A 93,824-nucleotide genomic window follows, 5' to 3' on the forward strand; every position below is an offset into this window, starting at 1 on the left:
GAAGCAGTCGTTGGTGCTGATGCTGAGGTCGTGATACTGCTCGATCTGCTGCAGCACCGGGTCCGGCTGGCGGCTGGCGTAAATATCGCCCGGCAGCAGTAAAAGCGGGATGCGGTTCGCGGTGGCGGTTGCCGCGGCGGTCACCATGTTGGCGGCGCCCGGCCCGACCGAGGAGGTGACGGCAAAAATGCGCTGGCGGCGGTGCTGTTTGGCGAATCCCGTCGCCATGTGAGCGATACCCTGCTCGTTGCACCCCTGCATGATTTTCAGATGACCGGGCTCCTGCTCCAGCGCCTGGCCGATACCCAGCACGTTGCCGTGCCCAAAGATGGTCGCCACGCCCTCGACAAAGCGCGTTTCATTGCCATCCACGCTGACGTACTGTTGATTAAGGAACCGGACCAGTGCCTGGGCCATGGTCATACGTTCGGTTTGCATAACGCCTCCTGTCAGCCCAGCGTCGGCATGGAGAACGCAGCGCTTGTCTCCTGCTGCATTTCCGGCCAGCGCGCGGTGATGGTTTTCATTCGGGTGTAGAAGCGCACGCCGTCGCTGCCGTGGACGTTGAGCGCGCCAAAAATCGAGCGCTTCCAGCCGCCGAAGCTGTGGAACGCCATCGGCACCGGGATCGGCACGTTGACTCCCACCATGCCCGCCTGCACCTCTTCGCAGAAGCGGCGAGCGCAGCCGCCGTCGCGGGTGAAAATCGCTGAGCCATTACCATATTCATGGCGGTTAATCAGATCCACCGCGCTGGCGTAATCTGCTACGCGCACCACAGAAAGTACCGGGCCGAAAATTTCTTCTTTATAGATGGTCATCTCCGGGGTGACGTTATCGAACAGCGTCGGCCCGACGAAGTAGCCCTGCTCGTGCCCCTTCACGCTGAAGCCTCGACCGTCCACGCGAAGTTTTGCCCCCTGCGACTCGCCGCTGTCGATGTAGCCCAGCACCTTGCTGCGGTGCGCGGAGGAGATAAGCGGCCCCATTTCGTTTTCCGGCGTCTGGTCCAGGCCCGGCCCGACGCGCAGCGCGGCAATCTGTTTTTCCAGCCGGGCGCAGAGGTCATCGGCGGTTTTATCGCCCACCGCCAGCACCACGGAGAGCGCCATGCAGCGTTCCCCCGCCGCGCCGTAGGCCGCGCCCATGATGGCATTGGTCGCCATTTCCATGTCGGCATCCGGCATTAAAATACAGTGGTTTTTCGCGCCGCCCAGCGCCTGACAGCGCTTACCGTGGGCGGACGCGGTCTGGTAAATGTATTCCGCAATCGGCGTTGAGCCGACAAAGCTCACCGCCTGCACGCGCGGGTCGGTCAGGAGCACGTCAACGGACTCTTTATCGCCCTGCACCACGTTGAACACGCCGTCCGGCAGTCCAGCCTCTTTCAGCAGCTGCGCCAGCGCCAGCGCGAGCGAAGGGTCTTTTTCCGACGGCTTCAGCACGAAGGTGTTGCCGGTCGCCAGCGCAATCGGGAACATCCACATCGGCACCATCGCCGGGAAGTTAAACGGCGTGATCCCGGCGCAGACGCCGAGCGGCTGCATAAGCGAGTGGCTGTCGACGCCGGTGCCGACGTTTGCCGAGTGTTCGCCCTTTTGCAGATGCGGAATGCCGCAGGCAAATTCCACCACTTCCAGGCCGCGGGTCAGTTCACCCACCGCGTCGGAGAAGACCTTGCCGTGCTCTTCGCTGATGATGCGGGCCAGGCGCTCCATGTTCTCCTCCAACAGAGCCTTGAAGCGGAACATCACGCGCGCGCGCTTAAGCGGAGCCTGGCGCGCCCACGCCGGAAACGCCTGCTGCGCGGCGGCAATCGCCTGTTCGGTTTCCCGCGCCGTACTCATCACCACCTGGCGGATTTGCTCGCCGGTGGCCGGGTTGAAGATCGCCTGAACGCGCTGGCCTGAACCGGTGACACATTCGCCGTGAATAAAATTCGCTACCGTCTCCATCCTTAACCTCTCGCTGTTGATACGTGACTGTTACCTGAACGCTGTGTACTGAACACTATATATGAAACAAATATTCCATTTTAAGTTGAAATAAAATAAATGATGATTATTGTGATCAAGGATGGATTTTTATGTTAACAGCCAGCAACACTGACGCCGCGTGCGCTATTAAAGGATTTCGGGCGAGGAAATGACTGAAGCTTCTGTTTCATTTTTGCTGCCAGATGGATGGCCGACATTTAAAAGACGCGGTTTTGCGTTTAGAATCATAAGACTGTATTTGGGGGATAACATGACGACAGCAACCAGCCTGAACGAACTGCAGCAGCAAATCCGCGATCGCTACGATAGCCTGAGCAAGAGGCTGCAGCAGGTCTCCCGCTACGTGCTGGATAACACCAACAGCGTGGCCTTTGATACGGTTGCCGTCATTGCCGAGCGCGCCGACGTGCCGCCCTCGACGCTGATCCGCTTTGCCAACGCCTTTGACTTCACCGGCTTCAACGAAATGAAACAGCTGTTTCGCATGAACCTGGTGGAGGAGACCGCCAGCTACAGCGACCGCGCCCGGCTGTTTCGCGAGATGGAGAGCGAGGCCGTGCCGGAAACACCGCTCGATATCCTGCAGGAGTTCGCCCGCTCGAACGCGCAGGCGCTGCAGCAGCTGGCCGCCCGCGCCGAACCGGAAATGCTGGAGCGCGCGGTACAGCTGCTGGCCGACGCCGACACTATCTACATCGCCGGACTGCGCCGCTCCTTTAGCGTCGCGGCCTACCTCACCTACGCCCTGAGCCACCTCGAGTGTCGCCCTATCCTGCTCGACGGCATGGGCGGGATGCTGCGCGAGCAGATCAGCCGCATTAAGGCGCGCGACATCGTGGTGTCGATCAGCTTCTCGCCGTACGCGGAAGAGACGGTGATGGTCAGCGAAACTGCCGCCAGCGTCGGCGCGAGGCAGATTGTGATTACGGACAGCCAGATAAGCCCGCTGGCGACGTTCAGCGATCTCTGCTTTGTGGTGAAAGAGGCGCAGGTTGATGCGTTTCGGTCACAGTCGGCAACGCTGTGCCTGGTACAGTCGCTGGTGGTGGCGCTGGCGTACCGGTTGGGTGGTGGGGATAAATAGCCCACGGTACCGCTCAACAGGCCGGGTAACATAAACCCGCTACCCGGCATAATCGCCGTTTCCGGTGAACATCCGCCCGATCTTAGCGGTTTTCGATCTCAGGACACTCAGGATAGCTGACCGAAGCGAGGGCATTTAGACGCTGCCCCGTAATCTGTAACACGCGCAGCAAAAGCATGATGCCGCGGCGGGTATCAGGGTCGTTGAGCATAGTAAACACCTGACGAAGCGAAATATCCCCTTCCCGGTTAACCTGCTCCCCCCACGCCATGCGTAGCGCGGTTCCCCCTTCCCAGCCGACGGTCACGACATCGTCAAAAACGCCAGCCAGTTTTTCGACCATCGCGTTATCGGCCATTTCCAGCAGGTCTGCGACGACGGCAAGCAGATCAACCAGATTATTCAGGCGATTGCCCGCCATAAGTGGGGCAAGGCTTTTTAGTAACTGTTCCTGGTCACTCATCAGAACATCCCCCTCACGACGCCCCAATAGAGACCACGGTTAAAACCGTTTCGCAGCATGCCGCCGAGTTTTGTCGCCGGCATGGGGGTCACGTCATTGCGATAGTCATATACCAACGGCATGCCGGCCCAGAGCCCCATCTGCGCGACGGCCTGAACCCGTCCATCATAATGGTTACCGCTTCCGGGCGGTCTGCCGTAGAGCTCCGCCACAATGTTGTCAGCAATGACGGGCGCCTGGTTGTGGCACGACCCTCCCGCTTTACTGATCGGCAGATCGACGGTATCGCCGATCACATATACGCCTTCTAAACCGTAGACGCCCAGCGTCTGGTGATCCGTCGGCAGCCAGCCTTCACCGTTCTGAACCTCACTGAGTCCCGTATTACGCACCGCGTCGACCGCCCTGATGGGAGGCGTTGCCATCAGGATGTCGAAGTTCTGCGAGTCGCCCTCGGCGGAATAGGCAATTTTGCTGTCAGGATCGACATGGCTTAACGTAAAACCGCGCTGGTGCTGTATTCCTTTGGCAGCAAAAATATCGCCCAGCTCCTCCCCAACCGGACGCTGCAGGAACAGGCAGTTTCGCAGCAGCTGCGCGACGGTCGGATAGGTATAAACAATCTCAACCTGATTACGTACACCGCGCTGGCGAAGATAGTCGTCAACCATAAGCGTGGTTTCAATAGGGGCGATGCCGCACTGATGGGGAACATTCGGCGTTTCCGGGAAAGAGACGGTAATAAATATTCGCCCCTTTTTAATGGTGGAGAGCTTATGCGCTAATTGTCTTGCCGCCGCGTATTGATAAAAATGGTCGCCCGCTTCGGCAAGGCCAGGGATTTTTTGCGGGAAAGGCGAGCAGCCGGTTGCGATAACCAGCAGATCCCAGTCGTAATGTTGCTTACTGGCACCGTACAGTCGACGCTGTTTAAAATCGAACGACTCAATCTTATCGGTAATAAATCGAATTTCCGGACTCAGTAACTGCCGTTCAGGCCGGGCCAGCTCATGATGATGGAAGAGGTTGAACGCGACATACATAAACGCGGGTTTGTAGTAATGCACCGGTGATTCGGAAATCAGTACCAGCTCTACCTGACCGGCAGCAATTTCACGTCGTAATTTTCTGGCCAGCAGGTTGGCAACAATGGTTCCTCCCGTGCCGCCGCCGACAATCATTATGCGGTTTTTCATTCCTTTATTCGCTCATGGTAGTGAATGGGAATTCACGTAACCAGACCGCTTCACTGTTACGCTCAGCTAAAGGGTAGTAACAGAGTAATATTCCTCAATGCAACCTTTAATGAGAAATTTAATTTTGATAACCACATCATTATTTATAATATATACTGCAAAATATAATTTATATCTTTATAACGTAGTCTCTTGCTGTGGCCTCTTTTCATCACCATTATTCGCCAAAGAGCAGCTTTGTGTACTTTTTAGATACGGCCCCGGAGCGCTGTCCGTTCGCGCCATAATAGCGATTTTCACGGCACAGTCGTTCCTTCACATCGCAGAAAATACCGTTGGCAAAAGTAAATTCGGTCAGATCGACATTGCTCGACGTGAACACCTCGTTTGCAGCAGCCTTCTTACCGAGATACGTCTCTGTCAACTCGCGGGATAATCCCTTGTCATTGGCGCATACATATCGGTCGCAGAGCACGCCCGATGCTGGCGACTTGAGCCTGGCGGGGGTCCTGGCCTGGGCGGACATGGCGGACACGGCCAGCAGCGCGGCCACAGAGCATGCGAGTATTGACTTGTTCAAGATGATAATCTCCGTTGGTTAATGAGTGTCGGCTTTGCACCCGGCGCGGTGGAACCATTCATAAAGGGTGTAATATCCTGGGTGGTACTGAGTTTCAGCAGGAAACGCCCTGTATGGCTTTTCGTCGACTGAAACGTCGTCGAAAGTTCAGTTCGGAGGCAATTGTAAGGGCCCTATCCCGGTGAATCATGCAATTTTAGAGCCCTGAGCCACTATGCTCTAAAAGAAGTGGGCTTGTGGGACGGGTCCGCTCTGAGCGAGTAACTGACTTCGATTTAAATGAATTATAAGGCTTCAAATGTTACTGGCACAAATTTCTAAGATGCATATAGTCATACTAAGTGTTTAAACAAGGTTCTGGACTATGGCTAACCCATCAGTTAAGTTTGTTTCCGATCCGTCGCTTCCCCTATCAGGTGCCACTTTTTTTCCGTATTATGTTTTAAGGATAATTCATGAGTAATGGAGCACAATCACTTCTTAGTCAATTACTAATTGCCATAATCTCTATATCTTTAGGGTCATTTCTTTTTGCTGGAATTCTAGAGAGTTACAAAAAAGACCAAGGTCTTCAGGAAGAACTTATAAAGGATTACTTCAGGCCAATGATGGAATTACAAAGTTCTTGTTCATCTTCACATAATGAACTATTCCTAAAGTATGGAGAGTTATCTGGTTCTTATCAGCTCATGTCTAATGAAATAGTACATATGACAATGACACCTGATTCAAAATTAGGCCAGCATTATGAAGCCCTCCCAATATCTATTATTAAAGCAAATGCAGAGTTAAAAAAAGGAGTTGAAGAGCTTGAAATGACGGTAAAAAAATGCAAGGCCGATTTATTCCTCAAGTACGAAGAGCTTGCATTAGTTACTGGTTCATATCCAGAGTTTAGGGGTTTGGCGAAAAATTATACAAATGCGATTAACACCATCTATTCAGAAAGACAAAGAAAAGCCAAGGAAAATACAAAAAATATAGACCCTAATCAACTAATACCATTGATGCGGAAATTTATTGCTATGGATCTATCCACCAATGCAAACAAATCCATGCTTGCCAGTGAAATGGATAACATATCTAAACTAACAACGCAGCATAGTTTGATAATGGCAGAGTATGAGGAGTTAATTTTTAAAGAAGATAATGATCTATTTCTAAGTCTTCATGACCTTTTTGCAATCCAAATTAGTGAAAAGTATTCGGGTGGATTTATCAGTTGGATATTTTAAAACATTATAACTCATCAGATGCGACGCTTACTATGCAGAACGCGTAAATCTGATAAGGTTACTAATGTGTTAGGTAATGTCCGCTTCTGGCACTAAGCTGACAAACTGACTGAGCTGAAGGTCCGCTATGAGCGAACAGCGGACATAATTTCTCGCAAGCCGATTGCGGTGCGTTAGATTACATGCATAACGATAAGCTGAAAAAATTAGGATAGAATGTTCTTGTATAGGGACACAATTCGAACTGTTTGACGAGCTAAAATTAAATTATTCATGAGTAGACGACTTAACAGAGACTATCGAACCAAAATCAGAAATATTCCCCGACGCATCAAAGCTCTTAACCGTTGGGCTAGTACTTTTCACAACCCTGAACGTAGCATTTTCTCAGAAGATGAGCATTACTGGAATTTTAAAATTCCAGTAGACATTAATATCGTAGAGGGGAAATGTAGCACGCTTAAAACCAAAGCGGCTTGTGCGCAAGCTTTGATTAATGCGTGTTCAAACCTCATAACGGCTACTGCTGGTATGAATTACAGTCCTCGAATTACCGCTGTCGTATGTCTTCCTGATATGTTTACAAGTGAGGTCTGTCTTTATCGTTCTGAAGAATATTTTCAAGGCTTTATAGCTGAAGATCGTTCTGAAAATGGTGCTTCGGCTTTGATCAAAGATCGTAGCCTTGCAGCTGAGTTGGGGCTCGTTCTTCCTACTAACATACAGGAAATCGGTATCACTCTCGAATATTATGGAAGTGAGGACCGTGATGAGTGTTTTACGGGGGAACGCTGGTATTACGGTCAGGTGACTTGAGGGGGTTGCTTTCATTTGATTAAAAATAAGGCACTTATAAAAAGGGCCACTAGTTTTGGCTAACGTCCGCCCTTGGCACTAACCTGACATGGTGTTGCCAGCCATGGCCAAAAAAAAGCCCGCAATCCGCGGGCTTAGAGATAATTTAGAACCTGTTAGTACCAGACATTTCCTGTTAGGAAATCATTCCCATTCAATCGTAGCCGGTGGCTTACCGCTGATGTCATATACGACCCGCGATATACCATTGACTTCATTAATTATTCTGTTAGACACGCGGCCTAAGAAGTCATACGGCAAGTGCGCCCAGTGCGCGGTCATGAAGTCAATGGTTTCCACCGCACGCAGGGAAACAACCCAGTCGTACTTACGGCCATCGCCCATTACGCCGACGGAGCGAACCGGCAGGAACACGGTGAACGCCTGGCTCACTTTGTTGTACAGGTCAGCTTTGTGCAGCTCTTCGATGAAGATCGCGTCCGCGCGACGCAGCAGGTCGCAGTACTCTTTCTTCACTTCACCCAGCACGCGCACGCCCAGACCCGGACCCGGGAACGGGTGACGGTAGAGCATGTCGTACGGCAGGCCCAGTTCCAGACCGATCTTACGCACTTCGTCTTTGAACAGCTCGCGCAGCGGTTCAACCAGACCCATCTTCATCTCTTTCGGCAGGCCGCCCACGTTGTGGTGAGATTTGATGACGTGTGCTTTACCGGTAGCGGATGCGGCAGATTCAATCACGTCAGGGTAGATGGTCCCTTGCGCCAGCCACTTCACGTCGTCCAGCTTCAGCGCTTCTTCGTCGAACACTTCCACGAACACGCGGCCGATGATCTTACGCTTCGCTTCCGGATCGTTCTCGCCTTTCAGCGCGTCCAGGAAGCGCTGCTCGCCTTCCACGTGAACGATGTTCAGACCGAAGTGGTCACCGAACATGTCCATAACCTGCTGGGCTTCGTTCAGGCGCAGCAGGCCGTTATCCACGAACACGCAGGTCAGGTTTTTGCCGATGGCACGATGCAGCAGCATCGCGGTCACGGAGGAGTCCACGCCGCCGGAGAGGCCGAGGATCACTTTGTCATCGCCAACCTGCTGGCGGATACGCTCAACGGCGTCGTCGATGATTTTTGCCGGGGTCCACAGCGCTTCACACTGGCAGATGTCGCGCACGAAGCGCTCCAGCATGCGCATACCCTGACGGGTGTGGGTCACTTCCGGGTGGAACTGCACGCCGTAGAAGCGTTTTTCTTCGTTCGCCATGATGGCAAACGGGCAGCTCTCGGTGCTGGCTACGGTGACGAAGTCAGACGGGATAGCGGTGACTTTGTCGCCGTGGCTCATCCACACGTCCAGCAGCGGTTTGCCGTCTGCGGTCAGGGAGTCTTCGATACCGCGCACCAGCGCGCTGTCGTTAACCACTTCAACCTGTGCATAGCCGAACTCGCGCTCGCTGGAGCCTTCTACGTGGCCGCCCAGCTGCATGGCCATGGTCTGCATGCCGTAGCAGACGCCGAATACCGGCACGCCAGCTTCGAACACGTACTGTGGCGCGCGCGGGCTGTTCTCTTCGGTGGTACTTTCCGGGCCGCCGGACAGGATGATGCCGCTTGGATTGAATTCGCGAATCTGTGCTTCCGTGACATCCCACGCCCACAGCTCACAGTAAACGCCCAGTTCACGTACGCGACGCGCCACCAGCTGAGTGTACTGAGAACCGAAGTCCAGGATGAGAATGCGATGTTTATGAATGTTTTCCGTCATTGACGCTAATTCCGAGGCAAGTGAAACAAAAACAGAGCGCCCGGCAGAAGCCGGGCGCGGAAACTTATCAGGAGCCCAGACGGTAGTTCGGGGACTCTTTGGTGATCGTCACGTCGTGAACGTGGCTCTCCTGGATACCCGCACCGCTGATGCGTACGAATTCCGCTTTAGTACGCAGCAGGTCAATGGTACCACAGCCGGTCAGACCCATACAGGAGCGCAGGCCGCCCATCTGCTGGTGAATGATCTCTTTCAAACGGCCTTTATAGGCAACGCGACCTTCGATACCTTCCGGCACCAGTTTGTCAGCGGCGTTGTCGGTCTGGAAGTAACGGTCGGAGGAACCTTTGGACATCGCGCCCAGGGAGCCCATCCCGCGGTAAGATTTGTAAGAACGGCCCTGGTAGAGTTCGATTTCGCCCGGGGATTCTTCGGTACCGGCCAGCATGGAGCCTACCATCACGGCAGCGGCGCCTGCGGCGATCGCTTTGGCGATGTCGCCAGAGAAGCGGATACCGCCGTCAGCGATAACCGGAATACCGGTGCCTTCCAGCGCTTCAACCGCGTCAGACACGGCGGTGATCTGTGGAACGCCCACGCCGGTCACAATACGTGTGGTACAGATGGAGCCTGGGCCGATACCCACTTTCACCGCACTGCAGCCAGCGTCAGCCAGCGCGCGAGCGCCTGCGCCAGTGGCCACGTTACCGCCGATGATCTGCAGGTCAGGGTATTTAGCACGGGTGTCGCGAATACGCTGCAGCACGCCTTCGGAGTGGCCGTGAGAGGAGTCGATCAGCAGGACGTCAACGCCCGCCGCCACCAGCGCGTCAACGCGCTCTTCGTTACCGGCACCCGCGCCAACCGCAGCGCCAACGCGCAGACGGCCATGCTCGTCTTTACAGGCGTTCGGTTTACGTTCAGCTTTCTGGAAATCTTTAACGGTGATCATGCCGCGCAGGTGGAAGTTCGCATCCACCACCAGCGCTTTCTCAACGCGTTTTTCGTGCATTTTCGCCAGCACCACGTCGCGGGTTTCGCCTTCGCGCACGGTCACCAGACGCTCTTTTGGCGTCATGTACACGCTGACAGGCTGGTTCAGGTCAGTCACGAAACGTACGTCACGACCGGTGATGATACCGACCAGTTCGTTGTCTTCGGTCACAACCGGGTAACCGGCGAAGCCGTTACGTTCGGTCAGGGCCTTCACTTCGTGCAGGGTGGTGGTTGGCAGAACGGTCTGTGGGTCAGACACGATGCCGGATTCATGTTTCTTCACGCGGCGAACTTCTTCCGCCTGACGCTCGATAGACATGTTTTTATGGATAAAGCCAATGCCGCCTTCCTGTGCCAGGGCGATTGCCAGGCGCGCTTCCGTCACGGTGTCCATTGCCGCGGAGAGCATAGGAATGTTCAGACGAATGGTTTTCGTCAACTGCGTGCTGAGGTCGGCAGTATTCGGCAGAACGGTGGAATGAGCGGGAACGAGGAGGACGTCGTCAAACGTCAGTGCTTCTTTAGCGATACGTAGCATGGGCAATATCTCTGACCTGGGTGGTTAAATATTGCCGTGGCATTATACAGAGCGTAACCGATTGCATCTACACTTTTTTATAAAAAAGCTTGCGATTGCCTCTCAGCAGGTTACTATCGACTGAATAACTTGCTGATTTAGAATTTGATCCCGCTCACATGTTATCCTCTCAATCCCCCTCAATTTATACCGTTAGCCGCCTTAATCAGACGGTGCGTTTGCTGCTTGAGCAGGAAATGGGGCAGGTCTGGATTAGCGGTGAGATCTCTAACTTCACGCAGCCGTCCTCCGGCCACTGGTACTTTACGCTAAAAGACGATACCGCCCAGGTGCGCTGCGCGATGTTCCGCAACAGCAACCGCCGCGTCACGTTCCGCCCTCAGCACGGCCAGCAGGTTCTGGTGCGCGCCAATATCACCCTCTATGAGCCGCGCGGTGATTATCAAATTATCGTCGAGAGCATGCAGCCTGCGGGCGAAGGTCTGCTGCAGCAGAAGTATGAACAGTTAAAAGCCAGGCTCTCTGCCGAAGGATTGTTCGACCAGCAGTTCAAAAAGCCGCTGCCCTCGCCTGCCCACTGCGTGGGGGTGATTACCTCGAAAACCGGTGCGGCACTGCACGATATTTTGCACGTGCTGAAGCGTCGCGACCCTTCCCTGCCCGTCATCATCTACCCCACCGCCGTTCAGGGTGACGATGCGCCAGGACAGATAGTTCGCGCCATTGAGCTGGCGAACGCCCGTCAGGAGTGCGACGTCTTAATCGTCGGGCGCGGCGGCGGCTCGCTGGAGGATTTGTGGAGCTTTAACGACGAGCGCGTGGCGCGGGCAATCTTTGCAAGCGTTATCCCCGTGGTGAGCGCCGTCGGGCACGAAACAGACGTGACGATTGCCGATTTTGTCGCGGATCTGCGCGCGCCTACGCCGTCCGCGGCGGCGGAAGTGGTGAGCCGTAACCAGCTGGAGCTGCTGCGCCAGATTCAGAACGGCCAGCAGCGTCTTGAGATGGCGATGGACTACTTCCTTGCCAACCGTACCCGCCGCTTTACTCAGCTTCATCATCGTCTTCAGCAGCAGCACCCGCAGCTGCGTCTGGCGCGTCAGCAGACCGTGCTGGAGCGCCTGCGTCAGCGCATGAACGTTGCGGTGGACGCGCAGCTCAAGCGCGCGGTAGCGCGCCAGCAGCGCGTGACGCAGCGCCTGAACCAGCAGAATCCGCAGCCGAAAATTTATCGCGCGCAAACGCGCATTCAGCAGCTGGAGTATCGTCTGGCGGAAACTCTCCGGGCGCGTCTGAGCACCACCCGCGAACGTTTTGGCAACGCGGTGACCCATCTGGAAGCCGTGAGCCCCCTCTCCACGCTGGCGCGCGGCTATAGCGTGACGACGGCAGCGGACGGCAAAGTGCTGAAGCAAGCAAAACAGGTGAATACCGGTGATGTTCTTACCACCCGGCTGTCTGACGGCTGGGTAGAAAGCGAAGTGAAATCAATTAAACCGGTGAAAAAGACGCGTCAGCGCAAAACCGGATAATTCTTCGCCGGTTACTTACTATACTGCTGCTATTCCCTTTTTTAATAAGGAGAGCAGCATGTCCCATCTTCGTAGCGTTATTCCCCCTTATATTCTTCGTCGTATTATCGAAAGCGGTTCCGAGCCGCAGCAGCGCTGTGCCCGCCAGACCTTAACCCACGTCCAGACCCTGATGGCGCATATGCCGGGCAAACCCGCCGCGCCGCACGTGAATAAAGCCGGTCAGCTTGAGCGCGATATCTACGATGCGAAACAGACCCAGGAGCTGCCGGGTACGCAGGTGCGTTATGAGGGGCAACCCTCCAACGGCGATGTGGCGGTGGATGAAGCCTATAACTATTTAGGTATCACCCATGATTTCTTCTGGAAAGAATATCAGCGTGATTCGCTCGATAATAAGGGGCTTATTTTGACCGGCACCGTTCACTATGGGCGGGAATATCAGAACGCCTTCTGGAATGGGCAGCAGATGGTATTCGGTGACGGCGACGGGGAAATCTTTAACCGCTTTACGATTGCCATCGACGTGGTGGCGCACGAGCTGAGCCACGGCGTAACCGAGACCGAAGCCGGGCTGATATATTTTGAGCAGTCGGGCGCACTGAACGAGTCTCTGTCAGACGTGTTTGGCTCGCTGGTGAAACAGTATCATCTGAAGCAAACCGCCGATAAAGCAGACTGGCTGATTGGTGAAGGGCTGCTGGCCGCGGGCATTAACGGCAGAGGGCTGCGCTCCATGTCAGAACCCGGCACCGCCTACGACGATCCTCTGCTAGGCAAAGACCCGCAGCCCGCGCATATGAAAGATTTCATCAAAACGCGCGAGGATAACGGCGGCGTACATCTTAACTCCGGCATCCCTAACCGGGCGTTTTATCTGGCAGCGACCGCAATCGGCGGTTACGCCTGGGAAAAAGTGGGTTATGCCTGGTACGACACGGTTTGCGATCGCAATCTGGCGCAGGATGCAGATTTTGATGCCTTTGCAAAACTGACGATAGCGCACGGAGAGAAACGCTCCGGTAGCGACGTTGGGGCGGCAATAAAACAAGCCTGGGAACAGGTGGGAGTGCTGTAAATGCAGGTTCCGGAACTGACGGATGACGCCGTGGTTGAGCTGGCCCGGGAAGGCGGCGTCGCTTTTATTCCTAAGCTGAGCGGCCAGCGCACCATCGCGCTCTCCTCGCTCAATGAGGCCCAGCGCCAGCGCCTGGTGAGCATCCTCGAGCAGGCCTTCCCGCGCGGCCAGCCGCCCGGACAAGTCTCTTCCCCCGGCAGCGGGGACCAGCGCTATTTCCGCATCCAGATTATCTGGACCGGACAAAATCAGGCGCACTACGCCGATATCATCGTGCTGGTACCTGAGCAGGAAGCGCCCGAGTCGCTGGTCGAGCTGTGGAAGAAAGGCGAACGCTGCGTGTGTGATTAACCTTCGGCCGGGACAAACTCCACGCGCTTTTTAGAGATTAAGCCGTGGCCGTTCTGGCAGAAATAATCCACCGCCCCGCAGGCTTTTAAGACCTGGAGTGGCTGATGGCACTCCGGGCAGCGGGCTTCGAGCGCAATATCTTTATTACAGCTCTCGCAGTGCGCCGCCCCGTTCAGGGGTTCAAGCTGTGCCTGGCAATCCGGGCAGGTAATGGTCATGGTGTCTCCTTCAGGGCGTTCTGGTCTGCGATAATTTTACCACGTCTTCAGTGCGGGCCACGCAACTGTTGCTGCAAGGTCAGCAGCAGCGCCACCTCCTCGATTCTGCGGCGCGTCGTGCGGCTCACCTCCTGCGGATCGCGTTCAAACAGGCTCTTTGCGCCAATAATGTGTTCGGCAAGACAGCGTTCATAGATCGTACCGGGGATATGCCAGCGCTGAATATCCTTACCCTCAATCAGCTCCAGCACATCTTCCGCGCCGCGTCGGTCGTGGTTGATGATGCGCCCGTCGCGTAAATACACTCGTAAGCCCTTTTGTCCACCTGCAGGCCCCGCGTATTTGTTAAGCCAGATCTCCACTGGCACACCGCTGATGCTTCCCTGCAAGTGCGCCTCACCTTCCGCCGTGGTCAGGTCGCCTTTTGCAATATTGCGGCCCAGGCGATCTTTGGCCGTGACGACCTGCAGCGTCATATCGTCATGGCCGCCAAGATAGCGCACCGTTTCGCGCAGCATCGCCAGCACGTGTGTACCGATATCCAGAATCACGCCGTCCGGATGGCGAAGCGTTCTCGTATCCGGTTCACCGGTCGCGAAATTGAGCGCGACAGGTTCCCCGGCGGCGTTATACCCACTCGGCTCCTGCAAAAAGCCTTCGATGCGAACGATGTCAGAAACATGGCCGACCAGTGAATGCTTCACCGTTTCGGTGCGCGCCATCCAGTGGTCGAGCGCCAGCACGCGGGATGCCACATCGGGCGTTGCCAGCAGCGCGTTGAGTTTTTCGATTTGAGGAAGCGTGGCGACAATCGGTTTTTCAATCACAATCCGCGGTACGGGCGAGGCAATCGCCTGCTCAAGCACTGCAAGATGGTGCAGCGATGCGGTGGTGATAAAAAGGGTATCCAGCGGGGTGGCTAAAAGCTCCGCAAGCGAGGCGCTGCGCGTAACGCCTTCGGGGTGCTTAGCGGGGAGAACATCGAAGCCGAAACAACGAACAGCGCCATCGAACAGGTTACGCAAAGCGGGCAGATACGCTGTTTCCACTACCGCGCCAAGACCAACAAATCCTAACTGCATAGTTTCGCCTCAGAAAATACCGTGCCGGGGCGTAACGCCTGCCCCGGCACACCGAGGTTTATGAGGCGCTGACTGCCGGTTTAGTTTGCACATTTTCCAGCATGCGGCGCACCGGAACAATGAGGACGATCAGCACTGCGGCACAAATCAGCAGCGCCATGGAGCAGCGCGCAAAGAGATCAGGCAGCATATCCAGCTGGTCGGCCTTCACGTGGCCGCCAATCAAGCCAGCCGCCAGGTTACCCAGCGCGCTGGCGCAGAACCACAGCCCCATCATCTGGCCGCGCATTCTCTCCGGTGCCAACAGGGTCATGGTCGCCAAACCGATCGGGCTCAGGCACAGCTCACCGAGCGTCAGCATCAGGATACTGCCCACCAGCCAGAACGGCGACACGCCCGCCCCGCCGTTGCTCAGCACGTTCTGTGCCGCCAGCATCATCAGGCCAAAGCCCCCTGCCGCACACAGAATACCAATTACAAACTTGGTGATGCTGCTCGGGCGCATGTTCATGCTCGCCAGCTTCGGCCATGCCCAGCTGAACACGGGGGCCAGCAGGATGATGAACAGGGCGTTGATCGACTGGAACCACACCGCCGGAATTTCAAAATCACCAATCATGCGGTTAGTGTAGTCGTTGGCAAACAGGTTGAACGAGGTTGGCTTCTGCTCAAACGCGGACCAGAAGAACGCGGCGGAGACCAGCAGAATAAAGCAGACCAGCAGCCTGGCGCGCTCTTTGCGGCTCAGGCCCGCGAAAATGAACAGGTAGATAAAGTAGAGGGCAACAGACGCCGCAATCACGTAGACCAGCACGCTGGCTACCGCGACCGGGTTAATGACAATCACGCCCTGCGCAATCAGCGTCACGAGCGTTGCCACGCCTGCCGCCAGCGCCAGCAGCCAAACGCCCACGCCGTTACGCTTCACCACCGGGCTGTTCCAGGTTGAGTCGAGGCCGACTTCGCCGTCGTAACGCTTCATTGCCGGAACGGCAAACACGCGGAAGATAATCAGCGCCACCAGCATCCCGATGCCGCCAATGCCAAAGCCCCAGTGCCAGCCGTGGGTTTTTATCAGCCAGCCGGAAATCAGCGGGGCGATGAACGAGCCCATGTTGATGCCCATGTAGAACAGCGAGAAACCGCCGTCACGACGCGCATCGCCTTTTTTATACAGGGTCCCGACCATCACCGAGATACAGGTTTTGAACAGGCCAGAGCCGAGCACGATGAACATCAAGCCGATAAAGAACAGGTTATTGCCCATGATGGCCGACAGCGCGATCGACAGATGGCCGAGCGCGATCAGAATCGAACCGTACCAGACGGCTCTCTGCTGGCCGAGCCAGTTATCCGCCAGCCAGCCGCCCGGCAGCGCGGCGAGGTACATGGTGCCGGCAAAGATACCGACAATCGCCGAGGCGTTTTCGCGCGCCAGGCCCATCCCGCCGTCATAGACGGTGGCGGCCATAAACAGGATCAGCAGCGGGCGAATGCCGTAAAACGAGAAACGCTCCCACATCTCGGTAAAGAACAGCGAACCGAGCGGATACGGATGGCCGAAGAACGTTCGGCTCTCTTTTTGATTAACAGAGGATTGCATAATTCTCCCGAAAGGTATGTGTCGTGCTTGTAAACACCAGCAGGTACGCCGGTCAGTTACGTATCTGACCGATTTTTTACATGCGGCGAAAAGTTAGTTAACCATTTGATAACCAGTCGCTAGTTTTGTCTAGTACCGGACCCTGGACTTTAAGATGAAAATTCGACGATTGTCTACTTTCTTAGATTTAAACGTGGTTGAAAATGAATAGTGATTGACATCACACAGAGAAAACTGGCGGTATGATTTGGGCAAAAAAAAAGCCCGCGATAAACGCGGGCCTTCGTGAGATCGGCAATGATTATTTGCTTTTCTTAATGTGCTTAATCAAACGCTTACGCTTACGCATCTGGTTTGGCGTCAGGGTGTTGCGCTTGTTGGCGAACGGGTTTTCCCCTTCCTTAAACTGGATGCGGATAGGCGTGCCCATCACGTCCAGCGATTTACGGAAGTAGTTCATCAGATAGCGCTTGTAGGAATCCGGCAGGTCTTTCACCTGGTTGCCGTGGATCACCACGATCGGCGGGTTATAGCCACCGGCGTGGGCATATTTCAGCTTCACGCGACGACCGCGAACCAGCGGCGGCTGGTGGTCTTCCGCAGCCATATTCATGATGCGGGTCAGCATGGCGGTGCTCTGACGACGAGTGGAGCTGTCATACGCTTCACGCACGGATTCGAACAGGTTACCGACGCCGCTGCCATGCAGCGCAGAGATGAAGTGCACGCGGGCAAAGTCGATAAAGCCCAGACGGAAGTCCAGAGCCTCTTTCACCTGCTCGCGTACTTCATTGCTCAGGCCGTCCCACTTGTTGACCACGATAACCAGTGAGCGCCCACTATTGAGGATAAAGCCGAGCAGAGAGAGATCCTGATCGGAGATACCTTCGCGCGCGTCGATAACCAGCAGCACCACGTTGGCATCTTCTATTGCCTGCAGGGTTTTGATAACGGAGAATTTTTCCACCACATCGGTGATTTTTCCGCGCTTACGTACCCCGGCGGTGTCGATGAGGACATACTCACGTTCATCGCGCTGCATCGGGATGTAGATGCTGTCACGCGTAGTGCCCGGCATGTCGTAAACCACCACGCGCTCTTCACCCAGAATACGGTTAGTGAGCGTAGACTTACCTACGTTTGGACGGCCGACGATAGCCAGCTTGATCGGCAGATCCTGAGGGTTGAAGTCATCCTCAGGCGCTTCTTCTTCGCCCTCTTCACCGTCTTCAAACTGCGCCCAGTAGGCGGCGTCTTCATCCACCTCTTCCGGCGGGTTCACTTCGTCCACCCACGGCAGCAGAACGGTTTCCAGCAGGCTGGTCACACCGCGGCCATGCGATGCCGCAATCGGGTGGATCTCCCCCATGCCCAGAGACCAGAAGTCCGCGATGGCCTGATCGGCATCGATGCCGTCAGTTTTGTTCGCCACCAGGAAAGTTGGCTTTTCGCGTGAACGCAGGTGCTTAGCGATAGCGGAGTCCGCCGGCATCAGGCCAGCGCGCGCATCCACCATGAACAGCACGACGTCCGCTTCTTCAATCGCCAGCAATGACTGTTCCGCCATGCGGGTTTCAACGCCGTCTTCTGTGCCATCGATACCGCCGGTATCAATACAGATGAACTCGCGTCCTTCCACCTCTGCACGACCGTACTTACGGTCACGCGTCAGCCCCGGGAAATCCGCAACCAGCGCATCACGGGTGCGTGTTAAACGGTTAAAAAGAGTGGATTTTCCAACGTTAGGGCGCCCGACAAGCGCGACCACAGGTACCATGTTTGAAGCCTCATAAAATTCACATAAACGTCGCTTTCGCGGCGTTTTTAAAAATGTCAAAACGGCTCCTGAGTGAACAGGAGCCGTTTAGTATACTACAACCGCCGGGTAATTAACGCGTGATCGCGTACAGCGTGCCGTCTTTTGCCTGAATCAGCAGTTTGCCGTCAGCCACAACCGGGTCGGTCAGGAAGCCTGAACCGTCCACTTTCTGCTGTGCTACGAAGCGGCCATTCTCTGGATCGATCCAGTGCATATAGCCTTCACTGTCGCCTACCACCAGGCTGCCGTTATACAGTACCGGAGCGGTCAGCAGGCGGTGCAGCAGGTCGCTCTGTGTCCACAGCGTCACGCCGCCTTCGGTGCTCAGCGCCAGCAGGCGGTCGTTCTGGTCAACCATATAGATGCGGTTACCGTCCACGATGAAATCATTCACAGAGCCCAGCTCGCGTTTCCACATGATCTGGCCGCTGCGCAGGTCCAGCGCGGTCAGGTTGCCGTTATAGGCCAGCGCGTAAACCACACCGTCAACGATAACCGGCGTGGTGTCTACGTCGCTCAGACGGTCAATTTCCGTAGAGCCAGTGGCCTGAGAGATGCGCTGCTGCCAGATCATCTGGCCCTGCTGCATCAGCACGGCGCTCACGCGACCGTTGTCACCGCCCACAATGGCAGCGCCAAATGCGGTAGCCGGCGCAGATTCACCGCGCAGAGAGAGCGCTGGCATATCCAGGTTAACGGTCCATTTCACCAGACCGTCCGCTTCGTTCAGCGCCTGCAGCTGGCCGTTGCTGGTATGAATCAGCACCAGGCCGTCGCTCACCACCGGACGAGACAGAGACTCACCGGCAACGGTCGTTTGCCAGGCAATGGAACCGTCGCTGCTGTTCAGCGCATACACCTGCGCCTTTTCGCTGCCCACGTACACATGACCACCGGAAACGGTCAGACCGCCAGACAGCAGTGCAGGTTTACGGGAGAACCAGCCGTCTTTTTCCGCCAGGTTAACGGACCAGACTTCTTTTCCATCATCGGCGTTGACCGCTTTCACGGTACCTTTACGGTCAGCGGCATAGACAACGCTGTCGGCATAGGCCGGATGAAGGTTGGAATAAAAATCACCAATCCCACTGCCCACGGAGACATCCCACGCGGTGGATGGGGTAAACTGGTTTTCAACCGTCGGCAGTGGGGACATTTTCACAACGTCTTCTTCGCCACTGAACAGTGAACAACCACTCAATAACGTAACAGAAAGCAGTCCTGGCAGAAGTAATTTACGCAATTGCATCGGGTCCCTCTCAGACGGACAAATTATTTATTTTCATCTGCATCATTTCGCTCAGCGCAGGTGACGCTTTGCTCTCTACGCCAGCTTGCCACGCTTTACGCGCGCCCGCTTTGTCACCTTTGCTCAGCAGTGCTTCACCGCGCAGATCGGCAACGATGGCAGCAAAACCTTCGCCTTTGATGGTATCGAGCGTTTTCAGCGCGTCGTCAGCTTTTTTCTGCTGAACCTGAATACGTGCCAGGCGCAGATTGATCACTGCCTTCAGATTTTCATCGCTGGCAGCAGCAAGGCCCTGAGACAGCTGAGCAGCGGCTTTATCCAGTTCGTTCTTATCAACATACTGCTGAGCCACTTCCAGTGCAGCCAGCGCACCGTAGGTGTTTTTGTTGTCGGCGGCAAATTTCTCTGCCGCAACCAGCGTTTGCGGCTGATCGGCCCGAAGCGCGCTAACGGTATTTTCATAGGACAGAGACGCGCCGCGCGCGGAATCCGCCTGATGATTGTTCCAGTAACGCCAGCCAACCAGCGCACCCACACCTAAAATTACCCCAACAACCAGCGCTTTGCCGTTTTCAGCAAAGAAGCGTTTAATCGCGTCGACCTGATCGTGTTCGTTCTCGTACATTTCCACGCCGTCTTTCTCCTTAGCCCAATAGAGTGCGCAAGTGCGCCGCAACGCCGTCCTGCGTTACCGTTGTCTGCTCACCAGAGCGCAGGTCTTTTACTACCACTTCGCCGTTAGCCACTTCGGACTCGCCCAGCACCAGTGCAATACTTGCGCCCCACTTATCGGCACGAGCAAACTGTTTTTTGAAGTTGCCGCCGCCATGGTTGGTCATTAGCTTAACGCCCGGCAGCGCATCACGCACGCGTTCGGCAAGCTGCATCGCCGCAGATTGCGTTTCCGCGCCTGAAGCCACCAGGTATATATCGACAACGGAATCTGCTTTAAATTCCGGATTAACTGCCTGAACCAGCAAAACAAGTCGTTCAAGACCCATCGCGAAGCCAACCGCAGGGGCCGCACGGCCACCCAGTTGCTCAACCAGACCATCATAACGGCCGCCGGCACATACGGTACCCTGCGAACCGAGGCTGGTGGTTACCCACTCAAACACGGTGCGGTTGTAATAATCCAGACCGCGCACCAGACGCTGGTTCACGGTGTAGGCAATGCCCGCCGCTTCGAGCAGCTTGCACAGACCGGTAAAGTGTTCGCGAGACTCGTCGTCCAGGTAGTCACCCAGCGCAGGGGCATCGTTCAGCAGCGCCTGGACATCAGGGTTTTTGGAATCCAGCACGCGCAGCGGGTTGCTGTACATGCGACGTTTGCAGTCTTCGTCCAGCTTCTCTTTGTGCTGTTCCAGGAACGCCACCAGCGCATCGCGGTAGTTAGCTCGCGCTTCCAGAGAACCGATTGAGTTCAGTTCCAGGGAGACATGATCGGCGATACCGAGCGCGCGCCACCAGCGGGCGGTCAGCATAATCAGTTCGGCGTCGATGTCCGGGCCCTGCAGGCCAAAGACTTCCACGCCCAGCTGGTTGAACTGGCGATAACGACCTTTCTGCGGACGTTCGTGGCGGAACATCGGGCCGATATACCACAGGCGCTGCTCCTGATTGTACAGAAGACCATGTTCGATGCCGGCGCGTACGCAGCCCGCCGTACCTTCCGGACGCAGGGTCAGGCTGTCGCCGTTGCGGTCCTCAAAGGTGTACATCTCTTTTTCAACCACGTCGGTCACTTCACCGATCGCGCGTTTGAATAACGGGGTCTGCTCTACAATCGGCAAACGGATTTCGCTGTAACCGTAGCTGCCGAGCACCTGCTTCAGTGTGCCTTCAATGCGCTGCCAGATGGCGGTTTCGCCAGGCAGGTAATCGTTCATGCCGCGGATGGCTTGAATGTTTTTTGCCACGTTTATTCTCTTTCTATATACAAAAAAAACCCAAAGAATGGGTTCAATCATACATGGGAAGCGGCATGCTTCCCATCACGTTATTTTTCAACCTGCTGAACGCTGATACGCTGTGTTTCATCCATCATCGCGGCTTTGGCGCGGATGCGGGCTTCAAGCTGGTCGATCATGTCGCTATTATCCAGACGATCTTTACGAACGCCATCTTCATAGAGACCACTTTTCTTGTTACCGCCGGTTACGCCCAGGGTTGACACCAGCGCTTCACCCGGACCGTTCACCACGCAGCCGATAATGGATACGTCCATTGGGGTAATGATGTCTTCCAGACGCTGCTCCAGGGCATTCACCGTGCCGATCACGTCAAATTCCTGACGTGAGCATGTTGGGCAGGCAATGAAGTTGATCCCACGCGAACGAATGCGCAGTGACTTCAGGATATCAAAACCGACCTTGATCTCTTCGACCGGATCGGCCGCCAGCGAGACGCGCAGGGTGTCGCCGATCCCTTCAGAGAGCAGCAGCCCCAGGCCGATCGCCGATTTTACAGAACCGCTACGCAGGCCGCCCGCTTCGGTGATCCCGAGGTGCAGAGGCTGCTCGATCTGTTTTGCCAGCAGGCGGTAAGATTCCACTGCGAGGAACACGTCGGACGCTTTTACGCTGACTTTAAACTGATCGAAGTTAAGACGATCGAGATGTTCGACGTGACGCATCGCGGATTCGAGCAGCGCCTGAGGCGTAGGCTCGCCGTATTTTTCCTGCAGATCTTTTTCCAGGGAACCGGCGTTTACGCCGATACGGATAGGAATATTTTTGTCGCGGGCGCAGTCCACGACCATGCGGATACGCTCTTCGTTACCGATGTTGCCCGGGTTAATACGCAGGCAATCAACGCCGTATTCGGCGACTTTCAGCGCGATACGGTAGTCGAAGTGGATGTCTGCAACCAGCGGAACGCTGACCTGCTGTTTGATCAGTTTGAACGCCTCAGCGGCATCCATAGTGGGCACGGAGACGCGAACAATGTCCGCACCTACCCGCTCTAATGCTTTGATTTGGTTGACCGTCGCTTCCACGTCCGTGGTGCGCGTATTGGTCATCGACTGGACGGCGATAGGTGCCCCATCGCCGACTGGCACATTCCCAACGTAAATCCGTTTCGATTTTCTACGTTGAATCGGAGCCTGGTTATGCATGAAAAATCTCCCGCGTTGCCCGTCTGTTACTGTGCTGCTGATTGTTCGGCATTAACGGTAAGACGTGCAACCTGGTTAGTTCTGATAAAGCGGCTCAGGTCGACAGGTTTTCCTTGATACTGGATCTGTACCGCTGCCGGAGCGCCAATTTTAAGCTTATAAGGAGCCTGACCGACCAGATTTAAATTGCCATCTTTACGCTGCAGGCCGCTGAAGAGCTTTTTACCTGTCGCGTCAGTCACTTCCAGCCAGCAGTCAGCCGTGAAGTTCATCACCAGCGCGTTTGGATCGGCGGCTGGCGCGGCTGTTGCCGCCGGGTCGGTTGGCAGGGACGCCGCGGTGTTGTCCGCAGGCTGAGTCGCTGCCGGGGCGTTCATCGCAGTATCGACATTTGCCTGAGAAGGCGCGACGACCGCGTTTTGATCCTGGGCCTGCGGCGCAGCGGTGTTAGCCGTTGCGGCCGGAGCCTGTGTTGCATCGGTCGCCGGAGCCGTTGTTTGCGGCTCGCTTGAGGTTGCTGCACCCTCGGTGTTCAGCGGAACGCTCTGGGCGCCACCGTTGCTCGCCTGATTGAGTTCGGCGGAGGATTGATCGGCCATGGTGGTGATCTCTTCCTGCTGTGCCTTGTGGTTCTGCCACCACCACGCGCCGGTCAGACCGACAACCACAAACAGCACCAGCCAGGTAAAGCTCATCAGCCAGCCATCACGTTTTTTACGGCGTTTCCCCAGGGAGAAGCTTTGCATCGGGGCAACTTTTGCTGCACGAACCGGTGCCTGCTTCTCCATCATTGGCAGTAATTCGTTTTCGGGGATGTGCACCAGCTTTGCGTAAGAGCGGATATAACCGCGCAGAAATGTTGAAGCCAGATCGGCAGGCGCCTTATCTTCTTCAATATCGCGAACCGTGGAAACCTTCAGGCACAAGCGTTCTGCAACGGCTTGCTGGCTGAGTCCGAGTTGTTCACGGGCGTTGCGAAGACGAACGCCAGTGGAGAGTGCTTCATGTTGGTCGTGAGTGGCTTCAGTATTCATTCGCTACAACTACTGGTACGTGAAAAAAAGGGTTCAGGTGCCGGTGAGTCACAATGCCACCCGCACCGCGAAACTTCAGGTCAGTTAACCTTGAACAGACAGTATAAGACTGTCAGCCCGGAGATGACAGTACAGCCCTGCCCGAACGGCTAAACTGTTGTTACGTCGTTACATACTGCCCGAAAGTCGGATGAAACGCACCGTAATTATTGATCAGTCATCACGAATCTGACTGATTATTCAATAAGATTAAGCATCACGGCGCAGATAATGCGCCGTGAGTGCATAATAATCAAACAGCTTTGACCGCAATCGTCTCGCCCTGCATGCGTTTACGCAGGGTACGTTTGGTACGGTCAATGACGTCGCCTGCCAGCTGTCCGCACGCAGCATCAATATCATCACCACGGGTTTTACGGACGATGGTGGTGAAACCATACTCCATCAGCACCTTGGAGAAACGGTCGATACGGCTGTTCGAGCTACGGCCATACGGTGCGCCCGGGAACGGGTTCCACGGAATCAGGTTGATTTTGCATGGCGTATCTTTCAGCAGCTCAGCCAACTGATGCGCGTGTTCGGTACCGTCGTTGACGTGGTCAAGCATCACGTACTCGATGGTAACGCGGCCCTGGTTTGCGTTGGATTTCTCCAGGTAGCGACGCACGGCAGCGAGGAAGGTTTCGATATTGTACTTTTTGTTAATCGGTACAATTTCGTCACGGATTTCATCGTTTGGCGCGTGCAGGGAGATAGCCAGCGCAACGTCAATCATGTCACCGAGCTTGTCCAGCGCAGGCACAACGCCTGAGGTAGACAGCGTCACGCGACGCTTGGACAGGCCAAAACCGAAGTCATCCAGCATGATCTCCATCGCCGGCACCACGTTGGTCAGGTTCAGCAGCGGTTCACCCATCCCCATCATCACCACGTTGGTGATCGGACGCGTGCCGGTCACTTTCGCTGCGCCAACGATCTTCGCGGCACGCCAGACCTGACCGATGATTTCAGACACGCGCAGGTTACGGTTAAACCCTTGCTGAGCGGTAGAGCAGAATTTGCACTCCAGCGCACAGCCCACCTGAGAAGAGACGCACAGCGTGGCGCGATCTTCTTCCGGGATGTAGACGGTTTCAACGCGCTGATCGCCTACCGCAATCGCCCATTTGATGGTGCCGTCCGCCGAGCGCTGCTCTTCCACCACTTCCGGTGCGCGGATTTCAGCCACTTCTTTGAGCTTGTTGCGCAGCACTTTGTTGATGTCAGTCATCTCATCAAAGTTGTCGCTGCAGTAGTGGTACATCCACTTCATGACCTGATCGGCACGAAACGGCTTCTCACCCATATCTTTAAAGAACTCGCGCATCTGCTGACGGTTCAGGTCCAGCAGGTTAATTTTTCCATTTTTATTGGGAACCGCAGGAATGGCGACTTCGGAGGTATTCACTAGTTCAGACATAATTTTTTCCGGCCTCGTTGTTACACGTTGTGGCCCATGGAGGGTTGAATAGAAACGCCCCGGAAAGCGATCTGCTCGTCCGGGGCGTTGCATTGTACAAAGTCTGGCGCAGGGATGCCACGTCTGGACGTGGCATTTACGAAAATAATGTGTAAACGAAACCGTTAAATTAACGGGTACGTGGACACACTTCGCCTTCAGCGAAGAAGAACGCGATTTCGCGCGCAGCAGATTCAACGGAATCGGAACCGTGGGTGCCGTTCTCGGTGAAGCTGTCCGCGTAGTCAGCGCGCAGGGTACCCGCCAGCGCGTTGTCCGGGTTGGTTGCACCCAGCAGATCGCGGTGACGCTGTACTGCGTTTTCGCCTTCCAGCACGGATACCACGATTGGACCGGAGGTCATGAACTCAACCAGGCCATCAAAGAATGGACGACCTTCGTGCTCAGCGTAGAAACCACGAGCCTGCTCAACGGTCAGGTGCAGCATTTTGGTGCCAACGATCTTAAACCCTGCTGATTCAAAGCGAGCGAAGATGCTGCCAATAACGTTTTTTGCCACCGCGTTTGGTTTGATGATGGAAAAAGTACGTTCAATAGCCATGATAACCTCTGTCAATGTTCTGTTGTTTTGCATACCGGAGTATGGTGTGGCGCGGATTATAATGAGCAATAGCGCCATTGCCTATGGATTCAGGTAACATTTTTTTAAAATAAGACGAGTTTTAGCAACAGCTCACATCTGAACGCTGTTTTAAGGTCACTGCAGCGTAAAATTCACCGTCGCAACCTGCCCGGTCTCATCCATAACGAGTAACTGATATTCGCCCGGTTTATCAAGCTGTAATGTGTAAACCCGTCCTTTCACACTCAGCGGTTCACCGTTCAAAAACCACCAGCGCTCGCCGCTGTTGCCGGTCGCCTGAAGCGGCAGCGAAACGCGGGACTCCCCCGGCAGACGTTTTATAACGGCCCCTTCGCGCACGCCGGTCAGGATGAGTGGCGCAGGTGCATCCTGCGAGAGCGGAGGACAGATTGTTGATGAAGTCGGGACCCGTACCGCACGACGCTCGGTCGCAGGCAGCCACGGCTCCAGCGGCAGCGGCCAGACATCGAGGACTTTTTCCGTTGCATCAGGGCAATCTGCCGCCACACGCTTGCCCGTTTTATCCACCCAGACCGGGAAACGAATGCCGCGAATGCCTTCCTGTTCGGGCAATAGCAGCGTAGGGGGTTCACTCCCTTCCAGCAGCCAGGTCGACAGACGACGTCGACAGTTTTCACTCCCTTCCGGCAGGGACTGACCGCCAGGCCAACAGATCACGCCCCGCCCGACGCTTTCCGGGCGCGGATCGCGCGGCAGGCGGGCCTCGTCTATGGTCGAGCGTGACTGAAGCAGGTTATTCACCTGGTTTAATAGCGGAACCGCGCTGGCAAAACCAAACTGCCCCGCTACGGGCGTGCCGTCCGGTCGTCCTGTCCAGATACCTATTACGTAACGGGCATTCAGACCGATGGCCCAGGCATCACGGTAGCCGTAGCTGGTGCCCGTTTTCCACGCCAGTGGCGCAATTTGCGGCAGCGCGCTGTCCGGCAGCGGCTGCGCCTCGTTCGCCAGAATACGGTGAATAATCCACGCCGAGCCCGGCGATAACAGCGGGCGTTCAGTCAGCGGGTCGCCCGGCTGTAAGCGCAGCCGCCCCGCCTTGCCATGCCTTGCAAAGGCGCTGTACGCGGCGGCGATATCCGCCAGCCTCGCGCCTGCGCCACCCAGGATCAGCGACAGATTCGGCTGCGCTCCGGCAGGCAGGATCAGCGGCAGCCCGGCATTGCTCAGCATCCCGGCAAAGCGTTTTGGCCCGTAGGCTTCCAGCACCTGTACCGCTGGCAGGTTGAGGGAGCGCACCAGCGCTTCACTCATGCTGACCGGCCCGTGGAACCCGCTGTCAAAATTTCCCGGGCGATAATCGCCGGTTTTTCTGGGCACGTCCTGAAGCAGCGAGGCGGGATGGATCAGGCCATCGTCCAGCGCCATACCGTAGATAAAGGGCTTTAATACCGATCCCGGAGATCGGATCGCGTTAACCATATCCACGTGGCTAAAACGCGTGTCGTCGTTGATATCTACCGAGCCAACCCAGCCGCGCACCTTCATGTCGGTATGATCGACTACGATCATCGCCAGCGAGCTGCGTGCCGGCAGGCGGGATTTCCAGTTCATCGCCAGCTCTTCCAGCTGCCGTTGCAGTCCGGCATCCAGCGTGGTGACAATCTTTGTGTCGCGACTTTTGCCAAGCATCATGCGTGCAAAGAGCGGCGCCAGCTGCGGCATCTGCCGGGGAGCCAGCCATACCGGCTCTTCACGGGACTCTTTCACCTGCTTTGCTGACCAGACGCCCTGGGTCATCATGCGGTCGAGCACTTTGTTGCGTGCCGCTTCGGCCCGCTCCGGCCAGCGGTCCGGGCGCAGGCGGCTTGGCGCCTGCGGCAGTACCGCCAGCAACGCCGCGTCGGAGTAGCTCAGCTGCGAAGGGGGTTTCCCAAGATAGGTCCAGCTCGCCGCCCCCACGCCCTGCAGCGTGCCGCCAAACGGGGCGCGGTTGAGATAGAGCGTAAGAATGTCACGTTTAGAGAGATGCCACTCCAGCTGCATCGCCCGCCATAGCTGGCGAATTTTGCCGCCAAAGGTGCGCGGATGCGGATCCAGCAGGCGCGCAACCTGCATGGTAAGCGTGCTTCCTCCCGAAACCACTCTTCCGGAGGTGAGATCCTGCCAGGCGGCGCGCAGGACAGAGAGCGGGTTTACGCCAGGATGATCCCAGAACCACCGATCTTCGTACTGGATCAGAGCCTCAAGGTAGCGCGGAGAAACGTCTTCAATGGTAACCGGATAGCGCCAGATACCGTCGCTATCGGCAAAACGCCAGAGCGGCGCGCCCTTCTCGTCCACCACGACTCGTGCAGGGTTAACCTCTTTCAGAGGCAACGGCCACAGGCGGTCGGCGGCGATAATCAGCCCCCATAAAACGAGAAGCGCTCCCGCCAGCCAGAGCCAGCGGGAGCGTGTCAGACGTGCTCCCGGCATGTTACGGAACAACGATCAGCGGGCCGCTGGCCGCACCCGTTGCCCGCCACTGCGGAACGTACATAGACTCCACCATCGGCACCGGTACCTGGTAGGTTCCCGGCGTCACGGCGCGTGCCAGATAGACCAGTGTGACCGGCTGACCTTCGTTTACCGGCACGGCAGCCACAAAGCGGTCATCGCGGAACTCCATATGCTGAATATCCGCCTGCTGCATCTGGCTGAGCAGGTTCTGCACTTCGCTACCGCTATCCTGCAGGCTGGCGCTGCTGCTCGCCAGATTCTGGTTTTCCAGCTCCAGACCTGCCGGGAGGAGATCCACTACCAGCGCATCCGGCACGTTTTGGCTGGCTTTCACTTCAAGCCAGACCAGCACCAGCTCACCGCTCTTCAGCGAAGAGAGCGATTTGCTGCTGCCATCGGTTGCCAGGATATGACGTTCAACCTGCAGCACGTTAGCGCTCGGCTGAGGGGCATATTCCGGATAGCCGGTGCTGTCCAGACGTACCCACAGCGGTGCCGTGCCGGTATTGGTTACCTGCAGCGCACCGAGCTGGTCGCCGCTCACGTTTTGTACCTGCGCCTTATCCCCGCCTGATGCGGTATCAGACAGGGAGGTTTTCGCCTGCCAGGCACCTGACAAGGTTTGCAGCGAACGTCCGGCCAGGAACAGCGCGTTGCTTTCCTGAGTAGACAGCCAGCGCTGGCTGAAAGCCTGTTCAGACAACGCATTCAACAGCGTATTTTGCGCATCCGGCAGCAGCTTGTACTCTTCCAGCAGGGAGAGCATCAGGGCATTATCGCGCAACTGACTGCCGTAATCGGCCATCCAGTTTTTGCTGTCGTTGCGCGGCGTTTTAAGTGCCAGATCCAGCGCCTGCTGGCTGCGCGGCGCATCGCCCATCAGTTTAAGCGCCATGCCCAACTGCATCAGCGGCAGCCCGGAGGCGGCCTGAGCGTGACGCTCCCAGATTTCACGCAGCGCACCGAGCGGCGCTTTTTGCTGACGCGCCAGCACCAGCGAGGCATAAGCCTGCACGGCAAATTTGCTGGCCTGAGTATCATCGCTATAGCGAATGGACATCATGCCCGGATCCTGCAGGTAGCGCAGCAGACGGTTGTTGGCATTGTTCACCGCATCGGCAGGTACGCTATAGCCCTGCTCACCCGCGCGCACCAGGAAGTCAGTCACATAGGCGGTCAGCCAGTACTCTTCCGGGCCGTTTTTATCCCACAAGGCAAAACCGCCATCATCACGCTGCATCTGCAGCAGACGGGAGATCCCGACATCAATGGCAGCACGGCGCTTGTCATCGGTATCTCCTTTGATGCCAAGCGCGGTAAGCTGCGCCGCGTTGGTATAGAGAGACGGGAACAGGCCGCTGGTGGTTTGTTCCAGGCAGCCATACGGATACGCCTGTAGTTCGCGGATGTAGCGCGCCAGGTTGAGCGGTGGTTTACCGCTCAGCAGCAGTTGCCCCTGCAGAGTGGCAGGAGAGAATCCATTGCTATGCTGTGCCGGCGCGGTCCAGGACTCGCCAGGGTTCAGCATGGCACCGGTATTGACCGTCTGCGCCGGGAACGCCGGACGAATGCCGATTTTCCAGCTCTTCTGCTGCGGGGCAAAGGTTTCGCCAGGAAGCTCCAGACCGGTAACCTGTGCCGTCACCTCACCGTCTCCATACCCCTCCAGTGCACGCACCGGAATAAACAGGGTGCTGCGCCCGCCCGGAGGCAACTGAACCGGCTGCGGCTGTGCGCCTTCCAGTGACAGCTTGCCTGTCGCGCTCAGGGCAACCTTCAGCGTTTGCGGTTTGTCGGTCAGGTTGGTGAGATCCAGCGTCAGCCGTGAGGTATCTCCACTTGCCAGGAAGCGCGGCGTATTAAGCTCGGTAATAACCGGCGCGGCCACCACAACCTTGCTTTCGCTGCTGCCGAAGTCATCTTCCGTCCAGGCCTGCGCCATCAGGCGCAGCTCGCCGTTGAAATCACCAATCGGCAGCGTGATAGTGCCTTCCCCGTTGGCATCCAGCGTAACCGGCTGAGCCTGCTGGGCAATAATGGTGACGTGGTTCACAGGCGGTTTACCGCCGCGCTTGAGTTCATCGCCGTCACCACCGAAACGCAGCGCGGCCATACGGCCCTGCCCTTCAATGACCTGGCCGTAGATATCGTAGATATCCGCGCCGTAGCGTTTCTGGCCAAAGAAAGCCTGCCACGGATCCGGCGTGACGTAATCGGTAATGTTCAGCACGCCGCTGTCCACCGCCGAGACCAGCACGTTCACTTTCTGCGGAACTGCCCCCTCTTTCACGCTGGCCTTCACCTTCACGGAGAGCGTCTGGTTTGGACGCATTTTCTGCGGGTTATCCAGCGCTATGTTCAGGCGACGATTTTCGTCGCCCATCGGCAGATGCAGCAGTCCAACCGCGCGCTTCGGCGTAGCGGATTTGGATTTATCGCCAGGACGCACCACCAGCGCGCTGAGGTAGAGATCGTGCCGTTTCCAGGCCTTATCCACCGGAATGGAGAGATCCAGACCGTTTGCCGGTACGTCGATCTCTTTCCACCACAGCGGCCCTTCGCTGGACTCAATCATGGCATAGCCCTTGCCTGCGGCCGGCGCTGCAATGTGCAGCTGGATGGTATCGCCTGGCTGATAGGCCGGTTTATCCAGTTTCAGCGTCACGCGGTCAGGGCGTGCTGCTCCCGTGCCGTCGCTGTTATCCTGCCAGCTGTAGCCCGCCCAGAAGCGCAAGCTGCTGACCATTTCATCAGGCGCTTTCACTTCCAGACGGTATGAGCCCCACTCCACCGGGAAGGTGACTTTTCCGGTTTCATCGGCCTTAAGGCTAAGCGCCTGCTCGCCTTCGACCAGGTCTTTCTGATCAAACTGAGACTGCCAGCCTTCGCTCTCAGACCAGTTCCAGAAGTAGTCACGTCGCTCGCGGATCAGGCGAACCTGCAAGCCGGAAACCGCTTTTTTCGCGCCGCTGGCATCGGCATAAACAATATCAAAGGTGGCGTTGCCGTTTTCATCGACAATCGGCTGGTTGACGGTGGTATCGGTACGGTAGTCGTAAACCGCTTTACTGGCGAACTGCGGGCGGATCCCCGGCAGCTCCGCCGCCGGCCATATGGCCTGCTCAGCGCGACGCGTTACCGGACGTCCACCCGACTCCAGCAGGCTGGCCTGCAGAATCAGCTGCAGCGGCGAGTGTACCTCTTTCCACTGGCTTTCGGTGGTCACCTGCCCGCGCCCCTGCTCATCCAGCGTAAGCTGTACTTCATCCAGGCTGCGGCTCAGGTTTTCCTCAGCAATATCACCGAACTGGAAGCCCGGCAGCGCAGTAACCGCCTCGCGCAGCGGACGCAGGAAAAGCTGGCCCTGCAGCGAGTTGCCGTTGGCCGGTGCGCCATAGAGGTAATAGCCCACAACGTTAAAGTCCACGTTATCCTGCGGGGAAACCGGTGCTTTTTGTCCCGTCAGGTTCAGCGCCATACGCTCAGGCATAAAATCTTCAACGTGGAAGTCCCACATGCGCTGCAGGTTATCGCCCGTGTTGGCACGAATATGCCACATGCCGGTCTGCGCGCCGCTATCCAGCGGATAATTGAAGCGGTAGAGGCCGTTCTCAGGCTGAACAACGATAGTACGTGCCACCTGGCCGTCCGGGCGCAGCACGTCAAGCTTCACGGGCTGGTCGGGAAGCGGTTTTCCGTCGCTGTCGCGCAGTAAGCCGTTGAGAATCACCGTTTCACCCGGACGATAGAGATCGCGCGGGCCAAACATAAAGAATTGCTTGCTGTATCCCGGGTTACCGGCAATATCGAACTCCGCCAGATCCAGCGCCGGAAGCTTGAGGTCAAGCAGCGTGGTCTGGCCGTCTTTGCTGGCCAGAATAAGCGCGGCTTCTTTATCGGTTTCAAGCTTCGCATGACCGTCGGCGTCGCTGCTCGCCTCGGCAAGCGTCTGCCCTTTATCATTTAACAGCGTGACGGTGACACCGGACTGCGCCGCACCGTTTTCCAGGCTCTGGGTGAAGATGTCCAGCCGGTTATGATAGCGGTGAGCGGACAAACCGATATCGCTCAGGGTAAAGAGTGTTGCGGCATTGCTGTAGCTGTAATGCCCGGCCTGGTTCATAACGGCAATATAGACGCCGGACTGCTGAAGCGGCTTGATATCCTTGAGCGGCAGGAGCAGTTTTTCGCGCGTGTTGCGCGCCGGATTGAGGTCAAAGCGACCGGTATAGACCAGCTCCGCCATCTTCAGCAGATTGTCTGATTCCCAGTTGGTCAGCGAGTTACGGTATTCCCACTGGCTGACAAACGAGGCCAGCGATTCCGGCTTCACGCGGTAGAAATTAACGTCCACATTGTTGACGTTAAGCGCCATCACCGGCAGACCTTCCACTACCTTACCCGGCAGCAGCGAGCCGCGGCTGGCAAAACCGACCGTCGGTTCTACATCCCGGGTGGTCAGGGCTTTTTCATAATCAATGCCAAAGGTCGCTTTGTTCAGCGCCACCAGGCCACGATCCACGGTGATGACCAGGTTTCGGTTAGGCTCCAGATGACGCAGGCGAAGCTCTTTCAGGCCAGGCGCAAGTTCCCACGCCCCGTCAACCTTGCCGCTTTTCTTATCCACGACATGCACCGTTTTGGCGAAATCCTGATTCGGATCCAGCGGTACAGAGAAGGTCAGCACCAGCGTGGCGGCACCGTCGAGCTGAACTTCCGAGGCATCAAGCAGGGTCAGCGCTTTTCCCTGACTCTGGGCGGCCATTTTAGCCAGCGTTTCAGCATCGGGCTTTTCTGCGGCTTTCGGTGTTGATGCAGTAGACGCTGCTGGCGCAGCAGCCTGAGGCTTATCATCGCTGTTATCACAGCCGACAAGCGTAAACGTGGTGAGCAGCGCGAGAGAGATCGCGGCTAAGCGAAACGGTTTCATCCTTTGTCCCTGGCCTGAGAGGGGGCCTGTTGGTCGTCGTCCGAATAAGTATTATCCGCAAGTTTCGTTAATACAAAAAGTCCAATTTTAGAATCCGGAAAGCGCCTCGCAGAATGGCATTCCCCCGTTACACTGGGATGAAACCGCGATCACAGCACATAACGTCACATGTTACCTTTCACATCATTTGTTTTTAAAACAAGAAGATAGCTGGATAAGCTCGCCTGAAGACTGCTAGCTTTATGACCATGACGCACCCCGAGTGCGCGGTTCAAAAAGAGAGAAAGCTATGAAACGAGCCGTAAACGCCCTACAAAATTTCGGAAAATCATTGTACGGACCGGTACTTATCTTACCGATCGTCGGTCTGTTTATCGCCTTTGGTAACGTGCTGGGTAACGGTAACCTCGCAGAATACCTGCCTTTTCTCGGGCATCCCCTTATTCAGAATATTGGCCAGCTGATCGCCAAGTCTGCCGTGTCGGTGCTGGTCAACCTGGCGCTGGTGTTTGCCGTCGGGATCCCGATTGGTCTGGCGACGCGCGATAAAGGCTACGCGGCGCTGATTGGGCTGGTGACCTTCGTGGTGTTTATCAATGCCATGAACGTCACGCTGCAGCTACAGGGCGAGTTGGCCCCTGCTGAGCAGATGAAAGCCGCGGGTCAAAGCATGGTGCTGGGCGTGCAGGTGCTGGAGATGGGCGTGTTCGCCGGGATCCTGACCGGGGCGCTATCCGGTTATCTGTATAACAAATACTCCGGCGTACAGTTTAACGGCGCGATGGCGATTTACTCCGGCCACTGCTTTGTGGCGATTGTCATGTTGCCCGTCTCTATGCTGCTCGGCGTGGTAATGAGCGAACTCTGGCCGTACGCTCAGCACGGCATTAGCGCGCTGGCGCTGGCTATTAAAGGCTCCGGCCCGCTCGGCGTAGCCATTTACGGTTTCCTTGAGCGTATTCTTGTGCCGACAGGCCTGCATCATCTGGTTTATACGCCGTTCCTCTATACCGAACTGGGCGGTACGCAGGAGGTGTGCGGCGCAACCTATCAGGGCGCGCGCAATATCTACTTCGCCGAGATGGCCTGCCCGGACGTGAAGCAGCTCAGCAGCACGGTAGTGTGGGACGCGCGCGGCATCAGCAAGATGTTCGGGCTGCCCGCCGCCGCGCTGGCAATGTACATGACCGCGAAGCCCGAGCGTAAAGCCATTGCGAAAGCGATTCTGATCCCGGCGGCGCTGACCTCACTGCTGGTCGGCGTGACCGAGCCGATTGAGTTCTCCTTCCTGTTCGTCGCCCCGCTGCTGTTCGTGGTGCATGCGGTGCTGACCGGCATCGGCATGATGCTGTTCTCGCTGCTGGGCGTTCACGCCATCGGCGCCAACGGGATTATCGACTTCATCCTTTACAACCTGCCGCTCGGCACGGAGAAGTCCAACTGGCCGATGTACATCGTGGTCGGGCTGATCGTGTTTGCCCTCTACTTCGTGGTGTTCCGCTTCCTGATCCTGCGCTTCAACATGAAAACGCCGGGCCGTGAGGATGAAGATCAGGAGACACGCCTTTACAGCAAGCAGGAGTACCAGGCGAAAGGCAACAACGACGGGCTGGGCGAGTCCATCGTGGTGGGCCTGGGCGGCCGGGAAAATATTGAGGTTGTGGATAACTGCTACACCCGATTACGCGTCACGGTGAAGGACGTCGCCATCATCGACGAGCCTCGCCTGAAGGCGACCGGTGCGAAAGGGGTTATCAAACAAGGTAATAACGTTCAGGTGGTCTACGGGCTGCATGTCAAAAAAATGCGAGAAGCCGTTGAGACGTTTCTCTGAAAGGAGCTAAAGATGTTTACACCCCCGTTTATTCTGTCGATTGCCGGCGGCGGCAGCACCTACACGCCGGGTATTGTAAAAAGCCTGATGGTGCGCCTGCAGGATTTCCCGCTGGCCGAAATTCGCCTCTATGACATCGACGAGACGCGTCAGAACACCATTGCGCCCGTCGTCGAAAAGGTCATTCGCGACCACAGCCAGAGCATCAAATTTACCGTCACCAGTGACCCGGAAGTGGCCTTCAGCGGCGCGCATTTCGTCTTCGCCCAGATGCGCGTCGGCCAGTATAAAATGCGCGAGCAGGATGAGAAGATCCCGCTGCGTCACGGCGTGGTCGGCCAGGAGACCTGCGGCCCCGGCGGGCTGACCTACGGACTGCGCACGATCCTGCCGATGGTCGAGCTTATCGATCTGGTGGATCGCTACGCGCATGAGAAGGCCTGGATCGTGAACTACTCCAACCCGGCGGCGATCGTCGCGGAAGGTGTGCGCCGCCTGCGCCCTAACGCGCGGGTGTTGAACATCTGCGATATGCCGGTGGCTGCCATGCGCAATATGGGAGCGATTCTGGGTGTCGATCGCCGCAAGCTGGAAGTGGACTACTTCGGCCTGAACCACTTCGGTTGGTTTACCCGCGTGCTGGTGGACGGCGAGGACAAGCTGCCGGCGCTGCGTAAGCATATCGCGAAGTTTGGCCTGCTGACGGAAGATGCGGCCAAAACCGATCCGCAGCACTCCGATCCGTCGTGGGTTAAAACCTGGCGCAACATCAAGCCGATTATGGATAACTTCCCGGAGTACCTGCCGAACCCGTACCTGCAGTACTACCTGATGCCGAACCAGATAGTGGAGCACCAGAACCCGGACTATACCCGTGCTAACGAAGTGATGAACGGGCGTGAGAAAAAACTTTTTGCTGCTGCTGAAGAGTACAAGCGCACCGGGATTTTACCGGATGCCTTCCACGTGGGTGTTCACGGCGAGTTTATCGTTGACGTAGCCTGCTCGCTGGCCTTTAACCTGCGCCAACGACATCTGGTGATGGTGGAAAACCGCGGGGCGATAACCAATCTGCCGTACGATGCGGTGGTGGAAGTGCCCGCCTATATCACCTCCGAAGGCCCGGAACCGATCCGTGTCGGTCAGGTGCCGCTGTTCCATCAGACTCTGCTGCAACAGCAGCTCGCCTCGGAACAGCTTCTGGTGGAGGCGACCATCGAGGGCAGCTATGAGAAAGCCCTGCAGGCGTTCACCCTCAACCGCACCGTGCCGACCATGGAACATGCGAAAGCGATTCTGGATGAGATGATCGAGGCCAACCGCGACTACTGGCCTGCGCTGCAAAAAGCCTGGCAGGACGGCGAACCAGTGAAAAAATAGGGGCTTGCTCGCGAGTTGAACGAGGTTTGCTTGTCGGTGTCAGAAAAAACACCGACAATCCTTTTTTACGGAAAAGAATGGAGGCAACCCATGTCCACCTCATATTTTGTCGCCGCCGACTGGCTGATTGAGCACGGCGACGATCCGGAAGTCCAGATTATTGACGCGCGTATGGCCCCGGCCGGGCAGGAACACCTTCGCGATATGGTCGCGGAATACCGTGCCGGACATCTGCCTGGCGCGGTATTTTTTGATATCGAAGCCCTCTCCGATCGCAACTCTCCCCTGCCGCACATGCTGCCGCGCCCGGAAGCGTTTTCCGTGGCGATGCGCGAGCTGGGCGTCAGCAAAGACAAACATCTTGTTGTTTACGATGAAGGTAATCTCTTCTCCGCGCCGCGCGCGTGGTGGATGCTGAAACAGTTTGGCGTGGAAAAAGTCTCGATTCTGGCGGGCGGTCTTGCGGGCTGGAAGCGCGACGAGCTGCCGCTCCAGCAGGGCGACGTAACGCTGCCGGAAGGGGAATTCGACGCGACGTTCGACGCTAACGTGGTGAAACGCCTGACCGACGTCCTGGTCGCGAGCCATGAAAAAACGGCGCAAATCGTCGATGCCCGACCTGCGCCTCGCTTTAATGCCGAAGCGGACGAGCCGCGTCCGGGGCTGAAGCGTGGACATATTCCGGGCGCGCTGAACGTGCCGTGGGGCGACCTGGTGTTTGAAGGCGAGCTGAAAACCACCGACGAGCTGCGCGCCATTTTTGACCGTGCTGGCGTGGATTTACATCGTCCGATTATTGCCAGCTGCGGCTCCGGCGTAACGGCCTGCGTAGTGATTCTGGCGCTTGCCACGCTCGGCGTAAGCGACGTCACGCTCTACGACGGCGCCTGGAGCGAATGGGGTGCGCGGGAAGATCTGCCTGTCGAACCCGCGAAATAATGGATAACCGCCTGGCCACGCTGTTAACGCGCGGAGCGTCATTGACCCGCGCGGAGTATCGCGTCCTCGCCCACCTCACGGAGCATCCGCTGCTGGTGGGCAACATCACGGTGCGAGAGCTGGCTAAGGCGACGTTTGTTTCGACCGCCACCATTATGCGGCTGTGTCAGAAGCTGGGGTTCAGCGGCTTTAGCGAATTTATCTGGCACTGCAAGCAACTACTCTCCGACACGCCGCATATAGCCGCCGAGGCGCAATCCCTTCCTGAACTCCCGGCGCTGTTTAATCAGTTTATCGCCAACTATCAACACACCTTCCAGTGGGTCACGCAGGAGAAGCGCCAGCAGTTTGCCGACCTCCTGCGCCAGAAAGAGAGCTTCTTTCTCTACGGCGCCGGTTTTTCCTATCTCTTTGCCGAGTACCTGACCAAGAAATTACAGGTACTGGGCAAAACGGCGTTCATCTCCGGGCCGGGGGACAGCCGTAATATATTTCTCAGCAACGCCGCGCGCTATCAGGTGTTTATTGCCGTCTCGCGCAGCGGCGAAACGGAGCAGGTGCTGGACAAAGCGCGGATTGCCAAAAACGTCGGCATGACCATCGTCGCGTTTACCCGCGCCTCGGCCAATACGCTGGCGGGGATGGCGGACGTGCACTTTGCCCTCTATGACGAAGCGGTACACTTCGCCGCCGAAGCCGCAGGAGTGACGTCGTTTGAGTCGAATCTGGTGCTGCTGATGGATTTACTGCTGCTGGAAGCAACGGGGTGAAACTCACCCCGCCGTAATCAGATAATGCGGTTTGTTTTTAGATCGCGCAGGAAGCCTCCCCAGCGACGCTCGTAGAACGGGGTGATGTGCTCGGTGATAAAGTGGCTGATGCCCTTCTCACCTTTCGTCACCTGACAGATATCGATCGGCTCGTCGCCCGGAAGCGTGTCGGTCGCCACGCTTCCCGCCGCCTGAATGATGTCGTCGATATCGCCGTCGGCTTCAATGCCAATCAGCAAAACAGGCTTTTCGTCAGCGCTCTCTTTGATAGAGCAGAGGAACGCGCGTCTTACTGGTTTCAGGGTTTTGAAGAGCGTGGTCAGGGAATCTATCATCTGCGCAGGCGGCTCAGCCACCTCAGACAGCAGCAGCGTTTCGCCCCCTTCCAGTACCTCCTGGGTGCTGAGAGGGTTACCCTCTTCGCCGATCAGGTGGCTGATTTCACGCGGGGTGAATTCTTTCCCGGTTGGCAGCTTCGCGTTGAGGAACAGCGTCTGGCCCAGCGTCATTTCAAACAGGGTACGCACCGGCATTACCACGAACGCCTGTTCATCTTCTACCGCTTCCTGCAGGGCTTCCAGCGAGGTGAAGAACGGGATCACCGAAGAGCCGTCGTCTTTTTCCCAGTGCAGCAGATCCAGCGCGCTGTCTTCGACAACCTGCTCGCCTTCCGCCGCGGTGCCCGGCACCCAGACGGTGGACTCCAGCAGCGTGCGGAAAAATGCCGGACGGTGTGCGGGCTCGGTCGCCGCCTGCTCCAGCAGGGTTTCTAATTCGTTTTTGGTTTCGGACATAACAATTCCAGATGATGCATTTCCCCTCACCCCGGCCCTCTCCCACAGGGAGAGGGAGCAAACCATCCCCTCTCCCTGTGGGAGAGGGTTAGGGTGAGGGCAATAACGATTACTCAGCCGTCAGCAGGTTCGCCACGGTACGCACGCCCAGACCGGTCGCGCCCGCGGACCACTGCTCAACCGCCGCTTTACGGTACGTTGCGGAGCAGTCGATGTGCAGCCAGCCTTCATGATAATTCTCAACGAAGTGAGACAGGAAGCCTGCGGCGGTGCTTGCCCCCGCCGGGTATGCAGCGCTCGCGGTGTTGTTCAGCTCGGCAAAGTTGGACGGCAGTTGGCTGCGGTGGAACTCGGCCAGCGGCAGACGCCAGAACGGTTCGTTTTCCGCAGCGGCGCTTGCCAGCAGGCGAGCGGCCAGCTTGTCATCGAAGCTGAACAGCGCATGGTAGTCGTTACCCAGGGCGGTTTTCGCCGCGCCGGTCAGGGTTGCCATATCGATAATCAGCTCTGGCTTCTGGGCAGAGGCGTCGATCAGGCCATCGGCCAGCACCAGACGGCCTTCCGCGTCGGTGTTCATCACCTCAACGTTTTTGCCGTTGCGGTAGCGAATGATGTCGCCCAGCTTGAAGGCGTTGCCGCTGACCATGTTGTCCGCGCAGCACAGGTAGAGCTTCACGCGCTTGTTCAGACCGCGGGTTATGGCGAACGCCAGCGCGCCGGTGATGGTTGCCGCGCCGCCCATGTCGGACTTCATGGAATCCATGAACGCGCTCTGCTTCAGGCTGTAGCCGCCGGTATCAAAAGTGATGCCTTTCCCGACCAGGCAGGCAAAGACCGGCGCTTCTTTATCGCCGGTTGGGTTGTAATCCAGCGCCAGCAGGACCGGAGGTCGCTCAGAACCTCGGCCCACGGTGTGGATACCCATGTAGTTCTGCTCGCGCAGGTCTTCGCCTTTGGTGATGCGGTAGGACATCTTGTCGCCCGCCACGCCGCACAGCAGGTCAACCGCGCGCTGCGCCAGCTGCTCCGGACCGAGCTCTTCCGCCGGAGCGTTAATGGTGTCGCGCACCCAGTCGATAATTTGCAGGCGGCTTTCCAGCTCTTTCTGACCGGCTTCGTCGAGGTTCGCCCACTCAATTTTGCGGGTGCCTTTTGGGCCTTTGTAGCCCGCCCAGAATGCCCAGCTGCGGTCGGTATCCCAGCCTTCACCTTCCAGGGACACATGCTTAATACCCAGGCCGTCAATTTTACGCGCGGCGCGCTGGATCAGGCCCAGATCATCTTTGCCCGTCAGGTGCAGGGTAATACCGTCGTTGTTGATGCTGTAGCTGGCTTTCTCGCCCCAGCGCGCGTCGGCTGGCTGCGTAGAGAGCGTAATCTTCATCGCTTCGGTCATTTTATTTATCCTTATTAGCAACTAGCAAACGGGCCGCCTGAAGGCAGCCCGTTTTGTTATTTATTCTGCTTCATCTAACCAGACTAACAGAATCGCCTCCAGAATTTTTTCATTGGATGCGTTTGGATCGTCGTCGAAATCCTCTAAATCGCAGATCCACTGATGCATGTCGGTGAATCGTACGGTCTTCGGATCGAGATCCGGGTTCGCGTCGTAGAGCGCTTCGCCGATTTCACGGCTGTCTGTCCACTTTAGTCCCATATTAATGCTCGCGTGCGTGGTTGATGGTGTAGCGTGGGAATTCCACGACCAGATCTTCATCGGTCACCGCGGCCTGGCAGCTCAGGCGGCTGTCTGGCTCCAGACCCCATGCTTTATCCAGCATGTCGTCTTCGTCTTCGGTGCTCTCGGCGAGAGAGTCGAAACCTTCACGCACGATGCAGTGGCAGGTGGTGCAGGCACAGGATTTTTCACAGGCGTGTTCCACTTCGATACCTGCACGCAGGGCTACATCGAGAATGGTTTCACCGGTCTTCGCTTCCAGAACAGCGCCATCCGGACAGAGGTCCGCATGAGGCAAAATAACAATCTTTGGCATATTAAACCTCGTCCACGGACTGGCCTTTCAGCGCGACGCGGACAGATTTGTCCATGCGGCGAGCAGCGAAGTCCTGGGTTTGTTTATCAACGTTTTTAATGGCTTCTTCTATTGCGTCAGCGTCATCGCCAACTGCGACAGCGCTTAAGCGCGCGGCAGCGTCGTCAATCACCTGGCGCTCAGCGGCGCTTAACAGCGCGGCATCGGCAGCGAGCGCGCCGTTCAGGCTCTCCAGCACGCGGGCGGCTTCAACTTTTTGTTCAGCCAGCATACGCGCCTTCACATCCTGCTCGGCGTAGCTCATTGAGTCCTGAATCATGGAGGCGATTTCGCCATCGGTCAGGCCGTAGGACGGCTTCACCTGAATGGACGATTCCACGCCGGTCGATTTTTCCATCGCCGTGACGCTCAGCAGGCCGTCCGCATCTACCTGGAAGGTGACGCGAATATGCGCCCCGCCCGCCGGCAGCGCCGGAATGCCGCGCAGCGCAAAGCGCGCCAGAGAGCGGCAGTCCTGCACCAGCTCGCGCTCGCCCTGCATCACGTGGATGGACATTGCGGTCTGGCCGTCTTTGAAGGTGGTGAACTCCTGCGCACGCGCCACCGGAATGGTGGTGTTACGCGGGATCACTTTCTCCACCAGACCGCCCATGGTTTCTAAACCAAGGGACAGCGGGATGACGTCCAGCAGCAGCATTTCGCTGTCCGGCTTGTTGCCGACCAGAATATCGGCCTGGATTGCGGCGCCCACGGCAACCACTTTGTCCGGGTCGATGGAGGTCAGCGGCGTGCGGCCAAAGAATTCGCCCACGCGCTCGCGCACCAGCGGCACGCGGGTCGAACCGCCCACCATGACCACTTCCAGCACCTCGCTGGCCTCAACGCCCGCATCTTTCAGCGCGCGACGACAGGCCATCAGGGTGCGTTTTACCAGCGGGGCAATCAGGTCGTCGAACTGGTCGCGGGTAATGTCACCCTGCCAGCCCGCAACGTTTACGGTAACCGTCTGCGCATCGCTCAGGGCGATTTTGGCGTCGATAGCCGCATCCAGCAGTTCACGCTGCACGCGCGCATCGCTGCGATCGCTGATGCCCGCCTGCTCGCGGATGTAGTCCGCCAGCAGATGGTCGAAGTCATCGCCGCCCAGCGCGGAATCCCCGCCCGTCGCCAGCACTTCAAACACCCCGCGGCTTAAGCGCAGGATCGAGATATCAAAGGTGCCGCCACCGAGATCATAAACCGCAATGACCCCTTCCTGACCGGAGTCGAGGCCGTAGGCAATCGCCGCCGCCGTCGGTTCGTTCAGCAGGCGCAGTACGTGCAGGCCCGCCAGACGCGCCGCGTCTTTGGTGCCCTGACGCTGTGCATCGTCAAAATAGGCCGGAACGGTAATGACTACACCGTCCAGATCGCCGCCGAGCGTCGCCGTCGCGCGTGCCGCCAGCGCTTTGAGGATGTCGGAGGAAACACGAATTGGGTTCAGCAGACCGGCCGCGGTCGCGATCATCGGCAGGCCGTTTTCACTGGCCTGCAGCTGATACGGCAGATGCGGATAGCGGGTCTGAATATCGGTCAGCGAGCGTCCCATCATGCGCTTTACGGAGCTGATAGTGTTGGCCGGATCGCGCGCGGCGTTGGCGCGGGCGTCATAGCCGACCGCGTGACCCTGCTGCTGGTAGTGGACCACGGAAGGCAGCAGATGGCGGCCCTGCTCGTCGGCCAGCGTTTCCGCCTGGCCGCTGCGCACGGTTGCCACGAGGGAATTGGTGGTGCCGAGATCAATACCCACCGCCAGACGACGCTGGTGCGGTGCGGCACTTAAGCCAGGCTCACTAATTTGTAATAAGGCCATAATTGCTTCCGAAATTAAAAATCGAGCAGCTTTTCTTCGAGTTGTTCAGCACTGCTTCGCAGTTTATCGAGAAAACGGAGTTTGCGCACAGTGTCTGCCGCTACATCCCAGGTCTCGTTGTTCAGTTGCTCCACCATCTGCTGATGGCGGGTATCGAACATGCCCTTCACGCGCTTAATGAAGCTTTCCAGACGCGCTTCGTCTTTGGCCTGTTCAATCTCATCCAGCTCTTCGCGCAGCTCCAGCTGCTCCATCAGAAACGCCGTGTCGCGCACGGTGTGCTGCTCGCTCGCCAGGTCGAAACCGTGGAGCGAGAGCAGATACTCAGCGCGCGCCAGCGGATGGCGCAGCGTCTGCCAGGCCTGATTGATGGTGGCAGAGTGGGAAACCGCAGCCAGCTGTTCTGCCTGCGTCCCGCTGGCGAATTTATCCGGATGATACTGACGCTGCAGATCCTGAAAACGGATCGTCAGCGACTGGAGATCGATCGGGTATTGAGCGGGTAGTCCGAAGAGAGTGAAGTAATCCATAACAATCTCAGGGGTAGCCTGTTAGAACAAACCCCACGCGCAGAGATCCTGCGGTGGGGTTTCGGATGACGCGCGGTTAAACGTGGAAGCTTTCGCCGCAACCACACTCGTCTTTGACGTTCGGGTTCGTGAATTTGAACCCCTCGTTCAGGCCTTCTTTAACGAAGTCCAGCTGAGTGCCGTTGAGGAATTGCAGGCTTTTGCCATCGACCACCACCTTCACGCCCTTGTCTTCAAACACGGTGTCGTCAGACGCCGGCTCGTCAACAAACTCCAGTACGTAAGCCATACCAGAACAGCCGGAGGTACGTACGCCCAGTCGCAGGCCAAAGCCTTTACCACGGTTCGCCAGAAAAGAGCTTACTCGCGCGGCAGCGCTGTCGCTAAGGGTAATCGACATACTCAAACCTCAATTATTTTGCTTCACGTTTGCTTTTATAATCCGCAATGGCGGCTTTGATCGCGTCTTCTGCCAGAATAGAACAGTGAATTTTCACCGGCGGCAGTTCGAGTTCTTCAGCAATATCCGTGTTCTTGATTGCCTGTGCTTCGTCCAGAGACTTGCCCTTCACCCATTCGGTGACCAGGGAGCTGGACGCAATTGCAGAACCGCAGCCGTAGGTCTTGAAGCGCGCGTCTTCAATGATACCTTCATTGTTGACTTTAATCTGCAACTTCATCACGTCGCCACACGCTGGTGCGCCAACCATGCCGCTACCGACAGATTCGTCGCTGTTGTCAAAAGAGCCAACGTTGCGCGGGTTCTCGTAATGATCGATGACTTTTTCGCTGTATGCCATGATTGAATTCTCCTTATGTACCGATTAGTGATGTGACCATTCAATGCTGTTCAGATCCACGCCCTGCTTGAACATTTCCCACAGTGGAGAAAGGTCGCGCAGACGGCCAATGGAGTTGCGAACCAGCTTGATGGTGTAGTCAATCTCTTCTTCGGTAGTGAAACGACCTAAAGAGAAACGGATAGAGCTGTGTGCCAGCTCGTCGGTCATGCCCAGCGCGCGCAGCACGTAGGATGGCTCCAGGCTTGCAGACGTACAGGCAGAACCGGAAGAAACGGCCAGGTCTTTCAGTGCCATAATCAGCGATTCGCCTTCAACATAGTTGAAGCTGACGTTGAGAATGTTTGGTGCGCCCTGCTCGAGATCGCCGTTCAGATATACTTCTTCCATATCTTTCACGCCGTCCCACAGACGGTTACGCAGCGTGCGCAGGCGCGCCATCTCGGTTTCCATCTCTTCTTTTGCAATGCGGTACGCTTCGCCCATGCCCACGATCTGGTGAACAGGCAGCGTACCGGAACGCATGCCGCGCTCGTGACCGCCGCCGTGCATCTGTGCTTCGATGCGGATACGCGGCTTACGACGAACGTACAGCGCGCCGATACCTTTCGGGCCATAGATTTTGTGGCCGGAGAAGGACATCAGGTCCACTTTCAGCTGGCTCAGGTCGATAGGCAGTTTGCCCACGCTCTGGGTCGCGTCCACGTGGTAGATGATACCGCGCGCGCGGCACATTTCGCCGATGGTCGCGATGTCCTGCACCACGCCGATTTCGTTGTTGACGTGCATGATGGAGACCAGAATGGTGTCATCACGCATAGCCGCTTCGAGCTCTTTCAGGTCGATGATCCCGTTGCTCTGTGGCGCCAGGTAAGTTACTTCGTACCCTTCACGCTCCAGCTGGCGGCAGGTATCCAGCACGGCTTTATGTTCGGTTTTGCTGGTGATGATGTGCTTGCCTTTTTTCTGATAAAAGTTGGCTGCACCTTTGATCGCCAGGTTGTCGGATTCGGTCGCACCGGAGGTGAAAACAATCTCACGCGGGTCGGCACCCACCAGGTCAGCAATCTGATTACGGGCGATATCCACCGCCTCTTCAGCATGCCAGCCAAAACGGTGTGAACGGGAAGCTGGGTTACCAAAGTTTCCGTCCAGGGTCAGACACTGCATCATTTTCTCGGCAACACGCGGGTCCACCGGCGTGGTTGCGGAGTAATCGAGATAAATCGGTAATTTCATTGCTCTTTAAACTCCGTACATCGCTTCAATGCAAGGAATCAGGCAACCGGCTGGATGTACGACCGAGTACGCGGGGCGTGACCGCCCCGGCCTGATTCTGAAATACTTATCGTTTTATTACGCGCGTAATTTGACGTCGATAGCGTCCTGCGCGCGGGTGCTGCGTTGTGAATCATGGCTGTGCTGACGGCCTGATACGTCCAGAACTTCCTGGTTATTCACCAGTTCACCGAGGGTGATATTGTTCAGGAAGCCCGTCAGACGGTCGCTCAGATCGCGCCACAGCGCGTGGGTCAGGCACTTATCGCCGCCCTGGCAGCCGCCTTTACCCTGGCAACGGGTCGCGTCCACGGATTCGTCAACGGCGCTAATCACTTCACCAACCGCAATACTGCCCGCGTCTTTCCCCAGCAGATAACCGCCGCCCGGGCCACGAACGCTGGAAACCAGTCCATTTTTACGCAGTCTGGAGAACAGCTGTTCCAGGTAAGAGAGGGAGATCCCTTGTCGTTCAGAAATATCAGCCAACGGAACCGGGCCCGCTTCGGAGTTGAGCGCAACGTCCAGCATCGCGGTCACGGCATAACGCCCTTTAGATGTCAGTCTCATGTCTTACTTAACCTCAAACTCGCCCCTGCCCGGGGTTTTTTATTGTAAAATGGGGGTATTGCATAGCAGGGCCAAGTCTGACATTCCTGACTAAAATGGTCAACTATTTACTTGACTGTTTTAGTCAGGTATTTAACCTTCCGTGCCGTATTGCCTGGGTTCGGCCTGATGCCCTCACCCCGGCCCTCTCCCACGGGGAGAGGGAGAAAACAAACCGGCACTACTCTTTATTTTTCTGCTCAATCGACGCCAGAATTCCGCGCAGGATGTTCAGCTCCTGGCTTTCCGGGCGCGCGCGGGTGAACATACGGCGCAGCTTGTTCATCACCTGACCCGGGTGGCCTTCACGGATGAAACCGGTAGAGAGCAGCGTCTGCTCCAGGTGGCCGTAGAAACGCTCAAGGTCGTCCACCAGCGGATAGGCCGTCTCTTCTTTCGGTTCTGCCTGCTTTTCCTGCGTCGCCAGCCACGCCATACGCACTTCGTAGGCGATAACCTGCACCGCCATCGCCAGGTTCAGCGAGCTGTATTCCGGGTTGGCGGCAATCGCTACGTGGTAGTGGCACTTCTGCAGTTCGTCGTTGGTCAGGCCAACGCGCTCGCGGCCAAACACCAGCGCAACCGGCGCCTGTTCTGCTTCTGAGACACTTTTCAGGCCGCATTCGCGCGGGTCCAGCATCGGCCACGGCAGCGTGCGGGAGCGCGCGCTGGTACCGACAACGAGGCTACAGCCGGCCAGCGCTTCGTCGAGGGTATCGACGATCTGGGCGTTGCCGATCACGTCGCTTGCCCCGGCCGCCAGAGCGATAGCCTGAGAGTCTGGCTTCACTAGCGGGTTAACCAGCCAGAGGTTCGTTAAGCCCATGGTTTTCATAGCGCGGGCAACAGAGCCCATGTTGCCGGTGTGCGATGTTTCGACCAGCACGATTCGAATGTTTTGCAGCATAATTTTTAGATGTCTGGATTCAGTGTCTGAAGAATATTCGGGCATATTATCATAAACGGGAGACATAATCCGATCCCGCTGCTATACTCTGCGCCGATTTTCCTGTTCTTTAACATCCAGTGAGAGAGACCGATGCATCCGATGCTGACCATCGCCGTGCGCGCAGCGCGCAAGGCGGGTAACGTAATTGCCAAGCACTACGAAACGCCAGACTCCGTAGAAACCAGCCAGAAAGGCAGCAATGATTTCGTGACTAACGTCGATAAAGCCGCAGAAGCGATTATTATCGAAACGATCCGCAAATCTTACCCGCAGCACACCATCATCACCGAAGAAAGCGGTGAACATGAAGGTACCGATCAGGATGTTCAATGGGTTATCGATCCACTGGATGGCACCACCAACTTCGTTAAACGCCTGCCACACTTCTCTGTGTCTATTGCAGTACGCATTAAAGGCCGTACTGAAGTCGCCGTTGTTTATGATCCAATGCGTAACGAACTGTTCACCGCTACCCGTGGCCAGGGCGCACAGCTGAACGGCTACCGTCTGCGCTGCAGCAACGCACGCGACCTGGACGGCACCATTCTGGCGACCGGCTTCCCGTTCAAGGCGAAGCAGCACGCAACCACCTATATGAATATCCTGGGCAAGCTGTTCACCGAATGCGCGGACTTCCGTCGTACCGGCTCTGCTGCGCTGGATCTGGCCTACGTTGCCACCGGCCGCGTTGACGGTTACTTCGAACTGTCACTGAAGCCGTGGGACTTCGCGGCGGGCGAGCTGATCGCACGTGAAGCAGGCGCGATTGTTTGCGACTTCACCGGCGGCCATAACTATATGTCTACCGGCAACATCGTTGCGGGTAACCCACGCGTTGTTAAAGCCATGCTGGCCAACATGCGTGACGAGCTGAGCGATGCGCTGAAGCGTTAATCCGCTCACCCCAGCCCTCTCCCCAAAGGGGAGAGGGTGTTAAACGGCACCGTACTCACCCACATCGTCACCGCCGCCACCAGCAGAATCACCCCGCCCGCCAGCGCGAGCGTTGTCCATCCTACCTGCCTCCACAGCACCGGCGTTTTATTGCCGCTGAGTTTGACCGCCAGCTGACGGAAGCTGTGTACCAGCAGCGCTAAAGACGAAATGGTGAGAGACGTCCCTGCCGCCATCGCCAGCGCCGAGAGCATGCCCCAGCCCAACACACCAATCACTTTACTGAACAGCAGCACCATGATGGCCCCCGAGCACGGGCGCATCCCCATAGAGAGAACTATCATCAGCCGCGCGCGCCAGTCGTCACCGCTCTGTAATTGATCCTGCGTCGGCAGATGCTGATGCCCGCAGCCGCAGTGTTCATCATGAACGTGGTGCGGCGTAAAGGTTTTGAATTTGGGCTTTTGCAGCAGCGCGCGCAGCTTTTTCAGCGCCCGCCAGCAGAGGATCAGCCCCAGCACGCCCACCAGCGCATAGCTGCCCTTCTCCAGCCAGAAGCTGCTCATGTGCAGCTGGCGCGCGGGAAGCTGTAATAGCGAAAGCACAACCACCACCAGCGCTATCGCCACGCCCCCCTGAAGCAGCGAAGAGGCCAGCGTCAGGCCAATGCTCGATTTCAGCTTCGACGGATGGGTCGCAAGCCAGGTGGTGATAACGATTTTACCGTGCCCCGGACCCAGCGCGTGCAGCACGCCGTAGATGAAGCTGAACGCCAGCAGAGAACCGCCCGCCCTGGTCGGATTCTCCGCCACCGCCTTCAGCAGCCCGCTCATCTGCTGGTTGACCTCACGCTGCCAGATGATGCTTTTCATCATCACCTGCGGCCAGGCCTGCCACAGCCAGAGCGAACCGCCGAAGGCAAACAGTAAAAAGAGCGCCAGCGGCCAGAGGTGCAACCAGCGGCGCGGTTTTCGTACCGGAGAGGAGATCACTGACATTGTAACGTTACCTTCTGTGCGAACTGTTTACCCAGTTCCATGTCCTCCGGCGGCGCATCTTCCTTATCGAGAGAGACCGCAAAATTCAGCGTCTCTTCGCTGGGCTTCGGGGTATGAACCGCAATTTTGCAGGTTTTTTGCAACGATGCCGGAAGCTGAACGTCGCGCTCTTCGGCATAGCTCATGTCCACGTAGTACGTTGGGTCAAAGGTGGAAAACGTATAGGTTTGTCCTGCCAGCGGCTGCGGGTGCGCCAGCGGGAGCACGAACGTCAGCACCGCCTGATGCCCGTCGCGGGACATGCCGTATTCTGTCGGGCGATTGAGGAACTTCACCTTTTGTCCGTTATGCCAGAACTCGGTGAAGTAGTGCTGACCCAGCACGTTGGCCATCACTTCCGCCGCCAGCTTTTTCCAGATTTCGTCGCCGGGCTTCGCGTTGCCCGCATCATAAAGCAGATCCGCCGAGGTGATTTCATCCATCGTCCAGCGCATTTTCAGGCCGCTCAATTGCGTGCCATCGGTGACCAGCTCGGTTTTCAGGCTGATAAAACTGTGAGGATGTGCGCTGGCGGTGAAGGTAATAACCGCCAAAAATAACGCCATCGCATTTTGTTTAACTGTCTGCATCAATTCCTCACGTCAAAAATTCTGTGATGTTCCCCAGCAATCCTGAGTGAAAGGCCTGCCGGCGCGCTTTTCAGCGCCCATCCTTTAGCTATTCTTATCAAACATTCACACTGGATACCCGACAGATGATGACGACGCTTGAAATTCCATCTGTGCTTTCCAGTTCGCAGCGCCGCTGCCAGGTGCTTTTAATGCTTTACCTGCCCGATGCTGCCGTCACCGCACAGAGCATAATCGCTGCCAACGGCGTGGACGACGTCATGGCACGGCAAGATATAGCCGAGACGCGCGATGAAATCCAGCGCTATCACCGGCTGGATATCGTTACGCACCACGACGGCAGCTACCGAATTGAAGGCACTGCCCTGAATCAGCGTTTGTGCCTGCTGCACTGGCTGCGCAGGGCGCTGCGCCTTTGCCCACAGTTTGTCTTGCACCAGTTTACCCCAGCCTTAAAAACCGCGCTTAAACAGCACGGCATCGCGCGGCCGCTTTACGACGATGCAAACCTGCGGGCGCTGATCGGCTTCTGCTCCCGCAAGCTTCAGCGCCAGTTTGAATGCCGGGACGTCCAGTTCTTACAGCTCTATTTACAATACTGCCTCATCCAGCATCACTTAGGAAACACGCCGCAGTTTTCGCATGCCCAGCGCAGCTGGACCCAGTCGCGGGGAGAGTATTTTACGGCACAGGAGATTGTCCGCCACTGGAAGCGGCGCGTGCCGCAGGGCGCGCACGTGGATGAGCAACTGTTTCTGGCGCTGCTGTTTATGATGCTCCGCACGCCCGATCCGGTGCTCGATAAACACCAGCAGGATCAGCGTTTGCGCCGCGCCATCGTGCGCATGGTGGCCCGTTTTCGCTCCCAGACCGGGATGAACTTCAGCGACGAGCAGGGGCTGACCGATCAGCTATATATTCATCTGGCTCAGGCACTGGACCGCTCTCTGTTTGAGATCGGCATCGATAACAGCCTGCCGGAGGAGATCCACCGCCTCTACCCCCGGCTGTTGCGCACAACGAAAGAGGCGCTGTTTGAGCTGGAGGCGGAGTTTGGCCTGCGTTTTTCCGATGAAGAGATGGCGCTCGTGGCGGTCATTTTTGGCGCCTGGCTGATGCAGGAGACCGACCTGCATGAAAAACAGGTGGTGCTGCTGACCGGGGAGGATAAATCCTGCGAGGAGATAATTGAACAGCAGCTGCGCGAGTTGACGCTGCTGCCGCTCAATATTCGCTATCTGACCCTGCAGGCGTTTCAGAAAGAGGGGGCGCCGCGCGAAGCCGCGCTGGTTATCACCCCCTACCCTACGGCCCTGCCGCTGTTCTCGCCGCCGCTGATCCACGCGGTTGAATCACTGAACGCGCAGCAGCAAGAACATATTCGCGCCATGCTGGAATCGTAGTTACGTCCGCGCGGCCACTTTTGGTCGAACAAACATCGCCGGGAGCGCCACCAGCGCCATGACCCAGAACACGCCGTGTCCAAGATGCTGGTAGAGGAAGCCCGCAAATACCGTCATCACTGCAATGCTGCCGCCCATCGCCACCGCAGAATAGACCGCCTGAAGACGAATCACGTCCCCGCCCTCACGCGCAGCGATATAGCGCATCGCCGCCAGATGACACACGGTGAACGTGCCGCAGTGAAGAATTTGCGCCACAATCAGCCACGGCAGTTCCGTTGTCCAGCCCATAATGCCCCAGCGAGCCACGCCGCACACCGCGGAAAGCAGCAGCAGGTCGCGCGCGCCAAAGCGGCGGAACAGCTTCTTGCTCAGGGCGAAAATAATGACTTCTGCCACCACGCCCAGCGACCACAGGTAACCGACCGCAGAGGCAGAGTAGCCCGCCCCCTGCCAGTAGATAGCGCTGAAGCCATAATACGCCGCATGCGCCCCCTGAAGCAGACAGACGCACGCCAGAAAACGCCAGCTCTGTGCCACCAGGCTCCGCCAGGCGGGCCAGCCGGCGCTCTCCTGATGGCGACTCTCCCCTTGCGGCATCACCGACGGGCGCAGCAGCATCCCAAGCAGCATCGAGGCTATCCCGATACTGAGCAAAGCCAGAATCGCACGGTAGTCGTAAAGGCTGACCAGTTTCCCCACCAGCGCCGAGCCGATCACGAAGGCAATCGAGCCCCACAGGCGCACGCGCCCATAGTCCATGGTGATCTGCTTTTGCCAGGTGTTCGCCAGGGCATCCGTCAGGGGTACCAGCGGTGAGAAGAACAGGTTAAAGCCGACCATCACCACCATCAGCCAGGCAAACTGGTGGCTGACCCAGAAGCAGGCCGCAAAGACCAGCGTTAGCAGCGCCAGAATACGCACCGCTTTTATTAGTAGGGAGGGATCGCTGACGCGGGGTGCAATCAGCAGGCTACCAAGGAAACGAGCCACCAGCCCAGCGCCCAGCAGGATACCGATGGTTTCTGGGGTCAAACCAATTCCCTTGAGCCAGACGCTCCAGAAAGGCAGAAAAATACCGTAGCTAAAAAAGTAGGTGAAGTAGCTGAGCGCCAGCCAGCGCGTGGAATGCAAGACCATGAATCCCTCCCGAAATGGAGGCCATAGTCTGGCGAGAATATAAAAATTAAGCAAGTAGATAGCCTGCTATAAATTAACGAAAAATTAACATATCGAGCAGTCGTCTGGCTTATGGCAGGGAATGAAAATGTGTATTACGTTTAAATTACTCCACTTGCAGAGGTATTTCTGCCATGAACTCACTACGTTATCTCGACTTTGGTCAGTCGCGTCATCTGCTGCTGTTGATTGGGCGTATCGCAATTGTCGTACTGTTTATTATCTTTGGTTACCCGAAACTGACAGGATTTAGCGGCACCGTACAGTATATGACCTCGCTGGGTACGCCGATGCCCATGCTGGCGGCCATTATTGCGGTGGTGATGGAAGTGCCTGCCGCCATTCTGATCGTGCTGGGCTTTTTCACCCGCCCTCTTGCGGTTCTCTTTGTCTTCTATACGCTGGGCACGGCGATCATCGGTCACCACTACTGGGATATGACCGGTGATGCGGTTGTGCCAAATATGATTAATTTCTACAAGAACGTCAGTATTGCTGGCGCCTTTATTTTGCTGGCGATAGTCGGGCCTGGGGCCATTTCTCTGGATCGGCGTTAAGCCAAAAAAAAGGCCGCAAGCGCGGCCTTTTTTATTTCTGCAAAGCAGAGGAATTATGCGTATACCGGGAAGCGTGCGCAGATATCCAGAACTTTACCTTTAACGCGCTCGATTACCGCTTCGTCATTGATGTTGTCCAGAACGTCACACATCCAGCCAGCCAGCTCTTTCACTTCCGCTTCTTTAAAGCCGCGGCGAGTGACAGCCGGAGAACCGATACGGATACCGGAGGTCACGAACGGGCTCTTCGGATCGTTTGGCACGCTGTTTTTGTTCACGGTGATGTTGGCGCGGCCCAGAGCGGCGTCAGCTTCTTTACCGGTCAGGTTTTTATCAACCAGATCCAGCAGGAACAGGTGGTTTTCAGTCCCGCCGGAAACCACTTTGTAGCCACGGTTCAGGAAAACTTCCACCATCGCTTTAGCGTTCTTAGCAACCTGCTGCTGGTAAACCTTGAACTCTGGCTCCATCGCTTCTTTCAGCGCTACCGCTTTTGCCGCGATAACGTGCATCAGCGGGCCGCCCTGCGCGCTTGGGAACACGGCGGAGTTCAGTTTTTTGTACAGCTCTTCGTCACCGCCTTTCGCCAGGATAAGGCCACCGCGTGGACCTGCCAGGGTTTTGTGGGTGGTGGTGGTCACAACGTGAGCGTGTGGAACCGGGTTCGGGTAAACGCCTGCGGCAATCAGGCCCGCAACGTGCGCCATGTCAACGAACAGGTAAGCACCGATGCTGTCCGCGATTTCACGCATTTTTGCCCAGTCAACGATACCGGAGTAAGCGGAGAAGCCGCCGATGATCATCTTCGGCTTGTGCTCTTTAGCCTGCTTCGCCATGTCTTCGTAGTCAATTTTACCGGACTCATCAATACCGTAAGGGATGATGTTGTACAGTTTGCCGGAGAAGTTAACCGGGGAGCCGTGAGTCAGGTGGCCGCCCTGCGCCAGATTCATACCTAAAACGGTATCGCCCGGCTGCAGCAGTGCGGTGTAAACCGCGAAGTTAGCCTGGGAGCCGGAGTGCGGCTGGACGTTTGCGTAGTCAGCGCCAAAGAGTGCTTTAGCACGGTCGATAGCCAGCTGCTCTACGATATCAACGTACTCGCAACCACCGTAGTAGCGCTTGCCCGGATAACCTTCAGCGTATTTGTTGGTCAGCTGAGAGCCCTGCGCCTGCATCACGCGCGGGCTGGTGTAGTTTTCGGAGGCGATCAGTTCGATGTGCTCTTCCTGACGTACTTTTTCCTGCTCCATAGCCTGCCACAGTTCGGCATCATAATCGGCAATGTTCATTTCACGCTTTAACATCCGCATCTCCTGACTCAGCTAACAAGTAAATTTTGGCCTGAAAAGGCAGTCCTGTTGGACGACGGGCAACAGTATAACTGAATAGTTCTGTGATAACAGGTCTTGACAAACGATTTTACGCAAACGTTTTCCTTCACGCCACGCAAGGGTTTGAGGAATAAAGATCTCGCTATTTCCAGCGGATTTCTTTTCAGGTTTGTGATGCATATTTTTCATCTTGCAAAGAACCATTTACAAAGCATGGGTATTTTTTATAAGATGCATTTAAAATACATCATTAAAGTGACATCAGAAGGAAGCTGCCATGCTCGACGCTCAAACCATCGCTACCGTTAAAGCCACCATTCCCCTGCTGGTGGAAACCGGCCCTAAACTTACCGCCCATTTCTACGATCGCATGTTTACGCACAACCCGGAGCTCAAAGAGATTTTCAACATGAGCAACCAGCGTAACGGCGATCAGCGTGAAGCGCTTTTCAACGCCATCGCGGCCTACGCCAGCAATATCGAAAACCTGGCGGCGTTGCTGCCCGCGGTGGAAAAAATCGCGCAGAAACACACCAGCTTCCAGATCCAACCCGAGCAGTACAACATCGTCGGCGGCCACCTGCTGGCGACGCTGGACGAAATGTTCAGCCCGGGCCAGGAAGTGCTGGACGCGTGGGGTAAAGCCTATGGCGTACTGGCAAACGTATTTATCAACCGTGAAGCGCAGATCTACAGCGAAAACGCCAGCAAGAACGGCGGCTGGGAAGGCACTCGCGCCTTCCGCATCGTCGAGAAAACGCCGCGCAGCGCATTAATCACCAGCTTTGAATTTGAGCCGGTGGACGGACAGCCGGTGGCCGATTACCAGCCGGGCCAGTATCTGGGCGTATGGCTGAAGCCTGAAGGCTTCCCGCACCAGGAGATCCGCCAGTATTCTCTGACCCGCAAGCCAAACGGCAAAGGCTACCGCATTGCGGTGAAGCGCGAGGACGGCGGTCAGGTTTCCAACTGGCTGCACAACGAAGCCAACGTGGGCGACGTGGTTCATCTGGCCGCGCCGGCGGGCGATTTCTTTATGGCCGTCGAAGCCAATACCCCGGTCACGCTGATCTCTGCGGGTGTCGGCCAAACGCCTATGCTGGCGATGCTCGATACCCTGGCGAAAGCAAACCACGGTGCGCAGGTCAACTGGTTCCATGCTGCGGAAAACGGCGACGTGCACGCCTTTGCGGATGAAGTGAATGCGCTGGGGGCGTCCCTGCCGCGTTTCACCGCAAATACCTGGTATCGCCTGCCGACGGAAGCAGACCGCGCAGCCGCACGGTTTGACAGCGAAGGTCTGATGAACTTAAGCCAGATGGAAGTGGCGTTTAGCGCGCCGGACATGCAGTTCTACGTCTGTGGGCCGGTGGCGTTTATGCAGTATGCCGCGAAGCAGCTGGTTGAGCTGGGCGTAAATAAAGACCACATTCATTACGAATGTTTCGGGCCGCATAAGGTGCTGTAATGAAAAAGCCCCTCGTTCGAGGGGCTTTTTTTCGCCGGGTGGCGGCTTCACCTTACCCGGCCTGGCAAATCTTTTTTAAATCGCCGCGTCGTCTTCTTCACCGGTACGGATACGGATCACGCGCGCCACGTCAAAGACAAAGATTTTCCCGTCGCCAATTTTGCCCGTCTGCGCCGTGCGGATAATGGTATCCACGCAGGTATCGACGATATCGTCGCTGACCACGATTTCAATTTTCACTTTCGGCAGAAAGTCGACCATGTACTCTGCGCCACGATAAAGCTCGGTGTGGCCCTTCTGACGACCAAAACCTTTCACTTCCGTTACTGTCATCCCGGTGATGCCGACTTCCGCCAGCGCTTCACGTACATCATCCAGTTTGAAAGGTTTAATAATCGCATCAATCTTTTTCATGGTGGGTCCTTAAACTCTTGCCTGTAAGCTGCTTCGTAATCGGTTGCTCACAGTACCATACGGCACTACTCTTTAAAATCGTTTGCTTCCAGCTCGTGGCGTGAGAGCAGCTTATAGAACTCTGTACGGTTGCGTCCGGCCATCCGCGCCGCGTGGGTCACGTTGCCTTTGGTTATCTGCAGCAGCTTGCGCAGATAGTTCAGTTCGAACTGATTCCGCGCTTCGGCAAACGTCGGCAAGGCCGTGTTTTCCCCTTCCAGCGCCTGCTCCACCAGCGCGTCGCTGATAACCGGTGAGGAGGTCAGCGCCACGCACTGCTCAATCACGTTCACCAGCTGGCGCACGTTACCCGGCCAGCTTGCGGCCATCAGCCGCTTCATCGCATCCGTCGAAAAGGCGCGCACGAACGGTTTATGGCGATCGGCCGCCTGGCGCAAAAGGTGATTCGCCAGCAGCGGAATATCTTCCGCACGCTCCGCCAGCGCCGGTAACTTCAGGTTCACCACGTTCAGGCGGTAGTAGAGATCTTCTCGGAACTCGTTGCGGGCCATCACTTTTGGCAAGTCGCGGTGGGTGGCGGAAATGATTCGCACGTTAATATCAATATCGCGATTGCTGCCCAGCGGGCGCACTTTACGCTCCTGAAGCACGCGCAGCAGTTTGACCTGCAGCGGCGCGGGCATGTCGCCAATCTCGTCGAGGAACAGCGTGCCGCCTTCTGCAGCCTGGAACAGCCCTTCCCGGCTGCTCACCGCGCCGGTAAATGCGCCGCGGGCATGGCCAAAAAGTTCAGATTCAAGAAGCTGCTCTGGCAGGGCACCGCAGTTAATGGCGATGAAGGCGTTTTTGCTGCGCGGGCTGGCGTTGTGGATCGCCTGCGCCAGGATCTCTTTCCCGGTTCCACTTTGACCATTAATCAGCACGCTAACGTCTGACTGTGCGACCATTCGCGCCTGCTCAAGCAGACGCAGCATTATCGGGCTGCGGGTGACGATAGATTCACGCCATGCGTCGTCGCCGGAGGGCGCGGCGTGCTCCAGCGCGCTGTCGATAGCTTTGTAGAGCGCGTCTTTATCTACCGGCTTGGTGAGGAAGCTGAATACGCCCTGCTGGGTTGCGGCAACGGCATCCGGGATTGACCCGTGCGCCGTCAGGATAATCACCGGCATGCCCGGCTGCTGCTTCTGGATTTCGGCGAACAGCTGCATGCCATCCATTTCGTCCATCCGCAGGTCGCTGATCACCAGGTCAATCTTCTCGCGGCTGAGGACCTTCAGCCCCTCCTGCCCGCTTTCCGCGGTTACCACGGTGTAGCCTTCACTCACCAGACGCATCCCCAGCAGCTTTAACAGGCCGGGATCGTCATCCACCAGTAAGAGATGGGCTGGTTTACGGCTCGTCATGCTTCACATCCTCTTGTTTCGGCATATCGCTGTCCGGTGCAGCAGATGAACCACCTGGCTGATATTTACGCGACGAGAGCTGCCTTTCGATATCGGTCAGGTTTTCCAGCTTGCGCGTCGTGGTATCCAGCTGGCTACGTAAATGTTGCTGCTGTTGGCGCAGCGTATCAAGCTCGCTGTCGGTTGACTGTTGCAGCTTGCTGTAGCGGGAGCGCTCTTCAGACAGCTGCAGCTGTAACGTCTGCCCGTCCCGCCAGAGCTGGTAGACCGGGCGCACCTGTGCGGGAAGATTGATCACAAACGTATCCAGCCGGGTCACGTTGGCCCGACGCTCAACGGGGGTAATTTTCGCATCGGCCAGTAAAATCCCACGCTTGAAAGCGTCCTGCCAGGTGTCCTCATCCAGCATCGCCGCCTTCGAGCGGGCGTCTACCGGCGCAAGCCGCTGAGCGCAATCTATTCCGCGCAGCCAGAACAGCGGGTTATTTTCGACGTCATGCCCTGACAGATTCCAGATATCGTCACAGCGGGTAGAGAGGAAATCCGCCAGCTGGTTATCGGGCCATTTATCTTCTTGTTTACCGCTTATCGCACTTTGCGGCGCATGGGAAACGCACCCAGCCAGAACTAAACAGGGCAGACTCAGGCGACCCGCTTTGCTGGAAAACACCGCGCGTATGGCGCGGAAAAAGACGTGTGACATACTCACCAGATATAGATTCATTTTATTAATTTTTCCGGCTCAGGGGCAGTTCAATACGGAAGCAAACATCTGAACGTTCGTCCGTGGCAATGTTTAGCTCACCCTGCATGCGTCGTATGCAGTCCCGGGCGATGCTTAAGCCCAGACCGCTTCCTTTTACCGCACCTTTCCGCTGATGACTCCCCTGGAAAAAGGGTTCGAAGATCATGGTTTTTTCGTCATCGGGGATCGGGGTGCCGGTGTTTGCGACGTCAATAAACATCCGGGAACCCTTCGTATAACTTCTGATATAAATGTTACCGGATTCAGTACCATAGTGCACCGCATTGGAGTAAAGATTGTCCAGAACGCTCATTAATAGCATGGGTTCAGCGAGACAGGTCGGCGCATTCAGCTCTACCCCGGTATGCATCATTTTAGCTCTTGCCGGCAAGCTATGGGCGGAGATCACCATATCCACCAGCGGCTCAATTTCCACCTCTTCCAGCACGACCGCCCCATCAGCCAGCTTGCGGTTGTAATCCAGAAGCTGCTCAATGAGCTTTTGCAGGTTGCGGCTGCTGGCGTCCAGAATCTCGACAATCTCTTTCTGCTCCGGCGTAAGCGGTCCTGCCACCTCGTCCGCCAGCAGCTCCGTTCCTTCACGCATGCTGGCCAGCGGGGTTTTCAACTCATGAGAGATATGGCGCAGGAACTGGTGGCGCTGGGATTCCAGCCACGCCAGGCGCTCGGATAGCCAGATAATGCGCTGGCCGACGGATCGCAGCTCGCGAGGACCTTTAAAGGCAACCGTATCCCCGAGCGATTTCCCCTCCCCCAGGCGGTTGATCATACGCTGAATACCCTTCACCGGGCCGATGATCATGCGGGTAAAGAGCAGCACCAGCCCGAGGCTCACCAGGAACAGCACCAGCGCCTGCCAGCCGAAGAACTGGCCGCGCTCGGCAATCTCCTGCTGTAGCTGCTGGCCGCGAGAGAAAATCACCGTCCGCGTGGATTGCACCATTTCGGTATTGGCGGCAGCAAAGGCTTCAAGGCGCGCGGCGGCAGCCGCATCCGGGCCGCTGTTATGGCACTGCAGCTGCGCGAGATCGTTCAGATCCTGACGTAGCGCCTGATAGAGCCTGTCGTCCGGCAGCACGCCCGCGTGGGCATCCAGCATTTCGCTGTAGCGCTTGCGCTGGCTCTGGTACACCTTCTCCAGCGTCCGATCGTCGAGCACGCAGTACTGACGATAGCTACGCTCCATCTCCAGCGCGGCGTTGGTCATCGCTTCACTGCGTCTGGCGTCGATAAGCGTGGTGCGGTTCGTCAGTGCCGCCTGGGCACTCAGCGCGTTCAGGCTCTGCCACGCCTGCCAGGCGAGGATCAGCAATGGCAGCAGGATCAGCAGAAAGGCCATCATCACGAGCTGTCGCAGGGAGCGGGGAAAAACGGGCCAGCGTTTCAACGCATTACTCTCTTCATGGGGGTTTACGGAGAGCGTAACTGAGTCTGCCCTTCAGATACAACAAAGCCGGGTAAAAACCCGGCTTTGTCATGGAATAAGGCGGTGCCTAACTCGACGTTTCGCCCTGGCCTGATAAAGCATCGCTATGATCAGTAGTTGGACGGCAGGCACCTTTTTGTGCGTCATTCGAAGTTTATGTAGCACGTCCCGAAGGGGCTGACATAAGAAGGTGAATGAGCCACTGGTTAATATTATGCAACACCCATGCCAGAATGCAAAACAAAATATTAACACATTGAAATATATAATTTTTACTCACTTAATCGGTTCATTGTGTGTTGAATGATTTCCAGGCTAAGTGTCGCTATTAAGCAACACCTTAATGGGAACCTTTACTGCTATATATAAATCAATGAGTTATATGTCTCCTTTTAGAGACAGTCATGTACCCTCTTTGTCGCAATTTTGCGACACGCATAAAAAAGCCCGGTGGCGCTACCGCTTACCGGGCCTGCGAAGTACCTGCTTTATTTCTTAACCCAGCTGTTTACGCGCGTTGCGGAAGATGCGCATCCACGGGCTGTCCTCGCCCCAGTTTTCCGGATGCCAGGAGTTGCTCACGGTACGGAACACGCGCTCCGGGTGCGGCATCATAATAGTCGCGCGGCCACTTTCGCTGGTCACCGCCGTAATACCGTTGACGGAGCCGTTCGGGTTAGCCGGATAGGTTTCCGTGACCTTGCCGAAGTTATCGACAAAGCGCAGCGCCACCAGCCCTTTGCTCTCCAGCTGAGCCAGATGCGCAGCATCACGCACTTCTACCTGACCTTCACCGTGGGAAACGGCGATTGGCATCTGTGAACCGACCATCCCCTGCAGCAGCAGAGACGGGCTCTGAGTCACTTCTACCAGGCTGAAGCGCGCCTCAAAGCGGTCTGACTGGTTACGCACAAAGCGCGGCCAGGCTTCGCTGCCTGGGATCAGTTCGCGCAGGTTAGACATCATCTGACAGCCGTTGCACACGCCCAGCGCCAGCGTTTGCGGACGGTGGAAGAAGGTTTCGAACTCATCGCGCACGCGGCTGTTGAACAGAATGGACTTCGCCCAGCCTTCACCCGCGCCCAGCACGTCCCCGTAGGAGAAACCGCCGCACGCCACCAGCGCATGGAAATCTTCCAGACCGGTACGTCCGGCCAGCAGGTCGCTCATGTGGACGTCGATAGCGTCAAAGCCCGCGCGGTGGAAGGCTGCCGCCATCTCAACGTGGGAGTTAACGCCCTGCTCGCGCAGAACGGCCACTTTCGGACGCGCGCCGGTCGCAATGTACGGCGCGGCAATGTCTTCATTGATGTCGAAGGAGAGCTTCACGTTCAGGCCTGGATCGTTGTCGTTAGCCTTCGCATTGTGCTCCTGATCGGCACATTCCGGGTTATCACGCAGGCGCTGCATCTGCCAGGTGGTTTCCGCCCACCACATGCGCAGCGTGGTGCGGCTTTCGCTGAACACGGCGTGACCGTCAGCTTCAATGACGAAGCGGTCACCCTGAACGGCTTTACCCAGATAGTGCACGCAGTCAGCCAGGCCATACTGCGCCAGCAGCGCTTCAACCGCATCGCGGTCTGCCGCACGAACCTGAATCACCGCGCCCAGCTCTTCGTTAAACAGCGCCGCCAGGCGGTCTTCGCCAAGCGTGGCAATGTTCGCTTCCACGCCGCAGTGGCCGGTGAAGGCCATCTCTGCCAGCGTCACCAGCAGGCCGCCGTCGGAGCGGTCGTGGTAGGCCAGCAGCTTGCGCTGCGCCACCAGCGCCTGAATCGCGTCGTAGAAGCCTTTCAGCTGCGCCACGTCGCGCACGTCGGCTGGCTTGTCGCCGAGCTGACGGTAAACCTGCGCCAGCGCGGTGGCGCCCAGCGCATTGTGGCCTTTGCCCAGGTCAATCAGCAGCAGGGCGTTGTCTTCGGTGGCCAGTTGCGGCGTAACGGTGTGGCGCACGTCTTCCACGCGGGCAAACGCGGTGATCACCAGCGACAGCGGAGAGGTCATCTCGCGCTGCTCGTTACCTTCCTGCCAGCGGGTTTTCATCGACATGGAGTCTTTACCCACCGGAATGGTCAGGCCGAGGGCTGGACACAGCTCCTCACCCACCGCTTTCACGGCTTCATACAGGCCCGCGTCTTCGCCAGGGTGGCCGGCAGCGGCCATCCAGTTCGCGGAAAGCTTGATACGTTTGATGTCGCCAATCTGCGTCGCGGCAATGTTGGTCAGCGCTTCACCGACCGCCAGACGGGCAGAGGCGGCGAAGTCCAGCAGCGCCACCGGGGTGCGTTCGCCGAGAGCCATCGCTTCGCCGTAGTAGCTGTCGAGGCTCGCGGTGGTCACGGCGCAGTTAGCGACCGGGATCTGCCACGGGCCGACCATCTGGTCGCGGGAGACCATACCGGTCACGGTACGGTCGCCGATGGTCACCAGGAAGGTTTTCTCCGCCACAGCAGGCAGGTGCAGCACGCGGTTGACCGCTTCTGCCACGGTGATGCCCTGACGATCCAGCGCTTTGCCCGCCGCTTTGCGGGTTGTTACGTCGCGGGTCATCTTCGGCGTTTTACCGAGCAGCACGTCGAGCGGCAGATCGATCGGCTGGTTGTCAAAGTGGGTGTCGCTTAAGGAAAGGTGCTGCTCTTCGGTCGCTTCACCGATGACGGCATACGGCGCGCGCTCGCGGCGGCACAGCTCGTCAAACAGCGGCAGCTGATCGGCCGCAACCGCCAGCACGTAGCGCTCCTGGGATTCGTTACACCAGATTTCCAGCGGGCTCATGCCCGGCTCATCGCTCAGGATATCGCGCAGGTTGAAGCGTCCGCCGCGGCCGCCATCGCTCACCAGCTCAGGCATGGCGTTTGACAGGCCACCCGCGCCCACGTCGTGGATGAACAGAATCGGGTTGGCATCGCCCAGCTGCCAGCAGCGGTCGATCACTTCCTGGCAGCGACGCTCCATTTCAGGGTTGTCGCGCTGCACGGACGCGAAATCGAGATCCGCGTCAGACTGGCCGGAGGCCATAGAGGAGGCCGCGCCGCCGCCCAGACCGATGTTCATGGCCGGGCCGCCCAGCACGATCAGCTTCGCGCCGACAACGATCTCGCCTTTCTGCACGTGATCGGCACGGATATTGCCGATCCCACCCGCCAGCATGATCGGTTTGTGGTAGCCGCGCAGCTCTTCGCCGTTGTGGCTGTCCACTTTCTCTTCATAGGTACGGAAGTAACCGTTCAGCGCCGGACGGCCAAATTCGTTGTTGAACGCTGCCCCGCCCAGCGGGCCTTCGGTCATGATATCCAGCGCGGTGACAATGCGCTCTGGCTTGCCGAAATCTTCTTCCCACGGCTGTTCAAAGCCCGGGATACGCAGGTTGGATACGGAGAAACCGACCAGACCCGCTTTGGGTTTTGCACCACGACCGGTCGCCCCTTCGTCACGGATTTCACCGCCGGAGCCGGTCGCCGCCCCCGGCCACGGAGAGATTGCGGTCGGGTGGTTGTGGGTTTCCACTTTCATCAGGATATGCGCAGGCTCCTGGTGGAAGTCATAGCGCCCTGCTTCGCGATCGGCGAAGAAGCGGCCCACCTCGGAACCTTCCATCACAGCGGCGTTGTCTTTGTAGGCAGACAGCACGTGGTCAGGGGTTTGCTCCATGGTGTTTTTGATCATTTTGAACAGCGACTTCGGCTGCTGTTCGCCGTCAATAATCCAGTCGGCGTTGAAAATTTTGTGGCGGCAGTGCTCAGAGTTAGCCTGCGCGAACATATAGAGTTCGATATCGTTCGGGTTACGGTTGAGCTTAATGAACGCATCCTGCAGGTAGTCGATTTCGTCTTCTGCCAGCGCCAGGCCGAGACGCAGGTTGGCGTCAATCAGCGCCTGACGGCCCTGCCCCAGCAGATCCACGCTCTGTACCGGCGCAGGCTGATGGTGGGAGAAAAGCTTCTGCGCGTCATCGAGAGAGGCAAACACGCTCTCCATCATGCGATCGTGCAGTTCAGCCGCAACCGCCTGCCACTGCGCGTCGCTCAGGGTAGAGGCTTCAACATAGTACGCCACGCCCCGCTCCAGACGGTTAATCTGGCTCAGGCCGCAGTTGTGGGCGATGTCGGTAGCTTTGGAAGACCAGGGGGAGATGGTACCCGGACGCGGCGTCGCAAGGATCAGTTTGCCGGTTGGCGTATGGCTGCTCAGATTTGGACCATACTTGAGCAGGCGTTCCAGCTGTACGCGCTCCTCTGCATTGAGGGGGGCATTCAGGTCAGCAAAATGGACATACTCAGCGTAAATATTGCTTACCGGAAGGTCGGCCGCCTGAAAACGTGCCAGCAGTTTGGTAATACGGAAGGCAGACAGTGCAGGCGAACCACGCAGAATTTCCATCATAAGTCTCTCGTCTTCGAAGCGCCGGGGCGCTTACAGTGTGCGCAAGGGGGGAAAACGGGCGTCATTATAGAGAATCCTGAGCGTCGACGAAACCGTTTGCGTCGAAATAAAATTTGCGAAGATGTTTAGCAATAGATGTGACCTGTCTCTCTAATTGGTTGCCAAGTGGCGCAAGTTTACGCAAAATGCCGCTCATTCAATGGCAAACCTTATTGTTAACATGGCTACAGCAGACTGAGGCATCCGGCGTCGCAGAGAATTAACTAATTGAAAAAATTAAAGATTAATTATCTGCTCATCGGCATTGTAACGTTGCTGCTGGCAGTGGCCCTCTGGCCTTCCATCCCCTGGTTCGGCAAAGCCGAAAACCGTATCGCCGCCATTCAGGAGCGGGGGGAACTGCGCGTCAGTACCCTCAACTCTCCGCTGATTTACAGCGACATTAACGGCAAAATTATTGGTCTGGATTATGAGCTGGCGCAGCAGTTCGCCGATTATCTGGGCGTGAAGCTTAAAATTACCGTTCGTCAGAACATCAACCAGCTGTTTGACGACCTCGATAACGACGATGCCGATATCCTTGCCGCCGGTCTGGTCTATAACAGCGAGCGCAGCAAGAACTACCAGCCAGGCCCGACCTACTACTCCGTTTCCCAGCAGCTGGTCTATCGCGTCGGGAGCCTGCGCCCGCGTACGCTTGCCTCGATCAACGCACAACAGCTGGCGATTGCGCCCGGCCATGTGGTGATTGACGATCTGCGCGAGCTTAAGGAGAAGAAATACCCCGATCTGAGCTGGACGGTCGATCCCAAACTCGGCACGACGGCGCTGCTGGAGCAGGTCAAAGATCAGAAACTGCCCTACACCATTGCCGATTCGGTGGCGATCAGCCTTTTCCAGCGGGTGCATCCAGAAATCGCCGTGGCGCTGGACGTGACGGACGAACAGCCCGTTACCTGGTTTACCCATCTGGATGACGATCAGACCCTCTCTGCGGCCATGCTGGATTTCTATAACACCATAAATGAAGACGGCACGCTGGCGCGCCTTGAGGAGAAGTACCTCGGCCACGGGGATGACTTCGATTACGTTGATACCCGCAGCTTCCTGCGCGCGGTAGACAGCGTCCTGCCGGACCTTCAGCCGTTATTTGAAAAATACGCCCAGGAAATTGACTGGAAACTGCTGGCGGCGATCTCGTACCAGGAGTCCCACTGGGACACCCAGGCGACTTCCCCCACGGGTGTGCGTGGGTTAATGATGTTAACCAAAAATACCGCGCTGAGCCTGGGCGTGAATGATCGTACCGATGCGGAACAGAGCATCAGCGGCGGGGCGCGCTACCTGCAGGATATGATGGCTAAAGTGCCGGAAACGGTCCCGGAAGAAGAGCGGATCTGGTTCGCACTGGCGGCCTACAACATGGGCTATGCGCACATGCTTGACGCGCGGGCTCTGACGGCGAAAACGAAGGGGAACCCGGACAGCTGGTCAGACGTCAAACAGCGCCTGCCGCTGCTGAGCCAGAAGCCATGGTATAACAAGCTGACGTATGGCTACGCGCGCGGACATGAAGCCTACGCCTACGTGGAAAATATTCGTAAGTATCAGATTAGCCTGGTCGGCTATCTGCTGGAGAAAGAGAAAGAGGCAACAGAGGCAAAACAGCTGGCGGAAAGTTATCCGGTTGTGGCGCCGGGCGAGCTTAATCATCCGACAGCTTCAATTCTGCCTTTTGTTGCTTTTTCTGCTGACGGCGCATTCGAAAGAAATCGCTTAATAGCCCCGAACACTCTGGTGCAAGTACCCCACTGATAGTCTGCACCTGGTGGTTCATCCCCGGGTGCCCCAGCACGTCCATCAGCGAACCGGCCGCACCGGTTTTTTCATCCCGCGCACCAAACACCAGCGTCCCGATCCGGCTGTGGACCATCGCACCGGAGCACATCACGCACGGTTCCAGGGTGACGTACAGGGTGGTATCAAGCAGGCGATAGTTTTGCAGCACCAGCCCGCCCTGACGAAGCGCCATGATTTCGGCGTGCGCGGTAGGATCGTGGCGGCCAATAGGACGATTCCACCCTTCGCCAATCACCTGGTTGTTATGAACCAACACCGCGCCCACGGGCACTTCGCCCTCGTCCCAGGCACGTTGAGCCAACGTCAGCGCGTGGCGCATCCAGTATTCATGATTGTATTCAGGGTTGGACAAGGGTTGATACTCCAGTCGAAAAGCGGGCGGCATTATACACAGCCCTTATAGATAAGACTATTCGAGTTGCTGAAGTTCGCCGAGGGGAGTCACGCGCCAGCGGTGCTGGCAAAAGTAGAGCAGCGGGTTGTCCTGTTTGCTGTCGCTGTAGCCGCTGTACAGCCGCAGCGGCGTGCCGATACGTTTTTCCAGCTGGACCACTTTTTCATGCCCCAGGCAGCGCATCGTCAGTACCCAGCCGCCGTAGCCGCGGGAAATTTGCGTGGCGATAAGATTTACGCGCGGCAGCCAGGGCGTATCAAAGTAGACCCGCTCCACCAGCGTCTGCGGCGAGCCGGTAATCAACCAGATGTCGGCATCGTTGGCATCAAGATAGCTGGTGAGGCGCGCCTGCACCACGGGAAACGCGGCAACGTGGCCGCGAAACCAGTCAGCGAAATCCTGTTCGAGCTGTTTGAGCCGCGCTTCACTGTGACCGAAGGTGCATCCCCAGAGCAGCAGGCTCATCGGCCAGCGCGCCGCCCGGCCTTTTACCAGCAGCGCAATGCCAATCACGGGTAAGAGCGGTAAGACGAGCAGCGCGTTCAGAGGCTGACGCCGCAGCAGGTAGCGCATAAACGTACCAAACATATCCTGCTGATGCAGCGTTCCATCCAGGTCGAAAAAGACAACGCGACGCTCGTGATTGGCCAAACCTTACTCCTCAGGGTCGTTGAATCCTAACAGCCAGGTAAACAGGAACCCGGCGATCACCGCTACTAAATAGCCTAACAGATAGAGCATCACTTTTCCGGTCACGATGGTTAACGCCAGCGGTAAACCGGAAAGACCAAAGGTGATAACGGTGGCGACTTTCCAGTAGCTGATGAGCGCCCCGCCCACCGCGCCGCCCAGACAGGCGGCGAGGAACGGTTTACCAAGCGGCAGCGTGACGCCGAATATCAACGGCTCGCCGATACCAAGCAGCCCGACCGGCAACGCCCCTTTAATCACTTTTTTCAGGCGCGCGTTGCGGGTTTTCATCAGGACGGCAATCGCTGCCCCCACCTGCCCGACGCCCGCCATCGAGAGAATAGGCAGCAGCGCGTTGTAACCGTGCGCCTGCACCAGCTCGACGTGAATAGGTACCAGCCCCTGGTGCAGGCCGGTCAGCACCAGCGGCAGGAAGGTGCCTGACAACACCGCGCCCACTAACAGGCCGCCGCGGTCAATAGCCAGAGACGCGCCGTGGGCGATGGCATCAGAGATCCACCCGCCTAGCGGCTGAAGGACCACAATCGCGACGCTACCGGTAATTAAGGTGGTCAGCAGCGGGTTGAGGATAAGCTCAATCGAACCGGGCAGAACCGTACGTAGCTTTTTCTCGATCCAGCACATCAGAATAACCACCAGCAGCACGGCAATTACCCCGCCGCGACCAGGCTGAAGCGCCTCGCCAAACAGCGTGATTTGCGCCAACTGCGGGCTGGACAAGATCCCCGCCATTACGCCACCCATGGCCAGCGATCCGCCAAACACTTTGGCGGTATTGACCCCGACCAGAATGTTCATGATGGCAAACACCGCGCTGCCAAAGATTGCGAGAATACCCAGCAGGTTCGGATACTGCGTTGCAAAGTCCCCGACGATATCCGGCCGCTTGAGGATGTTGATGATCCCGGTGATCAGGCCAGAGGCAATAAACGCGGGGATCAGCGGGATAAAGACGTTTGCCAGCTGTCGCAGCGCGTCGCTCATGGGGGCTTTATATTTCGCCTTCGCCTGCGCTTTGGTGCGTTCAGCATCGTCAACCGTCACGCTCGCTTCGCCGCCCATCAGCGCACGCATGGCATCGACGACCTGCGCCGCCTTGCCCGGCCCGACGATCAGCTGGTGCTGCTGCCCCTGTTTCACATAGCCGCTGACGCCGGATAGCTTCTTCAGACCCGGCACGTCAAGCTGGTCGTCGTTATGCACCTCGACGCGCACGCGCGTCATGCAGTTTTCCAGACGCTGAATATTTTTTTCTCCGCCGATCCCCTGCAGGATATTGCTGGCGAGCGCTGCTGTTTTGTCCATACACGCCTCTGCTAGTTTTCTAATGCCGCCCGTAAGAAGCCGTTATGCGCATCAAGCCTGGCTCGCGCGGCCGCCGCATCCAGCCCGCTTAAGATCATCAGAATGGCGGGTTTAACATCGTGATCGGTCTGTTTGAGTACCGCTTCTGCCTCTTCACGGCCTGCGCCTGTCGCCTCCATCACCATGCGGCAGGCTCTGTCCACCAGCTTGACGTTGGTGGCCTGCATATCCACCATCAAGTTTTGGTAGACCTTGCCAAATTTCACCATCGCGCCGGTGGAGATCATATTGAGCACCAGCTTTTGCGCGGTCCCAGATTTCAGGCGCGTGGAGCCGGTGAGCGCTTCCGGCCCAACGACCGGAGAGATAGCGATAGCGGCCACCTGCGCAATCGGGGAGCCGGGATTGCAGGAGATGGCGACCGTCGTGCAGCCGGTCCGGTTGGCGTATTCCAGGCCACCAATGACGTACGGCGTGCGCCCGGATGCCGCCAGGCCGACCACCAGATCGTTCGCCGTCAGGTTCAGATCCTTCAGGTCATCCTCGCCCAGCTGTTTGTTATCTTCCGCACCTTCAACAGCTTTCAGCAGCGCGCCGGGCCCCCCCGCAATCAGGCCAACGACCAGGCCGTGCGGAACGCCAAAGGTGGGCGGACATTCCGAGGCATCCAGCACGCCAAGACGCCCGCTGGTGCCGGCGCCCATATAGATAATGCGACCGCCGGCCTTAAGGGCCGCCGCCGCCGCATCGACCGCTTTCGCTACCTCAGGCAATGTCTCTTTCACTGCCTGCGCGACCAGCGTATCCTGTTGATTAAAGCGGTTAACCAGCTCCAGGGTGGAGAGCGCATCCAGATCCATGGTTTGCGGGTTACGCGTTTCAGAAACAAGTGAGCCAAGATTCATTTTTGTACCTCAAGAATTTTTAATTCATAATAATCTCACTATAATGGAATATAAAATTCATTCAGGCGAGCAAAATTCGTATTTGCGCAGACAATCACATTTCCGCCGGGAGTACCTATGAACTGTTTAATTCGCATTCGCCAGCGCTACGCCGGCTTTGCTCAAAGCGACAAAAAGCTGGCGGACTTTCTGCTTTCCCAACCTGACCGCGCCCGTCATCTCAGCTCGCAGCAGCTGGCAAGCGAAGCCGGGGTGAGTCAGTCAAGCGTGGTGAAGTTTGCCCAGAAGATTGGCTTTAAAGGCTTCCCTGCCCTTAAGCTTGCGATCAGCGAAGCGCTGGTGAGTAACCCAAACCCGCAGTCCATGCCGGTGCATAACCAGATCCGCGGCGATGATCCCATGCGTCTGGTCGGGGAAAAGCTGATCAAAGAGAACGTGGCGGCGATGCACGCCACGCTGGATGTTAATACCGAAGAGAAGTTACTGGAAAGCGTGGCGATGCTGCGCGCGGCGCGGCGTATTATTTTGACCGGTATTGGCGCGTCTGGTCTGGTGGCGCGTAATTTTGGCTGGAAGCTGACTAAAATCGGTTTTAACGCTATTGTCGAGCAGGATATGCATGCCCTGCTGGCGACCGTACAGGCAATGGATCCTGACGATCTGCTGCTGGCCATCTCCTATTCCGGCGAGCGCCGCGAGATCAATATGGCCACCGACGAAGCCCTGCGCGTCGGCGGTAAAATTCTGGCCATTACCGGATTCACCCCAAATGCGCTGCAGCAGCGGGCAACGCGCTGTTTATATACTATTGCCGAAGAGCAGGCCACGCGCAGCGCGGCTATCTCGTCCACCAGCGCGCAAATGATGCTGACGGACCTGCTGTTTATGGCGCTGGTACAGCAGGATCTGGAGCGCGCGCCCGAGCGCATTCGTCACAGTGAAGAACTGGTAAAGAAACTGGTTTGACGCGTATAATGCCCGCCCAGTTTGTGTTGTTTCTGAGAATTTCCTGATGGCGCTGTTAATTACCAAAAAATGCATCAATTGCGATATGTGCGAACCCGAATGCCCGAACCAGGCGATTTCGATGGGCGACAGCATTTACGAGATTAACAGCGACCGCTGCACGGAATGCATCGGCCACTATGAAACGCCGACCTGCCAGAAGGTGTGCCCGATCCCCAACACTATCCTGAAGGATCCGACACACGTCGAGAGCGAAGAACAGCTGTGGGATAAATTTGTCCTGCTGCATCACGCGGACAAAATTTAGCTTTCGATAATCACCGTCGCGCTGGCATAGTGGCGTTCATCCGCGATCGTCACGTGCATGTGATTCACGCCCAGCTTCTCAGCCAGCTTTTCAGCCTCGCCCCATAACCGCAGGCGCGGTTTGCCCAGCTCATCGTTAAATACTTCGAACTGGTTAAACGCCAGGCCGTTACGAATGCCGGTCCCGAAGGCTTTGGCCGCAGCCTCTTTTACCGCAAAGCGCTTTGCCAGAAAACGCACCGGCTGCTGGTGCGCTTCCCAGATGGCCCATTCGTTATCGCTCAGCACGCGTCTTGCGAGGCGATCGCCGCTCCGGGCGATCACCGCTTCTATGCGGGCTATTTCGACGATATCAGTGCCTAAGCCCAGAATGGCCATTACTGACGCGCTTCCAGCATCAGGCGTTTCATCTCAGAAACCGCCTCTTTCAGGCCGCTCATCACCGCGCGGCCAATAATGGCGTGGCCGATGTTCAGCTCGTGCATTTCAGGCAGGGCGGCAATGGCCTTCACGTTATGGTAGGTCAGGCCGTGACCGGCGTTAACCTTCAGTCCCAGGCTTGCGGCGTAGGTGGCCGCTTTGGCGATACGCTCCAGCTCTTTGGCCTGCTCGGCATCGTTTTTGGCATCGGCATAGCAGCCGGTGTGGATTTCGATATACGGCGCGCCCACGTCGGCCGCCGCTTTAATCTGGGCGAAATCGGCGTCGATAAACAGAGAAACCAGGATACCGGCATCCGCCAGGCGTTTACAGGCATCGCGCATTTTGTCCTGCTGCCCCGCCACGTCCAGCCCGCCTTCGGTGGTCACTTCCTGGCGTTTTTCCGGCACCAGACAGCAGAAGTGCGGTTTGGTCTCGCAGGCAATCGCCAGCATCTCTTCGGTGACCGCCATCTCCAGATTCATGCGGGTGTCCAGCGTCTGGCGAAGAATGCGCACGTCGCGGTCGGTAATGTGGCGGCGGTCTTCACGCAGGTGCACGGTAATACCGTCGGCGCCAGCCTGTTCAGCGATAAACGCCGCCTGAACCGGATCGGGATACGCCGTGCCGCGCGCATTACGCAGCGTGGCGATGTGGTCGATGTTGACGCCTAACAGTAATTCAGCCATGACAATCCTCGGTTTTCTTTTCGATTCTGTGGTCTAACGTTTCGGCATAAACTGCCTGAATAATTCGCGGCTCTTTAAGGGCTTGCCGCCAAGATACGGCTTGAGGGCAATCCGGGTAAAGCGTTTTGCTGCGCGCAGGGTATCCCGATCGGGAAACTCACGCTCATATAGCGCCCGCAGCTGGCGCCCGGTAAAGGTACTGTTGTCTATCACGACGCTGGCGATGAATCCTTTTTCTTCCCGATAGCGGTAGGTCATCTCGTCTTCAACCTCGTCTCCGCTTCCCGCGCAGTGCAGAAAATCAACCCCGTAACCCAGGTGCCCCAGCAGCGCCAGTTCAAAACGACGCAGGGCGGGCTCGGGCGTGCCGGTCGCACCAGCCAGGGCCTGGATACAGTGCAGATAATCAAAGAAAAGTTCAGAGAAGCGAGTCTCATGTTCAAGAACCCGTGAGATAAGTTCGTTGACGTACAGACCGCTGTACAGGGTGATACCAGAAAGAGGAAGCGCCAGGGAGACGGCTTCGGCACTGCGCAGGGTTTTGACTTCCCCTCGCCCACCAAAGCGGACCAGCAGCGGCGTGAAGGGCTGTAGAGCACCCTTCAGGTTAGAACGTTTGGAACGTGCGCCTTTCGCAACAAGGCGCACGCGACCGGACTCTTCCGTGAAGACGTCCAGCATCAGGCTGGTTTCGCTCCAGGGACGACTATGCAGAACGAAGGCGCGCTGCCAACCTTCCATATACTCGCCGTCTTTGTTTACTGGTCTTCGCCGTAACCGAGGCTGCGCAGAGCACGCTCATCATCGGCCCAGCCAGATTTCACCTTCACCCACAGCTCCAGGTGAACCGGTGCTTCGAACATCTCTTGCATGTCTTTGCGAGCTTCGATACCGATGGTTTTGATCTTGGCGCCTTTGTTGCCGATCACCATCTTCTTCTGCCCCTCGCGCTCAACGAGGATCAGGCCATTGATGTCGTAGCCGCCGCGCTCGTTGGTCTGGAAACGTTCGATCTCCACCGTCACAGAGTACGGCAGTTCAGCGCCCAGGAAACGCATCAGCTTTTCACGGATGATTTCAGACGCCATAAAGCGCTGAGAGCGATCGGTGATGTAGTCTTCCGGGAAGTGATGAATCGCTTCCGGCAAATGCTTACGCACAATGCCCGCGATGGTATCCACGTTCAGGCCGGTCTCAGCAGACAGCGGGACGATATCCAGGAAGTTCATCTGGCTACCCAGCCACTGCAGATGCGGCAGCAGATCGGCTTTTTCCTGCACGTTGTCAACTTTGTTGACCGCGAGGATGACCGGCGTTTTACCGTCACGCAGCTTGTTCAGCACCATCTCGTCGTCCGGCGTCCAGCGGGTGCCTTCCACAACGAAAATCACCAGCTCTACGTCGCCGATGGAGCTGCTCGCCGCCTTGTTCATCAGGCGGTTGATGGCGCGCTTCTCTTCCATGTGCAGGCCCGGGGTATCGACGTAGATCGCCTGATACGCGCCTTCAGTATGGATGCCGACGATGCGGTGACGCGTGGTCTGCGCCTTACGCGAGGTGATAGAAATCTTCTGCCCGAGCAGATTATTCAGCAGGGTGGATTTACCAACGTTCGGACGTCCGACGATGGCAATAAATCCGCAATAGGTTTTGTCGATGCTCATTCCAGCTCCAGCATTTTTAACGCCTGTTCGGCGGCAGCCTGTTCAGCCTTACGGCGACTTGAACCTGTGCCCACCACCGGTTCACTCAGGCCACTGACCTGGCAATGGATGGTAAATTCCTGATCGTGCGCTTCACCACGGACCTGCACCACCAGATAGGATGGCAGCGGCAGATGACGACCCTGCAGATATTCCTGCAGGCGCGTTTTCGGATCTTTTTGTTTATCGCCCGGGCTGATTTCGTCCAGACGGGTCTGATACCAGTTAAGGATCAGCTTTTCTACGGTCTGGATATCGCTGTCCAGGAACACGCCACCAATTAATGCTTCGACCGTATCGGCAAGAATAGATTCACGACGGAAGCCGCCGCTTTTCAGTTCACCCGGTCCAAGACGCAGACATTCGCCCAGTTCAAATTCGCGCGCGATTTCCGCAAGGGTATTACCCCGAACCAGCGTGGCACGCATGCGGCTCATATCACCTTCGTCCACGCGCGGGAAACGATGATAAAGCGCATTCGCAATCACGAAACTTAAAATAGAGTCACCCAGAAACTCGAGACGCTCATTATGTTTGCTGCTGGCACTGCGGTGGGTTAATGCCTGTTGCAACAACTCCTGATGATGAAAAGTGTAGCCCAGCTTCCGTTGAAGCCGATTAATTACGATGGGGTTCATGCGATACCAATAAATGAATGCGTCAAAAATGCAGCACACGAAACCGACCTGAGAAAACCAACGCGGTTTCGTGTGCCGTGGCACCCTTGCAGGGCCAACCTTAAACTTCGGGGGAATATTCTATACACAACGACAGGGGATGTCGTTAGTTCAAAGAGATTTATCGAGGAAATAATTCACGTAGCCGCGAAATAACGCGGCTACGTGTTCTTTTCCTGAGAATTAATGGATTCCGCCAATACGATTCAGGCGTACGCCGGTCGGCCATTCGCCTTCCTGCTTCTCAAAACTCATCCAGATCGCAGTTGCTTTACCCACCAGATTCGCTTCCGGCACAAAGCCCCAGTAACGGCTGTCCGCGGAGTTATCGCGGTTATCACCCATCATGAAATAGTGTCCCGGCGGTACGATCCAGCTGGCCAGCTGCTGACCCGGCTGTTTGTAATACATCCCCACCTGATCCTGCGCGATTGGCACGGTCAGAATGCGGTGCGTCACGTCACCCAGCGTCTCTTTACGCTCGACCAGGCGGATACCGTTCTCTTTGGTTTCGCCTTTCGGCACCTGGAAGAACCCGCTGGTCGCCTCACCGCCGTTACGACGGGCAAAGGTCTGCACAAAATCACTTGGCTCGACGTTGGAGTAGGTGATTGGCAGCGCGTTTTCACAGGCGGTACCGGAGCTGCAGCCCGGCTGAACGGTGACTTCCTTCGCAACCGGATCGTAGGTCACCTTATCACCAGGCAGGCCTACCGCACGCTTGATGTAGTCCAGACGCGGATCTTCCGGATATTTAAACACCACAATGTCGCCACGTTTTGGATGACCGGTTTCAATCAACGTTTTCTGGTAGATAGGATCTTTAATGCCGTAGGCAAATTTCTCCACCAGAATAAAATCACCAATCAGCAGCGTTGGCATCATTGAACCTGATGGGATCTGGAACGGCTCGTAAATAAACGAACGTACCACCAGCACAATCGCCAGCACCGGGAATACCGACGCGCCCGTTTCCAGCCAGCCCGGTTTCGGGCCAACTTTCTTGAGGGTTTTCGCATCCAGCTGGTCGCCAGTAGCCGCCTGCGCGGCAGCCTGACGATCACGGCGTTTTGGGGCGAAGATAAACTTATCCAGACACCACAGCAGACCTGTCACCAGCGTAGCGATGACCAGGATCAGGGCAAACATGTTCGCCATGCCAACTCCTTAAAGGTTATTTGCCGTCTTTACCAACATGAAGAATGGCAAGGAATGCTTCCTGCGGCAGCTCAACGTTACCGACCTGCTTCATACGCTTCTTACCTTCTTTCTGCTTCTGCAGCAGCTTTTTCTTACGGCTGACGTCACCGCCGTAGCACTTCGCCAGAACGTTTTTACGCAGCTGTTTCACCGTAGAACGCGCGATGATGTGGTTGCCAATTGCTGCCTGAATCGCAATGTCGAACTGCTGACGCGGGATTAAATCTTTCATCTTCTCAACCAGCTCGCGGCCACGGTACGGCGCATTGTCGTTGTGGGTGATCAGCGCCAGCGCGTCCACACGCTCGCCGTTGATCAACACGTCTACGCGGACCATGTTGGAGGCCTGGAAACGTTTGAAGTTGTAATCCAGTGACGCATAGCCACGGGAGGTAGACTTCAGACGGTCGAAGAAGTCGAGTACCACTTCCGCCATTGGGATTTCATAGGTCAGCGCCACCTGGTTACCGTGATAAACCATGTTGGTCTGCACGCCACGCTTCTCAATACACAGCGTGATAACGTTGCCCAGGAACTCCTGCGGCAGCAGCATGTGACACTCTGCGATAGGCTCGCGCAGCTCGTGAATATTGTTCAGCGGCGGCAGCTTAGACGGGCTGTCGACGTAGATCACTTCTTTCGAGGTGGTTTCCACTTCGTAGACTACGGTCGGTGCGGTAGTGATCAGATCCAGATCGTATTCACGCTCCAGACGTTCCTGAATGATCTCCATGTGCAGCAGGCCGAGGAAGCCGCAGCGGAAGCCGAAGCCCAGCGCCGTTGAGCTTTCTGGCTCGTAGAACAGGGAGGCATCGTTCAGGCTCAGTTTGCCAAGTGCATCACGGAAGTTTTCGTAGTCGTCAGAGCTGACCGGGAACAGGCCCGCGTAAACCTGCGGTTTCACCTTTTTAAAGCCTGGCAGCGCTTTGTCTGCCGGGTTACGGGCACCGGTCAGGGTATCGCCCACTGGCGCGCCGAGGATGTCTTTAATAGCGCAGACCAGCCAACCTACCTCGCCGCATTTAAGTTCGGTACGGTCAACCTGTTTTGGCGTAAAGATACCCAGACGGTCTGCGTTGTAGACCTGCCCGGTACTCATGACCTTGATTTTGTCGCCTTTACGCATGGTGCCATTTTTAATACGCACCAGTGAAACAACGCCCAGGTAGTTATCGAACCAGGAGTCGATGATCAGCGCCTGCAGCGGACCATCCGGGTCACCTTCAGGTGCCGGAATATCACGTACCAGGCGTTCCAGCACGTCGGTCACGCCCACACCGGTTTTGGCAGAGCAGCGGACGGCGTCGGTCGCATCAATACCGACAATGTCTTCAATCTCTTCCGCGACGCGCTCAGGATCGGCGGCTGGCAGGTCGATCTTATTCAGAACCGGCACAACCTCGAGATCCATCTCCATCGCGGTATAGCAGTTTGCCAGGGTCTGGGCTTCAACGCCCTGCCCGGCATCGACAACCAGCAGCGCGCCTTCACAGGCCGCCAGCGAGCGTGATACTTCATAGGAGAAGTCAACGTGGCCTGGGGTGTCGATAAAGTTCAGTTGATAGGTTTCACCATCAGCCGCTTTGTAATCCAGCGTAACGCTTTGCGCCTTAATGGTGATACCGCGTTCGCGTTCCAGGTCCATGGAGTCCAGAACCTGGGCTTCCATTTCACGATCAGACAGGCCACCGCAAATCTGGATAATACGGTCAGACAGCGTCGACTTACCGTGGTCAATGTGAGCAATGATCGAAAAGTTACGTATGTTCTTCATATAGTTAAATAATTATGCCTTACGAATTCCTGGAGGCCGCTGTTCTTAGCCTGACGTTTTTCAGTGCGAAAACGCAGCATTCTACACTACATCCTCGCTACCTGGAAATGCACTTAGAGACAGGTATAGCGTGAAGAGAGGGCGTTTTCTGTATTAGGTCGTAAAAAATGATAAAGCCCGATGGATCACCGGGCCTCAGAAGAGAGCGTCTCAACACGAAGCTGGTCTGGAGCCAGCCCGACGCTGAGAATGACAGGCTGCCACTCTTCGCGCGCGGCGAGCTTCGGCGAGAGACCTTTGGCAAGCCAAAAACCTCCCACGCCCCCCAGCGCGGCACCGCACATGGCGGCCACGTCGGTACCAAACAGCATCTGAAAAAGACCGCCCATGACAAACAGCCCCACCAGCGGAGAGAGATAGACCAGCATCGCGGAACTGAGCAGGCTGCCTTCCGCAATCCCCAGTTCCACCTTCTGACCCGCCACCAGCGGCTGTTCGCTCGGCACGGAAATCGTATGCGATGTCTGTGGCCCTAACTTATTCAGCACGCGGCTGCCACAACCGGCTCGGGATGCGCAGCTATTGCATGAGGCTTTAACATCACAGCTGACCAGCGCAATACCATTCTGCCACGAGACGACGGTAGCCCACTCTTTAATCATTGTGCGGCCCTGAATTTAATGCTGTCTGAAATGCGCTTCGCCGTCTGCGGAGGTAATTCCCCCACAATCGTGATCTCTGCATTATCGCGTACCGTTGTGCTGACCGTACGACGCCCGGTACGAAGCATTTGTTCAGCGCTATTTGCCGTTGCGCGGTTGATGTTCACCGAGAAGCTGAACAAGCCATCGGAATAGAGGCGTGATTCAACTGGCGTATCAATAGTGGGCAACTGACGGCGGCTGCTGGACACTTCACTAAAACCTTGCGGGATCCATGAAGGAACCCAGTTGAAATTAGCGGAGTCCCCTGCCGGAACAGAAAGCAGCGGCGGCAGGCTGGCCTTCGCCAGATTCTGCATGCTGTTGCCAACCTGATTGTTCACGCTGAAGGAGATGACGCGGAACTGTTCAAGCGTCTCACCGTCGCGGTCGAGCAGATCCACACGCATCGGCAGCTTGGTTTCCGCATCAATCCAGACGATATAGCTGTAGCGCGTGCCATCGCGCGCAACCACGCGAATCACTTCACACAGTCTGTCTGCAATACGGGTACGCCCTACCGAAATAAAATCATAGTAAGGGGCAAGCCGTTTGAAGTCGGTATAGATAAGCGACGGCAGAGAATCAACGATATAGTCGCCATTCAGCGTGAAAGGCTCCAGACCGGGTTCGAAATAGCTGATTTCGTTGCCACGCTGGACAACTTCCCGACGTGGACCATCCATCTGTAAAAGCTGGGCGAGCGGCTGGTTATCAAGACGGGCATGGCGATAGCGTAACGACTCGACGCCCTGCTTGTTGATGCTGATAAATGCCAACTCGTAATTGAGTGACTGGCTGGCCAGATTCATTTGCTGCAACAACGCCCCGGATGAAACATCAGCCGAGGCGTTAGCAGAGAAGAACAGGCTACCCGCCATCAGAGACATGGCGAACCAAAGTTGCTTCATTACTGCGATTGCGTTCCTAAAGTTTGGTTTCCGGGCACCTGCACAGCAGCTTGCTGAGTTTGGGCCTGCTCAAACTGAAGCTGTTCAGAGTGCAGACGACGCTGCAACTCGTAATCCTGCAACATCGCATTAATGCGACGGCGTTGCTCCTGCACCTGCTGTTGCTGACCGCCGCTGGCGGAGGCATCAGCCGGTACGCCCAGACTTACCGGGCTGGCTTTGCCCATCATCGGCAGTGTGTTGAACACTGGCGCTTCTGGCTGCTGATTAGTTTCAGACTGAGTATTATAGTGCTGGACGCCAACGATAACTGCAAGCGATACGCATGCAGCCACCCCCATTTGGGTGAGCTGGCTGGCCCATGGACGCACCTTCTGCCAGAAAGGCATTTTCTGCCACTGGTGAGGCGCAGGTTGAGCTTCAGGAATCAGCGGAGTGGTCTGATGAACAGGCTCATTCTCGATGGCCGCCATCACGCGGGCTGAGATATCGAAATGGAGAACCTCTCCGGTATCACCGCGCAGCGTGTCACGGATGAGATGGTAACTCTCCCAGGTCTCTTGCATTTCGGGAGAATGAGACAGCTCGTTGAGCAGCTCACTATCCAGCGTCTCACCATCCATTAAAGCGGAAAGTTTTTCTTTCTGCATGCCTAATACCTTTTCCAGTATCCCGCTATCGTCAACGCCTGATAAGCGGTTGAACTTTATTATCAATAGCTTCTCGCGCACGGAAAATTCGTGAACGCACCGTGCCGACCGGGCAATCCATGATAGCGGCTATCTCTTCATAGCTCAGACCATCAAGCTCCCGTAACGTAATTGCCATGCGTAAATCTTCCGGGAGCGACTCGATCGTGCGAAAAACAATTTGTCTCAGTTCTTCTGACAACATTAAGTTCTCAGGGTTCGAAATTTCTTTCAGCGCACCGCCACTTTCGAAGTTTTCGGCGTCGATAGCGTCTACATCACTGGACGGCGGACGACGGCCCTGAGCAACCAGATAATTCTTTGCCGTATTGACAGCAATACGGTACAGCCAGGTATAAAAAGCACTATCTCCCCGGAACGAATCCAGCGCGCGATAGGCCTTAATAAAAGACTCTTGCACCACGTCAGGTACATCACCTGACGGTACATAGCGGGACACCAGACTCGCCACCTTATGCTGGTAGCGCACCACCAGTAAGTTAAAGGCTTTCTGATCTCCCTTCTGGACCCGTTCAACCAGGACCTGGTCCGTTAACTGCTCGCTCATCCGAGGTAATGTCTCCCCAAACCTAAATTCCACGCGTTATCGAAACGCCACTCTACAACTACCGCACTTTGAGCAAGCACCAGCTTAGAGTGTCTGATCTTCAATAAGTTCCGTAACGCCTTTGTTTTTGTTCATCGCGCCGCAGACCGTTCATTTTCTCTCATTATAAGTCTGTTCACGATACGCACCACTTTCTGACAAGAAACATCTTTTTCCCGCCAGAAGAGTAACGCAACACGGGCTTTATTTCACCACAAAATCTGACGCTAACGATCTGCTTCGCAAAATAATTTCATTCATTTACCTCTCATTTACCCCTGCTTACGCGTTTAGCAATTGCAACACCCACTAAAAAAAACGTGCGATATCTCGCATTCAGGTGCTATTCTGCCCAAACACTGTTTAGTAAATTAAACAAAAAATCATGAACACAACACCTGAACTTCATTGTGATGTACTGATCATCGGCAGCGGTGCTGCCGGTCTTTCTCTGGCGCTTCGTCTGGCCGAGCATCAGAACGTTATTGTCCTGAGCAAAGGTCCGATAAGTGAAGGCTCAACATTTTATGCCCAGGGCGGTATTGCCGCGGTGTTTGACGAGACCGACAGCATTGCGTCGCATGTGGAAGATACGCTGATTGCCGGAGCCGGGATCGTGGATGCGCACGCCGCAGAGTTTGTCGCAAGCAATGCCCGCCATTGCGTTCAGTGGCTCATCGATCAGGGCGTATTATTTGATACCCAGGTTCAGCCTAACGGTGAAGAGAGCTACCACTTGACCCGTGAAGGCGGCCACAGCCACCGCCGCATCCTGCACGCCGCGGATGCTACCGGAAAAGAAGTGGAAACCACGCTGGTCAGCAAAGCGCTGAACCATCCTAATATCCGTGTCCTTGAGCGGAGCAACGCCGTTGATCTGATCATTTCCGACAAGATTGGCTTGCCCGGCACGCGTCGCGTGGTGGGGGCGTGGGTCTGGAACCGTAATAAAGAGAAGGTGGAAACCTGTCAGGCAAAGGCCGTCGTGCTGGCTACGGGTGGCGCCTCTAAGGTGTATCAGTACACCACGAACCCGGATATCGCTTCCGGGGACGGTATCGCCATGGCCTGGCGCGCCGGCTGCCGCGTGGCAAATCTCGAATTTAATCAGTTTCACCCCACCGCCCTGTTCCATCCTCAGGCGCGCAACTTCCTGCTGACGGAAGCCCTGCGCGGCGAAGGCGCTTATTTGAAACGCCCTAATGGCTCCCGCTTTATGCCCGACTTCGACGCCCGGGGTGAGCTGGCCCCGCGCGATATCGTCGCGCGCGCCATCGACCATGAAATGAAGCGTCTTGGCGTGGACTGCATGTATCTTGATATCAGCCATAAGCCAGCAGAGTTCATTCGCCAGCATTTTCCGATGATTTACGAAAAACTGCTGAGCCTGGGGATTGATTTGACCCGCGATCCAGTGCCCATTGTGCCTGCGGCACACTATACCTGCGGTGGAGTCATGGTTGACGATCATGGACGCACTGACGTAGACGGACTGTATGCTATTGGTGAGGTCAGCTATACCGGACTTCACGGCGCGAACCGTATGGCCTCTAACTCGTTGCTTGAATGTCTGGTGTACGGCTGGTCAGCAGCGGAAGACATCACCAGGCGAATGCCTTACGCCCGCGAGACAGAGCAGTTGCCTGCCTGGGATGAAAGCCGCGTGGATAACCCGGACGAGCGGGTCGTGATCCAGCACAACTGGCACGAGCTACGGCTATTTATGTGGGACTACGTTGGGATTGTGCGCACCACGAAACGTCTGGAACGGGCGTTGCGCCGCATTACGATGCTGCAACAGGAAATTGATGAATATTATGCCCATTTCCGCGTTTCCAATAATCTGCTGGAGCTGCGCAATCTGGTGCAGGTTGCCGAGCTTATTGTTCGTTGCGCGATGATGCGTAAAGAGAGCCGCGGGCTGCACTACACCCTCGACTACCCGGATCAGCTTCCTGAGTCCGGCCCGTCGATACTCGCCCCGCAGGTTTACATAAACAGATAAAACGCCTGGGTCAGAGCCGTGTAATCTTCGGAATAACGCTGGTCTGGCCCACGGATCACCATTCGGTCATTAAAGCATTCACCCTCTTTTGGCGAGAGCGCCAGCAGCACGCGGTGCGGCAACCGGCCTTCCGTATCAGAGATGTCAGTTCGCAGACGTAACGTCCAGCCGATCTCCTGCGCGATACCAATGAACGTGTTGCCGGTACTCTCGGGCAGGACCACACAGAAAAAACCTTCTTCAGAGATGAGTTCTGACGCACTGGTGAGCAGCGCTTTATGATCGAGGGAGCCGGTATAACGCGCCTGTTCACGCTCGGGTGTCCCGCACTCAACGCCGGGCTTGTAGTAGGGAGGGTTGCTGACAATCAGATCGTAACGCGCGGTTTGTTCAGGCGCCCAGGCGAGCACATCTGCGCATTCCACTTTCATTCGGGCTGCCCAGGGAGATTCGGCCATATTGTCACTCGCCTGCTCTGCGGCCTGCGCATCCAGTTCAACGGCATCAATGGTGACATGTTCTTCCGTACGCTGCGCAAGCATCAACGCCACCAGCCCGCTGCCGGTACCGATATCAAGAATACGCTTAACGCCTGCGACAGGTGCCCATGCTCCCAGTAAAATGCCGTCTGTACCGACTTTCATGGCACAGCGATCGTGGGCGACAAAAAATTGTTTAAACGTAAAACCATCGCGGCGCAGCTGCGCTTTGAGTTGAGACATGTCAGGACAACCTTCTAAGTGAAACTGGAGTAGCATAGGGGAAAGCGAAGTGGCCGCAAAGCGATATCCATACAAACAGATGAAGATTACAGCCGTAACGTCTATAATCAGCGCCCCACACAGAGGTAGAACATGACTGTAACGACTTTTTCCGAACTTGAACTCGATGAAAGCCTGCTCAATGCACTTGAGAGCAAAGGCTTTACACGCCCGACCGCCATTCAGGCAGCGGCCATTCCGCCTGCGCTTGAGGGCCGCGATGTGCTCGGTTCTGCGCCAACCGGCACGGGGAAGACAGCAGCCTATTTGCTGCCTGTGTTGCAGCACCTGCTCGACTTTCCACGTAAAAAATCTGGCCCGCCGCGTATTTTGATCCTGACGCCTACGCGCGAACTGGCTATGCAGGTTGCCGATCACGCGCGTGAACTCGCGGCGAATACACATCTGGATATTGCCACTATCACCGGCGGCGTTGCGTATATGAACCACGCTGAAGTGTTCAGCGAAAACCAGGACATCGTCGTCGCGACGACGGGCCGCCTGCTGCAGTACATTAAAGAAGAGAACTTCGACTGCCGCGCGGTAGAGACGCTGATCCTCGACGAAGCCGACCGCATGCTGGACATGGGCTTTGCGCAGGATATCGAGCATATTGCAGGTGAAACGCGCTGGCGTAACCAGACGATGCTGTTCTCTGCCACCCTTGAAGGGGATGCGATCAAGGACTTCGCAGAGCGTCTGCTGGAAGATCCGGTGGAAGTCTCTGCGACGCCGTCCACGCGAGAGCGTAAGAAGATCCACCAGTGGTATTACCGTGCGGACAATCTTGAGCACAAGGTTGAGCTGCTCAAGCACCTGCTTAAGCAGGAAGACGCCACCCGCACCATCGTGTTTGTGCGTAAGCGCGAGCGCGTGCACGAGCTGGCTGAAATGCTGCGTAACGCCGGGATCAACAACTGCTATCTTGAAGGTGAGATGGCGCAGATCAAGCGTACCGAAGGTATTAAGCGTCTGACCGATGGCCGCGTTAACGTGCTGGTCGCAACAGACGTTGCCGCACGCGGGATCGACATCCCTGACGTAAGCCATGTCATTAACTTCGATATGCCGCGTAGCGGAGATACCTATCTGCACCGCATTGGCCGTACCGGTCGCGCGGGCCGCAAAGGGATTGCGATTTCACTGGTTGAAGCGCATGACCACCTGTTGCTGCAGAAAATTGGCCGCTATGTTGACGAGCCGCTGAAAGCGCGCGTTATTGATGGATTGCGCCCAACCACACGTGCGCCGAGTGAAAAAATGACGGGTAAACCGTCCAAGAAAGCGCTGGCGAAACGTGCTGAGAGAAAAGAGAAAGAAAAAGAGAAGCCGCGCGTGAAGCAACGCCACCGCGATACCAAAAACATTGGTAAGCGCCGTAAGCCAAGCTCTGCTGCGCCAGAGACCAAAACTGAAGAGTAAAAAAAGCCGGGACATTTCCCGGCTTTTTTATTCCCCCCCCGTGACTGAAACCTTACAGGCTTTCAGTAAAGGTACGGGCGATAACGTCGCGCTGCTGTTCTGGAGTCAGTGAGTTAAAGCGAACCGCGTAGCCAGACACACGGATAGTCAGCTGCGGGTATTTTTCTGGGTGCTCAACGGCATCCATCAGCGTTTCGCGGCGCAGCACGTTAACGTTCAGGTGCTGACCCCCTTCAACGCGCACTTCCGGCTGCACTTCCATTGGGATTTCACGGTATTCGATTTCGCCCAGTTTGTTCACCGGTACGATTTCATCTTCAGCAAAACCCGCTTTCGCTACTACACAGCGCGCTTCATTTTTCTCGCTGTCCAGCAGCCAGAAAGAGTTGAGCAGATCGTCATTTGCCGCTTTGGTAATCTGGATACCTGTAATCATGTGTTGCCTCCCTTAGGCTACATTAACTGATGCTGGCCTTACGCGGCCAATTGGTAAAACCATTGTTTCTTGTGTGTATATATATCATTCACACCCCGGTGATTTATTGATTTAAATCAACAAAAACACCAACCACATAAAGAGTGTGGTTTGAATTTATTGTTTAAGATCAATTTCACACCTCTGCCAATTAAACTTAACCTGCATCATTTCAAAATAAATTTAATTGCTTAGCACGCATTTCAGCGCGTAATTTTGCTCACCGGAGTTAAACAGGTAAGCTAGTCACAGATTGAGATTCGCAGGAGAGCGACATGACGACACCTTTAACCTGGCATGACGTGCTGGCAGAAGAAAAGCAGCAGCCTTATTTTATCAACACGCTCAGCACCGTTGCCGCTGAGCGTCAGTCCGGGCAGACGATTTATCCGCCGCAAAAAGATGTGTTCAACGCGTTTCGCTATACCGAGTTGAGCGATGTGAAAGTGGTCATACTGGGCCAGGATCCCTATCACGGCCCTGGGCAGGCGCACGGGCTGGCGTTTTCCGTTCGTCCGGGCGTGGCTATCCCCCCTTCTCTGCTCAACATGTATAAAGAGCTTGAGGGAACCGTGCCCGGGTTTACCCGCCCTAACCACGGTTATCTGGAAAGCTGGGCGCGCCAGGGCGTGCTGTTACTGAACACGGTGCTCACCGTACGGGCGGGTCAGGCGCATTCGCACGCCAGCCTTGGGTGGGAAACCTTTACCGATAAAGTCATCAGCCTTATCAACGAGCATCGTGAAGGGGTCGTGTTTTTACTCTGGGGATCGCATGCACAGAAGAAAGGTGCGATTATCGACCGTCAGCGCCATCACGTGTTGAAGGCACCGCATCCGTCACCGCTGTCTGCTCATCGCGGCTTCTTTGGCAGTAATCATTTTGTTCTGGCAAATGAATGGCTGGAAAAACGTGGCGAAACGCCAATTGACTGGATGCCTGTGTTACCGGCAGAGAGCGAGTAGGGTTTGAATGTGCCGGGGCAAGCCCGGCATATAAGAGGCTTATGCCTTGTTCTGACGCCACCACTCGGCCAGCAGCACGCCGGTCGCAACGGATACGTTCAGACTTTCCACATTGCCTGTTCCGTCGATAGAGACGCTTAGATCTGCACTGGAGAGCGCCGCGTCAGACAGACCATCGCGTTCCTGACCTAATACCAGCACCATTTTACGCGGCAGCGTCGCTTTAAACAGCGGCGTACCGGCATGGCTCGAAGTGGTTACGATGGAATAGCCCGCTTTACGGAACTGCTCAAGGGCATCCAGAACGCTGTCGCCAGTGATAGGCTGTACGTGCTCGGCCCCGCCTTCCGCAGTACGGATCGCGGCGCCGGATTCCAGCAGCGCGGCATCCTGCAGCAGCACGCCCTTCACGCCAAAGTGCGCGCAGCTGCGCATCATTGCGCCCAGATTATGCGGGTTGCCCACGTCTTCCAGCGCCAGCACGCAGTCATCGGCATCCGCCTGGCTGACCCACTGCTGCACGGTCGTGCCGTTACGTTTTTTGATCAGGAAGCAGACGCCGCCGTGGTGTTCAGTACCGGAGGCTTTGGTCAGCTCGGCATCATCCACAACGTGGTAGGCTTTACGGTTCGCGGCCATCCAGCGCAGCGCTTCTTTAAAGCGCGGGGTCACGCTCTGGATAAACCAGGCGCGGACGATACACTCAGGACGGCTCTGGAACAGCGCCTGGCAGGCGTTCTCGCCATACACGCGGGTCTCTTCCGCACGCTGACGGCGCAGTACTTCCGGGTCAATAAAGCTTTTACCGCTGATACCGCCGTGATCTGGTTTTTCCGGCGTCTCATCGCCAGGGGCGCGAGAAACGGTGCGCCACGGGGAGGCGTTATCGCGTGAGAAGTCATCACGCGGACGATCGTCGCGTGGACGGTCACTGCGTGGGCGGTCGGAACGCGGACGGTCATCGCGTTTGCGATCGTCACGTTTGCGGTCATCAACGCGGGTATTTTTGTCATCGCGGGCGGGGCGACGGCCACCGTCTGCACGAGAGGACGCCGGACGCCCGCCCCCTTTTCCGGTACGCGGATTTTGGGTGCGTTTATCAGAGTCATCATCACTGCGGACATACATCACTTTGACCTTGCCGCTTTTGTTTTTCATTTCGTCGTTCATGCTTTTCTCCACCAGCGCTGCGCGAAGCGCGCAGATTACCCGATGTGCCAGCGCATAGCCATAATTTCGTACAAAAGCCTGTGACTATTGTTCTCATTGAATAAAACGCATTGTTGTTTCAAACAGGCTCATTGATAATATGTAACATATTAGAAACATTATCGGCGTTCTGCCGCTGTCCCACGGCTCTATCAGAGGTTAGTTATGAATACCGTATGTGCCAACTGTCAGGCTCTTAATCGCATTCCGGACGATCGGATTGAAGATGGTGCGAAATGCGGACGTTGTGGCCATGAATTGTTTGATGGCGATGTCATTAACGCGACGGGTGCTACGCTGGACAAACTCCTCAAGGACGATCTCCCGGTGGTGGTCGATTTCTGGGCGCCCTGGTGCGGTCCGTGCCGCAGCTTTGCGCCAATCTTCGAAGATGTGGCCGAAGAGCGCAGCGGGAAAATGCGGTTCGTGAAGGTCAATACCGAAGCCGAACGCGAGCTGAGCGCACGTTTTCGTATTCGCAGTATCCCGACCATCATGATTTTCAAAAATGGTGAAGTGATCGATATGCTCAACGGTGCGGTTCCAAAAGCCCCCTTTGATAGCTGGTTAAACGAATCGCTGTAACATTCCCGGGGCACATCTTGTGCCCCGTTCCCGCCTCTGCGAAAATAGGGTTTTTCCTCCATTTCGCCCATGACTGATAACGCTGTCCTTACATTACGCGCCGAGCGCCTTGCGCGCGCTACCCGACCGTTCCTCGCCCGCGGCAACCGTATTCGCCGCTGTCAGCGCTGCCTGCTGCCGCTGAAGGTTTGTCTGTGCGAAACGCTGGCCCCGAGTTCGGCGGAGAGCCGCTTTTGTCTGGTCATGTTCGATACCGAGCCGATGAAACCCAGCAATACAGGGCGTCTTATCGCCGATATTCTGCCGGATACCGCCGCGTTTCAGTGGTCCCGTACGGCACCGCCTCAGGCTCTGCTCGACCTGGTGGCAAGCCCGAACTACCAGCCGATGGTGGTTTTCCCGGCGTCTTATGCGGGAGAACAGCGTCAGGTCCTTACCGCGCCGCCATCCGGGAAACCGCCACTGTTTATTATGCTGGACGGAACCTGGACCGAAGCGCGGAAAATGTTTCGCAAAAGCCCCTATCTTGACGCGCTGCCGGTGATTTCTGTCGATCTTTCCCGCGTCTCGGCCTACCGCCTGCGCGAAGCCCATGCTGACGGCCAATACTGCACTGCTGAAGTGGCCATTGCGCTGCTGGATTTAGCAGGAGATACCGCAGCGGCCGGCGCCCTGGGCAACCATTTCTCATGTTTCCGGGAGCGCTATCTGGCGGGAAAAACCGTTCATAAGGGCAGCATCACAGCAACGGAGACGGAAAGCGTTTAAAATCATCAGGTCGCTTGCATTTACAGGAGGCCTGCATGAGCCAGAGAGGGTTAGAAGCGCTACTCCGACCTAAATCCATTGCCGTCATCGGCGCATCAATGAAACCCGATCGTGCTGGCTATCTGATGATGCGTAACCTGCTGGCCGGGGGATTCAACGGTCCCGTTATGCCCGTCACGCCGGCTTATAAGGCCGTTCAGGGCGTGCTTGCGTGGCCGGACGTGGAGAGCCTGCCTTTCGTACCGGATCTCGCCGTTCTGTGTACAAACGCCAAACGCAATCCGGAACTGCTGGAGTCACTCGGCAAGAAAGGGTGTAAAACCTGCATTATTCTCTCGTCTCCGCCTGAACAGCAACCCGAACTGCTGGCCTGCGCCAGCCGTTATCAGATGCGCATTCTTGGGCCGAACAGCCTGGGTCTGCTCGCGCCCTGGCAGGGGCTGAACGCCAGCTTCTCCCCGGTGCCAATTCGCAAAGGCAAACTCGCCTTTATCTCGCAGTCGGCAGCCGTATCGAACACTATCCTCGACTGGGCGCAGCAGCGTGAGATGGGATTTTCCTACTTCATTGCCCTGGGCGACAGCATGGATATCGACGTTGACGAGCTGCTGGATTTCCTGGCGAGAGACAGCAAAACCAGCGCAATCCTCCTTTACCTTGAGCATCTGAGCGACGCCCGTCGTTTTGTATCGGCTTCACGAAGTGCTTCCCGCAATAAGCCGATCCTCGTTATCAAAAGCGGTCGCAGTCCTGCGGCTCAGCGTCTGCTGCAGTCCCATTCCGGCATGGATCCCGCCTGGGATGCCGCCATTCAGCGCGCGGGGTTACTGCGGGTGCAGGATACGCATGAACTTTTTTCCGCCGTTGAGACGCTAAGCCATATGCGACCGCTGCGCGGTGAGAAGTTGATGATCGTCAGTAATGGTGCCGCACCTGCCGCACTCGCGCTGGATGAGCTTTGGCTGCGTAACGGCAAACTGGCCACGTTGGGTGAAGAGACGCTGCAACGCCTCAGAGAGGCGCTTCCCGCAAGCGTGACGCCCGACAATCCGCTTGATTTGCGCGATGACGCCAGCAGCGATCGCTATATCAGGGCAATCTCCATTTTGCTGGACAGCCAGGATTTCGATGCGCTGATGATTATCCACTCCCCTAGTGCGGTCGCGCCGGGCAGTGAAAGCGCGCGGGCGATGATTGAGGCAGTACGAAACCATCCGCGCGGCAAATACGTCACCCTACTGACCAACTGGTGCGGTGAGTTTTCCTCTCAGGAGGCACGACGCTTGTTCAGTGAAGCCGGACTGCCAACCTACCGCACGCCGGAAGGCACCATCACGGCATTTATGCATATGGTGGAATATCGACGCAACCAGAAACAGCTGCGTGAGACGCCGGCTTTGCCGGGTAATCTGACGGCGAACACCGTCGACGTTCACCGGCTGTTGCAGCAAGCTATCGAAGAAGGCGCGACCTCACTTGATACGCATGAAGTGCAGCCCATACTGGGCAGCTACGGGATGCAAACTCTGCCAACCTGGATCGCCAGCGACAGCGCTGAGGCCGTACATATAGCCGAACAAATTGGCTACCCGGTCGCCCTCAAGCTGCGTTCCCCCGATATTCCGCATAAGTCGGACGTTCAGGGGGTCATGCTGTACCTGCGTACGGCAACAGAGGTGCAGCAGGCAGCCGATGCCATTTTCGATCGCGTCAAAATGGCCTGGCCGCAGGCGCGGATCCACGGGCTGCTGGTGCAGAGCATGGCTAACCGCGCGGGCGCTCAGGAACTGCGGGTAGTGGTTGAACACGATCCCGTCTTTGGCCCGCTCATTATGCTGGGAGAAGGCGGCGTTGAGTGGCGTCCGGAAGAGCAGGCCGCGGTGGCATTACCACCGCTGAACATGAATCTGGCGCGCTATCTCATCATTCAGGCGATTAAAAGCAAAAAGATCCGAGGCCGCAGTGCCCTGCGTCCTCTCGATATTGCCGGGTTGAGTCAGTTCCTGGTGCAGGTGTCTAACCTGATCGTAGATTGTGCGGAGATCCAGAGGTTAGATATCCATCCGCTGCTCGCTTCCGGCACTGAATTTACGGCGCTGGACGTGACGCTGGATATCGCGCCATTCGAAGGGGACAGAGAGAGCCGCCTGGCGATCCGTCCGTATCCTCTGCAGCTGGAAGAGTGGGTTGAGATGAAGAATGGGGAACGCGCCTTGTTCCGCCCTATTCTGCCGGAAGATGAACCTCAGCTGCGGGCCTTTATCTCTCAGGTCACGAAAGAGGATCTTTATTACCGCTACTTTAGCGAAATCAACGAATTTACCCATGATGATTTAGCCAATATGACCCAGATCGACTACGATCGAGAAATGGCATTTGTCGCTGTTCGGCGTTCCGATCGGGGCGATGAGATCCTGGGCGTGACGCGCGCTATTTCTGACCCGGATAACGTCGACGCGGAGTTTGCCGTCCTGGTACGCTCCGATCTTAAAGGCCTGGGTCTGGGCAGACGGCTGCTGGAAAAACTCATCAGTTATACGCGAGATCACGGATTGTTACGTCTGAATGGCATTACTATGCCGAACAATCGCGGTATGGTGACCCTGGCGCGAAAACTCGGATTTGACGTTGATATTCAGCTGGACGAAGGTATTGTCGCCTTATCCCTCGGCCTGACATCAGCAGACAAACCCGAGTAAGCTACTGGAAATGTTACCCACTTTGGACGGGACTGGTGGTATCATTGTCCGCTTATGTTGTTTGCATGGTACAGACAACCCTTCAATGAACAGAGAAGAAACGCACTGTGATGTTGTCAAAATTTAAGCGTAATAAACATCAACAACACCTTGCTCAACTACCGAAGATTTCTCAGTCAGTTGATGATGTAGAGTTCTTTTACGCTCCCGCTCATTTTCGGGAGACGCTTCTGGAAAAAATTGCCAGTGCCACGCGACGCATTTGCATTGTGGCCCTGTATCTTGAACAAGATGAAGGCGGGCGCGCGATCCTGAACGCGCTCTATGAAGCCAAGCGTCAGCGTCCAGAGCTGGATGTTCGCGTACTGGTTGACTGGCATCGCGCCCAGCGTGGCCGTATTGGCGCGGCCGCTTCAAATACCAATGCAGACTGGTATTGCCGCACGGCGCAGGAAAATCCTGGCGTCGATGTGCCTGTTTATGGCGTACCGGTGAATACCCGTGAAGCGCTCGGCGTTCTCCATTTTAAAGGGTTTATCATTGATGACAGCGTCCTGTACAGCGGCGCAAGTCTGAATGACGTTTACCTTCATCAGCTCGATAAATATCGCTACGATCGTTACCATCTGATCCGTAATCCGCAGATGGCCGATATTATGTTTAACTGGGTTGATAAAAACCTGGTACACGGCCGTGGCGTTAATCGCCTTGACGATCCTGAGCGCCCTAAAAGCCCGGAGATCAAAAATGATGTTCGCGCCTTCCGCCAGGAGCTGCGCGATGCGGTCTACCATTTTCAGGGCGATGCGAATAACGAAGAGTTATCCGTTACCCCGCTGGTTGGGCTCGGCAAATCAAGCCTGCTGAATAAAACGATCTTCCATCTGATGCCGTGCGCGGAGCAGAAACTTACCATCTGCACGCCGTACTTTAACCTTCCCGCCGTACTGGTACGTAACATTATTCAGCTACTGCGCGATGGTAAAAAAGTGGAAATTATCGTCGGGGATAAAACGGCAAACGACTTCTTCATTCCTGAAGATCAGCCGTTCAAAATCATCGGCGCGCTGCCTTATCTTTATGAGATTAACCTGCGCCGTTTCCTGAGCCGTTTACAATATTACGTAAACACTGACCAGCTGGTTGTACGTCTCTGGAAAGATGAAGACAACAGTTACCATCTGAAAGGCATATGGGTTGACGATGAGTGGATGCTGCTGACCGGTAACAATCTGAACCCGCGCGCGTGGCGACTGGATCTGGAAAACGCGATCCTGATCCATGACCCTCAGCATGAGTTAGCCGCACAGCGTGAGCGTGAACTGGAGTTGATTCGCACGCATACCACGGTGGTTAATCATTACCGCGAGCTGCAGAGCATTGCCGATTATCCTGTGAAAGTCCGCAAGCTGATTCGCCGCTTGCGTCGTATCCGTATTGATCGACTTATCAGCCGTATTCTGTAATGTCCAGGCCCTGCCACCCGCAGGGCTTTTTTATGGAGCCCTAATATGCGCATCCTCCTGTTACTGAGCGTCCTCTTTCTGAGTGGCTGCAGTCATATGGCCAACGATAGCTGGTCCGGTCAGGATAAAGCACAGCATTTCCTCGCTTCCGCTATGCTTTCCGCAGCGGGTAATGAGTACGCGCAGCATCAGGGATACAGCCGTGACCGTAGCGCGGGGATAGGGTTGATGTTCTCTGTGGGCCTTGGGGCATCAAAAGAACTGTGGGATAGCCGCCCCTCAGGGAGCGGCTGGAGCTGGAAAGATTTCGCCTGGGATGTCGCCGGCGCAACGACCGGCTATGCCGTGTGGCAGATGGCGCATTATTAAAGACGAATACCTTTCCCTTTGCGATGCAGCATCAGGGAGACAACAAAGGCCAGCGCCCCCATTACCGTCACGTACCAGAAGAATGTCGTTTCACTTCCCCATGATTTAAGCGACAGCGCAACGTACTCCGCCGAACCACCAAACAACGCGTTGGCTACTGCATAAGAAAGCCCAACCCCCAGCGCACGCACCTGTGCCGGGAACATTTCGGCTTTCAGTATCCCGCTGATAGAGGTATAGAAACTGACAATCACCATCGCCAGCATGACCAGCGCAAATGCGGCATATGGCGATGATACGTGCTGGAGCGCAGACAGAACAGGCACGGTACACAACGCCGACAGCCCGCCAAAGATCAGCATTGACGTACGTCGGCCAATTTTATCCGAAAGCGCTCCGATAATCGGTTGGATGAGCATAAAGACAAATAGCGCCACAGTCATAATAACGCTGGCGACATTTGCGTGCATCCCGGTGGTGTTCACCAGGTACTTCTGCATATAGGTGGTGAATGTGTAAAAGCTGAGTGAGCCGCCCGCAGTAAAGCCCAGCACCATCAGGAAAGCTTTGCGGTTACGCCATAACCCTTTAAAGGTTCCCGCCTCCTTCAGCGTTCTGACCTCTTTCTGCGAGGTTTCATCCAGCTGACGACGTAGCCAAAGTGCAACTACTGCCAGCACGGCCCCCATCGCAAAAGGAATTCGCCATCCCCAGGCGTGGAGTTGTTCATCTGTCAGGATTTGCTGCAGGATCACCACCACGAGAATCGCCAGCAGTTGTCCACCAATAAGCGTTACATACTGGAATGAGGCGTAAAAGCCTTTACGGCCTTCCAGCGCAATTTCACTCATATAGGTCGCACTGGTGCCGTATTCACCACCGACCGATAGCCCCTGAAATAAGCGGGCCAGCAAAAGTAGCGCCGGAGCCCAGGTGCCAATCGATTCATATCCCGGTAAACAGGCGATCACCAGAGAACCAAAGCACATCATACACACGGAGATCAGCATGGAGGCCTTACGCCCGCGGCGATCCGCAATGCGGCCAAACAGCCAGCCACCGATGGGGCGCATTAAGAATCCTGCGGCAAATACTCCCGCCGTTTGTAGCAGCTGCGTCGTGGTGTTGCCGGAGGGGAAGAAAATATGTGCGAAGTAGAGTGAACAGAATGAGTAGACGTAAAAGTCGAACCATTCTACCAGGTTCCCTGAAGAGGCACTGACGATTGCCCATACCCTTCTTCGGGTATCGCTGTTAGCCAGCGTCCCGTTTGATGCAATGCTTTCTGTCATTGTGATTATGCTCCTGCCATATACAGCGGCGTATTGAGCTAGCAAACTCAATTACCTCGTAAATGAAATGTTATAATTTTGTTATAAATAACATTGAGACAGGGATCACACATTTTATTAGCAGGATAAGGGATTAAGAGAAAGGCCAGAATTTCCGGAACA

General features: G+C 56.5%; 85 protein-coding genes (1 of these 85 cut by a window edge). 25 read left to right on the forward strand and 60 right to left on the reverse strand.

The window, feature by feature from the left end:
* Together iolD and AB8818_RS16945 are read right to left on the reverse strand one after the other, a co-directional pair.
* Positions 1-438, reverse strand: the start of a protein-coding gene (gene iolD / locus AB8818_RS16940; protein WP_192983579.1) for a 3D-(3,5/4)-trihydroxycyclohexane-1,2-dione acylhydrolase (decyclizing). The gene continues 1,488 nt to the left of window position 1, outside the view; only the first 438 of its 1,926 coding nucleotides appear in the window; the start codon lies at positions 436-438; its stop codon lies off the left edge, out of view.
* A gap of 11 nt (positions 439-449) precedes the next feature.
* Complete coding sequence (locus AB8818_RS16945; RefSeq protein WP_192983577.1) at positions 450-1,955, reverse strand: CoA-acylating methylmalonate-semialdehyde dehydrogenase; 1,506 nt, start codon at positions 1,953-1,955, stop codon at positions 450-452.
* 292 nt (positions 1,956-2,247) lie between these two features.
* Between AB8818_RS16945 and AB8818_RS16950 the strand changes: the two genes are divergently transcribed.
* A complete protein-coding gene (locus AB8818_RS16950; protein WP_023344667.1) occupies positions 2,248-3,081 on the forward strand; it encodes a MurR/RpiR family transcriptional regulator in 834 nt (277 codons plus the stop codon).
* A gap of 82 nt (positions 3,082-3,163) precedes the next feature.
* Here AB8818_RS16950 and AB8818_RS16955 read toward each other — a convergent pair whose 3' ends face one another.
* The 3 genes from AB8818_RS16955 to AB8818_RS16965 all read right to left on the reverse strand — a co-directional run bounded on the left by AB8818_RS16955 (position 3,164) and on the right by AB8818_RS16965 (position 5,293).
* A complete protein-coding gene (locus AB8818_RS16955) occupies positions 3,164-3,544 on the reverse strand; it encodes a DUF1641 domain-containing protein (protein ID WP_023617688.1) in 381 nt (126 codons plus the stop codon).
* Complete coding sequence (locus AB8818_RS16960; RefSeq protein WP_192983575.1) at positions 3,544-4,740, reverse strand: NAD(P)/FAD-dependent oxidoreductase; 1,197 nt, start codon at positions 4,738-4,740, stop codon at positions 3,544-3,546. The genes AB8818_RS16955 and AB8818_RS16960 overlap by 1 nt, the downstream gene beginning before the upstream one ends.
* A gap of 217 nt (positions 4,741-4,957) precedes the next feature.
* Positions 4,958-5,293, reverse strand: a complete 336-nt coding sequence (locus AB8818_RS16965; protein WP_306461334.1) for a YcgJ family protein — start codon at positions 5,291-5,293, stop codon at positions 4,958-4,960.
* A 482-nt stretch (positions 5,294-5,775) separates the two neighbouring features.
* Between AB8818_RS16965 and AB8818_RS16970 the strand changes: the two genes are divergently transcribed.
* Both AB8818_RS16970 and AB8818_RS16975 read left to right on the forward strand, forming a co-directional pair.
* Positions 5,776-6,555, forward strand: a complete 780-nt coding sequence (locus AB8818_RS16970) for a hypothetical protein (RefSeq protein ID WP_192983573.1) — start codon at positions 5,776-5,778, stop codon at positions 6,553-6,555.
* A gap of 273 nt (positions 6,556-6,828) precedes the next feature.
* Positions 6,829-7,371 (forward strand): DUF3916 domain-containing protein, encoded by a 543-nt coding sequence (locus AB8818_RS16975; protein WP_192983571.1) that lies wholly within the window; start codon positions 6,829-6,831, stop codon positions 7,369-7,371.
* 183 nt (positions 7,372-7,554) lie between these two features.
* On the opposite strand, the gene guaA is transcribed toward AB8818_RS16975, so the two are convergent.
* Together guaA and guaB are read right to left on the reverse strand one after the other, a co-directional pair.
* Positions 7,555-9,132 carry a glutamine-hydrolyzing GMP synthase gene (gene guaA / locus AB8818_RS16980; RefSeq protein ID WP_008502126.1) on the reverse strand — a complete coding sequence of 526 codons (1,578 nt, stop codon included), beginning with the start codon at positions 9,130-9,132 and terminating at the stop codon, positions 7,555-7,557.
* 67 nt (positions 9,133-9,199) lie between these two features.
* Positions 9,200-10,666 carry an IMP dehydrogenase gene (gene guaB, locus AB8818_RS16985; RefSeq protein ID WP_014884799.1) on the reverse strand — a complete coding sequence of 489 codons (1,467 nt, stop codon included), beginning with the start codon at positions 10,664-10,666 and terminating at the stop codon, positions 9,200-9,202.
* A gap of 158 nt (positions 10,667-10,824) precedes the next feature.
* On the opposite strand from guaB, the gene xseA reads away from it, so the two are divergent.
* Genes xseA through AB8818_RS17000 form a run of 3 tightly spaced genes read left to right on the forward strand, consistent with a single transcriptional unit; the run spans position 10,825 to position 13,627 of the window.
* Positions 10,825-12,198, forward strand: a complete 1,374-nt coding sequence (xseA, locus tag AB8818_RS16990) for an exodeoxyribonuclease VII large subunit (protein WP_192983569.1) — start codon at positions 10,825-10,827, stop codon at positions 12,196-12,198.
* Positions 12,199-12,256: 58 nt separating this feature from the next.
* Complete coding sequence (locus AB8818_RS16995; RefSeq protein ID WP_192983566.1) at positions 12,257-13,276, forward strand: M4 family metallopeptidase; 1,020 nt, start codon at positions 12,257-12,259, stop codon at positions 13,274-13,276.
* The gene (locus AB8818_RS17000) at positions 13,277-13,627 is read left to right on the forward strand and encodes a protealysin inhibitor emfourin (protein ID WP_192983564.1); all 351 of its coding nucleotides are present in this window, start codon (positions 13,277-13,279) and stop codon (positions 13,625-13,627) included.
* On the opposite strand, the gene AB8818_RS17005 is transcribed toward AB8818_RS17000, so the two are convergent.
* The 13 genes from AB8818_RS17005 to AB8818_RS17065 form a co-directional block, all read right to left on the reverse strand.
* Positions 13,624-13,845: a zinc ribbon domain-containing protein gene (locus AB8818_RS17005; protein WP_192983562.1), complete on the reverse strand. Its 222-nt coding sequence runs from the start codon at positions 13,843-13,845 to the stop codon at positions 13,624-13,626. The two genes, AB8818_RS17000 and AB8818_RS17005, sit on opposite strands and share 4 nt — an antisense overlap.
* A gap of 47 nt (positions 13,846-13,892) precedes the next feature.
* Positions 13,893-14,927, reverse strand: a complete 1,035-nt coding sequence (locus AB8818_RS17010; protein WP_192983560.1) for an oxidoreductase — start codon at positions 14,925-14,927, stop codon at positions 13,893-13,895.
* Positions 14,928-14,985: 58 nt separating this feature from the next.
* Entirely contained in the window at positions 14,986-16,530 is a 1,545-nt protein-coding gene (locus AB8818_RS17015; RefSeq protein ID WP_192983558.1) for a peptide MFS transporter, read from the reverse strand.
* Between the two features lie 301 nt (positions 16,531-16,831).
* On the reverse strand, positions 16,832-18,307 hold the full coding sequence (der, locus tag AB8818_RS17020) for a ribosome biogenesis GTPase Der (protein ID WP_192983557.1): 1,476 nt from the start codon (positions 18,305-18,307) through the stop codon (positions 16,832-16,834).
* 112 nt (positions 18,308-18,419) lie between these two features.
* Positions 18,420-19,598, reverse strand: a complete 1,179-nt coding sequence (gene bamB / locus AB8818_RS17025) for an outer membrane protein assembly factor BamB (protein WP_116343253.1) — start codon at positions 19,596-19,598, stop codon at positions 18,420-18,422.
* Positions 19,599-19,608: 10 nt separating this feature from the next.
* Positions 19,609-20,229 (reverse strand): YfgM family protein, encoded by a 621-nt coding sequence (locus AB8818_RS17030; protein WP_061097402.1) that lies wholly within the window; start codon positions 20,227-20,229, stop codon positions 19,609-19,611.
* Between the two features lie 13 nt (positions 20,230-20,242).
* Complete coding sequence (gene hisS, locus AB8818_RS17035; RefSeq protein WP_116343255.1) at positions 20,243-21,517, reverse strand: histidine--tRNA ligase; 1,275 nt, start codon at positions 21,515-21,517, stop codon at positions 20,243-20,245.
* 80 nt (positions 21,518-21,597) lie between these two features.
* Complete coding sequence (gene ispG / locus AB8818_RS17040) at positions 21,598-22,716, reverse strand: flavodoxin-dependent (E)-4-hydroxy-3-methylbut-2-enyl-diphosphate synthase (RefSeq protein WP_192983555.1); 1,119 nt, start codon at positions 22,714-22,716, stop codon at positions 21,598-21,600.
* Positions 22,717-22,742: 26 nt separating this feature from the next.
* Complete coding sequence (gene rodZ, locus AB8818_RS17045) at positions 22,743-23,750, reverse strand: cytoskeleton protein RodZ (protein WP_192983553.1); 1,008 nt, start codon at positions 23,748-23,750, stop codon at positions 22,743-22,745.
* A gap of 292 nt (positions 23,751-24,042) precedes the next feature.
* On the reverse strand, positions 24,043-25,209 hold the full coding sequence (locus AB8818_RS17050) for a bifunctional tRNA (adenosine(37)-C2)-methyltransferase TrmG/ribosomal RNA large subunit methyltransferase RlmN (protein WP_014884812.1): 1,167 nt from the start codon (positions 25,207-25,209) through the stop codon (positions 24,043-24,045).
* 169 nt (positions 25,210-25,378) lie between these two features.
* Entirely contained in the window at positions 25,379-25,810 is a 432-nt protein-coding gene (gene ndk, locus AB8818_RS17055) for a nucleoside-diphosphate kinase (RefSeq protein WP_003860625.1), read from the reverse strand.
* Between the two features lie 156 nt (positions 25,811-25,966).
* On the reverse strand, positions 25,967-28,291 hold the full coding sequence (pbpC, locus tag AB8818_RS17060; RefSeq protein WP_192983551.1) for a peptidoglycan glycosyltransferase PbpC: 2,325 nt from the start codon (positions 28,289-28,291) through the stop codon (positions 25,967-25,969).
* Between the two features lies 1 nt (position 28,292).
* Positions 28,293-33,245, reverse strand: coding sequence for an alpha-2-macroglobulin (locus AB8818_RS17065; RefSeq protein WP_192983548.1), 4,953 nt, complete (start codon positions 33,243-33,245; stop codon positions 28,293-28,295).
* A 289-nt stretch (positions 33,246-33,534) separates the two neighbouring features.
* On the opposite strand from AB8818_RS17065, the gene AB8818_RS17070 reads away from it, so the two are divergent.
* The 4 genes from AB8818_RS17070 (at position 33,535) to AB8818_RS17085 (ending at position 38,168) form a co-directional block, all read left to right on the forward strand.
* Positions 33,535-35,079, forward strand: coding sequence for a PTS transporter subunit EIIC (locus AB8818_RS17070; RefSeq protein WP_163330584.1), 1,545 nt, complete (start codon positions 33,535-33,537; stop codon positions 35,077-35,079).
* Positions 35,080-35,091: 12 nt separating this feature from the next.
* The gene (locus AB8818_RS17075) at positions 35,092-36,459 is read left to right on the forward strand and encodes a 6-phospho-alpha-glucosidase (protein ID WP_192983546.1); all 1,368 of its coding nucleotides are present in this window, start codon (positions 35,092-35,094) and stop codon (positions 36,457-36,459) included.
* 90 nt (positions 36,460-36,549) lie between these two features.
* Positions 36,550-37,398: a 3-mercaptopyruvate sulfurtransferase gene (gene sseA / locus AB8818_RS17080; RefSeq protein WP_116343271.1), complete on the forward strand. Its 849-nt coding sequence runs from the start codon at positions 36,550-36,552 to the stop codon at positions 37,396-37,398.
* Positions 37,398-38,168: a MurR/RpiR family transcriptional regulator gene (locus tag AB8818_RS17085; RefSeq protein ID WP_163330587.1), complete on the forward strand. Its 771-nt coding sequence runs from the start codon at positions 37,398-37,400 to the stop codon at positions 38,166-38,168. Before sseA ends, AB8818_RS17085 begins: the two co-directional genes overlap by 1 nt.
* A gap of 17 nt (positions 38,169-38,185) precedes the next feature.
* Here the strand turns inward: AB8818_RS17085 and sseB are convergent, their stop codons facing one another.
* The 11 genes from sseB to trmJ all read right to left on the reverse strand — a co-directional run bounded on the left by sseB (position 38,186) and on the right by trmJ (position 46,932).
* Entirely contained in the window at positions 38,186-38,962 is a 777-nt protein-coding gene (sseB, locus tag AB8818_RS17090) for an enhanced serine sensitivity protein SseB (protein WP_116343275.1), read from the reverse strand.
* Between the two features lie 109 nt (positions 38,963-39,071).
* Positions 39,072-40,358, reverse strand: a complete 1,287-nt coding sequence (pepB, locus tag AB8818_RS17095) for an aminopeptidase PepB (protein ID WP_116343277.1) — start codon at positions 40,356-40,358, stop codon at positions 39,072-39,074.
* A 60-nt stretch (positions 40,359-40,418) separates the two neighbouring features.
* Positions 40,419-40,619 (reverse strand): Fe-S cluster assembly protein IscX, encoded by a 201-nt coding sequence (gene iscX, locus AB8818_RS17100; RefSeq protein ID WP_003860650.1) that lies wholly within the window; start codon positions 40,617-40,619, stop codon positions 40,419-40,421.
* A 1-nt stretch (position 40,620) separates the two neighbouring features.
* Positions 40,621-40,956: an ISC system 2Fe-2S type ferredoxin gene (fdx, locus tag AB8818_RS17105; RefSeq protein WP_003860652.1), complete on the reverse strand. Its 336-nt coding sequence runs from the start codon at positions 40,954-40,956 to the stop codon at positions 40,621-40,623.
* 1 nt (position 40,957) lies between these two features.
* Entirely contained in the window at positions 40,958-42,808 is a 1,851-nt protein-coding gene (hscA, locus tag AB8818_RS17110) for a Fe-S protein assembly chaperone HscA (protein WP_163330588.1), read from the reverse strand.
* Positions 42,809-42,822: 14 nt separating this feature from the next.
* Complete coding sequence (gene hscB, locus AB8818_RS17115; protein WP_116343281.1) at positions 42,823-43,338, reverse strand: co-chaperone HscB; 516 nt, start codon at positions 43,336-43,338, stop codon at positions 42,823-42,825.
* Positions 43,339-43,414: 76 nt separating this feature from the next.
* Positions 43,415-43,738 carry an iron-sulfur cluster assembly protein IscA gene (gene iscA, locus AB8818_RS17120; RefSeq protein WP_003860659.1) on the reverse strand — a complete coding sequence of 108 codons (324 nt, stop codon included), beginning with the start codon at positions 43,736-43,738 and terminating at the stop codon, positions 43,415-43,417.
* A 13-nt stretch (positions 43,739-43,751) separates the two neighbouring features.
* Entirely contained in the window at positions 43,752-44,138 is a 387-nt protein-coding gene (gene iscU, locus AB8818_RS17125; RefSeq protein ID WP_003860661.1) for a Fe-S cluster assembly scaffold IscU, read from the reverse strand.
* Between the two features lie 24 nt (positions 44,139-44,162).
* On the reverse strand, positions 44,163-45,377 hold the full coding sequence (gene iscS, locus AB8818_RS17130) for a cysteine desulfurase (protein WP_008502157.1): 1,215 nt from the start codon (positions 45,375-45,377) through the stop codon (positions 44,163-44,165).
* A 117-nt stretch (positions 45,378-45,494) separates the two neighbouring features.
* Complete coding sequence (iscR, locus tag AB8818_RS17135; protein WP_008502158.1) at positions 45,495-45,986, reverse strand: Fe-S cluster assembly transcriptional regulator IscR; 492 nt, start codon at positions 45,984-45,986, stop codon at positions 45,495-45,497.
* 220 nt (positions 45,987-46,206) lie between these two features.
* Complete coding sequence (gene trmJ / locus AB8818_RS17140) at positions 46,207-46,932, reverse strand: tRNA (cytosine(32)/uridine(32)-2'-O)-methyltransferase TrmJ (protein WP_047652688.1); 726 nt, start codon at positions 46,930-46,932, stop codon at positions 46,207-46,209.
* 132 nt (positions 46,933-47,064) lie between these two features.
* On the opposite strand from trmJ, the gene suhB reads away from it, so the two are divergent.
* Positions 47,065-47,868: an inositol-1-monophosphatase gene (gene suhB, locus AB8818_RS17145; protein ID WP_003860668.1), complete on the forward strand. Its 804-nt coding sequence runs from the start codon at positions 47,065-47,067 to the stop codon at positions 47,866-47,868.
* Positions 47,869-47,873: 5 nt separating this feature from the next.
* On the opposite strand, the gene AB8818_RS17150 is transcribed toward suhB, so the two are convergent.
* Both AB8818_RS17150 and AB8818_RS17155 read right to left on the reverse strand, forming a co-directional pair.
* The gene (locus AB8818_RS17150; protein ID WP_192983543.1) at positions 47,874-48,866 is read right to left on the reverse strand and encodes a nickel/cobalt transporter; all 993 of its coding nucleotides are present in this window, start codon (positions 48,864-48,866) and stop codon (positions 47,874-47,876) included.
* Positions 48,857-49,495 carry a DUF1007 family protein gene (locus AB8818_RS17155; protein WP_039266860.1) on the reverse strand — a complete coding sequence of 213 codons (639 nt, stop codon included), beginning with the start codon at positions 49,493-49,495 and terminating at the stop codon, positions 48,857-48,859. Before AB8818_RS17155 ends, AB8818_RS17150 begins: the two co-directional genes overlap by 10 nt.
* A gap of 125 nt (positions 49,496-49,620) precedes the next feature.
* On the opposite strand from AB8818_RS17155, the gene csiE reads away from it, so the two are divergent.
* On the forward strand, positions 49,621-50,898 hold the full coding sequence (gene csiE / locus AB8818_RS17160) for a stationary phase inducible protein CsiE (protein ID WP_116343285.1): 1,278 nt from the start codon (positions 49,621-49,623) through the stop codon (positions 50,896-50,898).
* Here csiE and AB8818_RS17165 read toward each other — a convergent pair whose 3' ends face one another.
* Positions 50,899-52,038, reverse strand: coding sequence for a 3-phenylpropionate MFS transporter (locus AB8818_RS17165; RefSeq protein WP_163330591.1), 1,140 nt, complete (start codon positions 52,036-52,038; stop codon positions 50,899-50,901). It lies immediately after the preceding gene.
* A gap of 173 nt (positions 52,039-52,211) precedes the next feature.
* On the opposite strand from AB8818_RS17165, the gene AB8818_RS17170 reads away from it, so the two are divergent.
* Entirely contained in the window at positions 52,212-52,634 is a 423-nt protein-coding gene (locus AB8818_RS17170) for a DoxX family protein (RefSeq protein ID WP_192983541.1), read from the forward strand.
* A gap of 53 nt (positions 52,635-52,687) precedes the next feature.
* On the opposite strand, the gene glyA is transcribed toward AB8818_RS17170, so the two are convergent.
* Positions 52,688-53,941, reverse strand: a complete 1,254-nt coding sequence (gene glyA / locus AB8818_RS17175) for a serine hydroxymethyltransferase (protein WP_025757663.1) — start codon at positions 53,939-53,941, stop codon at positions 52,688-52,690.
* A 304-nt stretch (positions 53,942-54,245) separates the two neighbouring features.
* On the opposite strand from glyA, the gene hmpA reads away from it, so the two are divergent.
* Positions 54,246-55,436 (forward strand): NO-inducible flavohemoprotein, encoded by a 1,191-nt coding sequence (hmpA, locus tag AB8818_RS17180; RefSeq protein WP_192983539.1) that lies wholly within the window; start codon positions 54,246-54,248, stop codon positions 55,434-55,436.
* 75 nt (positions 55,437-55,511) lie between these two features.
* On the opposite strand, the gene glnB is transcribed toward hmpA, so the two are convergent.
* From glnB to purL, 5 genes are all read right to left on the reverse strand, one after another.
* On the reverse strand, positions 55,512-55,850 hold the full coding sequence (gene glnB / locus AB8818_RS17185) for a nitrogen regulatory protein P-II (protein ID WP_003860685.1): 339 nt from the start codon (positions 55,848-55,850) through the stop codon (positions 55,512-55,514).
* 65 nt (positions 55,851-55,915) lie between these two features.
* Positions 55,916-57,253: a two-component system response regulator GlrR gene (gene glrR / locus AB8818_RS17190; protein WP_166712085.1), complete on the reverse strand. Its 1,338-nt coding sequence runs from the start codon at positions 57,251-57,253 to the stop codon at positions 55,916-55,918.
* Complete coding sequence (gene qseG, locus AB8818_RS17195) at positions 57,240-57,977, reverse strand: two-component system QseEF-associated lipoprotein QseG (RefSeq protein ID WP_192983537.1); 738 nt, start codon at positions 57,975-57,977, stop codon at positions 57,240-57,242. Before qseG ends, glrR begins: the two co-directional genes overlap by 14 nt.
* Before the next feature lie 4 nt (positions 57,978-57,981).
* Positions 57,982-59,406, reverse strand: coding sequence for a two component system sensor histidine kinase QseE/GlrK (gene qseE, locus AB8818_RS17200; protein WP_192983535.1), 1,425 nt, complete (start codon positions 59,404-59,406; stop codon positions 57,982-57,984).
* Between the two features lie 534 nt (positions 59,407-59,940).
* A complete protein-coding gene (gene purL / locus AB8818_RS17205) occupies positions 59,941-63,828 on the reverse strand; it encodes a phosphoribosylformylglycinamidine synthase (RefSeq protein WP_116343297.1) in 3,888 nt (1,295 codons plus the stop codon).
* A 267-nt stretch (positions 63,829-64,095) separates the two neighbouring features.
* On the opposite strand from purL, the gene mltF reads away from it, so the two are divergent.
* Complete coding sequence (mltF, locus tag AB8818_RS17210; protein WP_192983533.1) at positions 64,096-65,643, forward strand: membrane-bound lytic murein transglycosylase MltF; 1,548 nt, start codon at positions 64,096-64,098, stop codon at positions 65,641-65,643.
* On the opposite strand, the gene tadA is transcribed toward mltF, so the two are convergent.
* Genes tadA through murQ form a run of 4 tightly spaced genes read right to left on the reverse strand, consistent with a single transcriptional unit; the run spans position 65,534 to position 69,003 of the window.
* Positions 65,534-66,073: a tRNA adenosine(34) deaminase TadA gene (gene tadA / locus AB8818_RS17215; protein ID WP_192983531.1), complete on the reverse strand. Its 540-nt coding sequence runs from the start codon at positions 66,071-66,073 to the stop codon at positions 65,534-65,536. The two genes, mltF and tadA, sit on opposite strands and share 110 nt — an antisense overlap.
* Before the next feature lie 24 nt (positions 66,074-66,097).
* Positions 66,098-66,733 carry a phosphatidylglycerophosphatase C gene (yfhb, locus tag AB8818_RS17220; RefSeq protein WP_116343304.1) on the reverse strand — a complete coding sequence of 212 codons (636 nt, stop codon included), beginning with the start codon at positions 66,731-66,733 and terminating at the stop codon, positions 66,098-66,100.
* Positions 66,734-66,736: 3 nt separating this feature from the next.
* On the reverse strand, positions 66,737-68,098 hold the full coding sequence (locus tag AB8818_RS17225) for a PTS transporter subunit EIIC (protein ID WP_116343306.1): 1,362 nt from the start codon (positions 68,096-68,098) through the stop codon (positions 66,737-66,739).
* 11 nt (positions 68,099-68,109) lie between these two features.
* Positions 68,110-69,003 (reverse strand): N-acetylmuramic acid 6-phosphate etherase, encoded by an 894-nt coding sequence (gene murQ, locus AB8818_RS17230; protein ID WP_116343308.1) that lies wholly within the window; start codon positions 69,001-69,003, stop codon positions 68,110-68,112.
* Positions 69,004-69,120: 117 nt separating this feature from the next.
* Between murQ and AB8818_RS17235 the strand changes: the two genes are divergently transcribed.
* Complete coding sequence (locus tag AB8818_RS17235) at positions 69,121-69,969, forward strand: MurR/RpiR family transcriptional regulator (protein WP_028014092.1); 849 nt, start codon at positions 69,121-69,123, stop codon at positions 69,967-69,969.
* A 46-nt stretch (positions 69,970-70,015) separates the two neighbouring features.
* A complete protein-coding gene (locus AB8818_RS17240; RefSeq protein ID WP_116343310.1) occupies positions 70,016-70,276 on the forward strand; it encodes a YfhL family 4Fe-4S dicluster ferredoxin in 261 nt (86 codons plus the stop codon).
* On the opposite strand, the gene acpS is transcribed toward AB8818_RS17240, so the two are convergent.
* The 12 genes from acpS to rseD all read right to left on the reverse strand — a co-directional run bounded on the left by acpS (position 70,273) and on the right by rseD (position 79,687).
* The gene (acpS, locus tag AB8818_RS17245; protein ID WP_163330599.1) at positions 70,273-70,653 is read right to left on the reverse strand and encodes a holo-ACP synthase; all 381 of its coding nucleotides are present in this window, start codon (positions 70,651-70,653) and stop codon (positions 70,273-70,275) included. The genes AB8818_RS17240 and acpS overlap by 4 nt on opposite strands.
* The gene (pdxJ, locus tag AB8818_RS17250) at positions 70,653-71,384 is read right to left on the reverse strand and encodes a pyridoxine 5'-phosphate synthase (RefSeq protein WP_116343315.1); all 732 of its coding nucleotides are present in this window, start codon (positions 71,382-71,384) and stop codon (positions 70,653-70,655) included. The genes acpS and pdxJ overlap by 1 nt, the downstream gene beginning before the upstream one ends.
* A 33-nt stretch (positions 71,385-71,417) precedes the next feature.
* The gene (gene recO, locus AB8818_RS17255; RefSeq protein WP_116343316.1) at positions 71,418-72,125 is read right to left on the reverse strand and encodes a DNA repair protein RecO; all 708 of its coding nucleotides are present in this window, start codon (positions 72,123-72,125) and stop codon (positions 71,418-71,420) included.
* A 17-nt stretch (positions 72,126-72,142) separates the two neighbouring features.
* Positions 72,143-73,048, reverse strand: a complete 906-nt coding sequence (era, locus tag AB8818_RS17260) for a GTPase Era (RefSeq protein WP_116343318.1) — start codon at positions 73,046-73,048, stop codon at positions 72,143-72,145.
* Entirely contained in the window at positions 73,045-73,725 is a 681-nt protein-coding gene (gene rnc, locus AB8818_RS17265; protein WP_003860711.1) for a ribonuclease III, read from the reverse strand. The genes era and rnc overlap by 4 nt, the downstream gene beginning before the upstream one ends.
* 222 nt (positions 73,726-73,947) lie before the next feature.
* Positions 73,948-74,922 (reverse strand): signal peptidase I, encoded by a 975-nt coding sequence (lepB, locus tag AB8818_RS17270; RefSeq protein WP_192983529.1) that lies wholly within the window; start codon positions 74,920-74,922, stop codon positions 73,948-73,950.
* 16 nt (positions 74,923-74,938) lie between these two features.
* Complete coding sequence (gene lepA, locus AB8818_RS17275) at positions 74,939-76,738, reverse strand: translation elongation factor 4 (protein ID WP_014884847.1); 1,800 nt, start codon at positions 76,736-76,738, stop codon at positions 74,939-74,941.
* 185 nt (positions 76,739-76,923) lie between these two features.
* Positions 76,924-77,400, reverse strand: a complete 477-nt coding sequence (gene rseC / locus AB8818_RS17280; RefSeq protein WP_116343322.1) for a SoxR-reducing system protein RseC — start codon at positions 77,398-77,400, stop codon at positions 76,924-76,926.
* The gene (gene rseB, locus AB8818_RS17285; RefSeq protein ID WP_041908666.1) at positions 77,397-78,350 is read right to left on the reverse strand and encodes a sigma-E factor regulatory protein RseB; all 954 of its coding nucleotides are present in this window, start codon (positions 78,348-78,350) and stop codon (positions 77,397-77,399) included. Before rseB ends, rseC begins: the two co-directional genes overlap by 4 nt.
* On the reverse strand, positions 78,350-79,000 hold the full coding sequence (rseA, locus tag AB8818_RS17290; protein WP_014832926.1) for an anti-sigma-E factor RseA: 651 nt from the start codon (positions 78,998-79,000) through the stop codon (positions 78,350-78,352). The genes rseB and rseA overlap by 1 nt, the downstream gene beginning before the upstream one ends.
* A gap of 31 nt (positions 79,001-79,031) precedes the next feature.
* A complete protein-coding gene (gene rpoE / locus AB8818_RS17295; RefSeq protein WP_006176728.1) occupies positions 79,032-79,607 on the reverse strand; it encodes an RNA polymerase sigma factor RpoE in 576 nt (191 codons plus the stop codon).
* Positions 79,604-79,687 (reverse strand): rpoE leader peptide RseD, encoded by an 84-nt coding sequence (gene rseD, locus AB8818_RS17300; RefSeq protein ID WP_233002681.1) that lies wholly within the window; start codon positions 79,685-79,687, stop codon positions 79,604-79,606. Before rseD ends, rpoE begins: the two co-directional genes overlap by 4 nt.
* Positions 79,688-80,031: 344 nt before the next feature.
* Here rseD and nadB point away from each other — a divergent pair, with 344 nt between their 5' ends.
* Positions 80,032-81,651: an L-aspartate oxidase gene (gene nadB, locus AB8818_RS17305; protein WP_192983526.1), complete on the forward strand. Its 1,620-nt coding sequence runs from the start codon at positions 80,032-80,034 to the stop codon at positions 81,649-81,651.
* Here the strand turns inward: nadB and AB8818_RS17310 are convergent.
* On the reverse strand, positions 81,636-82,373 hold the full coding sequence (locus tag AB8818_RS17310; protein WP_371199934.1) for a tRNA1(Val) (adenine(37)-N6)-methyltransferase: 738 nt from the start codon (positions 82,371-82,373) through the stop codon (positions 81,636-81,638). The two genes, nadB and AB8818_RS17310, sit on opposite strands and share 16 nt — an antisense overlap.
* A gap of 132 nt (positions 82,374-82,505) precedes the next feature.
* Between AB8818_RS17310 and srmB the strand changes: the two genes are divergently transcribed.
* A complete protein-coding gene (gene srmB / locus AB8818_RS17315) occupies positions 82,506-83,834 on the forward strand; it encodes an ATP-dependent RNA helicase SrmB (protein ID WP_116343327.1) in 1,329 nt (442 codons plus the stop codon).
* Positions 83,835-83,886: 52 nt separating this feature from the next.
* On the opposite strand, the gene grcA is transcribed toward srmB, so the two are convergent.
* Entirely contained in the window at positions 83,887-84,270 is a 384-nt protein-coding gene (gene grcA / locus AB8818_RS17320; protein WP_006176733.1) for an autonomous glycyl radical cofactor GrcA, read from the reverse strand.
* 314 nt (positions 84,271-84,584) lie between these two features.
* Between grcA and ung the strand changes: the two genes are divergently transcribed.
* Positions 84,585-85,274 (forward strand): uracil-DNA glycosylase, encoded by a 690-nt coding sequence (gene ung / locus AB8818_RS17325; protein ID WP_023333064.1) that lies wholly within the window; start codon positions 84,585-84,587, stop codon positions 85,272-85,274.
* 39 nt (positions 85,275-85,313) lie between these two features.
* On the opposite strand, the gene AB8818_RS17330 is transcribed toward ung, so the two are convergent.
* Entirely contained in the window at positions 85,314-86,444 is a 1,131-nt protein-coding gene (locus AB8818_RS17330) for a tRNA/rRNA methyltransferase (RefSeq protein WP_116343329.1), read from the reverse strand.
* 204 nt (positions 86,445-86,648) lie between these two features.
* Here AB8818_RS17330 and trxC point away from each other — a divergent pair, with 204 nt between their 5' ends.
* The 5 genes from trxC to AB8818_RS17355 all read left to right on the forward strand — a co-directional run bounded on the left by trxC (position 86,649) and on the right by AB8818_RS17355 (position 92,370).
* Positions 86,649-87,068, forward strand: a complete 420-nt coding sequence (gene trxC / locus AB8818_RS17335; RefSeq protein WP_061097357.1) for a thioredoxin TrxC — start codon at positions 86,649-86,651, stop codon at positions 87,066-87,068.
* A gap of 69 nt (positions 87,069-87,137) precedes the next feature.
* Complete coding sequence (gene tapT, locus AB8818_RS17340) at positions 87,138-87,836, forward strand: tRNA-uridine aminocarboxypropyltransferase (protein ID WP_116343330.1); 699 nt, start codon at positions 87,138-87,140, stop codon at positions 87,834-87,836.
* A 35-nt stretch (positions 87,837-87,871) separates the two neighbouring features.
* Positions 87,872-90,535 (forward strand): protein lysine acetyltransferase, encoded by a 2,664-nt coding sequence (gene pat / locus AB8818_RS17345; RefSeq protein ID WP_116343331.1) that lies wholly within the window; start codon positions 87,872-87,874, stop codon positions 90,533-90,535.
* A gap of 110 nt (positions 90,536-90,645) precedes the next feature.
* Positions 90,646-92,001 (forward strand): CDP-diacylglycerol--serine O-phosphatidyltransferase, encoded by a 1,356-nt coding sequence (pssA, locus tag AB8818_RS17350; RefSeq protein ID WP_116343332.1) that lies wholly within the window; start codon positions 90,646-90,648, stop codon positions 91,999-92,001.
* A gap of 45 nt (positions 92,002-92,046) precedes the next feature.
* Positions 92,047-92,370, forward strand: a complete 324-nt coding sequence (locus AB8818_RS17355) for a YfiM family lipoprotein (RefSeq protein ID WP_116343333.1) — start codon at positions 92,047-92,049, stop codon at positions 92,368-92,370.
* On the opposite strand, the gene AB8818_RS17360 is transcribed toward AB8818_RS17355, so the two are convergent.
* On the reverse strand, positions 92,367-93,662 hold the full coding sequence (locus AB8818_RS17360) for an MFS transporter (protein ID WP_163330604.1): 1,296 nt from the start codon (positions 93,660-93,662) through the stop codon (positions 92,367-92,369). The two genes, AB8818_RS17355 and AB8818_RS17360, sit on opposite strands and share 4 nt — an antisense overlap.
* Between the last annotated feature and the right edge of the window lie 162 nt (positions 93,663-93,824).

The sequence above is a fragment of the Enterobacter sp. KB-280D8 genome, assembly GCF_041399405.1.
GTDB classification, from domain to species: domain Bacteria; phylum Pseudomonadota; class Gammaproteobacteria; order Enterobacterales; family Enterobacteriaceae; genus Enterobacter; species Enterobacter cloacae_N.

Coding starts and splice junctions, on each gene's coding strand:
- lepA (WP_014884847.1), bottom strand. CDS start 76,738: ATGAAGAACATACGTAACTTTTCGATCATTGCTCACATTGACCACGGT.
- ung (WP_023333064.1), top strand. CDS start 84,585: ATGACGACACCTTTAACCTGGCATGACGTGCTGGCAGAAGAAAAGCAG.
- rnc (WP_003860711.1), bottom strand. CDS start 73,725: ATGAACCCCATCGTAATTAATCGGCTTCAACGGAAGCTGGGCTACACT.
- nadB (WP_192983526.1), top strand. CDS start 80,032: ATGAACACAACACCTGAACTTCATTGTGATGTACTGATCATCGGCAGC.
- AB8818_RS16955 (WP_023617688.1), bottom strand. CDS start 3,544: ATGAGTGACCAGGAACAGTTACTAAAAAGCCTTGCCCCACTTATGGCG.
- srmB (WP_116343327.1), top strand. CDS start 82,506: ATGACTGTAACGACTTTTTCCGAACTTGAACTCGATGAAAGCCTGCTC.
- pdxJ (WP_116343315.1), bottom strand. CDS start 71,384: ATGGCTGAATTACTGTTAGGCGTCAACATCGACCACATCGCCACGCTG.
- AB8818_RS17050 (WP_014884812.1), bottom strand. CDS start 25,209: ATGTCTGAACTAGTGAATACCTCCGAAGTCGCCATTCCTGCGGTTCCC.
- era (WP_116343318.1), bottom strand. CDS start 73,048: ATGAGCATCGACAAAACCTATTGCGGATTTATTGCCATCGTCGGACGT.
- fdx (WP_003860652.1), bottom strand. CDS start 40,956: ATGCCAAAGATTGTTATTTTGCCTCATGCGGACCTCTGTCCGGATGGC.
- grcA (WP_006176733.1), bottom strand. CDS start 84,270: ATGATTACAGGTATCCAGATTACCAAAGCGGCAAATGACGATCTGCTC.
- suhB (WP_003860668.1), top strand. CDS start 47,065: ATGCATCCGATGCTGACCATCGCCGTGCGCGCAGCGCGCAAGGCGGGT.
- iscS (WP_008502157.1), bottom strand. CDS start 45,377: ATGAAATTACCGATTTATCTCGATTACTCCGCAACCACGCCGGTGGAC.
- glnB (WP_003860685.1), bottom strand. CDS start 55,850: ATGAAAAAGATTGATGCGATTATTAAACCTTTCAAACTGGATGATGTA.
- sseA (WP_116343271.1), top strand. CDS start 36,550: ATGTCCACCTCATATTTTGTCGCCGCCGACTGGCTGATTGAGCACGGC.
- pepB (WP_116343277.1), bottom strand. CDS start 40,358: ATGACCGAAGCGATGAAGATTACGCTCTCTACGCAGCCAGCCGACGCG.
- AB8818_RS17165 (WP_163330591.1), bottom strand. CDS start 52,038: ATGGTCTTGCATTCCACGCGCTGGCTGGCGCTCAGCTACTTCACCTAC.
- AB8818_RS16960 (WP_192983575.1), bottom strand. CDS start 4,740: ATGAAAAACCGCATAATGATTGTCGGCGGCGGCACGGGAGGAACCATT.
- trxC (WP_061097357.1), top strand. CDS start 86,649: ATGAATACCGTATGTGCCAACTGTCAGGCTCTTAATCGCATTCCGGAC.
- murQ (WP_116343308.1), bottom strand. CDS start 69,003: ATGAATCTTGGCTCACTTGTTTCTGAAACGCGTAACCCGCAAACCATG.
- rseA (WP_014832926.1), bottom strand. CDS start 79,000: ATGCAGAAAGAAAAACTTTCCGCTTTAATGGATGGTGAGACGCTGGAT.
- hscB (WP_116343281.1), bottom strand. CDS start 43,338: ATGGATTACTTCACTCTCTTCGGACTACCCGCTCAATACCCGATCGAT.
- rseB (WP_041908666.1), bottom strand. CDS start 78,350: ATGAAGCAACTTTGGTTCGCCATGTCTCTGATGGCGGGTAGCCTGTTC.
- AB8818_RS17065 (WP_192983548.1), bottom strand. CDS start 33,245: ATGAAACCGTTTCGCTTAGCCGCGATCTCTCTCGCGCTGCTCACCACG.
- AB8818_RS17085 (WP_163330587.1), top strand. CDS start 37,398: ATGGATAACCGCCTGGCCACGCTGTTAACGCGCGGAGCGTCATTGACC.
- AB8818_RS17225 (WP_116343306.1), bottom strand. CDS start 68,098: ATGGACAAAACAGCAGCGCTCGCCAGCAATATCCTGCAGGGGATCGGC.
- trmJ (WP_047652688.1), bottom strand. CDS start 46,932: ATGCTGCAAAACATTCGAATCGTGCTGGTCGAAACATCGCACACCGGC.
- recO (WP_116343316.1), bottom strand. CDS start 72,125: ATGGAAGGTTGGCAGCGCGCCTTCGTTCTGCATAGTCGTCCCTGGAGC.
- guaA (WP_008502126.1), bottom strand. CDS start 9,132: ATGACGGAAAACATTCATAAACATCGCATTCTCATCCTGGACTTCGGT.
- iscU (WP_003860661.1), bottom strand. CDS start 44,138: ATGGCATACAGCGAAAAAGTCATCGATCATTACGAGAACCCGCGCAAC.
- AB8818_RS17015 (WP_192983558.1), bottom strand. CDS start 16,530: ATGCAATCCTCTGTTAATCAAAAAGAGAGCCGAACGTTCTTCGGCCAT.
- lepB (WP_192983529.1), bottom strand. CDS start 74,922: ATGGCGAACATGTTTGCCCTGATCCTGGTCATCGCTACGCTGGTGACA.
- AB8818_RS17070 (WP_163330584.1), top strand. CDS start 33,535: ATGAAACGAGCCGTAAACGCCCTACAAAATTTCGGAAAATCATTGTAC.
- rpoE (WP_006176728.1), bottom strand. CDS start 79,607: ATGAGCGAGCAGTTAACGGACCAGGTCCTGGTTGAACGGGTCCAGAAG.
- rodZ (WP_192983553.1), bottom strand. CDS start 23,750: ATGAATACTGAAGCCACTCACGACCAACATGAAGCACTCTCCACTGGC.
- AB8818_RS16995 (WP_192983566.1), top strand. CDS start 12,257: ATGTCCCATCTTCGTAGCGTTATTCCCCCTTATATTCTTCGTCGTATT.
- acpS (WP_163330599.1), bottom strand. CDS start 70,653: ATGGCCATTCTGGGCTTAGGCACTGATATCGTCGAAATAGCCCGCATA.
- AB8818_RS17240 (WP_116343310.1), top strand. CDS start 70,016: ATGGCGCTGTTAATTACCAAAAAATGCATCAATTGCGATATGTGCGAA.
- AB8818_RS16975 (WP_192983571.1), top strand. CDS start 6,829: ATGAGTAGACGACTTAACAGAGACTATCGAACCAAAATCAGAAATATT.
- xseA (WP_192983569.1), top strand. CDS start 10,825: ATGTTATCCTCTCAATCCCCCTCAATTTATACCGTTAGCCGCCTTAAT.
- iscA (WP_003860659.1), bottom strand. CDS start 43,738: ATGTCGATTACCCTTAGCGACAGCGCTGCCGCGCGAGTAAGCTCTTTT.
- AB8818_RS17075 (WP_192983546.1), top strand. CDS start 35,092: ATGTTTACACCCCCGTTTATTCTGTCGATTGCCGGCGGCGGCAGCACC.
- hscA (WP_163330588.1), bottom strand. CDS start 42,808: ATGGCCTTATTACAAATTAGTGAGCCTGGCTTAAGTGCCGCACCGCAC.
- qseG (WP_192983537.1), bottom strand. CDS start 57,977: ATGAATCTATATCTGGTGAGTATGTCACACGTCTTTTTCCGCGCCATA.
- purL (WP_116343297.1), bottom strand. CDS start 63,828: ATGATGGAAATTCTGCGTGGTTCGCCTGCACTGTCTGCCTTCCGTATT.
- glyA (WP_025757663.1), bottom strand. CDS start 53,941: ATGTTAAAGCGTGAAATGAACATTGCCGATTATGATGCCGAACTGTGG.
- AB8818_RS17000 (WP_192983564.1), top strand. CDS start 13,277: ATGCAGGTTCCGGAACTGACGGATGACGCCGTGGTTGAGCTGGCCCGG.
- AB8818_RS17360 (WP_163330604.1), bottom strand. CDS start 93,662: ATGACAGAAAGCATTGCATCAAACGGGACGCTGGCTAACAGCGATACC.
- AB8818_RS17235 (WP_028014092.1), top strand. CDS start 69,121: ATGAACTGTTTAATTCGCATTCGCCAGCGCTACGCCGGCTTTGCTCAA.
- AB8818_RS16950 (WP_023344667.1), top strand. CDS start 2,248: ATGACGACAGCAACCAGCCTGAACGAACTGCAGCAGCAAATCCGCGAT.
- pat (WP_116343331.1), top strand. CDS start 87,872: ATGAGCCAGAGAGGGTTAGAAGCGCTACTCCGACCTAAATCCATTGCC.
- bamB (WP_116343253.1), bottom strand. CDS start 19,598: ATGCAATTGCGTAAATTACTTCTGCCAGGACTGCTTTCTGTTACGTTA.
- glrR (WP_166712085.1), bottom strand. CDS start 57,253: ATGACGAGCCGTAAACCAGCCCATCTCTTACTGGTGGATGACGATCCC.
- AB8818_RS17005 (WP_192983562.1), bottom strand. CDS start 13,845: ATGACCATTACCTGCCCGGATTGCCAGGCACAGCTTGAACCCCTGAAC.
- AB8818_RS17355 (WP_116343333.1), top strand. CDS start 92,047: ATGCGCATCCTCCTGTTACTGAGCGTCCTCTTTCTGAGTGGCTGCAGT.
- AB8818_RS17310 (WP_371199934.1), bottom strand. CDS start 82,373: ATGTCTCAACTCAAAGCGCAGCTGCGCCGCGATGGTTTTACGTTTAAA.
- rseC (WP_116343322.1), bottom strand. CDS start 77,400: ATGATTAAAGAGTGGGCTACCGTCGTCTCGTGGCAGAATGGTATTGCG.
- der (WP_192983557.1), bottom strand. CDS start 18,307: ATGGTACCTGTGGTCGCGCTTGTCGGGCGCCCTAACGTTGGAAAATCC.
- guaB (WP_014884799.1), bottom strand. CDS start 10,666: ATGCTACGTATCGCTAAAGAAGCACTGACGTTTGACGACGTCCTCCTC.
- AB8818_RS16970 (WP_192983573.1), top strand. CDS start 5,776: ATGAGTAATGGAGCACAATCACTTCTTAGTCAATTACTAATTGCCATA.
- AB8818_RS17170 (WP_192983541.1), top strand. CDS start 52,212: ATGAACTCACTACGTTATCTCGACTTTGGTCAGTCGCGTCATCTGCTG.
- AB8818_RS16945 (WP_192983577.1), bottom strand. CDS start 1,955: ATGGAGACGGTAGCGAATTTTATTCACGGCGAATGTGTCACCGGTTCA.
- AB8818_RS17155 (WP_039266860.1), bottom strand. CDS start 49,495: ATGCAGACAGTTAAACAAAATGCGATGGCGTTATTTTTGGCGGTTATT.
- csiE (WP_116343285.1), top strand. CDS start 49,621: ATGATGACGACGCTTGAAATTCCATCTGTGCTTTCCAGTTCGCAGCGC.
- sseB (WP_116343275.1), bottom strand. CDS start 38,962: ATGTCCGAAACCAAAAACGAATTAGAAACCCTGCTGGAGCAGGCGGCG.
- tadA (WP_192983531.1), bottom strand. CDS start 66,073: ATGCCGCCCGCTTTTCGACTGGAGTATCAACCCTTGTCCAACCCTGAA.
- tapT (WP_116343330.1), top strand. CDS start 87,138: ATGACTGATAACGCTGTCCTTACATTACGCGCCGAGCGCCTTGCGCGC.
- ispG (WP_192983555.1), bottom strand. CDS start 22,716: ATGCATAACCAGGCTCCGATTCAACGTAGAAAATCGAAACGGATTTAC.
- ndk (WP_003860625.1), bottom strand. CDS start 25,810: ATGGCTATTGAACGTACTTTTTCCATCATCAAACCAAACGCGGTGGCA.
- AB8818_RS17150 (WP_192983543.1), bottom strand. CDS start 48,866: ATGTCAGTGATCTCCTCTCCGGTACGAAAACCGCGCCGCTGGTTGCAC.
- iscX (WP_003860650.1), bottom strand. CDS start 40,619: ATGGGACTAAAGTGGACAGACAGCCGTGAAATCGGCGAAGCGCTCTAC.
- pbpC (WP_192983551.1), bottom strand. CDS start 28,291: ATGCCGGGAGCACGTCTGACACGCTCCCGCTGGCTCTGGCTGGCGGGA.
- pssA (WP_116343332.1), top strand. CDS start 90,646: ATGTTGTCAAAATTTAAGCGTAATAAACATCAACAACACCTTGCTCAA.
- iscR (WP_008502158.1), bottom strand. CDS start 45,986: ATGAGACTGACATCTAAAGGGCGTTATGCCGTGACCGCGATGCTGGAC.
- AB8818_RS17010 (WP_192983560.1), bottom strand. CDS start 14,927: ATGCAGTTAGGATTTGTTGGTCTTGGCGCGGTAGTGGAAACAGCGTAT.
- AB8818_RS17330 (WP_116343329.1), bottom strand. CDS start 86,444: ATGAACGACGAAATGAAAAACAAAAGCGGCAAGGTCAAAGTGATGTAT.
- hmpA (WP_192983539.1), top strand. CDS start 54,246: ATGCTCGACGCTCAAACCATCGCTACCGTTAAAGCCACCATTCCCCTG.